Raw genomic sequence first — 115,343 nt, 5'->3', positions numbered from 1 at the left:
TGCCCTCACTCGGCGGATCGGGCATCCGTGCTGGTGGGCGCGGTGCTGGCCGGCCGCCGGGCGGCGCTGCGCCGGCCGCGTACCAGCGTGGCCGTGAGCAATCCCACGACGCCGAGCGCCGTCCAGAGCACCAGCCCGCCCACCGGCCACCCCGTCGAGCGACGGTCGAAGTACACCGCCGACTTGATCAGGTCGGTGGTCAGCCCGGGGACGTTCCACCGGTGCATCCCGCGCAGCCAGCCGGGCAGGAACTCCGGGGCGTAGACGCCGCCGGAGCCGGGGTTGCCGAGCACCACCAGCAGCAGGATGACGAGGCCGGTGCCGAGCAGGCCGAGCCAGCCCTGCACGGCGGCGGCGACCATCGCGGCGGCGAACACCGCGAGGGCCCCGGCCGCGGCGAGCGCCGGCACGTCGTGGTCCCACACGTCCAGCACCGGTCCGACGATCGTCGCGCCCACCACGCCGAGCACCACCGCGTACGCGGCGAGGGCGGCGATCCGCAGCCCGGCGCGACGCAGGCTGCGGGGCGTGGTGCCGGTCTTCAGGCCCAGCGCGGTGGAGGCGAGGTAGCCGCCGAGGACGTAGCCGACCGCCAGGTAGAACGGGACGAGGCCGCGCGGGTCGCTCCCCTCGACCGGCACCTCGTCGGTGACCTGGAGCGGCAGGTTCGCCTGCCGGGCGGCCTGGCCGAGCACCTGGTCGACCAGTTCGGTGGCGGCCGGCGCGGAGGCGCTGGCGGTGGTCAGGCGCAACCCGCCCCCAGGGGCGGAGCTGAGCACCGCGTACACCTCGCGGGCGGTCAGCCCGTCGTCGGCGGCCTCGGGGTCGTCGTACTCGACGGGCCTGATCGTGTCGGTCGCGCCGCGCACGGCGGCCAGCACCGCCCGGGCGCGCTGGTCGCCGAGGGCCACCCCGACCGGCACGTCGCGCGGGGTCGGCTGGTGCAGCGCCCCCACGTACGCGGCGATGAACGCGCTGGCCAGCGCCAGGGTGCCGACCAGCAGGGCGGCGGTGCGGGGCAGCCAGTCGCGCACCGGGATGTCCGGCTCCTCGTCCACCAGGTCAGCCTAGGGGTGATCTAGCCGCCTTGCGGCTTTTCGCCCGGTGGTGGACGGCGGCGAAAAGCGGTTGGGGCCGCCGGTAGCGTTCGATCATGGAGTCGCCGCGCTATCAGCCGAAGCCCCGGCCCGGGGACCGGGTCGCGGTCGTGTCACCCTCCGCCGGTCTGCCGGCGATCTTCCCCCACGTGTACGAGCTGGGCCTGCGCCGGCTGCGCGAGGAGTTCGGCCTGGAGCCGGTCGAGTACCCGACCACCCGAGTCATGGGCGCGGACCCGCGCGACCGGGCCCGCGACCTCACCGCCGCCTTCGCCGACCCGTCGGTCACCGCCGTGCTCGCCACGGTCGGCGGGGACGACCTGATCACCGTGTGGGAGCGGGGTGGGTGTCGGCGGGCAGGGATAGGCTGAGGTGCTGTCAACCCCCCGTCCGGGTCGGACGCGGGGGAACTGTCGTGTGCCACGACCGCGTCACTGGGAAGTGATCGAATTGCTCACCGGACTCTTCGCCGCCGCTCTGGCCAACCCCGGGCTGGTCCGGGCGCGTGACCTGGCGCGCTCCGGTGCCGCCCAGGTCGACGGGCTGGACCTGACCGCCCCGGCGGCGCTGCGCCCGTTCGCCGTCGCCGCCGTCGCCGCCGACCCGGTCACCCCCGGGCCCGACGGGAGCGCGGGCTCAGGTGGGGGCGCGGGGCGGCCGGTGCTGGCCGTGACCGCCACCAGCCGGGAGGCCGACGACCTGGCCTCGGCGCTGGGCAGCCTGCTCCCGGCCGAGCAGGTCGCCGTCTTCCCGTCCTGGGAGACCCTGCCGCACGAGCGGCTCTCGCCCCGCTCCGACACCGTCGGCCGGCGGCTGGCGGTGCTGCGCCGGCTCGCCCACCCCGACGCCGTCGACGCGCACGGGCGCAGCGGGCCGCTGCGGGTGGTCGTCGCGCCGGTCCGCTCGCTGCTCCAGCCGCAGCTCAAGGGCCTCGGCGACCTGGAACCGGTGCAGCTCGCCGCCGGCGACGAGGCGGACCTGGAGCAGGTCGCCCGCCGGCTCACCGACATGGCGTACGCCCGGGTCGACCTGGTCACCAAGCGCGGCGAGTTCGCGGTGCGCGGCGGCATCCTCGACGTCTTCCCGCCCACCGACGAGCACCCGTCCCGCGTCGAGTTCTGGGGCGACGAGGTGGAGGAGATCCGCACCTTCGCCGTCGCCGACCAGCGGACCATCGCGGCCGTACCGGCGCTGTGGGCGCCGCCGTGCCGGGAGCTGCTGCTCACCCCGGCCGTCCGGAAGCGGGCCGCCGCCCTGGCGCAGGAGCACCCCGAGCTGGCCGAGATCCTGGACAAGCTGACCGAGGGCATCCCGGTCGAGGGGATGGAGTCCCTGGCCCCGGCGCTGGTCGGCGCGGACTCGCTGGAGCTGCTGCTGGACTGCATGCCGGCCGGCACCCACGTGCTGCTCTGCGACCCCGAGCGGATCCGCACCCGGGCGCACGACCTGGTCCGTACCTCGGAGGAGTTCCTCCAGGCGAGCTGGGCCGCCGCCGCCGTCGGTGGCCAGGCCCCGGTCGACCTCGGCGCCGCCGCCTTCAGGACCCTGGCCGACGTACGCGCGGCAGCCCGCGCCCTGCGCCGCCCCTGGTGGACCCTCGCCCCGTTCGGCCTGGTCGAGGCGGACGCGCCGGCACCGGCCCGGCAGCCCTGGGAGGACGATCCGGTCGAGGTCGACGTCACCGGGGACGACGCGATCGCGGTGACCCTGGCCGCCCAGCCCGCCCCGCTCTACCACGGCGAGACCGCCCGGGTGGTCGAGGACCTCAAGCGCTGGGCCGGCGAGGGCTGGGCGGCGGCGCTGGTCTTCGAGGGCCACGGCCCCGCCCAGCGGGCCGTCGAGGTGATCCGCGACGCCGGCCTCGGCGCCCGGTTCACCGACCAGGTGCCGGCCGCGCCCGCCCCCGGCGAGCTGCTGGTCACCTGCGGCAGCCTGACCAGCGGTTTCGTCGACGAGGCGGCCCGGTTCGTGCTGCTCACCGGCGACGACGTCACCGGCGGCCGGGGCACCTCGACCCGGGACATGCGCAGGATGCCGAGCCGGCGGCGCAACACCATCGACCCGCTGGAGCTGAAGGCCGGCGACCACGTGGTGCACGAGCAGCACGGCATCGGCCGGTACGTCGAGCTGGTGCAGCGCACCGTCAACGGCGCGTCCCGGGAGTACCTGGTCATCGAGTACGCCGCGAGCAAGCGCGGCCAGCCCGGCGACCGGTTGTTCGTCCCCACCGACCAGCTCGACCAGCTCTCCCGGTACGTCGGCGGCGAGCAGCCCACCCTGCACAAGATGGGCGGCGCGGACTGGCAGAAGTCCAAGGCCCGGGCCCGCAAGGCGGTCAGGGAGATCGCCGCCCAGCTCATCCAGCTCTACGCCGCCCGGAAGGCGTCCAAGGGGCACGCGTTCGCCCCGGACACCCCGTGGCAGCGGGAGCTGGAGGACGCCTTTCCCTGGCAGGAGACGCCCGACCAGCTCGCCGCCATCGACGAGGTCAAGCGGGACATGGAGCAGATCGTCCCGATGGACCGGCTGATCTGCGGCGACGTCGGGTACGGCAAGACCGAGATCGCGGTGCGGGCGGCGTTCAAGGCGGTGCAGGACGGCAAGCAGGTGGCCGTGCTGGTGCCCACCACGCTGCTGGTGCAGCAGCACTACAACACGTTCGCCGAGCGGATGAGTCAGTTCCCGATCCAGATCCGGCAACTGTCCCGCTTCCAGACCCCGAAGGAGTCCGAGCGGACCCTGGAGATGGTCGCCGACGGCACCGTCGACATCGTCATCGGCACCCACCGGCTGCTCCAGACCGCCACCCGGTTCAAGTCCCTCGGCCTGGTGGTCGTCGACGAGGAGCAGCGCTTCGGCGTCGAGCACAAGGAGCACCTGAAGACGCTGCGCGCCTCGGTCGACGTGCTGAGCATGTCGGCCACCCCGATCCCGCGGACGCTGGAGATGGCGATCACCGGCATCCGGGAGATGTCGACCATCGCCACCCCGCCGGAGGAGCGGCACCCGGTGCTGACCTTCGTCGGGGCGTACGACGACCGGCAGGTGGCCGCGTCCATCCACCGCGAGCTGCTCCGCGACGGCCAGGTGTTCTACCTGCACAACCGGGTCGAGTCGATCGAGAGGACGGCGCGGAGGCTCCGCGAGCTGGTGCCCGAGGCCCGGGTGGCGGTGGCGCACGGCCAGATGGGCGAGGAGGCGCTGGAGAAGGTCATGGTCGGCTTCTGGGAGAAGGAGTTCGACGTCCTGGTCTGCACCACGATCGTGGAGTCGGGCATCGACATCCCGAACGCCAACACCCTGATCGTGGAGCGCGCCGACCTGCTCGGCCTGGCCCAGCTCCACCAGATCCGCGGCCGGGTCGGCCGGGGCCGGGAGCGGGCGTACGCGTACTTCCTCTACCCGCCGGAGAAGCCGCTCACCGAGCACGCCCACGAGCGGCTGGCCACCATCGCCCAGCACACCGAGCTGGGCGCCGGCATGTACGTGGCGATGAAGGACCTGGAGATCCGGGGCGCGGGCAACCTGCTCGGCGGCGAGCAGTCCGGCCACATCGAGGGCGTCGGCTTCGACCTGTACGTCCGGATGGTCGGCGAGGCGGTGCAGGCGTTCAAGGGCGAGCGCCCCGAGGAGGAGACCGACGTCAAGATCGACCTGCCGGTCGACGCGCACCTGCCGCACGACTACGTCGGGGTGGAGCGGCTGCGCCTGGAGATGTACCGCAAGCTCGCCGAGGCCCGCGACGACGAGCGGCTGCGCGAGGTGGTCGCCGAGATGACCGACCGGTATGGCGAGCCGCCCGCCCCGGTGCAGAACCTGGTCGCGGTGGCCCGGTTCCGGCTGCTGGCCCGCCGGTACGGCCTCACCGACGTCTCGATGCAGGGCAAGCACCTGCGGTTCGGCCCGCTGCCGCTGCCCGACTCCAAGCAGCTCCGGCTCAAGCGGTACCACCCCGACTCGGTCTACAAGACCGCGCTCGACCAGGTCAGCGTGCCCCGGCCGAGCACCCGACGGGTGGGCGGCGAGCCGCTGCGCGACCAGGCGCTGCTGGAGTGGTGCGCGCAACTGCTGAAGGACGTGCTGGGCGATCCGGCCCCCGCGGCCCAGTCGGCCGGGGCGGGCGCCCGGTGAGCCGGCGCGCGGGCGCGGCGGGTCGGCGCGTGCGGTGACCAGCCCCGGGGCGGTGGGCGGCGGCACCGCCGGTGGGCCCGCATGAGAGAGTGACGGTCATGCGTGCTCGCCGTCTCATCGCCGCCGCCAGCGTCGCGGCCCTCGGTGTCCTCTCCCTCGGTGCGTGCGGGAAGTCCGCGCCGGACGTCGCCGCGTACGTCGGCGACACGCGGTACTCCGTCGACCGGGTGGACGAGATCTACGACAACGCCCAGAGCCTGTATGCCGCCGCCGTGAGCGCCGAGGCCGGGCAGACCGGGGCCACCCCGTCGCCGGAGCAGCTACGCTCCTCGGTGACCCGGCAGGACGTGCTGAACCTGCTGGTCAGCATCGAGCTGGGCAAGCGGGTGGTGGCCGCGCAGGGCCTCCAGGTGCCCGACGAGGTCAAGCCGGAGCAGTTGGAGCAGCAGCTCCGGATCCCGGCCGCCGCCGAGTACGCGAAGCTGTGGGGCGAGTGGGTGGACATCTCCGCCGTGCTGGGCGCGAAGCTGCCCCCGGTCGAGGTGAGCGACAAGTCGATCATGGCCGTCTACCACGCCATCGAGCGGACCGGGGCGATCCAGTCCGGGCTGAGCGTCGCCGAGGTCCGGCAGGCGTTCGGCGAGACCGGCGAGGGCGGCGGGGGCAGCTTCGTGCGCGGCGCCACCGCGCTCAGCTCGGCCCTCCAGGAGGAGGCGGCGAAGGCCGGCGCCTCGATCAACCCCCGGTACCGGCCGATCGGCGTGCCGTCGGTGGTCAGCACCGGCCAGTCGCTGGTCTTCTACTCGCTGCCGTACATCGACGAGGACGGCCCGGTCACCGACATCTCCACCCCCGAGGCCCCGGCCGGGGAGTCGGCCGCCCCGGCCACCCCCGGGGTATGACGGCCCGGATCGTCCTGCTGGTCACCTCGCCCCGGCTTCCGGTCGGGCTGCTGACCGCCGCCGCCTGGGACGTCGTCCGCGGCAACCCGGTGCTGGCCGGCGCGGAGAGCGAGCTGACCGCCGCGGTGCGGGCGGCGGGCGGCGAGGTGACCGTGCCGGACGGCCCGGCGACGCCGGCGCTGCTGGCCGCGGCGGCGGCGCACGGCGCGGTGGTCTGGCTGGCCGGCCCGGCCGGCGACGAGGCACTGGCCCGGGAGCTGGGGCTGCGGCTGGCCCGCGAGCCGGGCCTGGCCGAGCTGGAGCTGATGTACGGCTCGTGGGACCCGCCCGGGGCCCGGCTGCTCGACGCGGTCGAGGTGATGGACCGGCTGGCCTCGCCCGGCGGCGACCCGTGGAAGCGGGCGCAGACCCACCGCAGCCTCGCCGGCTTCCTGATCGAGGAGTGCTACGAGGCGTACGACGCCATCGGCGCCGACGACACCGACGCGCTCCGCGAGGAGCTGGGCGACGTGCTGCTCCAGGTGCTGCTGCACGCCCGGCTGGCCGAGGAACTGCCCGAGGGCGAGCGGTGGAACGTCGACGACGTGGCCGGCGGCCTGGTGGACAAGATGGTCCGGCGCAACCCGCACGTCTTCGCCGACGACCGGGCCACCACCCTGGACGAGATCACCGCCAACTGGGAACGGATCAAGCGGGAGGAGAAGGCCCGGGACTCGGTGCTGGACGGCATCGCGCCGAGCCTGCCCGCGCTCGCCCTGGCCGGCAAGATCCTGGAGCGCGCCGCCCGCGCCGGCCTGGCTGTCCCCCCGCCCCTGGCCGACTCCCAGGTCGACCCGGAGGCGCGACTCGGCGCGAGCCTGCTGGCCACGGTCGCGGCGGCCCGCGACGCGGGCCTGGACCCGGAGGCCGCCCTGCGCCGCGCCGCCCTGGCGTACGCGGACGCCGTCCGCAAGTCCGAGTCCCCACCTCCCCCGTCACCGTGAGTTGATCAAGAGGTTCACGTCGCGATCCGGCCCGAACCTCTTGATCATCGAGCCAGGCCGGGGCCGGGCCGGGCCGGTGGGGGAGGGCGCGGTCGGTAGGGTCGGGGGGTGGAAGAGTTCGTGCCGCTCGCGGAGCGGGTTGTCGATGCGGTGCTGGAGTCGCGGCCTGGCCTTGCCGCGTCCGCCGGCGACCATCGGTGCGACGGGCGGCTGCCGGACCTGTCCGCCGACGCCGTCGCCGCCGACCGGGGGATGCTCCGGGACGCGGCCGACGCGCTCGCCGAGCTGGACCCGGACTCCCTCGACGTCGACGAGCGGGTCGACCACGCCCTGCTCACCGCCCTGATCGACCGGGAGCTGTTCGAGGCCGACGAGATCCGGGCGCACGAGTGGGACCCGCTGCGGCACAACCCGGGCCCGCTGCTGCACGCCCTGCTCGCCCGCCCGTACGCCCCGGCCGAGGTGCGGCTGACCAGCCTGGCCGGCCGGCTCGCGGCCGTACCGGACGCCCTGGCGACCGCGCGCGCGACGCTGCGCGACATGCCCCGGGTGCACGCCGAGACGGCGGTCGGGCAGTTCACCGGCACGGCGGCGCTGGTCCGCGACGAGGTGCCCCGGCTGCTGGCAGAGGCGCCCGCGCTGTACGACCGGGTGGAACCGGCGGCGACCGCGGCGATCGCCGCGCTGGAGGAGTTCGTGGCCTGGCTGCGCATCGGCCTGGCGGCCGACGCCGGCCCGGGGCGCGACCCCCGGCTCGGCCGGCGGCGCTGGGAGGCCCGGCTCTGGCACACCCTCGACACCGAGCTGGGCGCCGCCGAGGTGCAGCGCCGCGCCTGGGCCAACCTGGAGCGGGTCACCGCCGAGATCCGCGAGGCGGCCGTCGAGCTGGTCGGCGGCCCGGCCGACGACGAGACGGTACGCCGGGCGCTGGACCTGCTGGCCGCCGAGCACCCCGACGACCACACCATCGTCGACCTGGCCTCGGGAACCCTCGACGAGGCGACCGACTTCGTCCGCGCGCACGACCTGGTCACCCTGGTCGACGACCCGTGCGTGATCCAGGAGATGCCCCAGTTCGCCCGGGGCGTGGCGGTGGCGTACTGCGACTCGCCCGGCCCGCTGGAGACGGCGGCCGTGCCCACGTTCTACTGCATCGCGCCCACCCCGGCGGACTGGCCGGCGGCCCGGGTCGAGTCGTTCTACCGCGAGTACAACGACCACATGATCCGCAATCTGACCGTGCACGAGGCGATGCCGGGGCACTTCCTCCAGCTCGCCCACGCCCGCCGGTACGCCGGTTCCACCCGGGTCCGGGCGCTCGCCGAGTCCGGGCCGTTCATCGAGGGCTGGGCCGTGTACGCCGAGGAGCTGATGGCCGGCCTCGGCTTCGGCGGCCTGCCGGTGCGGTTGCAGCAGCTCAAGATGCAGCTCCGGATGACCATCAACGCGCTGCTCGACCAGCTCGTGCACTGCGACGACCTGCCCGAGTCGGAGGCGATGGCGCTGATGACGGGCCGGGGCTTCCAGGAGGAGGGCGAGGCGGCCGGCAAGTGGCGGCGGGCCCTGCTCACCTCCACCCAGCTCTCCACCTACTTCGTGGGCTACAGCGAGATCGCCGAGATCGCCGCGCTGCGCCCCGCCGGGGTGTCGGTGCGCGAGTGGCACGACGCGATGCTCGCCCACGACTGCCCGCCCCCGCGCCACCTGCGCACCCTGCTCGGCGTGTGAGGCGGGGGGCGGGTCAGCCCGCCGGGCGGGCGGCGACGTGGTCGACCAGCCACCGGGAGATCGAGTACGCCGAGGGCAGCTCCGCCGGCAGCGCGTCGAGCGGGAACCAGCGGGCCTGCACCAGCTCCCTCCCGTCGACGACCGGCTCGGCGGCCGGGTCGGCGGCGGTCGCGGTGAAGCCGGCCAGCAGCACCCCCGGCCCGGACACCGCCCAGGGCTGGCTGCCGAAGTAGGAGACCTGGTCGAGGGTCAGCCCCACCTCCTCGCCGACCTCCCGGCGGGCCGCCGCCTCCAGCGACTCGCCGGCCTCCACGTACCCGGCGACCAGCGCCCACAGCTTCGCCGGCCCGTCCGCGTGCCGCACCAGCAGCAGCTCGTCCGGGCTGCCGGCCGGGCCGGGCCGGGTGATCGCCACCAGCACGGCGGCGGAAAGCTGCATCGGCACGTACAGGCCGCAGTCGGGGCAGCGCCGGGACTGCTCGCCCGGCACGTCGGCCAGCTCGGCCCGGCACGCCCCGCACCACCGGTGGGTACGCCGCCAGGTGAGCACGGCCAGCGCCCGGCCGGCCAGGTCGGCCAGCGGGGCGGGCAGCTCGGCGGCGAGCGCCCGCCAGCTCCGCCAGCGACCCGGGTGGGCCTCCTCGCCGGCCAGCTCGGCACCCCAGGCGGGCACCCCGTCGAGGGTGCCGAGCGGCACCCAGGCGGTGTCGGCGGGCAGTTCGGCCACCCGGGGGAAGCCCTCCGCGCCGGTCAGCAGCTTCCGCCCGGCCACCACCAGGGCGAGGTCCCCGGGCTGCGGCGCCCCGGCCCGGTCGGCCCCCGGCACGAACCCGCCCCGGAGGGGCGTCGGCCCGGCGGTCACGAGCTGACGGAACGACGGTCGACCACGCCGGCGCCGGCCGGCAGCGCGAAGCTCGCCCCGTCGACCGTGTCGCTGTAGCGGGTCAGGGCCAGCTCCACCGGCCGGTCGTCGAGCTTGCCGGTGAAGCTGCCGAGCACGCCCTCGGTGGTCACGCAGGCGGTGAAGTCGCCGGCCGAGCGCTGCACCTCCAGGCAGGTGGCGTGGTGCCCGGCGAGGGTGGTGTCGTTCTGGGCGACGACCGCCTCCGGGTCGAGCGCGGCCTCGGTGAGCAGCCCGAGCACCACCGGCGGGGTGACCAGGCCCCGCTGGTTGGCCTCGGTGAACAGGGCCACCGAGGGCTTCGCCGTGGTCGCGGGCGGGGCGAGCAGGGTGCACACGGTCCGGGCCCCGCCGGTCTCGCACCGGGTGGTGGCCTCGGCGGTGACGGTCAGCCTCCCGCCCGGCCAGGTGTACGCCGAGCGGGCCGGGTCCTGGCCCTGGGCGATGGAGGCGGTCCGGCCGCCGGAGAGCTGGTAGTCGGCCGAGTAGGTCAGCTCCAACGCCCGGTCCAGCCGGGCGGCGAGGTCGTTGACCAGGTCCGCCCGCCCGATCGCCCGTCCGGCGTCGTCGAGGGCCTGGCAGCCGGTGACCGAGAGCGACGCGATGACCGACAGGGCGAGCGCGCGGAGCGTGGTCGAGGCGGCGGGCATGGCGACCAGCCTTGTCGATCGGGTCCGTGTCGCGCAAACCCGTTGCCGGTTGAGGGCCGAGAATCCGGGAATGTCCGACGTCGGCCCTCCGCCCCGGTACGCCGGGCGACGCGGTGCGCCGAGCCGCCGCCCGATACGCTGCGTTCAACACCTGCCTCAGCCGCACCGTCGCGGCCCATACCGGACCGGAACCACACATACGAGGAGCGACTCAGTGGCAACCATCGAGGGAATCGTCGCCCGGGAGATTCTCGACTCGCGGGGCAACCCGACGGTCGAGGTCGAGGTCGGGCTCGACGACGGCACGATCGCCCGCGCCGCGGTGCCGTCCGGCGCCTCCACCGGCGCCTTCGAGGCGATCGAGCTGCGCGACGGTGACGCCGGCCGCTACCAGGGCAAGGGCGTCGAGAAGGCGGTCTCGAACATCGAAGACAGGATCGTCGACCAGCTCATCGGGTACGAGGCCAGCGAGCAGCGGCTGATCGACCAGAGGATGCTGGACATCGACGGCACGGACAACAAGGGCGAGCTGGGCGCGAACGCCATCCTGGGCGTCTCCCTGGCGGTGGCCAAGGCGGCGGCCGGCAGCGCCGAGCTGAGCCTCTTCCGCTACCTGGGCGGCCCGAACGCGCACCTGCTCCCGGTGCCGATGATGAACATCCTCAACGGTGGGGCGCACGCCGACTCCAACGTCGACATCCAGGAGTTCATGATCGCGCCGATCGGCGCGCCCAGCTTCCGCGAGGCGCTGCGCTCCGGCGCGGAGGTCTACCACGCGCTGAAGTCCGTGCTGAAGAAGAAGGACCTCTCCACCGGGCTCGGTGACGAGGGCGGCTTCGCCCCCAACCTGCCCACCAACGCCGCCGCGCTGGACCTGATCGCCGAGGCGGTCGAGAAGGCCGGGTACCGGCTGGGCACCGACATCGTCTTCGCCCTGGACGTGGCCGCCACCGAGTTCTTCGACAACGGCACGTACACGTTCGAGGGCGTGGCCAAGTCCGCCGAGGAGATGAGCAACTACTACACCAAGCTCGTCGGCGACTACCCCATCGTCTCCATCGAGGACCCGCTGTCCGAGGACGACTGGAGCGGCTGGGCCACCCTCACCGCCGCCGTCGGCGACCGGATCCAGATCGTCGGCGACGACCTGTTCGTCACCAACCCGCAGCGCATCGCCCGGGGCATCGCCGAGCGGGCCGCCAACGCGGTGCTGGTGAAGGTCAACCAGATCGGCTCGCTCACCGAGACCCTCGACGCGGTCGAGCTGGCCCACCGGGCCGGCTTCTCCTGCATGATGAGCCACCGGTCCGGCGAGACCGAGGACACCACCATCGCCGACCTGGCGGTGGCCACCGGCTGCGGCCAGATCAAGACCGGCGCGCCGGCCCGCTCCGACCGGGTGGCCAAGTACAACCAGCTCCTGCGGATCGAGGAGGAGTTGGCCGACGCGGCGCGCTACGCCGGGGCGGGCGCCTTCCCGCGTTACCGTTCCGCCTGAGACGCCCACCGAGCCTCGGGGGAGGGGTGTGACGATGCAGCAGCGCCGCACGCCGGGTGGTCAGCGTCCCGCCCGCCGGCCGGGTCACTCCGGCCGGCCGGGCGGGGCCCGTGCCCGGACGTCGACCCGCGACGGCGTCCGCGCGGAGGCGCGCGCCGCCGGCCGGTCGCCCGGCTCGGCCCGCGCCGCCGACCAGGTACGCTCCGCGAACCGCCCCGCCGCGGCCCGTCGCACGGCGGCCGGCGGCAGCGTCAAGCGGCTCTCCGCACCCCACCCCCGGCGCTTCACCGGGCGGGCCACCGTGCTCTTCGCGGTGCTGATCGCCCTCGCCCTCGCCTACACCTACCCCGTCCGGGTCTACCTGGACCAGCAGGCGGACATCGAGCGGATGGAGGCGGCCCAGGCCGCCCAGCGGCAGCTCATCGCCGACCTGTCCGCCGAGGCGGACAAGTGGCAGGACGACGAGTACATCCGCATCCAGGCCCGGGAGCGGTTCTACATGGTCTACCCGGGCGAGGTCCCGGTGATCGTGCTCAACGACCCGGCCGGCGCGGCCCGGGACGCGGGCGGCGGGAAACCCCCCGCCCAGCCGCAGGCCCCCGACCCCTGGTACGACACCCTGTGGTCGAGCGTGCGGGCGGCGAACGCCGACCGCCCCGGCCAGTGAGCACAGCACCGACTGGGCACCGACGAAAGATGGGCACCGTGACTGTCGTACCCCCGCAGCACCCGGCGGCGGACTCCGTACCCCCGCCGGAGCGGAAACCGGCCACCGAGCGCGATCTGGCCGCGGTGGCCGCCCAGCTCGGACGCACCCCGCGCGGCACCCGGGCGGTCGCCCACCGCTGCCCCTGCGGCCTGCCCGACGTGGTGGAGACGACCCCGCGCCTGGCCGACGGGACGCCCTTCCCGACGCTGTTCTACCTGACCTGCCCCCGGGCGACCGCCGCGTGCAGCCGGCTGGAGTCGGCCGGGCTGATGAAGGAGATGGCCGAGCGGCTGGCCGCCGACCCGGAGCTGGCCGCCCGGTATCGGGCGGCGCACGAGGACTACCTGGCCCGCCGGGACGCGATCGGCGAGGTGCCGGAGATCGCCGGCATCTCGGCCGGCGGCATGCCCGGCCGGGTGAAGTGCCTGCACGTGCACCTCGGCCACGCCCTCGGCGCGGGCCCGGGGGTCAACCCGTTCGGCGACGAGACGCTGGCGCTGGTGGAGAAGTGGTGGGCCGCCGGTCCCTGCGTGGACGTGCCGGCGGGCGAGTGAGCATGCCGGCGCCCGACGAACTCGCGGTGCGCCGTGCCCGCACCTCGGACGTGCGCGGCATCCGGCGGCTGGTGGACACCTACACCGACGACCGGCGGCTGCTCAGCAAGGCCACCGTCACCCTGTACGAGGACGTGCAGGAGTTCCGGGTGGTCGACGACGACGGCGCGGTGGTCGGCTGCGGGGCGCTGCACGTGATGTGGGAGGACCTGGCCGAGATCCGCACGGTCGCCGTCGACCCGGCGTACCGGGGCCGGCGGCTCGGGCACCGGATCGTCGGCGAGCTGATCGACGCGGCCCGGGAGATCGGGGTGGCCCGGATCTTCGTGCTCACCTTCGAGACCCGGTTCTTCGGCTCGTTCGGCTTCACCGAGATCGACGGCGCGCCGGTGCCGCAGCCGGTCTACGAGCAGCTCCTACGCTCGTACGACGAGGGTGTCGCGGAGTTCCTGGACCTGGAGCGGGTCAAGCCCAACACCCTCGGCAACACCCGGATGCTGCTGCGCCTGTAGGCCCTTGATCACCCCGGTCATGCTGTCCTGGTGAGCGTCGTTCGTCGGGTCTGCGCGGTGCTGCTGAGCGCCGTCGCCCTGCTCGGGGCGGTGCGCCTCCTGGCGCCGGCCACCGCCGGCCCGGACGGCGAGCCGCCGGGGGTGGCCCGGCAACTCACCTTCCTGCGCGCCGCGCTCGACGACGGCGCGGGCTCCGACGCCCAGGCGCTCTTTCCCGAGGGCTGGTTCTTCGCCCACGCCCTGTACGGGCTGGCCCGGGTCGAGCTGGGCCTGCGCGAGCCCGTCGGGCGGCGGGCCACGGCGCTGCGCGAGGCCCGCTGGGCCCTGGCCCGGCTGGAGTCGCCGGCCGGCACCGCCCCGTTCGACCCCGGCCTGACCCCCGCGTACGGGATCTTCTGGCAGGGCTGGACGAACTGGCTGCGCGGGGGCGTGCTCGCCCTGCAACCGGCGGACCGGCGGGACCCGGCCGAGGCGGCCCGGTTCGCCGAGGCGTCGGCGGCCGTCGGGGCGGCGTTCGACGGGTCCGCCTCGCCGTACCTGGCCGCGTACCCGGGGCAGGCGTGGCCGGTGGACTCCACGGTGGCGGTCGCCTCGCTGCGGCTGCACGACGCGCTGCTGCCGCCCCGCTTCGCCGGCACCGTGACACGCTGGCTGGACGGCGTGCGGCAGCGCCTCGACCCGGGCACCGGGCTGCTGCCGCACCGGGTGGACCTGGCCACCGGTGCCCCGGCCGAGGTGGCCCGGGCGACGTCGCAGAGCGTCATCCAGCGCTTCCTGGTCGACGTCGACCCCGCCTTCGCCCGCGAGCAGTACCTGCGCTTCCGGGACCGGTTCGTGGCCACGCCGCTCGGGCTCGGCCCGGCGGTGCGCGAGTACCCGGACGGGACGGCCGGGCCGGCCGACGTGGACTCCGGGCCGCTGCTGCTCGGGGTGAGCCTGTCGGCCACCGTGGTCGCCCTCGGCGCGGCCCAGTCCCAGGGCGACGCCGCGCTCGCCGGGGCGCTGGCCAACTACGGTGACCTCGTCGGCCTGCCCGTGGACACCCCGTCGACCCGCCGGTACGCCCTCGGCGTCCTCCCGGTCGGCGACGCGTTCCTGGCCTGGGCGAAGACCGCCCGCCCGTGGGTGGCCGACCCGCCGGACCCGCCCCCGGCCAGCGTGCGCTGGTGGTGGCGGCTGCCGCTGCTGTCGGCGCTGCTGCTCGCCGGCACGGCCCTGTGGCTGCCGGACCTGCCGCGCCGCCGTCGGGGGCGCGGCGGAACGCGTGACGTGGCGCGCGGGGCGGCTGTCGTAGGGTTGCTGCCGTGACGACGCGTGTGGCCTCCATCGACTGCGGGACCAACTCGATCCGACTGCTGATCGCCGACCTGCCCGACCCCTGCGCCGGGCCGGAGGCGCCGCTGGTCGAGCTGAGCCGCCGGATGGAGATCGTCCGGCTCGGCCAGGGCGTCGACCGGACCGGCCGGCTCGCGCCCGAGGCGATCGAGCGGACCCGGGTGGCCCTGGCCTCGTACGCTGCCGAGATCGGGAAGCTGGGCGCGGGGCGGGTGCGGATGTGCGCCACCTCGGCGTCCCGGGACGCCTCCAACGCCGGGGACTTCCGGGCCATGGTCGAGCAGACCCTCGGCGTCACCCCGGAGGTGGTCACCGGCGACGAGGAGGCGCGGCTCTCCTTCACCGGCGCGGTGCGCGGTCTGCCCGCCGACGCGAAGGCGCCGTACCTGGTCGTCGACATCGGCGGCGGCTCCACCGAGTTCGTGGTCGGCACCCCCTCCGGCGGCGTCGAGGCGGCGATCTCGGTGGACATCGGCTGCGTCCGGATGACCGAGCGGCACCTGCACGGCGATCCGCCCGGCGCGGCCGAGGTAGCCGCCGCGCAGGCCGACATCACGGCCGCCGTGGATCGCGCGCTGGAGGCGGTGCCGGGGCGGCAGGCCGCCACCCTGGTCGGGCTCGCCGGCTCGGTCACCACCGTCGTGGCCCTCGCCGAGGGCCTGACCGAGTACGACCCGGAGCGCATCCACCACGCCCGGGTGTCGTACGACGAGGTGGCCCGGGTGACCGTCGACCTGCTCGGCAAGACCCGCGAGCAGCGCCTCGCCACCCCGGTCATGCACCCGGGGCGGGCCGACGTGATCGGGGCGGGCGCCCTGGTGCTCCGGGTGATCATGGAGCGGGCGGGGATGTCCTCGGTGGTCGCCTCGGAGCACGACATCCTCGACGGCATCGCCTGGAGCCTGCTGCCCACCGTCGGCTGACCGACCCCCGGCATCGCCGCTTCTCCGGCCCGGCGTCCGGCGGCTGTCGCCGGCGCTCGACGGCTGACGACTTTAGAGCAACAAGGGGCCCCGCCAGGGTCCTTATCAGTCTGTCGCCAGGTCTGGCCGGTGCTCTTTGATCCACTTCTCGACGTCGGTCTTCCGCCAAATCTGCCCCATCACCAGCACCTGGTAGGGGGCGGGGAAGTCGCGCCGGGAGGCAACCACGGACGCACGGGCACGCGACACACCGCCGAGCATGCCTCGTATCTCAGCGATCCCCACGAACTCACCCATGGGTTGACGGTAGGTATCGGCGATTGTCGGACGATCGATAACAGCGATCGGGGTTGACGACCGCCAACATTGGTATCACGATCGGGGGATGACTACGTCGAACGCGTCGAACGCTGCCGTCGGCCATGGCTGCCGGCCTCGGGTCGTCCGCCTGCCCGCCCCCAAGGTCGGCAGCAGGAGCGCCGGTGGGGACCGGTGGTGATGGAGGAGCACCCTCCGGAGTACCCGGGTGGGCCCTGTCTCGGGTGCGGGGAGCCGTGGCCCTGCATTCCGCGGCGAGCGGCCATGCTGAAGGAATTCGCCAAAGCTCCCAATGAGGCCATCACGTACATGGGTGCGTGGGTTCAGGCGGGCGTTCTGGAGCTGAACAGCCGCAACCGCCCTGTCGACCCAGGCATGTCGGAACGGCATCTGGCGTGGGTTGGTCTCCTGCTGGAGGCTCAAGAAATCGTGGCGGACACGCGTGACCCGGACAAGTCCGATGACTGAGCCTCGGGTGCCGAAGTCGGGAGGCTCCTCCACCTCACCCGGGCAGCCAGTGTTCAGTTCGTGAAGCCGATCGTGTTCCGCGTGATTCGGGTTCATGACTGGCCTACGTACGACGGGTGGCTTTGGGCGGACGGCTACCAGCTCGACAGGCGTGGGGACGCGGTTGCCCGGCGGTCCCTGTTCGTCATGGCTGCCGGGTTGCAGTGGCTGAACAATCCGGCCAGTGAGCGGCCGGCCCACCGTCAACCCGTACCCCGGTCTCGTGCACGGGCGCGTGCGGGGTGAAGCCCCAGGATCATTGCGTTGTCGTGGGCGCGGTCCCTGGTTGGCCCGGGGGTCGTGGCCCGGGGTGGAGCTGTGGGTGGGGCGGTCGATGCCGTTGGGGCGGCGCCTATGGAGCTGAGTCGTTTACGTCATCACCGCCGGTCGGGCCACCGCCGTCGCGTTACCCACCGCCCCGTCGGGTCGTCGCTTGCGGTCGCCGATCGCGGCGGGCGTGGGTGATGTCGTATCCGACTCAGCTCCATAGGCACCGGAAGGCATACCAGCCGTTGAGCGGCACCCACGCCAGGGCCCTAGACCTCCTGATCGAAGCGCTCCCGCCCGACTTCGCGATCGCCCTGGGTGAAGCCCGCCGCCCGCTCCACTCGGGCCGCCCCTTGATCGTCTGCTGGTCACCGGCGCGACACGCCGGGCGGGACGCCGGTACGCGACAGGTGCTCTCCGTGGTCGCCGAGATCGTTGCGGTATTTCGCACTGCACAGTAGTGTGCAGTGCGTGGATACCACGCAGCTGTTGAAGGGCGTGCTGGATCTCGCGGTCCTGGCCGTGCTCCGGGAGGAGGACGGTTACGGTTACGACATCCTGCGCCGCCTGCGGGAGGCCGGCCTGGGCGAGGTCGGCGACGCCTCGGTCTACGGCACGCTGCGGCGGCTCTTCGCCGCCGGCCTGCTGACCACCTACGTCGTGCCGAGCGAGTCCGGCCCGCACCGCAAGTACTACTCGCTGAACGCGGCCGGCCGGGACCAGTTGACCCGCTCCGGCAAACTCTGGCGCTCGTTCGCCACCACCATGGACACACTGCTCGACGATCGGGGGGTGACGGCATGACCGTCATGGAGCAGGAGATCGTGGACTACGTGACGCGGGTCCGGGCGGCGCTGGCCGACCTGCCGCCGACGGTCCGGGACGAGCTGACCGAGGACCTGGCCGAGCACCTGGCCGAGGTGGCCGCCGAGGGCGACGGGCCGCTGGCCGACCGGCTGGGCACGCCCGAGGCGTACGCGGCGGAGCTGCGGGCGGCGGCCGGCGCGGGGGGCCCGGCCGCCGCCCGCAACCTGGACCAGCGGGCCGCCGCCGTCGCTTCCTGGCTCCGCGCCCGGCTGCGCGCGACCGACCTGCGGATCGGCCCGATCCTCGGGTACGCCGCGGCGAGCGAGTACCTGCGGCTGCTCCGCCCCGCCTGGTGGATCCTGCGCGGGTACCTGGCCGCCATGCTGATCACGGTGATCACCACGGGCGCGCCGTTCGGGCTGCTGCCCCGGCTGGGCGGCAGCTCGCTCGCCGCGCTGCTGCTGCTCGCCGTCTGCGTGGTGGCCTCGGTGTGGCTGGGCAGGCGCACCCCCACGCTGGGGCGCTGGCCCCGGATCGCGGTGGGCGCCGGCACCGCGGTCCTCGCCGTCTTCGCGTTCGCCGGCTTCGTCGACGCGGACGACCGGCTCGGCTGGAACGAGTCCGGCTACGAGCCCACCTCGGTGCAGGTGCCGTACGTCCGCGACGTCTTCGTCTACGACAGCGAGGGACGGCTGGTGGAGAACGCCCGCCTGTTCGACCAGGACGGCAACCCGATCCGGCTCGGGTACCGGGAGTGCGTGCGCGAGAGGCTGCCCGAGGAGACGAAGACGCTGGTGCCCGCGTACCCGTACTGCCCGGAGCACGCGCCGTTCCGGACCGGGCCGGTCGGGCCGGTCCCGTCGTCCGGCCCGCCGACCGTGGGGCCGGTCCCGTCGTCCGCCGTGCCGACCGAGGGCCCGACCCCGCCCGGTACGCCGACGGTCGGGCCGACTCCATCGCCGGCGGCGACCATCGACCCGCTGCCCGCCCCCGGCGGGCCGGTTCCGACCGCGTCGCCCACGACCACCTCCTGATCCGCCTTTACCCGCCACGCGTCGGGGTGTCCGGGCCGCCGGACGCCCCGACGCGTTCGTCCGTGACCGAGGTGAACCGGGGGTGGAAATTGACTGAACGGACGAGCCGAACGGGACAGCGTCTCTCGATGTTGATCGCTACGGTGTCGTCTGCTCATCCACCCCTCGGAAGGAACCTCAGTGCCAGAGCAGGTCGCACCGCCCGCCAACCCGCCGTCCGAGGACGCGCCGCGACCCGCCGACCCGCCGGCCGACCGCACGGCGGAGCCGCCGGCCGTCGCCGGTGAGCCGTCCGCGGGGGAACCGGCCGGGAAGCCTGCCGCGCCGCCGGCCGCCGCCGCCGCCGAGCCCGCTGCCGCCGCGCAGCCGGAAGCCGCCGCGTCGGCCCCGGCCGGGCTGCCGGGCGACGCCGCACCGGCCGCCGCCGGGCTGCCGGAACAGCGGGCGGAGGAGCCGGAGGCGAAGCGGTCCGCCGGCCGCAAGGTGCTCGGTGTGGTCGGCGCGCTGCTCGCCATCGGGGTGGTCGCGGCGCTCAAGTTCGGCCTCGGCACCGCCGTGGCCGCCGCGTTCGACAAGGACGGCACCGCCGACGCGAAGGCGGGCGACTGCCTCGCCGAGCTGCCCGACGTGGCCGAGGGCGAGCGCAAGGACGCCAGCGGCGCCGAGGTGGTCGCGTGCACGTCGACCGAGGCCGTGTACACCGTGGTGGGTCGGGTGGACGGCCAGACCGAGGCCCAGGCGCGGACGGGGAAGGCCTGTGAGCCGTTCCTCCAGCCGGGCCAGGAGGGCTACTTCTTCTACAACATCAAGCCGGGCAGCACCGGCTACCTGCTCTGCCTGACCAGGAAGGCGGCCTGACCGGGCCGGTACGACGTGCCGGGCCCGGACCCGAAACGGGCCCGGTGCCGGCGGCGACGGCGGCGCGCGGAACCGCGCCGCCGTCGGCGTACCGGAGACAGCGGGCGGGGCTGCCGGGGAGACAGCCTTCGGCATACCAGCTGTCACCGGTGGGGGAACAGGAGGTGAATGCCACTGTTCCGGCGTCTTCCCGGCGGCGGCCGCGGCGTGGCAGGCTACCGGCACGTAGGAACACCCTGCGACCAGCCAACGTTGACTGACCGCTAGGAGGACGGCCGATGGGCGAGATGGTGAGCTTCGCCAGCGACGGGGGGACGAGCGAGGGGTATCTCGCGATACCCTCCACCGGTGCGGCCAGCCCGTCGGTCATCGTCATCCAGGACTGGTGGGGCCTCGTGCCCCACATCCGGTCGGTCGTGGACCGGTTCGCCGAGGCGGGCTTCGTCGCCCTCGCCCCGGACTTCCGGCACGGCCTGCCGGCCAGCCGGCCCAGTGAGCCTCGGCACATGTTGAACAGCGCGCAGCTGGACGAGGCGTCGGCGGAGATCGCCGTGGCGGCGGAGTACCTGGCCGGGCGGCCCGAGGTCGCCGGCAAGTCCGGCTGCGCCGGGTTCTGCGCCGGTGCCAGCCTGGCCCTCTGGGCGGCCACCCGGTCCGAGCGGATCGTGGCCACCGCCGCCTTCTACCCCCGGCTGCCCTGGGACGGGATGAGCCCGCAGTGGAACGGGTACGCGGGCAAGGCCGCCGTCATCCACTGCTCGGAGGCCGACGGCACCTCCACCGCGGACGGTGTGCAGACCGTCCGTCGGGCCGTCGAGACGGCCGGCGGTAGCTGCCAGACGTACGACTACCCGGGCACCGCGCACGCGTTCTTCAACGAGGACCGGCCGGAGAACTTCGACCAGCGGGCCGCCGCCACCGCCTGGGCCCGCACCCTCGAACTGTTCCGGGCGAAGCTTGGCTGAGACCCGTACCCCGGACGAGGTGGTCGCGCGCGCCGCGCGGGCGACCGACCTCGCCGACCTCGACGGCGCGGTCAGCGACTGCTTCGCCTGCCCGCGCCTGGTCGACTGGCGGGAGGAGGTCGCCCGGACGAGACGGGCGGCCTTCCGCGACCAGCGGTACTGGGGGCGGCCCGTGCCCGGCTTCGGCGCGGCCGACGCCCGGCTCGCGATCCTCGGCCTGGCCCCCGCCGCGCACGGCGGGAACCGCACCGGGCGGATCTTCACCGGGGACCGTTCCGGCGACGTGCTCTTCGCCGCGCTGCACCGGGCGGGCCTGGCCAACCAGCCGACCAGCGTCGCCGCCGCCGACGGGCTCGCCCTGCGCGACACCCGGATCTTCGCCGCCGTGCGCTGCGCGCCACCGGACAACAAGCCCACCCCGGCCGAGCGGGACACCTGCGCGCCGTGGCTGCACCGCGAGGTCGCGCTGATCAGACCCACCCTGCGCGTCGTGGTCGCGCTGGGCGCGTTCGCCTGGGCCGCGTGGTGGCCGGCGTTGCGCGAGGTGTACGGGGTCCGCCCGCCCAGCCCGCGACCGGCGTTCGGCCATGGGGCACACTGGTCCGGCACGACCGCACCGGCGCTGCTCGGTTGTTACCACGTCAGCCAGCAGAACACCTTCACCGGGCGGTTGACGCCGGGGATGCTGGACGACGTGTTCGCCCGGGCGAAGCAGTTGGCCGGAGTGGACTGACGGCGTGGGGCGGTGGCGATGGACCTCAGCGTGCTGCGCAGGTGGTGGCCGGTCGGCGCGGTGACCGTCCTGCTCGCCGTCGCCGCGCTGGCCGCCGGCCACTCGTCGCTCGGCGCCAGCCGCATCCCGCCCGCCGCCGACAACATCCCGTACGTGCCGGAGTACCCGTCGGTGGCCCCGCCGCCCTCGATCCCGGCCGAGCCGCGCGACGCCGGGGAGGCCACCCGCGCGCACCTCCCCGAGTGGCTCGGCACCGTCGCCGTCGCGCTGCTCGGGCTGGCGATCGCCGTCGCCCTCGGCTACCTGGCCTGGACGCTGGCGCGCGGGGTGGCCCGGCGCACCACCCGGGCGCTGCCGTCCAGCCGGGCCCGGCGCACCGCCGAGGGCACCGCCCGCGAGGTGGTCGCCGCCCTCGACGCCGGCCTCGTCGAGCTGGACGACGCCGACGTCGATCCGCGTACCGCCGTGATCGCCTGCTGGGTCCGCCTGGAGGAGGCCGCCGCTGCGGCCGGGGTGGACCGGCGGACCGGCGACACCCCCACCGACCTGGTGACCCGGCTGCTGCGCGGCGACCCCGACGCCGGGGTGCCGGCGATCGTCAGCGCCGACGTGCTGGCCGAGTTCGCCCACGTCTACCGCGAGGCCCGGTACGCCACCCGCCCGGTCGACGAACGCACCCGCGACCAGGCCCGGGCGGCGCTGCGCCGGCTGCGCGGCGAGCTGACGGCGGTGGCCGCCGGGGCGCCGGTCGAGGGGGCCCCGGCGTGAGCACCAGCATCGACGACCTGCTCGCCTTCGAGGAGGAGCCGGCGCCGCAGGCCCAGGCCACCCGGGGTGGCCGGGTCAGGGGCGGGTTGAAGGCCGTCGCGGTGACCGGGGCGCTCACCGCGGTCGTGGTCGCCGGGCTGCGCACGGTCGGCCTCCAGGTCTCGCTGGCGGTCGTCGTCGCCGGGGTGGTCGCGCTGCTCGCCGTCCGCCGGGTCACCGCCGCGCTCGCCCCGCCGCCCCCGCCCCGGGGCGGGGCCCGCGCGCCCGCCGGCGAGGAGGACGGCCACTACCACTGGGCGGCCCGGGACGCGCTGCGCGCCGCGATCAACGGCTGGGAACGGCCGCTGGACTGGTCGTCGGGCCGGCCGGAGCGGTTCGCCGAACGGATCCTGCCCCGACTCGGCGAGCTGGCCGACGAGCGGCTGCGCCAGCGGCACGGCGTGACCCGCGAGTCCGACCCGGCCCGTGCCCGCGCCCTGCTCGGGGAGCGGCTCTCGACGTTCCTGGACACCCCACCCCGCCGCACCCCGTCGTCGCGCGACCTCGCGGCGATCGTCGCCGAACTGGAGAAGATCTGATGAACGACGTGGACCGCACCGTGCCCACCGCCGAGGTCGGCCGCCTGGCCCGGGCGGTGCTGGACGCGGTCGGCTCGGTCGTGGTCGGCAAGCGGGACGCCCTGGAGCTGGTCCTCGCCGGCATCCTGGCCGGCGGCCACGTGCTGCTGGAGGACCTGCCCGGGCTGGGCAAGACGCTGACCGCCCGCTCCTTCGCCCAGGCCCTCGGGCTGGACTTCCGCCGCCTCCAGTTCACCCCCGACCTGCTGCCCGCCGACGTCACCGGCTCGTTCCTGTACGACCAGCGCAGCGGCGACTTCTCCTTCCGCGCCGGCCCGGTGTTCACCAACCTGCTGCTCGCCGACGAGATCAACCGCACCCCGCCCAAGACCCAGTCGGCGCTGCTGGAGGCGATGCAGGAGAAACAGGTCTCGGTGGAGGGCGTCACCTACCGGCTGGACGAGCCGTTCCATGTCCTGGCCACCGCCAACCCGATCGAGTACGAGGGGACGTACCCGCTGCCGGAGGCGCAGCTCGACCGGTTCCTGCTGCGGGTGTCGTTCGGCTATCCCGACCACGAGGAGGAGTGGGAGGTGCTGCGCCGGCGGATCGGCCGCCGCCGCGAGGAGGCCGACATCAAGCCGGTGGTCGACGCCGCCACCCTGCGGGCCATGCAGGCCGCGCTGGAGGACGTGGTGGTGGAGGACTCCATCGGCCGGTACATCGTGCAGTTGACCTCGGCCACCCGGGAGCACCCGTCGGTGCTGGTCGGGGCCTCCCCGCGCGGCTCGCTGGCGCTGCTGCTGCTGGCCCGCGCCCGGGCGGTCTTCGCCGGCCGGGACTACGTGGTGCCGGAGGACGTCAAGGAGGTGGCCGCGCCCGCCCTGGCGCACCGGATCACGCTGCGCCCGGAGATGTGGCTGCGTCGGGTCGACCCGTCCTTCGTGGTCGGCGAGGTGCTCGACCAGACCCCGGCCCCGGCCAGCGGCGCGCTCCCGAGCTACGCAGCCGGCCGGCCGGGACGCTGACGGCCGTGCCCACCGACGAGGGCCAGCAACCGGCGGCGGGCTGGGCGCCCACCCGGGCGCTCGGCCGGGCGGTGCTGCTCACCGGCCTGCTGCTGATCGCCGGGGTGCTGCTGGGCCGGGTCGACCTGGTGGTGCTGGCCGCGCCGTTCGCGCTCGGCACCGCGTACGCGCTGCGCCGCCGGCCGACCGCCGGGCCGCAGGTGTGGGTCGCCGCCGACGAGGGTCACCTGGTCGAGGGCGGCGAGTTCACCGGCACGGTCACCGTCGGCAACCCGGACACCGTCGGGTACGACGTGGCCGTGGTCCGTACCCGCGTCTCGCCCTGGCTGCCGGTGGATCGGGCCCGGGTCGGCGGGGCCCGGGTCGACCTGTCCCGCAGCGGCGTGGACCGGCCCTTCGTCACCGTTGTGGACACCGGCACGGCCGTCGACCTGGAGCTGACCGGGAAGGCGCGGCGCTGGGGCCGGCACCCGGTCGGCCCGGCCGGGGCCCGGGTCGCCGCCGCCGGCGGGCTGCTGGTCTCCCGGGCGGCGGTCACCGAGCCGGCCCGGGTGCGGGTGTACCCGAGGACGGAACCGTTCGAGGCGGTGGAGGCGATGCCCCGGGCCGCCGGACTGGTCGGCGCGCACCACTCCCGCCGCCCCGGCGAGGGCGGCGAGCTGGCCGGCGTGCGGGTCTTCGGCCCCGGCGACCGGCTGCGCCGCATCGACTGGCGGGTCTCGCTGCGGGCCCGGCAGCTGCACGTGGCGGCCACCCTGTCGGACCGGGACGCCGAGGTGGTGGTCCTGCTCGACGTGCTCGCCGAGGCGGGCCGCTCCGGTGGCGTCGGCGGGACCGCCTCGGTACTCGACACCACGGTCCGGGCCGCCGCCGCGATCGGCGAGCACTACCTGCACCGCGGCGACCGGGTGGCGATGCTGGAGTACGGGCCGGCGGCCCGCCGGCTGCGCCCCGCCACCGGCCGCCGGCAGTACCTGACGGTGCTGGAGTGGCTGCTCGACGTGCGGGCCGAGTCGTCCCCGCACGAGCCGTACGACCAGGTCTTCGGCCCGCAACTGCTCTCCTCGGACGCGCTGGTGGTGGTGCTCACCCCGCTGCTGGACGAGCGGTCCGCCCAGATGTTGGCCCGGCTGGCCCGGTCCGGGCGGTTCGTGGTGGCCGTGGACACGCTGCCGGCCGACCTCGCGCCGCCGGGCCGGCAGGGCTGGGCCGAGGTGGCCTTCCGGCTGTGGCGGCTGGACCGGGACACCATGATCGGCCAGCTTCGCGAGCACGGCGTGCCGGTGGTCCGCTGGGCCGGCGCGGGCAGCCTGGACCAGGTGCTGCGGGACGTGGCCCGGCTGGCCACCGCCCCCCGGGTGGGTGCCCGGTGACGGCCACGGGGACGAAGGGGCGGAACCGGTGAACCCGGTCGAGGTGGTGACGGAACGCGCCCGGGCGGCGCGTTCGGCGGTGGTCCGGGTGAGCCCGGCGCCGCTGCTGGTCCGCGCCGGGATCTTCGGCACGGTGCTGGCCGGCCTGCTGCTGGCGTACCCGGTGCAGGTCCTCACCGGTCGGCCGCTGGCCGCCCTCGCGGTGGTGGCGCTGCTGCCGGCGATCGCGCCGCGCCGCCTCTGGCCGACCTTCGCCGCCCTGGTCACGGTGGGCGGGTGGCTGCTGGCCACCGAGGGGTACGACCGGCCGATCGCGCTGTGGCGGCTGCTGGCCGTGGCGGTGGCGCTCTACCTGGCCCACTCGCTGTGCGCGCTGGCCGCGCTGCTGCCGTACGACGCGGTGGTGGACCCGGAGCTGGTCGTGCGCTGGCTCTCCCGGGCCGGCGGAGTGCTGCTCGCCTCGGCGGCGCTCGGGGTGCTCCTCGTCGAGGTGTCCGGCCTCGGCGCGGACCGCGGCTTCCTCGCCGCGACGGTCGTGGGGCTGCTGGGCGCGGTGGCGCTCAGCGCGCTGCTGGGGTGGCTGTGGCGTCGCAGATAGCGGGACGTTAGAGGTACGTCGCGCAGGTCACAGGTGTTGTGCTCGGTCACAGAAGGGGGTCTCGGACGGGATTAGCCGAGCCGCCCGGGGAAAGATAGATGACGTGAATCCGAAGCGGATCCTTGTCGTCGGTGCCGGGCATGTCGGTCTCTATGCCGCCCTGCGCCTGTCGAAGAAGCTCTCCTCGCGTGAGGCTGAGGTCATCGTCGTCGACCCGCAGCCCCACATGACGTACCAGCCGTTCCTCCCGGAGGCGGCGGCGGGCAACATCTCCCCCCGGCACTCCGTGGTGCCGCTGCGGCGGGAGTTGCGCCGGTGCAAGGTGGTGGCGGGTACGGTCACGCGGATCGAGCACGACCGCAAGGTGGCCACGGTGCAGCCGATCAGCGGCCCGACCACCGAGATCGCCTACGACCACGTGGTCGTGGCCCCCGGCGCGGTCTCCCGGACGCTGCCGATCCCCGGCCTGCACGAGCACGGCATCGGCTTCAAGACCATCGGCGAGGCCATCTACCTGCGCAACCACGTGCTGGACCGGCTCGACGTGGCCGCCGCCACGCCGGATCCGGACGTCCGGCGCAGCGCGTTGACGTTCACCTTCGTCGGCGGCGGGTACGCGGGCATCGAGGCGCTGGCCGAGATGGAGGACATGGCCCGGGACGCCCTGCGCTACTACCCGGAGCTGAAGCCGGAGGACATGCGCTGGGTGCTGGTCGAGGCGACCCAGCGGGTGCTGCCCGAGGTCGATCGGGACATGGGCGCCTACACGGTGCAGCAGCTGCTGAAGCGGAACATGGACATCCGGCTGGACACCCGCCTGGAGTCCTGCGTCGACGGGGTGGTGAAGCTCTCCGACGGCGACAGCTTCCGCTCCGACACGATCGTCTGGACGGCCGGCGTCAAGCCGTCGCCGATGCTCGACGCGACCGACTTCCCGCGCGACGAGCGTCGCCGGGTCACCTGCCTGCCGACGCTCCAGGTCGTCGACGGTGACCGGGTGGTCGAGGGCGCGTGGAGCGCCGGCGACTGCGCGGCGGTGCCGGACCTGACCAAGGAGCCGGGCAACTTCTGCTCGCCGAGCGCCCAGCACGCGGTGCGCCAGGCCGCCCGGATGGCCGACAACATCGCGAACGTGGTCCGCGGGCGCGAGCCGGTGGACTACAAGCACAAGCACGCGGGCAGCGTGGCGAGCCTCGGCCTGTACAAGGGCGTGGCCCAGGTGTACGGCATCAAGATGACCGGCTGGCCGGCGTGGTTCATGCACCGGACGTACCACATGAGCCGGATTCCCTCGTTCAACCGCAAGGTCCGGGTCGTGGTCGACTGGTCGCTGGCGTTCTTCCTCAAGCGCGAGGTGGTCGCCCTGGGCCAGTTGCACGACCCGCGCGAGGAGTTCGTCGAGGCGTCCCAGCCGATCACCCCCCGCGTCTGAGCCCGTACGAAGAGGGCCCCCTCGCCGAGGGGGCCCTCTTCGTACGCAACCTCAGACCCGCCACACCCAGGCGTCGGCGATCCGGGTGGACGGGCCGTAGAGCTGGTCCAGGACGGCCCGCAGGTCGTCGGCGCGGGGCGTGCCCTCGGCCAGCGCGAAGCAGGACGCGCCCCAGCGGTCGGCGTCCCGGGCGGCCTGCTGGCGCTCCGCGTCGCCGACCACGGGCTGGCCGCCCCGCTGCGCCACGTCCGTGAGCAGGGCCGACGTGGGCCGCTTCCAGGTGCCCATGGCGGCCGTGTCGCCCCGGCCGTACGGGCCGATGAAGAAGCCCTCCGGCATGCCGAAGGCCGCGTCCGCCGCGGTCGCCCAGCGCATCGGCCACGGATCCTTCGGGGTGGGCAGCGGCACCGGCACCAGCACCCCGCCGGGGCGGACGCACTCCCGCCAGTGGCCGCCGGTGACGAACTCCGGCAGGGCCGGCCGCTCGGCGGTGGGCAGCGGTGCCGGCAGGACCGGCAGCAGCGCGACCCCGACCGCCGCCGGGACCAGCCGGCGGGCCGCCCCGGTGCCGCGCAGCGCCCGGTCCACGGCCAGCACCAGCAGCGTCGCGGTCACCGGGAGCACCGCCAGGGCGAACCGCATCGGCAGCGCCCCGTCGACCACCGGCAGGCCACCGAGCAGGGCGTACGGGCCGGGGACGGTGGTCCGGTCGCCGCCGAGGACCACGTCCGGGCCGAGCGAGAGCGCGCCCATCGCCAGCGCCCCCGCCGCGCAGGCGATCACCAGCGGGCGGCGGCCCAGCCAGACCGCGCAGCCGACGGTGACCACCAGCAGCGGCCAGCCGAGGAAGGTGTTGTATTCGGCCGGACCGGTGGTGAGCCGGGCCGCCTCGTCACTGCCCACCACCGACAGCGGGGAGACGGTCCACCAACTGCTCAGGTCGGCCGAGAAGTAGTGCGGGCTGAACATCCCGTCCGCGACGCCCAACGGGCCGGCGAACTGGAACCACAGCGGGTACCCCAGCACCAGCAGGGCCAGCCCGGCGGCGACCAGCATCCCGCCGGCGAAGCCGGGCAGCGCCCGGCGCAGCAGCGCCCGGTCGGCCAGGGCGTACGCGACCGCCATCACCAGCAGCGTCACCGCGCAGAGGAAGAGCACCTCCTCGCCGACGAAGACCTGGACGCTGACCGCGGCGGCCAGGCCGACGGCGGAGGTGAGCATGCGGCGCCGGTCCGGACCCGTCCCGCCCGCGTCGCTCGCGTCGCCCGCCCGGCCCCGGGGGCGGCCGACCCGGTGGCCCACCCGGCCCAGCGGGTCGGCGGCGCGCAGCAGCCGGACCACCAGCCAGATGATCACCGGGACCAGCCACTGCGCGGTCATGTGCAGGTGGCTGTTGGTCTGCGAGATCATTCCTGGGCCGAAGCCGCACAGCCCGGCGCCGAGCGCGGCGGCGGCCCGGCGGGCCCGGAGGACCCGGGTGAACAGCAGGTACCAGGCGAGCGCGGTGCCGGCCAGGTTGAGCGCCGCGAGCAGGGCGAAGGTGACCGGCGCGCCCAACAGCAGGGTCACCGGGGCGAAGAGCACGCCGAGGGCGATGACCGTGGTGTTGGCCATCAGGTTCACCCCGTCCGGGGCGTTCAGCCGGTCGGTGAGCAGACCGAAGTCGCCGAGCAGGGCGCGCGAGTCGACGGCCAGGAACCACTCGTACAGGGCCTGGTCCTCCGGGTTGAGCGCCAGCACCCGGCCGGCGGGGTCCGGCCACAGGCCGTGGGTGAGCCAGCCCGCGAGGGCCGCGAAGAGCAGCCCGACGAGCAGGTCGGCCCGGTGTCTGGCGGCGGCGTCCCCGAGCCTGGCCCACCGGGAACCGGCCGGAGCCGGGGCATCGGAACGGAGTGCCTGGTCGGGGGCGGCGTCGGGGGCCGTGGGGGCTGCGCTGCTCACGCCTCGACCCTAGTGCGGCAGCGGAAACGGAGTACGCCGGGTCGTCGCGGACCCGCTACGGTGACACTGCACCGATGTGTGTCGACGCGTCGGCGTACCCCGCCCGGGTGGTGGAACGGCAGACACGGCCGCCTTAAAAGCGGCTGCCGCAAGGCGTGCGGGTTCGACCCCCGCCCCGGGCACCCCGCCTCTCAGCTTCTTCACAGCTCCTGCCTCGCTCGGTGATCTCCACGGCGTCGATCGTGGCGTTTACCCTTGAAGGGCACGTTCACGTGCGACGACCCCCTGAGGGAGGCCAGACAGTGAAGACTTCGAACCCGGTGCTCGCCCGACTCGGCCAGGCGGCCGAGCGGGAACGCGCCACCGGGTACGCCCCAACCGGGCCCTACGGGCAGCCCGGCTATCCCCAGCAGTACCCGGGCGCGACCGGATACCCGGCCGCGCCGCCCACCGTGACGCCGATGTCCATCGACGACGTGGTGGTCAAGACCGTCACGCTCCTCGGCATCCTCGGCGTGTCCGCCGCGGCGGCCTGGGTGCTCGTGCCGGACTCGCTGCTCGGCGTCGCCTGGATCGGCGCGGCAGTGGTCGGCCTGGTGCTCGGCCTGATCATCTCGTTCTCCCGGATGGCGAACCCGGCGCTGGTCGTCGCGTACTCCGTCGTCGAGGGCGTCTTCGTCGGCATGGTGAGCAAGGCCTTCAACTCGCTCTACGACGGCATCGTGCTCCAGGCCGTGGTGGCCAGCTTCGGCGTGTTCTTCCTGATGGCCATGCTGTACAAGGCACGGGTCATCCGGGCGACGCCGAAGTTCGTCCGCGGCATGGTCGCGGCGATGGTCGGTCTCTTCGCGGTGATGCTGATCAACCTGGTGCTGTCGCTGTTCGGCGTCAACACGGGCCTGCGTGACGGCAGCCCGCTGGCGATCGGCTTCAGCCTGGTCTGCATCGTGGTCGCGTCGCTGAGCTTCGTGCTCAGCTTCGCGGAGGTGGAGGAGGGCGTCCGGATGGGCCTGCCCCAGCGCTACTCCTGGACGGCCGCGTTCGGCATCCTGGTCAGCCTGGTCTGGCTCTACATCGAGATCCTGCGCCTGCTGAGCTACTTCCAGGGCGACGACTGACCCGCGTCGCCGACGGCGCCCGCCCCCGCGACCCGCGGCGGCGGGCGCCGTCGTCTGCGGGCCGGCCGCCGCCCGTCGGGCCCGGGCCACGGCGCTTGCCCGTCGCCACCGACCCGGCGGCGGCCCTAGACTCGGCGCGGTGAGCGCAGCGGAACTGGACCGGGCGGTGGGACTGCTGGTCCGTCAGGTCGGGCACTGGCAGCAACCGCGCTGGGCGGCGGTCGCCGGGGGCGGCAACGTGTCCCGGGCCGACCTGGTGCACCGGCTGGTGCAGGAGCTCGCGAACCTCGCCGCCGACGCCGAGGGGCAGCCCCGCCGGGCGGTGCCCCGGCTCGGCAACGACCTCGCCCTGCCCGACCAGCTCCGGGTGGTCGCCGCCGATCTGCTGACCGCAGCCCCGGCCGCCGATCTGCTGGCCCGGGCCGCCGCCGAGGTGACGGCGACCCGCACCGCGCTCTGACCGCCGCCGGGTCCGGTACCCGCCCGGCCCGCCGGTGGACCCGGCTCAGCCGAGGCGTTCGAGGACCATGGCCATGCCCTGACCGCCGCCGACGCACATGGTCTCCAGGCCGACCGACCCGTCGTGCCAGTCCAGGGCGTTGAGCAGGGTGCCGGTGATCCGGGCGCCGGTCATGCCGAACGGGTGGCCGACGGCGATCGCCCCGCCCATCACGTTCAGCTTCTCCTCGGGGATGCCGAGCTGCCGGTAGGAGGGGATCACCTGGGCGGCGAACGCCTCGTTGATCTCGACCAGGTCGACGTCGTCGATGGTCATCCCGGCCCGCGCGAGCGCCTGCCGCGACGCCTCGACCGGGCCGAGGCCCATGATCTCGGGGGACAGGGCGGTGACCCCGGTGGAGACGATCCGGGCCAGCGGGGTGATGCCCAGGTCCCGGGCCCGCTGGGCGCTCATGATCACCACGGCGGCGGCGCCGTCGTTGAGCGGGCAGCAGTTGCCGGCGGTGATCCGGCCGTCGGGGCGGAACACCGGCTTCAGCCCGGCGACCCCCTCCAGGGTGACTCCGGGCCGGGGCCCGTCGTCGGCGCCGACCACGGTGCCGTCGCCAGTGGTGACCGGGGTGATCTCGCGGGCCCAGAAGCCGTCGGCGATCGCCTTCTCGGCCAGGTTCTGGCTGCGCACGCCGAAGGCGTCCATGTCGGCGCGGGTCACGTCGTACACCTGGGCCAGGTTCTCGGCGGTCTGCCCCATGGCCAGGTAGACGTCGGGCAGCTCACCGGACCCGCGCGGGTCCGTCCAGACCTCCGCGCCGCCCTGTCCGCGCCGCGCCGACCGCTCCCGCGCCGCCCCGAAGCTCGGGTTCTCCCAGCCGCCGCCCACCAGCGCCTGCGCCTCGGGCGGCAGCCCGTCGGAGTTGCCCCGGGCGTACCGGGAGACCATCTCGACGCCGGCGGAGACGAACACGTCGCCCTCGCCGGCCCGGATCGCGTGCATCGCCATCCGGGTGGTCTGCAGCGAGGAGGCGCAGTACCGGGTCAGGGTGGCGCCCGGCAGGCCGTCCAGGCCCATCAGGGTGGCGACCACCCGGGCCATGTTGAAGCCCTGCTCGCCGCCGGGCAGGCCGCAGCCCAGGTAGAGGTCGTCGATCTCGGTGGGGTCGAGCTGGGGGACCTTGTCCAGGGCGGCCCGGACGATGGTGGCGGCGAGATCGTCGGGGCGGACGTCGCGCAGCGAACCCTTGTGCGCCCGGCCGATGGGGGACCGGGCGGTGGCGACGATGACGGCGTCGCGGGACGACTCAGTCGGCATGAACCAACGTTAACTTGCCAGTAACTTGGCGGGGAAGCGTCCCGCCCGGCGGGAAATGTCACCCCGGGCCGGCCGCGTCCGGGCCGCCGCGCACCCCGTAGCGCCGGTCAGTGGCGGGAGGCGACGTTCGCCGCGGCGGCGACCGCCGGGATCAGCGCGTGCGCCCAGATCCGGTACCCGTCGGCGGAGGGGTGGAACCCGTCATGGCAGAAGGTGCCGGCGTCGGCCCGGAACACCGGGCCGGTCTCGGCGCCCAGGTCGACCACCGTGCCACCGCCGTCGAGCACGGCGATGGTCTGGGCCCGGGCCACCCGCCGGCCGGACCAGCCGACCACCTGCCGCAGCGGCGGGGCGATCGCGCGGACGGCGCCGAGGTCGGGACAGGTCCCGACGACCACCTCCACCCGCGCCTCGCGCAGCCGCCGCACGGCCGCCCCCAGGTACGCCCCGGCCTCCGCCGGCCGGCGCAGCGCGGTGGCGTCGTTGGCGCCGATCAGGATCACCGCCACGTCGGGGCGCGGGCCGAGCAGCGCCCGGGCCACCTGGGTGGCCAGGTCGGTCGAGCGGGAGCCGGAGACCCCGACGCTGGACAGGTGCACCCGGCGGCCCGCCGGCCCCTCGGCGAGCAGGTTGGCGAGCTGCCCGCCGACGGTGTCGCCCAACCGGCCCACGCCGACCCCGAGGGCGGACGAGTCGCCGAGCAGGACCAGCCGCAGCGGCGGGGCGCCGGCCCGCCCCACCGTGGCGCGCAGGGCCAGCCCCAGCTCCGGCTGGGCGTAGGGGCGGTTGCGGGCGACGAACGCCTCGCCGGCGAGGACGGCCGCGCCGCCGATCGTCCCGGCGATCAGGGACAGGGCCGCGGCCCGGCCCAGCCGGAGCGCGAGTTCCGCGCCCAGGCCCCGGTCACCCGCGCCGTGGCTGCCGCTGTGCTCGGTCATGGCCGTCCCTCCAGGGTGGGTGAGTCGGCGGCCGGGCCGGGGTGCGGCACCGCGCCGACGCCGAAGAAGGCCCGCCGACGCAGCTGCGCCCACCGCCCGGCCGGCCCGCGGTCGCGCCCGCGGACCTGGGTGGCGCTGACCTCCGTGCCCGCGTGCCGGGCCGCCTCCTGGGCGGCCTCCGGCAGCGACCGTACGCCCTCCCCGCGGGCGAGGCCAGGGCGACGGTCCTGCCCGGTACCGAGCGCCGAGAGCACGGTCGGCAGCAGCGCGGCGGCGGCCATCGCGTACCCCTCGGCGGAGGGATGGAACCGGTCCCAGGCGAACATCCTGGTCGGCTCGGCCGCGAACCGGGGACCGAGCAGGTCGCCGAGGGAGACCGTCCAGCCGCCCGCCTCCACCACCGCCATCGTCTGGGCGGCGGCGAGCTGCCGGCTCCACCGCCGGGCCAGCCAGCGCAGCGGCGGCCGGATCGGCTGGATCGCCCCGAGGTCGGGGCAGGTGCCGACCACCACCTCGCAGCCGGCCCCGCGCAGCGCGTGGACCGCGTCGACCAGGTAGCGCACGGCCAGGCCCGCCGGGGTGCGGTTGGTGACGTCGTTGCCGCCGATCAGGATCACCGCGACGTCGGGCAGGCACTCCAGCGCGGACTCCACCTGTGGCTTGAGCCCGGAGGAGATGGCGCCCACCACGGCGAACCGGTGCAGCCGCACCGGACGGTGCAGGCGGCGGGACAGCCCGGTGGCCAGCAGCGAGCCGGGGGTCTCCCGGCGGCGGTGCACCCCGTACCCGGCGGCGGAGGAGTCGCCGAGGATCGCCACGGTCAGCGGCGGGCCGGGAAGCTTCGCGCCGTAGACGCCGTCGCAGCGGGGCGGGGGCGCCTCGGCCATCGGGATGGTCCGGCGGGCCTGCCGGGCCTGGCCGATCAGCACCCCGCCCGTGGCGACGGCGGCAGCGGCGGTGGCGCCCGTGCCGAGCGCCGCCAGGCGGGCGACCCGCCGGGCGCGCCGCCAGCGCGGACCAACCGGTACGACGGAACCAGCGACCCCCATACCGCGACATTATCGCGCCGGCACGACATGCCGCTGTCGTCGTGCTGCCCTCTCCGATGGCTGGGATCCGACGGTTTCGGGTACCACTTGCACCGATACCGCACGCTGTCGGACGGAGAGGGGCGTGGAGATGGGAAAGACACTGAAACGCGGCGCGGCGTTCACGGCGCTGGCCAGGGCGCTGACCGCCGGGGCGCGGGGTGGCCCGTCGCTGGGCGCCCGGCTGAAGGCGCTGCCCCGGATGATCCGGGCCACCACCCGGGGCGAGTACGACGGCGGCCTCCGGCTGGCCCTGATGACCGCGGCGACGGCGTACATCGTCTCGCCGATCGACCTGCTCCCGGAGATCCCGCTGGCGATCTTCGGGCTGGCCGACGACGCGGTCATGGTGACCTGGCTGGCCGGCGCCGTGCTGGCGGAGACCGAACGGTTCCTGGAGTGGGAGACCCGCCGCAGCTCGGTCATCCCGGGGCATGTGACGCCCTGACGGCACGTACCCTGGGCGTCGAATCAACGTCTGCCCGGCCGCCGTCGCCGGAGCCGCAACGGAGGGCACAACGAGGTGCAGTACTACGACAACGTCGTCGAGCTGATCGGCAACACCCCGCTGGTACGGCTGCGCAACGTCACCGAGGGCATCCGGGCGACCGTGCTCGCGAAGGTGGAGTACCTCAACCCGGGCGGTTCGGTGAAGGACCGGATCGCGCTGCGGATGGTCGAGGACGCCGAGGCCGCCGGGATCCTGCGGCCGGGCGGCACCATCGTCGAGCCGACCAGCGGCAACACCGGCGTGGGGCTGGCCCTGGTGGCCCAGCTCAAGGGCTACCGGTGCGTGTTCGTCTGCCCGGACAAGGTCAGCCAGGACAAGCAGGACGTGCTGCGGGCGTACGGCGCGGAGGTGGTGGTCTGCCCGACCGCCGTCGCGCCGGAGGACCCGCGCTCCTACTACAACGTCTCCGACCGGCTGGCCCGGGAGATCCCCGGCGCGTGGAAGCCCGACCAGTACAGCAACCCGGCCAACCCGCGCTCGCACTACGAGACCACCGGCCCGGAGCTGTGGAAGCAGACCGGCGGCGGGCTGACCCACTTCGTGGCCGGGGTGGGCACCGGCGGCACCATCTCCGGCATCGGCCGGTACCTGAAGGAGGCCTCCGACGGGCGGGTGAGGATCGTCGGCGCGGACCCGGAGGGCTCGGTCTACTCCGGCGGCACCGGCCGGCCGTACCTGGTCGAGGGGGTCGGCGAGGACTTCTGGCCCGAGACGTACGACCGGGGCATCACCGACGAGATCGTGGAGGTCTCCGACAAGGCGTCCTTCGAGATGACCCGGCGGCTGGCCCGCGAGGAGGGGCTGCTGGTCGGCGGCTCCTGCGGGATGGCCGTGGTCGCCGCCCTGGAGGTGGCCCGCGCCGCCGGCCCGGACGACGTGGTCGTGGTGCTGCTGCCGGACAGCGGCAAGGGGTACCTGTCGAAGATCTTCAACGACGACTGGATGGCCCGGTACGGCTTCCTGGACAACTCGGGCAGCGAGCCGACCGTTGCCGACGCCCTCGCCGGCAAGCCGGGCAGGCTGCCCGAGCTGGTGCACGTGCACCCGACCGAGACGGTCCGCGACGCCATCGACTACATGCGCGAGTACGGCGTCTCCCAGCTCCCGGTGCTCAAGGCCGAGCCGCCCGTGGTGACCGGCGAGGTGGCCGGCTCGATCGCGGAGAAGGACCTGCTCGATGCCCTGTTCACCGGCCAGGCGCACCTGCACGACATGATCGAGCGGCACATGGCCGACCCGCTGCCGATGATCGGTGGCGGCCAGCCGGTGAGCGAGGCGGTCGCGCTGCTGGAGAAGTCCGACGCGGCGCTGGTGCTGGTGGACGGCAAGCCCAAGGGCGTGCTGACCCGGCAGGACCTGCTCGCCCACCTCGGTGCCCACTGAGCACCCAGCAGCGGCGGCTACCTCGGGGTGACCACCTTTTCAATCTCGCGGGCGTAGCGGAGCTGGGGGGTGCGGGTGGTGCCGATGTGCTCGTCGCGGCACTCCCCGGTGGGGTGCCAGCCGCCGCGCTCGTAGAACCGGCGGGCCCGGGCGTTGCGCTCCAGCACCCACAGCACCGCCCGGCGCCAGCCCCGGCCGCGCATGGTGGCCAGCGCGTCCACCATCAGCGCCCGGCCGGTGCCCCGGCCCCGCTCGTCCGGGTCGAGGTGAATGGCGTTGAGCAGGCCGGTCGCCGGGTCGTCCTGGTCGTCCGGGCCGAGGTAGCTGAACCCCACCAGCCGGCCGTCCCGCTCTGCCACGGTCATCAGGTTGGTGTCCCGCTCCCACGTCCAGCGCTCGGCCCAGTACGCCCCCATCGCCTCCGGCGTCGGGTCGGCCAGCGCCGCCGCCGGCAGGAACGACGAGTACGCCGCCACTCGGGACCGCTGGTGCAGCGCCCCCACCGGGCGCAGGTCGTCGACGGTCGCGTGGCGCAGGGTGATCGTCACCCGCCCGAGGCTACCCGCCGGGGCGGCACCGGCACGGTGGTCAGGTCCTCGGCGACCACCAGCTCGCCGGCGAAGTGCTCCCGGGCCTCGTCGGCGAAGCGCCGGGCGTCGGCGTACCGCTGGGAGAAGTGGGTGAGCACCAGTGTGCGTACCCCCGACTCGGCCGCCACCCGGGCGGCCTGGCCGGCCGTGAGGTGCCCGACCTCGGCGGCGAGCGCGGCCTCCGACGCCAGGAACGTCGACTCGATGACCAGCAGGTCGGCGTGCTCGGCGAGGGCGTACACCCCGTCGCAGAGCCCGGTGTCCATGACGAAGGCGAACCGCTGCCCCGGCCGGGTCACGCTCACCTCGTCCCGGCTGACGCGGCGTCCGCCGACCTCCAGGTGGCCGGCGCGGAGCAACTCCCCGACGGCCGGTCCCGCGATGCCGTACGCGGCCAGCCGCTCCGGCAGCATCCGGCAGCCGTCCGGCTCGACCAGCCGGTAGCCGTACGTCTCGATCGGGTGCCGCAGCCGGCGGGCCTCCAGCGTGCCGGCGCGCAGGGCGATCCGCTGCCCGTCGGCGGTGATCGGCTCGACGGCCAGCTCGGCGGTCTCGTGGAAGCTCGACGCGTGCCGCAGCCGGGCGAAGTACTCGGCGCCGCCGGCCGGGAAGTGCACCGCCACCGGGCGCGGGACCCGGTCCAGGGAGAGCCGCTGGATGGTGCCGGGCAGGCCGAGGCAGTGGTCGCCGTGGAAGTGGGTGACGCAGATCCGGGTCAGGTCGGTGGCGGTGACGCCGGTGTGCAGGAGCTGCCGCTGGCTGCCCTCGCCCGGGTCGAACAGGATCACCTCGTCGTCCCAGCGCAGCACGTACCCGTTGTGGTTGCGCGCCCGGGTCGGCGCCTGGCTGGCCGTCCCGAGCACCACCAGCTCACGCATGGACAAAGCGGCCTCCCCGGCTGAGCTGACCGGTCCGGCTCCGCCGGACATGAAGCGACCCCCGGGGCTTCCGTGCTCGCGCACGGGCCGGCTGGACTGGGCCGGCACCCCGGGGGTCGGGTGGCTTTCGTGGTTTCGCCGCACCGCTGCCACACGGTCTCGACGATGGTGCATTTGCCCGCCTCATGGCGGGCGAGTTTTCACTGTCGAGGACAGCGGCTAGCGGACAGCCACCTCACGAGTCCGATTGCTATACAAGTCTGGACCACCTCCTTTCCCGTGTACGACCACGCTATCCACTTCCCTGGGGTGGCGGCAACGGATTTCGATCACAGGGCCGGAAGGGCGGCGACCGTTCGTGCCGGCGTCCCTGGTCAGGAGGTAGTTGTGCGGACGCTTTGGAGCTGAGTCGTCTACGACATCACGCGTCCGGCGCCCGATCCGTCCACGGCATCACGCGCCCGGCGCCCCGATCCGTCCACGACACGCGCCCGGCGCCCGATCCGTCCACGACATCACGCGCCCGGCACCCGATCCGTCCACGACATCAGCTCCAAAGGGAGCCGACGAGGTCTCCGGCCGCCCTCGACCGTCGGCTCACCACTACCGAACCGGCCCCGCCATGCGCATAGTCAGCGGAGGGGGCGTTCAGTCGGTGATCCCGATCGGGCCCTCGCGCGGGCCCTCCTCGCTGGCCGGCTGCACCGCCAGCGAGGGGAAGTCGGCCAGGTCGCCCTCCGGCTCGGCGTCCCACTCGGGGAAGACCAGGTCGCTCTGGAGGTAGAGGCAGAGGAGCTGGGTCAGGTGGGCCAGCCCGTCGAGGTGGGTGCGCTCGTGGCCGTGGGTCGCGTCCACCCCGAAGCCGAGCAGGGCCACCCGGGCGTGCGCGCCCGCCTCGACCGCCGCCGCCACGTCCGAGCGGTAGTAGTCGAAGACGTCCCGGACCAGGTTTACCCCGTGCTCCCGGGCGATCGCCGCGAGGTTGCGGGTGAGGTGGTAGTCGAACGGGCCGACGCCGTCGCCCATCGCCAGGGTGGCCGCGTTCTCTCGGGACTGCTGCCCGGGGGCGACCACCGCGGCGTCCACGGAGACGATCTCCGCGACGTCCGGGTCCAGGCCGTGGCTGGCGCCGTGCCCGATCTCCTCGGTGACCGTGACCAGCAGGTGCGCGGTCACCGCCGGGGTCACGCCCGCGTCGACCATCGCCTTGAACGCGGTCAGCACCGCCGCCACCCCGGCCTTGTCGTCCAGGTGCCGGGACTTGACGTACCCGCTGGGGGTGACCGCCGGGTTGGGCAGGAACGCCACGAAGTCCCCGGCGTCGATGCCGAGGGCACGCAGCCCGGCCTCGTCGTCCACCGGCTCGTCGACCCGGACCTCGACCTGCTCCCAGCCGACCCCCTGGAGGTCGACGCCCTCGTTGTAGCGGTGCCCGCTGGCCTTGAGCGGCAGCACCTGGCCGGTGACCACCCGGTCCAGATCGTCGGTGAAGATCCGCACGTGTGCGCCCTCGGCGAACCGGGCGCTGTGCGTGCCGATCTGCTTCAGCTCCAGCCGGCCGTTCTCCTTGAGCCGCTTCACCATGCCGCCGATGGTGTCGGTGTGCACCACGATCGCCCGGTCCGCGCCGGTCTCCCTGGGGCCCGGCAGGCAGGCGCTGAGTGCGCCCCGCCGGGTCAGCGTGGAGGAGATCCCGAGCGCGGAGAGGCGCTCGCCGACGTACTGCTGCACGTGGTCGGTGCGCCCGGACGGGCTCGGGATCTCCAGCAGCTCCACCAGCACCTGGCGGAGGTAGTCCAGGTCGATCTTCAGTGGGACGGGGTTGCGTGCGGTCATGCCGGAGAGCTTGCCGCACCCGCCGGTGACCAGAGTCGTCGCGGTGCCCGCGTGCCGGGGAAGAGCAGGTCGACGAAGCGCTCGGCGGTCGGTTGCGGCTCGTGGTTGGCCAGGCCGGGCCGCTCGTTCGCCTCGATGAACACGTGCTCCGGCCGGTCCGGGGCGCCGACCAGCAGGTCGAGCCCGGTGACCGGGATGTCCAGCGCCCGGCTGGCCGCCACGCACGCCTCGGCGATCTCCGGGTGCAGCTCGCCGGTGACGTCGTGGATCGTGCCGCCGGTGTGCAGGTTCGCGGTCCGGCGGACGGCCAGCACCGTCCCCTCGGGCAGCACGTCGCGCAGCTCGTACCCGGCCTCGGCGAGCACGTCCCGGGTCATGTCGTCCACCGGGATGCGGGACTCGCCCCCGGTCGCGGCGGCCCGGCGGCGGCTCTGCCGCTCGATCAGCTCGGCGATGTCGTGCATCCCGTCGCCGGTCACCTGCGCGGGCCGGCGGACGGCCGCGGCGACCACCTCGTGGTCGATGACGATCACCCGTAAGTCCTCGCCGTCGCGCAGCTCCTCGACGAGCACGTCCGGGCAGAAGCCCCGGGCCAGCGCGACGGCGGTGGTGAGCGCCTCCGGGGTGCGTACCCCGACGGTGATGCCGTTGCCCTGCTCGCCGCGCGCCGGCTTCACCACGGCCCGGCCGACCTCGGCCAGGAACGCGGCGTCCGCGGCGTCCCCGGTCGCGGTCCGGCCAACCGGCACCGACAGGCCCGCCTCGGCGAGGATCCGCCGGGTCACCCGCTTGTCGTCGCACCGGCTCATCGCCACCGCAGAGGTCAGCTCGGACAGCGACTCGCGGGTGACGATCGTCCGGCCGCCGTTGCTCAGCCGCAGCTCGCCCCACGCCGGGTCGGTGACCTCCACCCGGATGCCCCGGCGCATCGCCTCGTCCGCGACGATCCTCGCGTACGGGTTGAGCCGGTCGTACCCGGGCGGGGTGGCGGGCAGGAAGAGCCGCTCGTTGATCGGGTTCTTCCGCTTCACGCAGAGCGTGGCGGTGCGGTAGAAGCCGAGCCGCTCGTACAGCCGGATCGCCCCGGTGTTCTCGGCCAGCACCGACAGGTCGACGAACGCCCTGCCGCGCTCGGTGAGCCGGGCGGCCAGCTCGGTGAGCAGGGCCTGGCCGGTGCCGGGCGGCGCGGTGTTGAAGTCCACGGTGAGGCACCACAGGCTGGCGCCGTTGTCCGGGTCGGCGAAGACCGCGACGTGGTCCACGCCGGTGATCGTGCCGACCACGTCCCCGGTGGCGTCCTCGGCCACCAGGTGCAGGAACCGGTCGGTGCGGGCGTTGTCGACCAGTACGTCGACCGGGGCGGTGACCATGCCGTTGCGGGCGTAGATCCGGTTCACCGCGTCCGCGTCGTCGGCGTCGCGCAGCGTCCGGATCCGCAGCCCGGGCAGGTCGTCCTGCTCGTCGGGGCCCGGCCGGCCGGCCGGGCCGGCGGGCAGCCGCAGCCGGTACGTCAGCGACGGGTCGATGAACAGCTCGTCGGGCAGCCGGGACACCAGCACGTGCGGGTCACGCAGGTAGATGCAGATGTCCCGGGCGCCGGCGGCCTCCGAGCGCAGCACCGCGGCCACGGCGGCCTGGTCGGCGAAGGTCTGACCGAAGACCAGCCGGCCCCAGCCGCAGTCGAGCACCACGCCGGCGTTCCGCTCCGGCCGCTCCGGGTCCCCGCCGCCGCCCGGGGCGACCGGGTCCCCGCCCGGCCCGACGCGCTCGCGTCGCCGGCCGAGCACCCGCTCCCGGTCGGTGGGCGCCGTCCCGGTAGCCAGTGTGTCGGTCACCGTCAGTCGATTCCGTGGCTCTGGAGCCACATTTCCAGGAGTCCCAGCTGCCACAGCTTGTTTCCGTTCAACGGGGTCAGTTCGGCGTTCGGGTCGGACAACAGCGCGTCGACGTACTCGGTGCGGAACAGGTTGCGGCGGCGGGCCTGCGGCGCGTGCAGCGCGTCGCGTACCCGGTCGAGGAGCTTGCCCTCCAGGTGGGTGAGGCCCGGCACCGGGAAGTAGCCCTTCGGTCGGTCGATGACCTCGTGCGGCAGGACCCGGCGGCCGATCTCCTTCAGCACGCCCTTGCCGTCCTGGGCCAGCTTCAGCTCCGGCGGGCAGGTCGCGGCCAGCTCCACGAACTCGTGGTCGAGGAACGGCACCCGGGCCTCCAGCCCGTGCGCCATGGTCATGTTGTCGACGCGCTTCACCGGGTCGTCGGTCAGCATGACCTGGGTGTCGATCCGCAGGCCGGCGTCGACCGCCGTCTGCGCGCCCGCCCGGGCCAGGTGGGCGGCCACGAACTCCCGCGCCGGGTCGCCGTCGGCCAGCCACGCCGGGTCGAGGACCCGGGCCAGCCCGGCCGCGTCCCGGTCGAAGAACGCCTTCGCGTACGTCTCGGCGGCCCGCTCCCGGTCGACCCCGGCCAGCGGCGGGTACCAGTGGTAGCCGCCGAGGATCTCGTCCGCGCCCTGGCCGGACTGGACCACCTTGACGTGCTTCGACACCTCCTGGCTGAGCAGGTAGAACGCCACGCAGTCGTGGCTGACCATCGGCTCGCTCATGGCCGCCACGGCCGCCTCCAGGGGCGGCAGCAGGTCGCGGGCGGCCACCCGGATCTGGTGGTGGTCGGTGTCGAACGTCTTCGCCACCAGGTCGGAGTAGACGAACTCGTCGCCGGTCCGCCCGCCGACGGCGTCGAAGCCGATGGAGAACGTGGACAGACCGCGCTGGCCCTCGCCGGCCAGCAGGGCCACCACCAGGCTGGAGTCCAGCCCGCCGGAGAGCAGCACGCCGACCGGGACGTCGGCGACCATCCGGCGGCGCACCGCCGTGGTCAGCGACTCCAGCAGGGCGTCCTCCCAGTCGCGGGCGGACCAGCGGGCCCGCTCCTCGTGCCGGGTGAAGGACGGTTCCCAGTAGACCCGCTCGCGGGTGCTGCCGTCCGCCTCGTACACCCGGACGGTGGCCGGGGGCAGCTTGGCCACCCCGCGCAGGATCGTGCGCGGCGGCGGCACGATGCTGTGGAAGCTCAGGTAGTGGGCGAGCGCCACCGGGTCGATGGTGGTGTCCACGCCGCCGCCGGCCAACAGGGCCGGCAGGGTGCTGGCGAAGCGCACCACGCCCGGGGCCTCGGCCACATAGAGCGGCTTGACGCCGAGCCGGTCCCGGGCCAGCACCAGCCGGCCGCTGTCCCGCTCGCTGATCGCCACGGCGAACATGCCGACCAGGTGGTCGACGAAGTCCAGCCCCCACTCGGCGTACGCCTTGACGACCACCTCGCTGTCGCCGGAGGAGAAGAACCGGTGCCCCTTGGCCTGGAGTTCCTCGCGCAGCTCGCGGTAGTTGTAGACGCAGCCGTTGAAGACCCCGGTCAGCCCGGACGCCGGGTCGACCAGCGGCTGCCCACTGGCGGCCGACAGGTCGATGATCTTCAGGCGGCGGTGGCCGAGGGCGGTCGGCCCCTGGGACCACACCCCGCTGTCGTCGGGGCCCCGGTCGCCCATTGTGGCCGCCATGCGCTCCACCGCCGCGACATCGGCCCGCGAGCCGTCGCGGCGAAACTCCCCAGCCAGTCCACACATGCCAGGCAATGCTGCCAGAGGTGAGCGTGGTTCGCCTGTTGAGGTGATGTCACTGCCGTTACGGCTTGCTAAGATGCGCGCCACCGCGCACGCGAAAAGTCCGGCGGCCGGTCGTTTGCGCCCGCCCCCGGCCGCCTGCCCGGTTCGCCAGGCCGGACAGGTGTGACAAACGCCACTTTGGACCGTCGTCCTGTGGGCGGCCTGACGCCGGCCGGTCCCGCCGGCCGGCGTCCGTCGCCGGTCAGGCGGTGCGGGCGATGCCCACCGGGCAGCTCAGCCCGTTCGGCCCGTGGTTGCAGTACCCGTTCGGGTTCTTCGTCGGCGCGAGGTACTGCTGGTGGTAGTCCTCGGCGAAGTAGTAGTCGCCGAGCCGCTCGATCTCCGTGGTGATCTCGCCCTTGCCGGCCCGCGCCACGATCGGCGCGAAGGCGTCCCGCGAGGCCTGGGCGGTGGCGAGCTGCTCGTCGGTGCTCGCGTAGATCGCCGACCGGTACTGGGTGCCCACGTCGTTGCCCTGGCGCATGCCCTGGGTCGGGTCGTGGTTCTCCCAGAAGACCTTGAGCAGGTCCTCGTAGCTGATCGTCGTGGGGTCGTAGACCACCTGGACCACCTCGGCGTGCCTGGTCATGCCCGAGCAGACCTCCTCGTACGTCGGGTTCGGCGTGCTGCCGCCCGCGTAGCCGACGGAGGTGGTGAGCACGCCCGGCAGGGCCCAGAACAGGCGCTCGGCGCCCCAGAAGCAGCCCATGCCGAAGACGGCGACCTGCGAGCCCTCCGGGAACGGCCCTTTCAGCGACGACCCGAGGACCTCGTGCCGGTCGCCGATCGGCATCGCGATCGGACGGCCGGGCAGGGCCTGGTCGGGGGTGGGCAGTTCGCCCTTCATGCGGCGAAGGAACACGGTGGAACTCCTCTCGTACCTGTCCCCGCGTGCAACACCGCCGGGCCCCGGTTCCTTACCCGCCCAGCCCGCGATCAGGCCGCGCCGCCCCGCCGCGGTGGCGGACCCGGTCGGTGGCGGGTCCGCCCGACCGGCTCGCGCCCCGGTTCAGCCGCCGGCCAGGGCGGCGGCCACCCGTTCGGCGTACCCCCGCGCCTCGGCGTCGTCGGCGTAGCGGGTGCGGGGCCAGAAGAAGCCGCGCAGGCCGTCGCCCTTAGTCCTCGGCACGACGTGGGTGTGCAGGTGCGCCACGGACTGGGACACCCGGTTGTTCATCGCCACGAACGTGCCGCCCGCCGCCAGACCGGACTCCACCGCCGCGGCGAGCCGCTGGACCAGCCCGAAGTAGCCGGCCAGCGCGTCCGCCGGCAGGTCGGCCAGGGTGACCAGGTGGCCGCGCGGCACCACCAGCAGATGCCCCCGGAACACCGGCCGGGTGTCGAGGAAGGCGACCCCGTCCGGGGTGTCGGCCACCCGGAACGCCGGCACGTCGCCCGCCACGATCCCGCAGAACACGCACCCGCCCATCCGGCCAGGCTAACCCCGACTAACGTCTCGGGCATGAGTCACGGCTTCGAGACGCTCGCCATCCACGCCGGACAGGACCCCGAGGCCCGCACCGGCGCGGTGATCCCACCGATCTACCAGACCAGCACCTACGCCCAGGACGCCGTCGGCGCGCCCCGGCAGGGCTACGAGTACAGCCGCTCCGGCAACCCCACCCGGGACGCGCTCCAGGAGTGCCTCGCCGCGCTGGAGGGCGGCCCCGTCGGGCTCACCTTCGCCAGCGGCCTGGCGGCGGAGGACACCGTGCTGCGCGCCGTCTGCAAGCCGGGCGACCACGTGGTGATCCCGGACGACGCGTACGGCGGCACGTACCGGCTGTTCGCGAAGGTGGCCGAGCGGTGGGGGCTGGCGTACACCCCGGCGAAGGTCTCCGACGTCGACGCCGTGCGGGCCGCGATCCGGCCCGGCGCGACGCGGATCGTCTGGGTGGAGACGCCGACCAACCCGCTGCTCGGCATCGCCGACATCGCCGCGCTGGCCGCCGTCGCCCACGACGCCGGGGCGCTGCTGGTGGTGGACAACACCTTCGCGTCGCCGTACCTGCAACAGCCGATCGCGCACGGCGCGGACGTGGTGGTGCACTCCACCACCAAGTACGTGGGCGGGCACTCCGACGTCGTCGGCGGCGCGCTGGTGGTGGCCGACCGTGGCCTGGGCGACGAGCTGCGCTACCACCAGAACGCGATGGGCGCGGTCAACGGCCCGTTCGACGCCTGGCTGACCCTGCGCGGGATCAAGACGCTGGGCGTCCGGATGGACCGGCACTGCGACAACGCCGAGCGGATCGTCGCGTACCTGGACGGGCACGCGAAGGTCGGTCAGGTCAGCTACCCGGGCCTGCCGTCGCACCCGGGGCACGAGGTCGCCGCCAAGCAGATGCGCCGGTTCGGCGGCATGATCTCCTTCCGGGCCGCCGGCGGCGAGCAGCACGCCGTGGAGATCTGCAACCGGGCGAAGCTCTTCGTGCTCGCCGAGTCCCTCGGCGGGGTGGAATCCCTGATCGAGCACCCGGGCCGGATGACACACGCAAGTGCTGCCGGCTCGCCGCTTGAAGTTCCCGGCGATCTCGTGCGACTGTCTGTCGGCATCGAGACGGTCGACGACCTGCTCGCCGACTTGGAGCAGGCGCTGGGCTGACCGCTGGCTGGGGAGGGTGGCCGTGCAGGACATCATGCCGACCTGGGTGGGCGCGACCGCGAAGCAGATCGCCCGCGGCGTACGCCGGGGCGACGTCTCCGCCACCCAGGTCGTGGCCGACCACCTCGACCACATCGCCCGGGTCGACGCCGACCTCGCCGCGTTCCGCACGGTGCGCGGCGGGGAGGCGATCACCGAGGCGGAGAAGGTCGACGAGCAGGAGGAACTGGCGAACCTGCCGCTGGCCGGGGTGCCGGTCGCGGTCAAGGAGAACACCCCGGTCGCCGGCCTGCCCACCTGGAACGGCTCGGCCGCCGTGCGCAGCGCGGTGGCGGAGGCCGACCACGAGGTGGTCCGGCGGCTGCGCGGCGCGGGCGCGGTGATCCTCGGGGTGACCCGGATGCCGGAACTCGGACTCTGGGCGCTCACCGACGACAGCAGCGCGGTCACCCGCAACCCGTGGGACTCCCGGCGCACCCCGGGCGGCTCCTCCGGCGGGGCCGCCGCCGCGGTCGCCGCCGGGCTGGTGCCCATGGCGCACGGCAACGACGGCCTCGGCTCGATCCGCATCCCGGCGGCCTGCTGCGGCCTGGTCGGGCTGAAGCCCGGTCGGGGCGTGGTCCCCTGCCAGCTCGGCGCCGACGACTGGTTCGGCCTGACCGAGCACGGCATGCTGGCCTCCACGGTCGCCGACGCGGCCGTCGGCTTCCAGGTGCTCGCCGGCCGGCCGCAGGAGAAGCTGGTCCCGCCGCATCGGCTGCGGGTCGGCGTCTCGCTGCGGTCCCCGGTGCGCGGCGTCTCGCCGGACGCGCCCAACCGGGACGCGGTCACCGCCGCCGGCCGGCTGCTCGCCGGCGCCGGCCACGACACCGTCCCCGCCGACCCGGTCTACCCGACCCGGCTGGGGCTACAGGGCATCGCTACCTGGTTCGCGGCGGCCGCCGCCGACGTGCGGGCCGCCGGCCTCGACCGGCGCGACCTCCAGCGGCGCAGCCGCCGGCACGTCGCGCTGGGGGAGTGGGCGCAGCGCCGGGGGTACGTCCGGGAGGCCGACCGGATCGCCTGGCGCGAGCGCTCGATCGGTTTCTTCGCCGACCACTCGGTCGACCTGCTCCTCACCCCGGCGCTGGCCGGCCCGCCGCCGGAGGCCACCGGCTGGTCCGGCCGGTCCTGGAGCGCGAACATGAAGGCCAGCATCCGGTACGCCCCGTACGCCGCCCCGTGGAACATCGCCGGCCTGCCCGCGATCGTGGTGCCGGTGGGCCGCCGCCCCGACGGGCTGCCGGTGGCGGTGCAACTCGTCGGCCCGCCCGGCTCGGAGCTGCTGCTGCTCGGCGTCGCCGGCCAGTTCGAGCTCCAGGCGCCCTGGGCCCGGCACGCGCCCGGCTACCCCCGGGTCGGGACGGGGTCACCGGCCGCCGCTTGATCGTCTAGCGTGTGGCGCTCCTGACCGACGCACACCCCGGACGGACCACATGCGGTGCCAGACCTGCTGTTCATCCTGCCGTTCGGCGCGACCTACCTGACCGCCAGGACGCACTGGTGCGCAACCTCGTCCCGCTGGCCGCCTGCCTGACCGCCGCGGCGGCGCTGATCGTGCTGGTCCGCCGGATCACCGCAGCCCAGCAGGCCCGGATCGCGCTCGCCGTTCCCGCCGGGCCGGCCCCGTACGGCTGGCCGGGCGCCCCCGTGCCGTACGGCCGGCCGGCCGTCACGGACCCGTCGCCGCAGGTAGCGGGCGGGGCCGGCACGGTGTCGCCGCCGGACGCCGCGGCGGCGGGTGGCACGATCGGGGCATGACGGAACTGGTCGGTATCGCCGACGTGCGGGCCGCGCGGGAACTGCTCGCCGGCGTCACCCGCACCACCCCGCTGGAGCCCTCTCGCCCGCTGAGCGCGGTGCTCGGCGGGCCGGTCTGGCTCAAGTGCGAGAACGTGCAGCGCGCCGGGTCGTACAAGGTGCGCGGGGCGTACGTGCGGATCTCCCGGCTGTCCGCGGCGGAGCGCGACCGGGGCGTGGTGGCCGCCAGCGCCGGCAACCACGCGCAGGGGGTGGCGCTCGCCGCCGGGCTGGTCGGCACGCACGCCACCGTGTTCATGCCGGTGAACGCGCCGCTGCCCAAGGTCGCCGCCACCAAGGGGTACGGCGCCCAGATCGAACTGGTCGGCAACACGGTCGACGAGTCGCTGGTCGAGGCGCAGGCCTTCGCCGAGCGGACCGGGGCGATCCTCATCCACCCGTTCGACCATCGGGACGTGATCGCCGGGCAGGGCACCGTGGCGCTGGAGATCCTCGAACAGTGCCCGGACGTGCGGACGATCATCGCCGGGGTCGGCGGGGGCGGCCTGATCTCCGGGATGGCGGTCGCGGCCAAGGCGCTGCGGCCGGACGTGCGGCTGATCGGCGTGCAGGCGGCCGGTGCGGCGGCGTACCCGCCCTCGCTGGTCGCCGGGGAGCCGGTCCGGCTGCCCGCGTTCAGCACGATCGCCGACGGCATCGCGGTGGGCCGCCCGGGCGAGATCACCTTCAACCACGTCCGCAAGCTCGTCGACGAGATGGTGACCGTCTCCGAGGAGGACATCTCCCGAGCGCTGCTGATGCTGCTGGAGCGGGGCAAGCAGGTGGTCGAACCGGCCGGCGCGGTGGGCGTGGCCGCCCTGCTGGCCGGCGTGGTGCAGGTCGAGACGCCAGCGGTGGCGGTGCTCTCCGGCGGCAACATCGACCCGCTGCTGATGCTGCGGGTCATCGAGCACGGCCTGGCGGCGGCCGGCCGGTACCTGCGGTTCACCGTGCGCTGCTCGGACCGGCCGGGGCAGCTCGCCTCGCTGCTCAGCGAGATCGCCGAGCACCGGGCGAACGTCGTCGACGTGGAGCACCAGCGGGCCAACCCGCACCTGGGGCTCGGCGAGGTGGAGGTGGCGCTGTCGGTGGAGACCCGGGGGGTCGAGCACTCCGACACGCTGATCAGCGCCCTGCGGGCCAGCGGCTACCAGGTGGTCTTCGCCGCCGAGTCCTGACCCGTGGCCCCCCGGGGCCGGCCGCCGGCCCCGGGGACCACGGGTCAGGGGTGACTCAGCCCGCGAACGGCTCGAACCTCACGACGGTCACCTTGATGTCCGCGCCGCTGGGGGCGGTGTAGGTGACGGTCTGCCCGGGCCTCGTGCCGAGGATCGACTTGCCCAGCGCCGACTCCGGGCTGTAGACGGTCAACTCGGTCGTCGACGAGATCTCCCGCGACCCGAGCAGGAACGTCTCGGTGTCGTCGGTGTCGTCGTCGAAGTAGATCGTGACGACCATGCCGGGGGACACCGTGTCGGCGGTCGGCGCCTCGCCGACCTGGGCGGTGCGCAGCAGCTCCTTCAGGTAGAGGATCCGCCCCTCCGCCTTCCCCTGCTCCTCGCGGGCGGCGTGGTATCCGCCGTTCTCCCGCAGGTCGCCCTCCTCGCGTCGGGCGTTGATCTCGGCGGCGATGACCGGTCGGTTGGCGATCAGCTCGTCGAGCTCGCCCTGGAGGCGGTCGTGCGCGTCCTGGGACAGCCAGGTGGCGGGCGCCTCGTTGCCAGTGTTGGACACAGGCGGTCTCCTCGGTTGTGCGGACTGGCTGACGGGTGAACTACCAAGTTACCAGTGCCCCGCCCGCCGGGGTGCCGACGATCACCGCGGGTGCCGGTGGGACGACCCGCGGTGCGCGTGTGAGGGGGTGTTCCGGCAGCTCAGCCGGCTGGACGGCAGCGCACCACCTCACCGATGAAGGGCCGGGCGCTGGTGGCCAGCCGGTGCCGGGCGGTCACCTGCGACTCGCCCGGTCGGGCGGTCACCGTCACCTCCTCGCGGGCCACCTCGGCGCCGTCGTGCGAGCGGGCCCGCAGCGCGCAGGTCGCCGAGCCGCCCGCCGGGACGGCCACCCGGAAGTCGACCACCACCTGTGAGTCGGTGATGTCGGTGTAGGTGATCATCTGGGCGTCGTAGTCGGGGTCGCCGTACTTGCCGTACAGGCTGAACGCGGCCACGCCGAGCACCGCCACCAGGGCGACGGCGAGCAGGGCGACCAGCGCCGGGCGGCGGCGGGCGGGCTCGCGGCGGCGGCCGTAGCGGCCCGGCGGGAACACCGGCGCGCCGGAAGCGATTGTGGCGTGCGTCTCGGTCACCGGCGGGTATCTCCTGGCGTTGTTGTCGGCGGCATCGGCAAGAATGGCAGAGTCCATCTTCCCAGCCCGGCGCTGACTCACCGGACGACTGCTGAGTCACCGATGATGAGTCAAGGATGACAGGTCGGCCGCGTCGTCGACAGGTCAGCGCCGGTGGGCACGAACGAGGAGCGCCGCAAGTGGCAGAGCAGCTGCGTCTCATGGCCGTCCACGCGCACCCCGACGACGAGTCGAGCAAGGGTGCCGCGACCATGGCGAGGTACGTGGCCGAGGGGGTCGACGTCCTGGTCGTGACGTGTACCGGCGGCGAGCGCGGCAGCGTGCTCAACCCGAAGATGGACCGCCCGGACGTCTGGGCCAACATCGGCGACATCCGCCGCGCCGAGATGGACGCGGCCCGCGCGATCCTCGGCGTCGAGCAGGCGTGGCTCGGCTTCGTCGACTCGGGGCTGCCGGAGGGCGACCCGCTGCCGCCGCTGCCCGAGGGGTGCTTCGCCCTCCAGGACGTCGAGGTCGCCGCCGGCCCGCTGGTGCGCCTGATCCGCCAGTTCCGCCCGCACGTGATCACCACGTACGACGAGGAGGGCGGCTACCCGCACCCGGACCACATCATGACCCACCGGGTGAGCGTCGCCGCCTTCGACGCCGCCGGTGACCCGGCGCGTCACCCGGAGCTAGGCGAGCCCTGGCAGCCGCTCAAGCTCTACTACGACGTCGGGTTCTCCAGGGGCAAGATCCTGGCGTTGCACGAGGGCATGCTCGCCGCCGGCCTGGAGTCGCCGTACGAGGAGTGGCTCAAGCGGTGGGAGGACCGCCCCGACAAGGGCCCCCGGATCACCACCCGGGTCGAGTGCGCCGAGTACTTCCCGGTCCGCGACGACGCGCTGCGCGCCCACGCCACCCAGATCGACCCGGACGGCTTCTGGTTCCACGTGCCGATGGAGCTCCAGCAGCGCGCCTGGCCGACGGAGGACTTCCAGCTCGCCCGCTCGGTGGTCGACAGCCCGCTGCCCGAGTCCGACCTCTTCGCCGGGGTGCGCGAGACGGCCCATGCCCGCTGATCCGGCGGGGGGCTACCCTGGTCACCAGCCGCACAACGGAGGAACGCCATGCTGACCGCTGCCCAGGTCCTCGCGGAGAACAACTTCGGTGACACCCGCACCGGTGGCCTCGCCGGTCCGATGGGCCTCTTCCTCATCCTGGTGCTGGCGACCGCCACCGTGCTGCTGATCCGCAACATGAACGCCCGGCTGCGCCGGCTGCCCGACCAGTTCCCGGCCCCGGGTGGCGTCGATGCGGGCCGGGCCGACGCGGGAGTCGTCGATCCGACAGACGGGACTGCGAGGCAGGAGTCACGCCCGAACGCTGCCAAGCGGCCCCAGCAGGGCTGAAACGGATGATCCGCGCGTGATTCACGCCGAACCCGGTCGTCGCCCCCTGTTGCGGCCACCGGCTTTGGCTTAGCCTTCCGCCGGGGGCCAAAAGTCCCCGAGCCGCGCGCGGGAGGGGGCGTCGATGACCGGGTCAGCGACGGCTGCCCGCCGTACCGTGCGACGACCGGCGGACGGGGGAGGTCGGTGACCTCCGGCAGGGCCGGCGACCGGCTCGTCCGGCTCGGCGTACGCGGCATCCCGGGCCGAGTGCTGCTGCTGACCGCCGCCGTGGCCCTGACGGCCCTGGCGGCAGCCGTGGTCGGCCTCACCCTCCCGACCCATCTGCCCGCCGACGACCCGCTCCCGGGGCCCGCCCGGTTCGGCCTCGGCGTCGCGGCGTTCGCCGTGGCCCAGCTCGCCCGGCTGCGGTTCCGCGCCAGCTCCGGAATGGTCAGCATCACCTGGGGCGAGGCCGCGCTCATCGTCTGCCTCTACCTGGTGCCCGCCGGCTGGCTCCCGGCCGCCACGCTGCTCGGTGCCGGCGCGGCCTGGACGACGCTGTCCCTGGCCGCCGACCGCCGGCCGCCGCTGGAGACCGTCCGCATCGCGACCTCGCTGACCGCCGCGACCGCCCTCGCCGTCACCGTCGCCACCGCCCTCGGCGCGCCCCTGCTGGCGGCCCCCACGCCGGAACTCGCGTTGGCCCTGCTGGCCGGCTCGGTGACCTACCTGCTCGTGAGCGCCTGGCTGGGCGGGGCCACCGTGGCGCTGCGGCACGGCGTGCCGATGGGCCCACCGTTGATCGCCGCGTTGCGCGGCAAGCTGCTGATGTTCGTCGGGAACGTGGCCGTCGGCCTGGGCGTGGTGGCGCTGTTGGAGATCGACGCCCGCTGGCTGCTGCTGCTCCCGCCCGTGCTCTGGCTGCTCCAGCAGACCTACCGGCACCGGCTCCGCGCCGACCAGGAGCGGCGCACCTGGCGGGCCTTCGCCGAGGCCACCGCCGCGCTCAACCAGCTCGACGAGCGGGGCGTCGCCACCGCCGCGGTGACCGGCGCGTTGAACCTCTTCGGCGCCGAGCTGGTCGACGTGGACGTGGCCCGCGGCGACGGCCGGTGGCGGCGCTACCGGGGTGACACGTCCGGCCAGGTGGTCGACCGGGAGATCGGCCCGCCCGCCCGCCTGGGCCCCGACGAGCACGAGCTGGTCCGGCCGCTGACCGTCGGTGCCACCCGGGTCGGCGAGCTGCGGGTCCACTTCCCCCGTTCCGCGCCGCCCAGCGCCCGCGACCAGGACGCCGTCGCCGCGTTCTCCGACGCGCTCGCCGCCGCCCTGCACGACGCCGCGACCCACCGCGAGCTGCGGCTGGTCACCGCCCGGTCGTCGTACGAGGCGGTGCACGACCCGCTCACCGGGCTGCTCAACCGGGCCGCCATGCTCAGCAAGGGCGACCAGGCGCTGCGGCAGCGCGCCCACGACCACCCGGTGGCGTTGCTGCTGCTCGACATCGACCAGTTCAAAGAGGTCAACGACACCCTCGGGCACGCCGCCGGCGACCAGCTCCTGCGGCTGGGCGCCAACCGGCTCGGCGCGTTGACCCGCTCGGGCGACCTGCTCGGCCGGCTCGGCGGCGACGAGTTCGCCCTGCTGCTGACCAGCGTCCCGGTGCTCGGCGGCCGGACCGCCCCGATGGCGTACGCGCTGCGCCAGGCCCGGGAGATCGCCGAACGGATGGCCGCCCCCACCGAGGTGGCCGGGGTGCGGATGTCCGTCGAGGTCTCCGTCGGGGTGGTGGTCGCCGACGCCGGCACCGCCGACCTGACCGAGCTGCTGCGTCGGGCAGACATCGCGATGTACCAGGCCAAGGAGGGCGGCGGCAGCGTCGCCGCGTACGACAGCTCCCGGGACGCCGCGAGCACCGACCAGCTCGCGCTGCTCGCGGAGCTGCGGGAGGCGCTCGCCGCCGACGACCAGCTCGTGCTGGCCCTCCAGCCGGCGGTGGACCTGGCCACCGGCGCGCCGACCGGGGTGGAGGCGCTGATCCGCTGGCGGCACCCGCGCCGGGGCTGGCTCGGCCCCAGCGACTTCATCCGCCCGGTGGAGAACAGCGAGCAGCTCGGCACCTTCACCCGGTACGTGCTGGACAAGGCGCTCGCAGTGGCCGCCGACTGGGCCCGCGCGGGCCTGGACGTGCCGATCTCGGTGAACCTGTCGGCCCGCAGCCTGCTCGACCCCCGGCTGCCGGCCGAGATCGGCGAGGCGCTGCGCCGGCACCAGGTCCCGCCGCGCCGCCTGGTGCTGGAGATCACCGAGACCGTGGTGATGAGCGAGCTGGAGATCATCGACGAGGTGCTCGCCACGCTCCGGTCGATGGGCGTGCAGCTCGCGGTGGACGACTTCGGCACCGGCTTCTCGTCGCTGGCGTTCGTGACCCGGATCGCCGTGGACGAGCTGAAGGTCGACCGGTCGTTCGTGATCCGGATGGCGGACTCGCCGGAGGCGGCGGCGATCGTCCGGGCGACCGTCGGGCTCGCCCACGAGCTGGGCCTGCGGGTGGTCGCCGAGGGTGTGGAGACCGCCGAGCAGCGGCTCGCCCTGGCGGAGCTGGGCTGCACGGCGGCCCAGGGGTACCACTTCTTCAAGCCGATGCCGGCTGACAAGATCGGCGCGGTGCTCGGTTCGCTGCTGGACGCCGCCCGGCCGACGGTTCTCCCGCTGCGCGCCGACGGCGCCTCCTGACCCGTTCGGGCGATCCGAGCCGGACTCCCGAAGCCGGGAAGTGGCCTTCGACCTTTATGGGTGGTACCGGGATCGAACCGGTGATCCCGTCGGTGTGAACTGGCGGCGGCGCCGCGCCGGCCGAGAGTATTATCCCGCCATGCCAGGCGACTCTGCCACCACTCCATCCTCCGGTGGGCGCTGGGCCACCGGCTGGCGGGTGCTGGCGTTCTGGGTCGCGACGATGGTCGTGCTGGTGATCGCCTCGCTGGTCACCTCGCACGTGTCCGCTGCGTGGCGCATGGTTGTCACGGGAGCCGTCGCGGGCCTCGCGACCTTGCTTCTGACCCTGCCGTTTCTGCGTTGGGAAGGGTTACGCGCGGCTCAGGTCGGATTGGTGCCCGAGCGCGGCAGCCTTGCGCGCTTCGGTGCGGGCGTCGTGCTGGGTGTCGGCATGGCCGCAGCTCACGTGGGATTGATGCTCGCGTTCGCTCCGGTGCGTCTCGTGGCGGGAGAGCCGGTGGACGTGAGCTTCATGTTGCTCACCGGCTTCGGCCTTCTTCTGTTGGCCGCTCGCGAGGAGATTGCCTTCCGCGCTTATCCGCTGCGCGCGTTGGACGCCCGCTACGGCGTCGCGACCGCGCTTGCAGGGACGGCGGCGATGTTCTGCGTCGAGCATATTCTCGGTGGCTCCTCGTGGGACAACGCGGTGTTCGGCTCGATTCCTGGAGCGCTGGTGTTCGGCATGGCGGCGTTGGCCAGCCGCGGCCTGGCGCTGCCGCTGGGCCTGCACACGGCGTGGAACTGCGTCGACTGGGCAACTGGTGGCAAGGGCGACGATGGTCTGTGGCGACGCGTGGTCGAGCCCGGTCGGGAGCAGGCTGGCGCGGTGCTGGGCCTCGCCTCGTTCGGGTTGGTGATGGCCGCCGCGTTCGTCTTGCTGTGGTGGATCGGCCGGCGGGCTCGGCGCCAGGTTGCGGCAGTTGCTTCCCGCTCGGCGCTGGAGGCTGACGCCCTGCCCGGCTAGTGCCGCGTCTTTGAACGTTGATCGGGTAATCCGTCGGTTCTGGGGCAGGGTCTTTACGTAGTCGATTGAGGCATTGTCTGATCTGACCTGGGCGTACGCAATGCTGTGGCCTGGCTGGAGGGTGGCGCGGGGCGGGGCCATTGTCTGGTCGTGGGTGCGGTCCCCGGCCGGCGGGGAACGGTGACCCAGGCGGGACTGTGGGTGGCGGCGGTCGATGACGTGGGCGGCGGTGCCTATGGAGCTGAGTCGTTCACGTCATCACCGTCGGTCGGGCCACCACCGTTCGCGGTTACCCACCGCTCTGTCGGGTCGTGGCTGGCGGCGGGTGTGGCGGCGGGGTGTGGCTGATGTCGTATTCGACTCAGCTCCATAGGCACCGGAAGGCACACCTGCTGTGCAGCGGCGCCCACGCCAGGAATTCCCAGACTCCGTGACCGAAGCGCTCCCGCCCGGATCTTTGCCACCGCCGTGGGTGTCGAGGACGTGTCGGGCAGGCTGTCTTCCCACGGATGAGGCGGTGGGGGCGGTGGCCGGTGGGTAGGAGGATCCGGTAAGCGCTGCGGCGGGCGATCGTGGCGTTGTTGTCGTCGAGGTCGGCCACGTCACGGAACCGACCACCGGATTCGCCACCGAATCCAAGATCCGGCACCCGGATTACCCTTCAAGGCTGCATGACGGGGCACCAGCTGGGGCGGGGCTGGCGGCGGCGCGGCCGCAGGACGTACCGGCCCAACCGAGTGCCCCGTACGCGGGGCCCGCGTCAGCCGCGCGGCGTCATTCCGGGCCGGCCGCCGGCCCGGTCGCCCCCAGGACCGGGGTGCCGCCGTTCCGGGCGCTGGATATGGTCATCCGGTGAACCGACTCGCGACCGCCACCAGCCCGTACCTGCTCCAGCACGCCGACAACCCGGTGGACTGGTGGCCGTGGTGCGACGAGGCGTTCGCCGAGGCGAGGCGGCGCGACGTGCCGGTGCTCATCTCGGTCGGCTATGCGGCCTGCCACTGGTGCCACGTGATGGCCCACGAGTCGTTCGAGGACACCGCCGTCGGGAAGCTGCTCAACGACGGCTTCGTGGCGATCAAGGTGGACCGCGAGGAGCGCCCGGACGTCGACGCCGTCTACATGACCGCCACCCAGGCGATGACCGGGCAGGGCGGCTGGCCGATGACGGTCTTCGCCGCGCCGGACGGCACCCCGTTCTTCTGCGGCACGTACTTTCCGAAGCCGAACTTCCTCCGGCTGCTGGAGTCGGTGGGCACCGCCTGGCGGGAGCAGCGGGAGGCCGTGCTCCGGCAGGGCGCCGCCGTGGTCGAGGCGATCGGCGGCGCGCAGGCCGTCGGCGGGCCGACCGCCCCGCTCACCGCCGAACTGCTCGACGACGCCGCCGCCCAGCTCGCGACGGGGTACGACCGGAGCAACGGCGGCTTCGGCGGGGCGCCGAAGTTCCCACCGCACATGAACCTGCTCTTCCTGCTGCGCCACCACCAGCGCACCGGCTCCGCCGAGAGCCTGGAGATCGCCCGGCACACCGCCGAGGCGATGGCCCGGGGCGGCATCAACGACCAGCTCGCCGGCGGCTTCGCCAGGTACTCGGTCGACGAACACTGGACCGTGCCGCACTTCGAGAAGATGCTCTACGACAACGCCCTGCTGCTGCGGGTCTACACCCAGCTGTGGCGGCTCACCGGCGACCCGCTGGCCCGGCGGGTGGCCCGGGACGTCGCCCGGTTCCTCGCCGACGAGCTGCACCGCCCCGGCGAGGGCTTCGCGTCCGCGCTCGACGCCGACACCGAGGGCGTCGAGGGGCTGACCTACGCCTGGACCCCGGCCCAACTCGTCGAGGTGCTGGGCGAGGACGACGGCCGCTGGGCCGCCGACCTTTTCGCGGTCACCGAGCCCGGCACCTTCGAAGGCGGGATGAGCGTGTTGCGGCTGGCCCGGGACGTCGACGACGCCGACCCGGCGGTGCGCGGCCGGTGGCAGGACGTCGTCCGGCGGCTGCTGGCCGCCCGGGACACCCGCCCCCAGCCGGCCCGCGACGACAAGGTGGTGGCCGCCTGGAACGGGCTGGCGATCACCGCGATCGCCGAGTTCGTCCGCCTCGTCGAGGCGCGGGGGGTGGGCGACGAGGAGGCCGACGCCAACCTGCTGGAGGGCGTCACCATCGTCGCCGACGGCGCGATGCGGGACGCCGCCGAGCACCTGGCCACCGTGCACCTGGTCGACGGCCGGCTGCGCCGGGTCTCCCGGGACGGCGTGGTCGGCGCGCCGGCCGGGGTGCTGGAGGACTACGGCTGCGTGGCCGAGGCGTTCTGCGCGATGCACCAGCTCACCGGCGAGGGACGCTGGCTGGAGTTGGCCGGCGGGCTGCTGGACACCGCGCTGGCCCGGTTCGCCGCCCCGGGCGGCGGGTTCTACGACACCGCCGACGATGCCGAGCAACTCGTCACCCGACCGGCCGACCCGACCGACAACGCCACCCCGTCCGGCCGGTCGGCGATCGTCGCCGCCCTGGTCGCGTACGCGGCGCTGACCGGGGAGAACCGGTACCGGGAGGCCGCCGAGGCCGCCCTCGCCACGGTCGCGCCGATCGTCGCCCGGCACGCCCGGTTCACCGGGTACGCCGCCACCGTCGGCGAGGCGCTGCTGTCCGGGCCGTACGAGATCGCCGTGGTGACCGACGACCCGGCCGGCGACCCTCTCGTCGCCGCCGCGTACCGGCACGCCCCGCCCGGCGCGGTGGTCGTCGCGGGCCGCCCGGACCAGCCCGGGGTGCCGCTGCTGGCCGACCGGCCGCTGGTCGACGGCCGGCCCGCCGCGTACGTCTGCCGGGGCTTCGTCTGCCAGCGCCCGGTCAGCACGGTCGACGACCTCCTCGCCCAGTTGTAGGGGCCGGGCCGTGATCGACTCGATGTGCGGCATGTCGGGGCATCCCGGCGATCGGAGCCCGCAATGTGCGGCACACCGAGTCGATCATGCAGCGCCCCTGGGGACCTAGGGCCCCAGGCCGCCGCTAGGCTGGCAGGCGAGATGGATACCCGAACCGGTCTGCCTGTTGTCGGCATGGTGGGGGGCGGCCAACTGGCCCGGATGACCCACCAGGCCTCGATCGCCCTCGGTCAGTCGCTGCGCGTGCTCGCGCAGGCCCCGGACGACGGCGCGGCCCTGGTCGCCGCCGACGTCCAGTACGGCGACCACACCGACCTCGCCGCCCTGCGGACCTTCGCCAAGGGCTGCGACGTGGTCACCTTCGACCACGAGCACGTGCCGACGGAGCACATCCGCGCCCTCGCCGCCGAGGGGGTGAAGCTCTACCCGCCGGCCCACGCGCTGCTGCACGCCCAGGACAAGCGGATCATGCGGGAACGGCTCGGCGAGCTGGGCGCGCCGAATCCGGCGTGGCGGCCGATCACCGAGCCGGCCGACCTGGTCGCCTTCGGCGAGGAGCAGGGCTGGCCGGTGGTGCTGAAGGCGGCCCGGGGCGGGTACGACGGCCGGGGCGTCTGGCTGGCCGACGACGCGGCGCAGGCCGCCGAGCTGGCCGCCACCCTGCTGGCCGGGGGGACCAGCCTGATCGTCGAGGAGCGGGTGGCGCTGCGCCGGGAGTTGGCGGTCCAGGTGGCCCGCTCGCCGTTCGGGCAGGTCGCCGCGTACCCGGTGGTGGAGACGGTGCAGGTCGACGGGATCTGCGTCGAGGTGCTCGCGCCCGCGCCGGGGCTGGACGAGGAGCGGGCCGTCGCCGCCCAGCAGCTCGCCATCGACCTGGCCACCGCGCTCGGCGTGGTCGGCCTGCTCGCGGTGGAGCTGTTCGAGACGCCGGCCGGACTGGTGGTCAACGAGCTGGCCATGCGCCCGCACAACTCGGGCCACTGGACGATCGAGGGGGCCCGGACCTCGCAGTTCGAGCAGCACCTGCGGGCCGTGCTCGACTACCCGATGGGGGACACCGCGCTGACCGCCCCGGCGGTGGCCATGGCGAACGTGCTCGGCGGCGAGCCGGGCGGGATGCCGATCGACGAGCGGCTGCACCACCTCTTCGCCGCCGAGCCGGGCGCGAAGGTCCACCTCTACGGCAAGCAGGTGCGCCCCGGCCGCAAGATCGGCCACGTCACGGTGCTCGGCGCCGACCTGGACGACGTACGGGCCCGGGCCGCCCAGGCCGCCCGCTGGCTCCGCGAGGGCCACCAGTGAGCGTGCGAGCGATCGCGAACGAGAGGCAGACCAGCATGAGCACCGTCGGACTGATCATGGGCAGCGACTCGGACTGGCCGACCATGAACGCCGCCGCCGAGGCGCTGGCCGAGTTCGGGGTCGGCTACGAAGTCGGCGTGGTCTCCGCCCACCGTACCCCGGACAAAATGATCCAGTACGGCCGCACCGCCGCCGACCGGGGACTCAAGGTGATCATCGCCGGGGCCGGCGGGGCCGCCCACCTGCCCGGCATGGTCGCCTCGGTCACCCCGCTGCCGGTGATCGGCGTACCGGTGCCGCTGAAGTACCTCGACGGGATGGACTCGCTGCTGTCCATCGTCCAGATGCCGGCCGGCGTGCCGGTGGCCACCGTGTCGATCGGCAACGCCCGTAACGCCGGGCTGCTCGCCGTCCGTATCCTGGCCGCCGGCGACGAGGAACTGCGGGCGCGCATGGTCGCGTACCAGGAGAGCCTGGAGGAGTTGGTCGCCGAGAAGGAGGCCGCCCTGCACGCCTCCCTCGGCTGACCCCCCGCCGGCCCGGGCTGACCCCCGCCGGCCGCCGGCGCTCACGTTCGTGGCCGGACCACTCGGCCCAACACGGCAGCCACGCCCCAGGGCCCCTCCGTTTTATCGCATGCCGCGCAGGGCGGTCTGGAGCCGTTCCTGGGCGCGGCGGCGGCGCTCGTTGCTCGCGCCGAGGACCAGCAGGACCAGCCCGACCGGGATCAGCACCAGCCACGGGCCGAGGCTGAACAGCGCGTGCACCGCCGTGATCGCGGTGACGGCCGCCCCGACGATCACCGGGGCCTGCTGCTGGCTGGTGGTGCCGAAGATCAGCACCGCCACCGCGCCGAGCAGCAGCAGCACCTGGCGCAGCATGCTGGAGTCGGTGGCCAGCACGATCGCCAGGGTCGGCACGAACGCGGCGACCAGCGCGGGCCCGTACGCCACCCAGCTCGGCAGGTCCGGCCGGTGCCGCAACTCCAGCACCCCGACCAGCAGGGCCAGCGCCGCGAACGGCAGCGTGTAGGCCTCCGGCAGCGCCACGTCGGCGACCCGCATCAGGATCCACCAGGCGACGATCTCGCAGAACACCACCGCCCAGAACAGGATCTGCCGCTCCACCGGCCGACGGTTTGGCCGGGCGGCGGCCACCCCGAGCACGGCACCCCAGGCGGCCAGCAGCGCGGCGATGTGCCGGGGCGAGTCGAAGGCCAGCGCCAGGGCGATCAGCGCGGCAGCGTACCCGCTCCACTCCACCGTGGCCGCCTCGCGCTGCGCCTCGGGGCGGCGCAGCCGGGGCAGGGTCGCGGCGAACACCTGTAGGGCTGCCCCGACCGCCAGCACCCCGAACGCGGACCAGACCGCGGCCAGCCCGGCGACCAGGCCGGCGACGAGGACGAACAGTTGCGCCATCAGCGAGGCGAACAGCCAGCCCAGGATGCGGGCCCGCTGCGTGGTGCCGTACAGGGCGGCGACGGTGCCGACGCCCACCGCCCCGCCCAGGGTGAACAGGGTCAGCTCCCGGGTGGCCAAGCTGCCCAGCAGCCCGGCCCCGCCGCCGGCCAGCCCGATGACGAAGACCAGCACCCGGGCGGTGCGCAGCGACCGGGCCCGCTCCGCCAGCGGCGGGGGTGGGGTGAGCGCCAGCCCCAGCATCGAGATGGTGAACACCGACAGCGCCGCCAGCGTGCTCACCGGCCAGCCGTGGCCGAGGGCGGCCGGGGTGATCAGCAGGGTCACCGCCGCGCCGGGCAGCACCACCGGCACGGCCCGGGACCGCCGCCCGCCGCTGAACCCGACGGCGGCCAGCGCCGCGGTCACGGTGAGCAGCAGCGCGGTCAGCACGTGCGTCGGGTCGACCGCGCCGGCGGGCGGGATGATCAGCTCCGGCGGCGGCCCCTGCCACACCCGGCCCAGCGACCGGTACGGCTCGACCAGCGCCACCTTGAGCGTGGGGGCGAGCGAGGCCACGGCCAGCGCGGTCGGCAGCGCGGCGGCGGCCAGCGCCCCGGCCGCCGGGCTGACCCGCCAGCGCACCGCCGCCGGATCGTCGTCGGGCGCCCGGCGCAGGGCGCCGTCGAGCAGCACCGACCAGCGCCGGATCGGCTGGGCCGAGCCGGCCGGTGGCACGGTGGCGGCGCGGACCAGTTCGGCGAGCACCCCGAGCAGCGCGCCGGCCGCGGCGTACACACCGGCGGGCAGGCCGGCCACGATCGCGGCGACCGCGCTGACCGTCGCGCCGCCCACCACGGCCGCGCTGGCGTACGGGAGGTACTGCGGCACCTGCCGGCGGACCGCGGCGACCGCGGCCAGGCCCAGGCTGGACGCGGCCAGCGCGGCGGTTAGCACCACCTCGGGCGACCGGCCGAACTCGGCGGCCAGGGCGGCCACCGCGCCGGGCGACGCGAGCAGCGCGGCCCCGGCGGCGGCCCCACCGATCTGCACCAGGTGCGGCGGCATCCCCTCGGTGTCGACGTCCTCGACCAGCGGGGCGGCGAACACCCGGGCCAGGGCGGCCACGACGACGCCGATCAGCGCGATGCCGCCCAGCGCCAGCGCGGTCGTCCATGGCCGGACCAGCCCGGCACCGGCGGCGTGCAGGGCGACCACCCCGGCCACCGTGGCCCGGGACAGCCCGGCGCGCGGGTCGATCGAGGCCGCCGCGGCCGTGCCGAAGGCCGTGGCGACGGCCAGGCCGACCAACACCGGCGACCACCAGGGCAGGTCGAAGGCGGCCGGCGCCCCGATGGTGGCCAGGACGGCGGCGGCGCCCGAGACGTCGTACCTCCAGGGGGTCGGCAGCAGCACCCCGGCCGCGACGCCGAGCAGCGCCAGCGCGACGGGCGCCTGCCAGGTGGACCCGCCGACCGGCGCGGCCGGCCACCCGGACAGGTCGCCGGCCCAGATCGGGCCCGGGGTGGCCAGCACGCCCCACCCGCCGCGCAGGGCGCTCCAGCCCGCGAGCAGCCCGATCAGGGTGCCGCCGACGGCGAGTCCGAGGATCGGCCCGCGCCGCCACTGTTCGGGCATCGCCCGGGCCGCGACGGCGACCACCGCCACGAGCGCGGCGGCCACCACGAGCTGCCCGCCCGGGGTGAGCACCGCCCCGATCCGTACCAGGGTGGCGATCAGCGCCGCGGTGACCGCGGCGGAGGCCAGGTCGGAGCCGTCCAGGGCCAGGTCGGAGCGGCGTCCCGCGTCGATCGACGGGGCCAGGAAGACCAGCACCCCCGCCACGAACAGCAGCCCGCCCACCCAGGCGTCCGCGACGGTGGCCCCGGGCGCGCCGAACGCGGCGGCGGTCACCGCCAGCGCCCCGAGCCCGGTGCCCACGGCCAGCGGCGTCGGGATGTGCCGCTCGGACACCTGCACCAGGGCGGCGTACCCGAGGGTGACACAGACCGCCAGGAAGCTCGCCGCCAGCACCGGCACGGTGGCCTCGCGCAGGCTCGCCGGGGTCGGCGTCGGGTCGGTCGGCACGGTCGCGGCGACGAACGCGGCCACCGCGCCGGGCAGGGCGAACGCCGCGCCACCGGCGGCCCAGGCGGAGACGACGCCTCCCGTGGCGGGGGTGATCCGGATCCGGGGTGCCACCGCGACCAGCGCGCCGGCCAGGAAGAGGGCGAGCAGCACGGCGGCGGTCAGCGCCGGCCGGGCCAGCCCGGCGCCCGCGCCGAGCAGGCCCACCACGGCGGCGGCGACCGCGTGCACGGTGGCGGCCCGCGTCGTGGCGGCGGTCAGCCCGGCCGCGCCGATGCCGATGGCGGCCAGCACCATCGGCCACGGCGCCGCCGCCCAGCCCAGGGCGAACGACGCCGGCACGGCGAGCGCGGTCAGCGCCGCCCCGGCGACCGCGAACTCGCGGCGGATCTCCGGCGGCAGGGCCAGCACCGCGGCGATGGTGAGCAGGAAGGCGCTGGCGGCGAGCTGCCAGGCCGCCGGTCCGACCGAGGCGGCCAGCTCGGCCGGGTAGTGGGCGAGGTCCGCGGCCCAGGCCGGGGTGGCGGCCTGGGCCGGGGCCAGCCCGGCGCGCAGCGCGCCGCCGGCCACCACCAGGCCGCTGACCGTGAGCGCCGCGGCCGAAGCGAGCTGCGGCCCGCGCCGGGCGGCTTCCGGTACGGCCCGCACGGCCAGCCCGGTGAGGGTGATGACGGCGGCGATCAGCAGCAGGGCCCGGCCGGGGAAGGCCACCGAGGCGACCCGCCCCAGCGCACCGATCACCGCGAGGGTGAGGATGCCGGTGGCCACGTCGGGCAGCGGCGGGCGGCGCAGCACCAGCGCCCCGCCCAGCCCCACCAGCGCGGCCAGCAGCAGCACCGTGCCCGCTCCGGCCGCCGGCGGCACCGTGCCGGCGCGCAGCAGCGCGGTCACCGCGTACGCGAGGGCCAGCGCCACCGCCGCGGCGTGCAACAGCCAGGTCAGCGCGCCCAGCCCCGGAACCGGCCGGGCCGGCGGGGCGGCGACGGACGCGTCACCGGTGCCGTCGAGCACCTCGCCGGACTCCTCCGGGGCGCCCTCCGGCCGGCCGTCCTCCTCGGACCGGCGGGGCGGCGGGGCGGTGGCGGCGGTGGCCGGCGGGGCCGGGGGCGTCGGCAGGTCCTCGCGCACCGGCCGCTCGACAGTGACCGGGGAGCGGGCCAGCGCCAGGTCCACGACGGCGACCACGGTCAGCACCAGCGCCCAGCCGGCCGGCCCGGTGACCCACCCGTACGCCAGCAGCGGCAGCACCGGCTGCGCGGCCAGCACGGCGGCGAAGCGGGGCGCGCGCAGCCCCGTCCAGAACGCGTAGCCGAACCCGACGGCGCTGGTGACCGCGAAGATCAACCCGGCGACGACCGCCCCGGACACGCCCCCGCCGCCGATCCGGTCCACCGCCCACAGCGCGTACCCGGCCAGCGGCACCAGCAGCAGGCCGACGGCGGCGATCGTCTCGGCGGTCGAGGTGAGGCCGCGCCGGGCCAGCACCGGCGGGGCGAGCAGCAGCAGCACCGTCGCGACGAGCAGGATGCCCAGCCGGGACAGGGCGTCCATCGAGCTGGTGGCCACCGCGGCGAAGACCACCGCGGCCACGGCGAGCAGCAGCGCGCCCAGCCCGAGGGGGATGTTCTGCACCTCCCGCGAGGACGCCTCCGGCGGGTGCTCGGGGTTGTCGGCGTCCAGCCAACGGGCCGACGACGACGGCGGGGGCGGATCCTGCGGTCCGGGCGGCGCGGCACCCTGCCGGGGCACCCGGGGCGGCGCCCCGGCGGTGGCGGTGGGCGGGCGGCGACCGGCCCGGCGGCGCAGCACCCGCCGGGGACGGGTGGCCTGCTTGATCCGCTCCTCACCGGCGTGCGCGAGGATGTCCCGCTGGAAGAGCGCGGCCTGCATCTTCGCGGCGATCTGCCGCTGCTCGGCGGCGATGGCGGCCTCGCGGACCTTCATCTCCGCGATCGAGCGCTCGACGTCGGCCAGGTGTCCGGCCCACTGGGGCTGGTGCGCGCCGCAGTGCGGGCACTGGGCGGCCGGCTTGATCTCCCGGCCGCACGAGGAGCACTGAAAGGTCTGCACGACACCCCTCCACCCGCTGGCCCGCACTGTGGATTCCCACTGTCGCAGCATGCCCTGAGCCGGCGCGGATTTCGACACCTGTCGGCGGGTTGACGCTGACGAACAACGCACGGCCGGCCACGGCGGGGTGCCGCGGCCGGCCGTCGCAGGTGGCTGAGGTGGAGCGGTTCGCCGGTGGCGGGCGGGTCAGGGGCGGCCCATGCCCCGGTACTCCCAGCCGGCCTGCGTCCACAGTGTCGAGTCGAGGCAGTTGCGGCCGTCGACCACCCGGCGGCCGGCGACCAGCTCGCCGAGGGCGACCGGGTCGGCGTTGCGGAAGTCGGCCCACTCGGTGAGCACACAGACCAGGTCCGCCCCGGTCACCGCGTCGGCCATGCTGGACTCGTACGTCAGCTCGGGGGCCACCCGGCGGGCGTTCTCGGTGCCCTGCGGGTCGTACACGTGCACGTCCGCCCCGGCCTTGCCGAGCAGCCCGGCGACGGCGAGCGCCGGGGCGTCGCGGACGTCGTCGGTGTTGGGCTTGAAGGTCGCGCCGAGCACGGCGACCCGGGTGCCGGACAGGTCCGGCCCGGCCGGCCCGGAGCGGCGGCCGAGCAGCTCGGCGGCGAGCCCGACGACCCGGGTCCGGCGGCGCAGGTTGATCAGGTCGACCTCGTGCAGGAAACGCAGCGCCTCGCCGGCGCCCAACTCCTGGGCGCGGGCCTGGAAGGCGCGGATGTCCTTGGGCAGGCAGGCCCCGCCGAAGCCGAGCCCGGCCTGGAGGAACCGGTTGCCGATCCGGGGGTCGTACCCGATGGCGCGGGCGAGCTGGGTGACGTCGCCGCCGGAGGCCTCGCAGACCTCGGCCATCGCGTTGATGAACGAGATCTTGGTGGCCAGGAAGGCGTTCGCGGCGACCTTGACCAGCTCGGCGGTGGCGAAGTCGGTGGCCACCAGCGGGACCTCCCGGTCCTCCGTGGCGGCCAGGTCGAAGACGCCCTTGTGGGCGGCGTAGAGCATGCCGTTGGCCCACTCGCTCTTGACGCCCACCACGATCCGGTTGGGGCGCAGCACGTCGTCGACGGCGAAGCCCTCCTGGAGGAACTCCGGGCTCCACGCCACCTCGACCCCGAGGTCGGCCGGGGTGTGCTTGCCGACGAGCTGCTCCACCCACTCGGCGGTGCCCACCGGGACGGTGGACTTGCCGACGATCAGCGCCTTGCGGGTCAGGTGCTGGGCCAGGCTGGTCACCGACGCCTCGACGTACGACAGGTCGGCGCCCATCCCGTCGGCCCGCTGCGGGGTCCCCACGCAGATGAAGTGCACGTCACCGAACTCGGCGGTCTCGGCGATGTCGGTGCTGAACCGCAGCCGGCCGGCGGCCAGGTTGCGCCGCAGCAACTCGTCGAGGCCGGGCTCGTGGATCGGCACCTTGCCGGCGTTCAGCTTGGCGATCTTGTCAGCGTCGACGTCGTAGCCGAGCACCTCGTAGCCGAGTTCGGCGTAGCAGATGGCGTACGTCGCACCGAGGTACCCGGTGCCGAGGAAGGTGACCCGGGGCCGGGCCGCGCCCGACGGCGGTGTCACCGCGGCGATGGCTGGCATCGGTTGGGTGTTCGGGTACGGGATCGTCACGCCTGTCTTCTCCGCTCGCGCTGGCGGCGCTTCCTCGCGTCGCAATCGGCTGCGGCGCCTGGCCCGGCACCGAAGGGAATTGTGTCGTTTTGTGCTCACCGTGCCGCATCGACGCCTCCGTCAGGCCCGAGCCTACGCGGCGGTAAGGATCACCCGAGCGCTGGTGGCTATCCTTCAGTCTGCGCCGTCGGCGGTTCCGAGACGCTACAGACTGCGCATGATAGCGGTGAAGGGGAGGGGCCGACATGGCCGCAGAACAGTCGTTCGACGTCTACCGGTTGCCCGAGGAGCACGGGGCGATCCGCGAGGCGGTGCGTGAGGTCTGCGCGGCGAAGGTGGCGCCGCACGCAGCCGAGGCGGACGAGACGGGCGAGTTCCCGAAGGCGTCCTACGACGCGCTCCGCTCGGCCGACTTCCACGCCCCGCACATCCCCGTCGAGTACGGCGGCGCCGGCGCGGACGCCCTGGCCACGGCCATCGTGATCGAGGAGGTGGCCCGGGCCTGCGCCTCGTCGTCACTGATCCCGGCGGTGAACAAGCTGGGCACCATGCCGCTGATCCTGGCCGGCTCCGAGGAACTCAGGCGCAGGTACCTCACCCCGGTCGCCGCCGGGGAGGCGATGTTCTCGTACTGCCTCTCCGAGCCGGAGGCCGGCAGCGACGCGGCCTCGATGACCACCAGGGCGGTCCGCGACGGCGACCACTGGGTGCTCAACGGGGTGAAGCGGTGGATCACCAACGCGGGTGTCTCGGAGTACTACACCGTCTTCGCCGTGACCGATCCCACAGCCCGGTCGAGGGGCATCTCCGCGTTCGTCGTCGAGAAGTCCGACCCGGGGGTCAGCTTCGGCGCCCCGGAGAAGAAGCTCGGCGTCAAGGGTTCGCCGACCCGCGAGGTCTACCTCGACAACGTCCGCATCCCGGCCGACCGGATGATCGGCGCCGAGGGCACCGGCTTCACCACCGCGATGAAGACCCTGGACCACACCCGGGTCACCATCGCCGCGCAGGCCGTCGGCATCGCCCAGGGTGCGCTCGACTACGCCAAGGGGTACGTCCGCGAGCGCAGGCAGTTCGGCAGGCCGGTCGCCGAGTTCCAGGGCATCCAGTTCATGCTCGCCGACATGGGCATGAAACTGGAGGCGGCCCGACAGCTCACGTACACGGCAGCCGGCAAGTCCGAGCGGGGCGACGCCGACCTGACCTACTTCGGCGCGGCGGCCAAGTGCTTCGCCTCGGACGCCGCCATGGAGATCACCACCGACGCGGTGCAGCTCCTCGGCGGCTACGGCTACACCCGCGACTACCCGGTCGAGCGGATGATGCGGGACGCCAAGATCACCCAGATCTACGAGGGCACCAACCAGGTTCAGCGCATCGTGATGGCCCGTGAGCTGCTCAAGGGCCTCGCGTAGCCCGTCTTCGCCTTCGAACGCGCCCAGGTCTTCGGCAACGAGGACCTGGGCGTCGCACACGCGGCGCGGGCATCCGGCCAGCCAGCCGATCGTCAGCGCTCCAAGCTGACGGCAGCGGCGATGCTGTGACGGTCGTACGACTCGGCGCCGGCAACCGCTCGCCGCAGGCTCCTCGGAAGGGGAGAGCCTGCGGCGGTTCGGAGGCCGGGCGGCCGGTGTCGTCGCGGTAGCGCGGTCGGCTACCGCTCGGCTCAACGGGAGATGTTGCGGGCGACCCGTTCGTACAGCGCGATACCGGCGGAGACGGAGACGTTGAGTGACTCGGCGGCGGGATTGATGGGAATCGATACCGAGCCGGCCGAGATTTCCTCGAAGTCGCTCGACGTGCCGGTCTTCTCGCTGCCGAACAGGAGTGCCAACCGCTCGTCGACGTTGCGGAGATCGCTGACGGCAAACTTCCCGTCGGCATCGAAGGCCATCAGTCGCATGTCCTTGCTCCGGAAGTAGTCGACTGCCTCCGCCCGTGACGCGAGAATGACGGGCAGCGAGAAGACATATCCCCGGCTCGCCCTGACCAGCCGGCGATCCGCGATGCTGACAAGATCACTGTCTACGAGCACGATGCCCGCGGCGCCGAGCGCGAACGACGTCCGCACGATGGCCCCGATGTTACCGACGATCTTCACGCCATCAAGGACGATGACATCGCCGGTCGAGCGGGCCAGATCGTTCAGGCCCCACGGCCTCGGCACCCGGGCGATGCCGAATGTCTTGGGTATCTTGTCGGTCTTGAAAATCTGTTTCACGATCGACGATTCGATCAGCCGGACCGGAATGTTCCGCTGCCGACAAGCGGTGAGAAGCGCATCCGGCAAGGGATTGGTTTCGTTCCCGTATACCTCGACAAACTCCACGCCCGCGCGAATGCACTGCACGAGAGGCTCGGCGTCCTCAATCAGCGCCGTCCGAACAACGGACCTCGAGTGCTTTGTGACGTCGATGATTCTCTGAACGGCGGGATCGGACCTCGTGGTGATTATGTCGAGGTTGGGCACGCGCAGACTTTAGCACGGGGAACAAACCTCCTCCTGGCCGGCGACCTGGCCACGGCCGAGCCGAGGAAGCTGCGCTACCGGCTACTGCGCGTCCCGCCAAGATCACCCGATCCGCACGCCGCACCTACCTACGCATCGCTGCGACCTGGCCATGGGCCGCCACCCCCGCCGCCGCGTTCGGCCGTCTGGCCGCGCTGCCCCGACCCCTCACCTGACATCCCACCCGAGCACCACGAGCAGCCCGGAGGAACCCGGTCACCCGCGCCGGGTCATCAGCACGCCCACCGGCAGGACAACCAACCAGAAGATCAACTACTCGGCACGACGATCCCGATCAACAGTTGGCGAAAGACCGAGGTCGGCGAAGTCGAAGGGGCGGGGGCCTCCGGGGTGGCGCCCGGCGCCCGAACACCGACGGGTGCGTCGCGACGGCCGCCGTGGAGTCACCTCCCGCTGTTGCCCAGACACGCGCAGCCACGTTAGCGTGTCGCCCGGGCACGCGTAGCCACGTTCGCGTCGACCGGGGAGGAGCACGAAAGAGTCGGTTGCTAGACACTTCGATGCGACGGCTCCCCGTCCTGTCGGTGGGGACAGGGCTTCGCGATGGCCGGCCAGGGGGTGGGGGTGGTCGGTCGACCAGGCTGACTGGTGCGGCTCCTCCGGACGGGTGCGACCAGTGAAGAGTCCCGGTTCGGGGGCTGTGCGTACCGCTCCCGGGGGTCGGCCGCCGACGGGCCGCCGACCTGCGCCCGGACCCCGCGGACACTGCGGACAGTGACGGCCGCCGCCAATCTGCGAGTCAATGTGGATCGTGAGTCTCAGTTATGCTCTGTTCAGTCGTGCTATGGGCTGCCAGTTTCAGTGCCGTGCGGAACATGCTGCCCTGCCATGCAATTAATAGGGGGACGAACGTTGCGTATCGCAATCCTTGGCCCGCTCGCCGCCACTCATCACAACCGACCCATCGCGCCGACAGCAGCCAAGCCCCGCACAGTGCTCGCCGTATTGGCCGCGCACACTAATGATGTTGTCCCCATGAATGTGCTGATCTCCGAGTTATGGCAGGGGTCGCCGCCCCGCAACGCCCGCACCACGACCCAGACCTACATTCTCAGCCTTCGCAAGCTGATCGACGCCGCCGCGCGGCACGCGGGTGTGGCGGACGACGCCAAGAAGGTCCTCGTGACCACGTCCGCCGGCTACCAGCTACGGGTGCCGGCTGACTCCGTCGACGCCAGCCACTTCGAGCGACTCGCCAACGTGGGACACCGTGCCCGGGAGCGGCAAGACTACGCCGCGACGGCCCGCGCGTTCGCCGAGGCGCTGAGCTGGTGGCGGGGCCCGGCCCTGGTGGACGTTCAGGCGGGCCGACGGCTGCGGATATACGCTCAGCGCCTCAGCGAGATTCGGCTCAACGCCCTCGACTGTCGGATCGAGGCCGACCTGCGCCTCGGTCGCCACCACGAGCTGCTCGGTGAGCTCTCCGCGGTGACCGCGCAGCACCCCACCCACGAGGGCCTGGTGGCTCATCTCATGCTCGCGCTCTACCGGTCGGGACGACGGTGCGAGGCACTGGAGGCGTACCAGCGGCTCCGGACTGGACTCACCGAGAAGCTCGGTCTCGAGCCGGCGCCGGCCCTACGTCGCCTGCACCGCTCGATGCTCAGCGCCGACCAGGCGACGACGGACCTGACCGAGACGTGGCAGGCGACGCACGCGGTGCCGCGGCGGGCAGTGCCGCAGCCGAGGATCCCCGCCGACGTGGCGGCGATGCCGTGGTCGGCGTCGCTACCGAACTAGCCGCCCGCTGTCCACTCAGCGGTCGCCGCCGGTGACGTCCATCCGGTAGGGCAGGGCGTGCACCGCCCGGGCGAAGCCGTCGTCGGTCACCCGGAAGCCGGAGACGTCCGGGTGCACGTCCCGCCGGCCGACCAGCCCGGCCAGGCCAGCCACGACCTGCATGCGTGCACTGGCGGCGCCGAGACAGTAGTGCGCGCCCTTGCCGAAGGTGATGTTGACGCTACGGCTGCGACCGGGGCAGAAGCTGGTCGGCTCCGGCACCCGATCGGGGTCGAGATTGACCGCGGTTATGTCGACGACGACCGCGTCGCGTGGTCGAAGCCGTACGCCCAGGCAGTCGCAGTCCGTCGTCACCCAGCCATAGACACCGAGGAACGGCGGCGACAACCGCATGGCCTCCTCGGCGACATCCGTCAGCTCGATCCCGCCTGCCCTGGCCGAGGCCAGCAGCGCCCGGTCGCCGTAGAGCGCGTGACAGGCCACGCCGATCCCGGTGGTGACCTGGGGGACTCCGGCCGCCAGCAGTTGGGCGACCGTCGCCACGTCCGCCCACGGATCCGGGCCCTCCGCCTCGGCGTACGTCCGCAGGCAGGCCGCCAGCGGCGTGGCCGCCGGCGCGGCAGTCAACTCCTCCACGGTTTGCCGCAGGTAACGCATCGCGGCGGCGAACGCCGCTGTGGTCTGCTCGGGCAGGTCGAGCACGCCGCGGAAGCGGGCGCGGATGACGTACATGACGATCTTGTAGATCTTGGCCAGCGCCGGCCATCGGGATGGCGGGAAGCCCATCAGTCGGAACGTGCCGTCCAGGCAGAACGGCTCGATGAACTCCGCGACCAGGTCACCCGCCGGCGGCAGGGCCGCCGCTCGGGCGGTGGCCAGGTCGACGAACGCGTCGACGAACTCGCCCACCGCGGATGGTGCGTACGCTCGACGCAGCGCCCGACTGAACGTCGGGTGGTTGGCGCCGCGGTGGTACCACAGCTCGAAGAACTGGGCCACGGACGGGACGTCGGCCACCCCGGGCAGCGGGATCCCGGCCCGCTCGGGGTCCAGCGCCGTGCCGATGTGCGGGTCGCGCAGGACGGTGTCGGCGAGGTCGTGGCTGCGCACCACCCACTGGCGGGTGTCGGGGCGCCAGTGCAGACCCGGCGGGAGCGGCTCGCCGGTCGGCCCCAGTCCGGTGGTCACCAGCGGTTCGCCGGGAAGGACGGTGGCCGCGCCCGGCTCAGTCGACATTCTCGTCCCCGATCCGGTACGGGATACTGCGTACCTCTTTGAGGTTGTTGTGGGTGTCGATCCGTGTGCCGGCGACGTCGATCCGCAGCTCGGGTCGGCCGTGGACCAGCTGGCGTACCCCCGCCGCGATCTGGATCCGCGCGCTGTGCGCACCCAGGCAGTAGTGCGTGCCCTTGCCGAAGGTGAGCACCTCACTGGGGCGGACGGGGCAGCCGTGGGCCGGGTCGGCGGCGGCGGTCCGCTGTAGGTTCACCACGGCCACGTCGATCGCCACGATCGTGCCGGCGGGCAGCGGCAGCCCCAGGCAGTCGCACGGTTCGCTGACGAAGCGGAAGATGTTGCCGAACGGCGGGTTCTGGCGCAGCACCTCCTCGGCCAGGTCGGTCGGTTCGACGGTCTCGCGCAGGATCGCGTCGCGCAGGTGCGGCGCGGACCAGATGTCCCGGCAGGCGATGCTCGACCCGACGATCATCGGCTCGATGCCGGCCATGAGCAGTTGCCCGACCAAGGCGGCGATCGGCCAGGTGCTGGGGTCGATCCGCGCCAGTTGACGGGCGGCCAGGAGGAACGGCTCCTCGCCCGGACCGGTGAGCAGCTGGTCGGTCAGGTGCTTCAGGTAGCGCATCGACGTCGCGAAGGCGGACGCCTCCCGCGGGCCGTACTCGGTGACCCCCAGCAGCTGCTGCTTGAACAGGTGGATGACCAACCGGGCGACCTTGGTCAGCCGGGGCCACTCCGCCTCGGGCACTCCGATGACGAGGAAGGTGCTGTGCATGAAGTACGGCGAGAGGTAGTCGCGGGCCAGGTCGCCCCGGGGCGGCATGGCCGTCACACACCGGTCGGCCAGATCGAGGAAGGCCGCTTCGAAGCTGCCGACCGTCCGGGCCGTGAACGCCCGGCGCAGCTCGGTGTTGAAGACGTGGTAATGCTCGCCGACGGTGTACCAGAGCTCGAAGAACTGGGTGATCGTGGGCGCCTGACCGGGTGGCGGCAGGGCACCCGCCCGGTCCGACTTGCCGTGGTCGACCCCGGTGATGATGTGCGGGTCGCGCAGGACGATCTCCGCCAGGCGCGGGTCGCGGACCTTCAACCGGCTGCGGTCGGCGTCCCACTGCAGCCCGGCGGGAAGGTCCGCGGTGGCGAGCGGCGACGTGGTCATCGCACCGTCCCTGCGGTCGTGACCGGCAGCTCACGTGGGTAGTACGTGAACAGGTTGCTCGACAGGACCACGTCGGACAGCTCGCCGTCGGGGCGCAGGCCGGGGAAGCGGGCCAGGATGCGGGAGATCCCCTCCTGCATCTCGGCCCGCGCCAGCGCCGCACCCAGGCAGTAGTGTGGCCCGTGGCTGAACGCGATCTGGCTGGTGGCCGACGGGCGGGTCAGGTCAAGTACATCGGCGTCCACCCCGAAGACGGACGTGTCCCGGTTGCCCGAGCCGAGCGAGATGAACACCGTCGCGCCGGCGGGGATCGTGACGCCGCCCAGCTCGGTGTCGGCGGTGGCGTACTTCGCGACGGCGAAGCCGGTGCCCATCTGCCCCCAGCGCATCAGCTCCTCCACCGCGTTGCCGATCAGCTCGGGGCGCTCACGCAGCATGGCCAGTTGCGACGGATTGAGGAACAGCGCGAAGAAGGCGTTGCCCAGCTGGACGGCGGTGCTCTCGTAGCCGGCCATGAGCAGGAGGATCACGGTCGAGACGAGTTCCTCGTTGGAGAGCTGCGACTCGTCTTCGTCCTTCAACACGATCAGCTTGCTGAGCAGGTCGTCGCCGAGGGCGCGCCGCTTGCGGGCAATCAGCCTGGCGGCGTACCGGCCGATGCCGCCGAGCGCCTCGCCGAACTCGGCGAACGACGACTGCATGTCCCGACGGGTGAGCTTGGCGGCCAGCTCGGTGAACTCGGGGCGGTTCTCGATCTCGATACCGAGCAGGTCGCAGATCACTCGGATCGGTAGCTGGTAGGCGAAGTCGGTCATCAGGTCGAAGCGATCGCCCCTCGCCGCGATCTCGTCGAGGATCTCTTCGGTGTGCGCGGCGATCCGTGGCCGCATCACGTCCGCCTGGCGCTGGGTGAACGCCTTGGCGACGATGCGGCGCCAGCGGGTGTGGCCGGGCGGTTCGGAGATGGAACCACCGAAGTTGAAGACAGGGCTCGACCGGTCCGCCTGGTATCCGGTGGAGACCCGCGCGGCGCCGTCCCGGTTGATGGTGCGGCTGAAGCTCTGTTCCGTCATCGCGGCGCGGACGTCCTCGTAGCGGGTGACCACCCAGGCCGGGTCGCCGCTGGCCAGCTTGACCGTGGAGACGGGGGCGTGCTCGCGCAGCCAGGCCCACTCCGGCGGCTCCTGGAACGGCCGGGTCCGGGTGAAGGGATAGGTTCGAGCGGTCACATCCATCTGTGTCCTCCGGTTACGGTGCGGTCGTGGTCAGGGTGCCGAGACGGTGCGTCCGGTAGGCGCGGACGCGGTCGATCAGGTCGGGGTCCGGGGCCACGCCGGCGCACCCGCTGAGGACGTGGTGGCCGAGGAAACCCAGGAACGCCTCCCGCTCGGGGGTCAGGCCGAGCCGGTTGTTGTGGGTGTGCAGATAGCTGACCAGCAGCACCCGTCGGCGACGCGCGTCGTCCGCGTCCGCCCCGGCCAACGTCACCGCGGGCAGCACCGCCGGATCGGCGTGCTCCGCGGCGACAGCCGCCCGTACCGCGGTGCTGTAGCCGTCGGCCAGGGGAAGCGTGGCGAGCGTCCGTCGGGCCTGCTCGGTCACCGGGCCGTCGCAGTCCGCCAGCAGCGTCGGCCAGGTGTCCAGGAACTCGTCGAACACCCACGGTGACCACAGCAGGCAGTAGTCGCGGAAGAAGACCGCCACCTGGGGCGGGGAGAGCCCGGCCGCGCAGAGCCCGCGCAGCATCATCGTGAAGCCCAGACCCAGCCGACGAGCCGGCTGCGCGGCCAGCCGTGCCAGGGCGGTCAGCACGAGCCTGGAGCTGCGGTCGAAGAACTCCTCGGCGATGGCCACCCCGCCCGGGCCGCCGTACTTGTCGTACTCGGGGGCGTAGGTCGCCGCCCGGACGGTGTCCGGTGGGTACATCCGCCCGGGTGGCACGGCCTCCAGAGCGGCCATCGTGGGCTGCGCTTCCCGCATGAACTCGTCCTGGTCGAACTCGACGTCGTCCGGGTTCTCGCGCAGGTACCGCGTCGTCGCCTCGGCCAGCTGCGCTACGACGACGTCCGCAGCGGCCGGGTCGGTGCGGACCCGCACCCGGATGTGGTGTCCGCCCTCCCAGTAGCGCAGGAAGAACGATCGGCGCACCGCGCCCTCGGCCCGTAGCCGGGCCAGCACGGGTGCCAGCCCATCGACGAGGAACGCGTCCTGATGGCCGAAACGGTGCACGTGCAGACTGCGCCAGACGTCATCCGACATCGGTCACCGCCCGGTTGAACTCCACGAAGAACTCCTCGGCCGCAGCGGGCTCGTTCTGGCGCTCGGGTATCGGCAGGCACTCGTGGAACAGCACCGACCCACCCGTCATCGCCCGCGCCTGCTTGGCGAAGACGTGACACAGGAAGGGGTTGCGTACGTCCAGATAGTGCGGTTTGTGCAGCCGGGCGCTGCGCGCCTCCAGCGCCCACTGGCGGGTCTCGGCCAGCAGGTCCCGCTTGCCGGTGGGCACCACCGGCGGCGCCATCATCCGGAAGAACAGCTCCCGTGGTAGGCCGACGGAGCGGCGCCAGCTGTCGAAGGCGGTCAACCCGCTGACCTCGTAGCGCTCCAGCTCGGCCAGCGCGGGGAGCTGGTCGACGCGGAAGCGCCAGGACCGCCGATCCAGCACCAGGTCGCCGAGGACCAGGCGGGGACGGGGGCCGGTCTGCGGGCCGTCGGCGCGGTCCAGCTGGTCCCACAGGCCACCCCGGTAGGTGCGGGTGGGCGCGAACACGCACAGGAACCGGTACAACATCGGCGCCGCCGCAGGATAGAGGAAGTTCAGCGGCACCAGGTCGATGGGCTCGCCGTCGCGGCCGGAGACCAGCACGAGCCGGTGCCGATCCGGATCGGCCCGCACCGTGAGATCGGCGAGCGTCATCGCCGCCCGGCCGCCGGGCGCGGGCACCGAGCCCGGGTACACCAGCTCCAGCGGGCTCAGCCGGGGATGCAGGTTGAAATTCAGCCCCAGCACCAGCGTGAGGTCGGTCTGCCGAGGACCGGTGCGCGCGACGTGCCGACGCAGCGCCGTGGCGAGGTCCCAGCCGTCACCGTCCTCCGGCTCCAGCAGATCGCAGAACCGGGAGAAGAACACCCCGCGCCCGGTGGTCATGCCGTTGATCACCGCTCGGCTGCCCGCCTGGTCGAACTGCACCCGGTACGCCGCCGACCGCCACGGCTGCACCGACGCCGGGAGCCGGTCGGTGACGGCACGTAGGTCGCCGGGGTCCAGCGTGAGCTGCTCCGCCCCCCCGGCGGCGCCCAGACGCGCCCGTAGCAGGTCGAAGAACTCGCCACGCATCGCCCGGACGCCCTCGCTGGCCGGATCGTCCACGCCGCACATCACCGCGCTCGCCTCCGCCGGCGGCAGCTCGGCGAACTGCCGGTACAACTCCACGAGCGGCACCTCGGCGGTCGCGCCGAAGCGTCGGGTGAAGAAGCGGTACAGCCCCAGCTTCTCGATGGTGGCGTCGTCGAGTACCGGTACCAGCCGCTGCAACAGGTCGAAGGACTCGCGGTTCGCGGTCAGCAGCTCCGGCCGCCACGAGTTCGGCCGGGCGTTGGTGCCGACGTCCTCGTACATGGCCGCGCGCATCGCCTCCCGCGCCGGGGGCGGCCCGCCGCACACCTCGGCGAACCGGTGTACCAGCTTCCGCAACTCGGCGAGCAGACCGGTGCGCCGCCGGGCGCTGGCGAACCCGTAGGAGCGTTCGATGACGCTGAGCTGTTCGAAGATCTCCGCGCAGCTCGCCGCCGCCGGGGTGTCGACCTTCCGCAGCAGCGCCGCGGTCCGCCCGGCCAGGTCGGTGGTCTGGTCCGGTAGGCCGATACCCCGGTGGCACAGGCCGACCTTGACCAACTTGTCGATGGTCTCCCTGACCGCGGTGGGCGCCACCCCCGCCGCCACGAGCCGCTCGCAGAGCTGTCGTACCGTCAGGTCGCCCTCGCCGAGCGCGGTCATCAGGATGCGGACCAGGTCGGTGTGGCGGGCGACGACGACCCGGTCCGGATCGAACCCGTCGTCGGCGCCTTCGATGGGGCGGCGGACGAAGACCGCGCGACCGTCCCGCACCGCGAGCGAGTTGTTCAGTCGGATCCGCAGCAGGTCGTCGGCGCCGTCGATGCGGTGGAGTTGGTGCACCATCCACATGAGCAGGCCGACGCTGAGCCGGACCTGGGTGCGACGGGTTCCCGGCGCCCCCCGCCACTCCCACGGCCCGGCACCGATCTCGGTGAAGGCCCCGAACGGGGAGGGTTTGAGCGCCACCCGGTACGCGAAGCTCGTGATCGTGCTCTCGGCCCGCCGGGCCCGGCTCGGTTTGCGGCCCTGGTCGAACGGGTCCGCCGCGTACGCCATCACCTCGCGGTAGACGTCCTCGCCGGAGAGCTGCACCCCGCGCTGGAACTCCTCACCCTGGGCCACGGCCGCCAGCGCCCGACGCCCGGCGGTCAGCTCCGCGGACAGCACCTCCTGGACCCGCGCGGCCAGGGCGTCGGCCGCGTCGCGTTCCCGGCACCACTCGTCCAGCAGGTGCCGCACCGGCTCGGGCAGCAGGTCCCGCCGGTACGGCGAGCGGGCCACCCGGTCGTTGTGCACGGCGCGGCGGAGCGCCAACAGGTCGCGACGGTCCTCGGGCGACGCCTGCGGCACCAGGGCGTGCAGCGCGTCACCCAGCTTCTCCGCCAGAGGCCGCCGTCGCCGCGCCGCGCCGTCGACCTCGTCCAGCAACGCCCAGAACTGCCGGGGGACCAGGTCGTCCAGGACGGCCAAGCCGACCGTGCCGCGTCGGAAGAGCGCGTACGGACTGAATTCTCCGGTCATCGGGACCTCACCGTCACCTCCCACTCGGAGCCGGTGCGCACGACACCGACACAGATCTGCGCCTGCGCGCCGGAGCCCTGGCCGTCCAGGCCGTACGCGGCGTCGATGGCCGGCGCGTCGAAACCGAGGAACGGGTGGTTGCCCAGCCCGACCGCCGTCGCCGCCAGGACCACCGCCTCCATCGCCACGCCCACGGCCAGTTGCTGCGTGCGGTAGTGGCGGGCCGACCGACCCGCCTGCCGGGGCGAGCCGACGGTGTGCACGGTGAAGGCGGCGAGCTCGGCGTTGACCGAACTGCCGAAGAGCGCGCCCTGCAGGTACGGGCCGAGGTCGGGGTCCGGGCCGCGACCGACCGGGACGAGCCGGCCGTTGTGGTAGGAGTACCAGCCCGCCGGGACGCCCGGCACCCGGTGCACGGCCGTGCAGAAGGTGATCTCCGGCAGCGTCGGGCCACCGCGGCGGCGCAGGGTGGTGATCGCTGTGGCCGCCTGCCCGAGCACGGTGGCCAGCTGCGCCGGGCTGGCCGGCCGGCCCGTGAACTGTCGCCCCCCGGACCGCCGGCGGACGATCACGTCCTCGTCGGTGAGATCGACCGCGAGGGACGGGGGCAACTCCACCGTTCCCGCTCGGACGGCACCGGACGCCGCGACCGGTGCGGCGGGGGGCGCCCCGGCGGCCACCGCCCGAGCAGGGGCCGAGCGGGCGGACGCGTGCACCATGTCGAAGACCGGTGAGCGCTTGATCCGGCGTGACCGCTCCACCACGCGGGGCGGCGGGGCGGGTCGGCCGATCACGTCCGTACCGCCGGTCGCCACGGTGGGGCCGCAGCCGACGACGGCGTACACGCTCTCGTCGCGGCCGTTCACGCCCAGGCAGTCGTTCAACGCGTCGTCGGCGAAGTCGGTCCGCACCCACGCGGCGCCGAACTCGCTCCCGGCCAGGCGCAGCAGCCGCCCGAGCACGACCCCGGCATCGACCGCCCCCAGCCGGTAGGAGAAGTCGCCGTACTTGTAGAAGTTCTTCCAGAACCGGCTGGTCAGCAGGAGCACGACGGCCGGAAGCGGCGCGTCCGCGGCCAGGCACAGGCCCTCCCGGAGGCGCCGGGTCGGGCTGTCGCCGGGCAGCGCCAGCAGTTCCAATCGGTACGGGTCGACGTGGCAGAGCCGATCGCTCCCGGTGAGCACGACGTACGCCTCGGTGGGATGCATCGCGCCCCCCGAGGGAACGGCCCGCCGCAGCGTCTTGGTCGGCCCGCGGACCGCGGTCACCGCCACCGTGCCCCGCAGCACCCGGGCCAGCGCACCGGTCGCCGGTGCCCGCTCACCGCCCTGGTGCACCTTCACCGGCCAGGGGCCGTCGCTGAAGTCCGCCCGCCAGCCGGGCGGGTTCGCCGACTGCGGATCCTCGCGGAGCAGTCGCAGGTGCTCGGCGATCCGATCAGGGGAAGGGGTGCGGGACACTGCCCACCTCCTCACCGGGGAGTAGCTGGCTGTCGTACGGGACCCCGGTTCCGTCCGTGAGCCGCGGCAGCCCCTCGGTACGCCGGTTGACGTGCCCGAACGTCATCGGCACCAGGCCGGGCACGATGACCCGGACGCAGTGGAGCCCGTTGCGGGTCAGCTCCGGCATGCTCTGGTCGACGACCAGTACGTCGAGGCCGGCGGCGAGCAGATCGCCGACCGCCCGGCGCAGATCGGCGCGGATGTCCAGGTCGTGCTCGACGACCGTCCCCGGGATCTCGGCCAGCGGGACGGTCGGACGCCGCCCGTCGAGGAGGAAGGCGTAGCGGTCGCGGGCCTCCGGCAGGGCGCCGACCAGTGAGTGATCCTCCATTCGCCGGATGAGGGTCGGATCGTCGAGCATCCGCAGCCCGTCGGCTCGGCGGCGCGGATAGCTGTGCCGGGTGGCCAGGATGCTGCCGATCAGCTCGTGCAGTCCGCCGAGGACCGCCTGCCCCGGGTCGGGGTGCGCACCGGACCCGGCGAAGACCGCCGGAGCGTCGACCGTCCGCTCCCGCCCGGGCCCGCCCTCCGCGACGAGCCAGAACGTCGGCAGGTGGTACTCCATGGTGGACTGGAAACACCGGAAGTCGAATCCGGTGAACAGGCGTGCCTTCCGTAGCAGGGTGCCGAGCTCGCCGTCGGCGGGCAGCTCCACCTCCGGCAGGGCCAGGCGTCGGTACCAGGTGAGCAGGAACGAGTCCCGCTCGGCCACCTCGCGCAGGCCGTGCAGGATCGCCTCTTCCACCGAGTTGCCGAGGGCACATCCGTTCGAGGTGTCGTAGCAGAACGACACCTCGTCGTCGTGCCGGGGGCCCCAGAACGCGGCCCGTTCGGGGATCAGCACCCGCTCGCCGTCGCGGAACGAGTATCCCCACACCCAGTCGACGACGGTCTCGGGGTCGAAGGCCCGGTAACGGAAGCCGTCCATGGCGTACGAACTGGTCGGGTGCGTACCCAGCCGGGGCGGGTACAGGGCCCGGTCGGCGATGTCGGCGTAGGCGGCCCGGACCGGCGCTCGCCGACCGCCCCGGTGCATGCCGGCGTAGCGCTCCAGGCCCTCCAGGACCGCGATCGTGCGGCTGTCGGCGTAGCTGCGCGCCCGACCGATGGCCGGCTCCCGCCGGCCCCACCGGGTGGAGAGCTCCACCGAGCAGGCGCCGTAGGGGTTCTGTAGGTCCTGCTTGAGCTCCTTGAACAGGCCCAACCCGGGGAACAGATAGTCGGTGGTGACGGTCCTGCCGTCCAACTGTGCGGTGCGCAGCGTCGCCGGGGCCAGCTTCTGCAGGGCGACGTCCACGGCGGTGAACGTCGGCACGGTATCGGCCCCCGGCCGGCCGCAGCCGACGCAGGTGGAGTCCGGCAGCAGGACCTGCGGCTCAGCCGTACCGGCTTCCGCGTCCACCACCAGGACCGAGCCGGGTGGCACCAGGGCCTCGGCGAGGGACGCCTGCGTGTACCGCTCCACCATGGCCAGCGCGGCCGGACGGAGGGTCCACACGTCGACGTTGCGGGGCGAGGAGTCCGATGCCGCATCGCCGTTGAAGTCGGGACCGAACGGCGTGTTCGCGACCCGGGTGACCAGGCAGCGGAAGCACCCCGCCCGGCCGGGCGCCCACACTGGGCCGATGTACACCAGGCCCCGCCACGTGCCGACGAAGAGCAGCGAGCGTCCGAGCCCGACGCACTCCACCATGGTGTCGTGGTAGGCGTCCACCTCGGTGAGCTCGGCGACCAGGACGCTGACACCTCCGGGGTTGCTCCCGGCGGGCCGTACCAGCCGCGCGGCGAGCTGCCTCGCCAGGAAGCCCACCCCGACCACGTCCACCGTCGACGTGAGCGCCGCCGTCACGGAAGCTCCCCCGGCGTGGCGACCACGTACGCCTCGCCGTCGAGGAAGCCGAGCAGGTGACCGAGGTCCCGGTCGGGGTCCCGTCGGGTCTGCCCACCGAGCCGGGCGAGGGCGTCGGACCAGGTCCGAACCGGCGGCGCCAGGTGCGCGAGCACGTACCGGTCGGCGGTTGTCCCGGGCTCGTCGGCCAGACCGTCCGCGACGGCGCGGAGCAGGGCGTTGTCGCGGGCGTGCGCGGTGTCCACGCCGAAGCCGGCGACGGTACCACCGCAGGTGTTCAGCAGGACGCGGACGAACCCGGTGGGCATCGTCTGCGCACTGTCGAGCCGCCACTCCCGGCCGCCGGCGGCGAGCTCGTCGACGAGGAACGCGCCGATCGGGCTCGTCACCGCGTCCGTGGCGGAACCGGTCCCCGAACCGGCGGGCGCCGGGGCGTCGACTGCTACGGCGGCGGAGGCTGCCAGGCGGGCCCGGTAGCCGGCCTCCGTGCGGGACCAGCCGGCGCCGACGAACCAGTCGGGTGGGAGCACCCCGGCAGCGACGGCCAGCCGCCGGGCCAGGTGCTCCAGCGTCGCCAGGACCACCTGGTTGCGGGCCTCCCGCGGCGACACCGCGCGGCAGGCGACTCTGGTGGTCAGCTGGGCCGCGGCGGTGCTGTCGGGCTCGGCGACCCGGCAGATGCTCATCGCCAGCGGAAGCTGGTCGGCGTTGCCCTCGGCCAGGTGGTGGATCGGCCCGACGAGGTGGTCGGTCCAGCCCGAGGTCACGGTGACGATGCGGTCCGCGACAGCGACCAGGGCCGCGCTGTCCTCGGGCGCGGGGATGTCCGGACGGACCAGGTCGTCCTCGTGGCTCGGCGTCGCCGGTGAGGATCCGCGCGGAGTCGGCGGCGGGCTCGACTCGTGCAGGGGGCAGCTCGGGTGGCGGCGTGGCTTGTGGGTGCGCACGATCGGAGCGATCGGTTCCACGGTGGCGATGCGCCCGAAGCCGGCGCGCGGCACACCGGCCAGGGTGGTGAAGGCGTGCTGGGCCAGGTGCAGAGCCGCGATCGCGGCGGGAGCCGCCGCCAGCGGCAGCGGCTGGCCGGTGACCGCGACGGCGCGGGCCGCCAGCCATCGGTGGAGGCAACCCCAGCAGCTGTCGGGCCCGCCCGGCAGGGCCACGGTGAAGTCAGCGCATCGACCGAGGACCCCCAGCCCGCGACCGGAGTCGCGGAGCCGGCGCTGGGCCGCGCCCACGCGGGCCACCGCGTCCGGGTCGTCGCCGAGTGTCTCGTCGGCGATCAGCACCATCGGGGCGTCCAGTTGGCCCGCCCGGTCGACCAGATCCGTCGGGTGGATCTCGTCGACGTGGTGGACCTCGTAGCGCAGCTGGCTGTCCCGCCGGACGGCTGCGGCGAGTACCTCGGTCACCTGCTCGTCGGCCGCCTTCGTGGTCAGGACGTGGAGGCGGGCCAGTCCGAAGTCGGTCAGCGCGCCGAGCAGCGCGGCCAGCGCGACACCACCGCCGGCGACCAGCAGGGGCGCCGACCGGGCCCGGTGGAACCGCGTGACGGGCCGGTCGGCGTGCAGATCGAGGAAGTCGAGCTGGGCCGGGTAGAGCTGTCGCAGCCAGTCCGGCACCGGCTCAGCCGGGTGCCGTGCCTCGGCGACGAAGCCGTTGCGGGCCAGCGTGGCGACGAGCTCCAGTACCGAGCGCCGGGCCATCTCGGGTAGCCCCGACACCAGGTCGTCGAGGGTGCGCTCGCCGTCCAGGTTGCCGAAGACGGCGGCGACCAGTTGGTACGCGCCGGCGCCCCGGATCGTGAACGACCCGGCGTTGTTGCTGAGCCGTACGCCGTCGGCACGCCGGACGTAGAACGCGTCCGGCCGGACCGTGAACCGTCTGGTGTCGGGCATGGTCATCGCAGCTTTCCGTTGGCGTTGTAGACAGCACCGGCAGCCCGCTCGGAGACGACGTCGACGACCCCAGGCCGTTCGTTCTCCGCCAGGTCCTGGCAGTGCTCGCGGACGGCGGCCGGGTCGACCTCGCCGACGATCCGGGCGACGAGGCGCTCCAACCCGGAGTCGGTGCGCTCGACGAGGACCCGCGCGTCCGCCACGCCGGGCAGGAGCAGCAGGTGCCGTTCGATCGCCCGGGGGTAGACGAGGACGCCGCGCAGCTTCTCGCCGCCGTCCACCCGGCCCTCCAGGCACAGGTTCCCGGCCGCGTCGAATCGCCCGTAGTCGGTGCTGGCGATCTGGTCACCCGTCGGGCGGGGCGGCTCGCCGGGTGACCACAGGTGGCGACAGCAGTCCACCCCGGAGACCGCGACCCGACCGACACCCCGGGCGTCCGGGTTCTGGATCCACACGGCCTTGCCCGGGATCGGCGTTCCGACGTGCTGGTTGTGGCCCGGGTCGGGGTCCACGGCGATGGCCCCGGTCTCGGCGGTGCCGTACAGGTTGGCGAGTGACGCGCCTCGGAACCGGTCCCGGATCAGGTCGACCCGGGTCTTGGTGACGTGCCCACCGCCGAGGAACAGGGCGACGTGGCCCATCTCCAGCGGCGTCGGGGTGCCGACGCAGGCGGCGGCGGCGACTGCCGGGACGCTGAGTACGAACGTGTCTCCGCGCGCCTGCGCCACCGCCGACCAGTCGTGTGGCGGGAAGACCACCAGATCCCGTTGGAGGAACAGGCTGGGCAGCACGGTCATGAAGAACGCGGCCGAGAACTGCAGCGGCAGGCAGGTGGCGAGTGTCGCTGGGGTGCGCCCGGAGAACGTCGGTTGCAGCATCGCCCGTTCGTAGTGCAGGGCGACCAGTTCCCAGGCGTCCGCGTGGCCGATGGCGAGCTTCGCCAGGCCGGTGCTGCCGGAGGTGGCCACCCCCCACAGGGGCCGGTCGGTGGTGCTGACGAGGGGCGCGTCGATCTCGTGCAGACCCGGCATGAGTTCGCGGCGGCCACCGGCGACGGCGTCGACGGTGGCCCACAGCAACGTGGTGTCCGGCACGCTGGCCACCGCGAACAGCGCGGCGAGGGAGGCCAGCCCGGAGGCCGGGTCGACCACGTACGCGCCGCCGGGGCGTACCTGGTCACAGCGGGAGGCGGACAGCTCGGCCCAGGTGGCGTACTGCCCGCCCCAGCGAACTCCGGTAGTGGTCGCCGGCGTGGTCAGAAAGCGCTGGAATGCTGGCCGACCCATGCCACCCACCCTTCGATCGTCCGGGGCCCGTCCTCAGCGGGCGCGCCGTAGCCCTGGTTGGTGAGGTACGCCCGCACGACCACCGCCTCCAGCGAGTCGAGCGGGCGGTGCGGGTCTTCCTCCTGGACCAGGTGGCAAAGCTGCGCCCGCAGGTCACTGCTCACCGTGCTGTCTCCTTTCGCCAGAAGGCCTCGACGGCCTCGTTGAACTGTTCCGGCGCGTCGTGGCTGGCGATGTGTCCCGCGCCGTCGAGGACGCACCCCCGCACGCGGGGGCCGTACCGGCGCGCGTCGGTTGCGGCGACCCGCTCGACCGACTTGAGCGTGCCGTTGATCAGCAGCGTGTCGACGTCGAGCGCGGCCAGGTCCTGCGGTCGTACCAGTGCCGTCGTCTCGAACGCACGCTCGACGTGCTGGGTGAAGGCGGCCAGGGTGGCGCGCCATCGCGCGCCGTGCAGCCGGTCGTACTCCGCCATCAGGGCGGCGTCCGCGTCGACGAGCGTGCCGAAGCCGGCCAGCAGGGTGAGGAAGACGTCGCGGTCCATTCCCGGCGCGAAGCCGGTGAGGACCAGCGATCGCACCAGGTCGGGCCGGGCGGCGGCGGTGCGGGTGGCGAGCGGACCACCCAGGTAGGAGGCGGCGACGAGCCGTCCGGGCCCGAAACGTTCAACGAGCGCGAGCACGTAGTGCAGCGCGGTGTCGAGGTAGTCGGGCCCGGCGTCGAGGCGGCAGCGGCCGTGCCCGGGCAGGTCGATGGGGACGACCTGGTACCGGCCGCTCCAGGCGCGGATCTGGCCGCTGAAGTGTCCGTACGCGGTACCCAGCAGCCCGTGCAGCAGGTACACGGGCTGCTGGTCGTTCTGCCCGCTCAACCCATCGCGACGGTCGCCACGCCGGCGGGGTCGACGAAGTGGTCGACCTGTAGTCCGCTGGCTTCCAGCCGGCTCAGGATGTGACGGGGCCGGCGCAGGTCGGCAACGAGGAACTGGGAGGTGTTCGCGTCGTTCTGCGCCTGCGTGTCCGGCCGGTAGGGGGCCACGTCGGGGCTGCCGGGGCTGAACACGCCGGCGAGGCCGACCGCCCGGTCCTGGAACTCCTGCGGTTCCCGGGTGGTGAGTACGAGCCGCTGCTCGGGGCAGGTGAACGCGACCGCCGCCATCATCCGCAGGTAGTCGTCGTCGTTAATGCGGGTGGTGTCACGGGAGGCGTTGGCCGGGCGCATCCGCGGCAGCGACAGATCCACGATCGCCCCGCGGTCGCGCAGGTGAGCGCCGTGGGCGACCAGGTCGACGAGTTCCGCGGAGACGTCGTCGTGCAGGCCCACGAGGACGCCCGGGTTGACATACCGGAATCCGGCATCGAGCCACCGGTCGAACGAGACGACGCGGCGGTCGAAGTCGGCCTTGGGCACCTCCAGCGGCGTCTTACCCATGAAGCGCCGGTAGGTCTCCCGGTCGTAGGACTCCTGGAACACGCACATGGTCACCGGCTCGGTGGGCCGGATCCACTCGGCGAGGACGTCGATCTCGTCCGGCTCCATGCTGCCGATGTTGAAGTAGATCCGTTCGAAGCCCATGTCCAGGGCGGCACGCATGGCCCAGCCGATGCGGAAAGCCGTGCTCAACCTCGTGTACTTGTCCTGGTACTCGCCCGTCAGGAAGCCGACGCCCCGGATGCCCTCGTGGGTGAAGAGGATGTTGAGCTGCTCAAGGAGCTCGTTCCGGCCGGAGAACTTGCGTTCCATGCGGCTGTTGCCCTTGCGCATCGAGCACATCTTGCACTCGGAGTCGCAGTGGTTGGTGGTGTAGAGCGGCACGAACGTGTGCAGGCGTGGCTGCCGGACCGCGCAGCGCGCCTCGGCCGCGGCGATCAGCTCCGCCGTCGAGATGGTCCTGTCCTGCCACAGCGCGAGCGCGACTGCGGGTCGACTGGCAGTCGGCTCCTGGCCGACGGGCAGTGTCAGGACCGCCCTCGTATCGACCGTTTCGGCCTCCTTCTGAACCATTGCGAAGTCCGGCTTGACGAAATCTGTCGAATTGGTGACGGCCTCTTCCCCCACGGCATTCCCTTCCAGCAGTTGGGCGATTGAATCGCCGTTAACACTTGCTGTCAGGAGTGCGATCACGGTCGCACCCCCGTCGTGCCTGCGGCGACGTTAGCGCACTTCAATCGATGTAGATAGGAGTCCTTGACAGCCGAAAATTGCGGTGCTAGAAGCCGTCGGCGCATCTGTGGTCGCCCCCGCCGAGCTGGAGGAATGCACCTTGTCCGTGGCGTCCCTACAGTGCGGCAGTTTCGTCTGTATGTTCGGAGAATAGCTCGCCTGTAGGGGTTTTGTAGCGAGCGTTTAATGCGTGGAAGACTGCTCGGATAGCCTTGACAACACCGCTGACTGCTCCATAGTTTCTTCGGTGTCGGGGGCCACGAGGTAACCGAATTGGAAAGAGGGTGGCGAAATGGAGAACGAGCTGCTGACGCTCGACATCGACGACCTGGAGATCTCGGAGTTCCTGGACGAGAGCCGGCTCGAGGACAGCGACGTCGTCGCGAAGGTCATGTCGGCGTCGTGCACCACGTGCGAGTGCAGCTGCAGCTGCTCCTCCTGACGACGCTGGCGCTCGATCCCGCGGGTCCGCTCGGCGACCGCCGATAGCCCGACATCGAGATAGCCCACCACGCCGGAACGTGCCCCGCGGCCAAGGGCCCCCGCCGCCGCGGGGCGCGTTCCGGATGTGCAGCCACGCGGGCGGCGCCCGAAAGGACGGCTCATGACTACCGCACCCATCGCCGACACCGAGCTCCACCTGCCGAGCAGCAGCGCGGAACAACGCGTACTCATGCTGTACGTGCATGTGCCGTTCTGTCACTCCCGCTGCACTTTCTGTGACTGGGTCCAGGCGATCCCCAACAAGGACCTGCTGCGCAAGCCCGGCGATTCGGTCCGAATGAACTACATCCGGGCGTTGTGCCAGGAGATCGAACACCGTGGCGCCGAGCTGGCCGGTGTCGACACCCTGCCGTACGTCGTCTACTGGGGCGGCGGCACGGCGAGCAGCCTCGACAACGACGAGGCCACGCAGGTCATGACCGCGCTGCGGAACTCGTTCGATTTGAGTACGGTCGCCGAGGCCACCATCGAGTGCAGCCCGGACACCGTGGACGAGGAGAAGCTCGCCTTCTTCCGTAGCCTCGGCTTCAACCGGGTCTCCAGCGGCGTCCAGTCCTTCGACGACGAGCGGCTCAAGCGGCTCGGTCGTCGGCACAGCGCCGCCCAGGCCAGCCGGCTCACCCACGCGGCCCGCGCCGTGGGGTTTGAGGACGTGTCGATCGACATCATGTCCGGCTTCCCGGACCAGAGCATGGACGAGCTACGGCACACGGTGGACAGGGCGCTGGAGCTGCCGATCAACCACCTGTCGCTCTACTCGTTCCGGCCCACGCCCGGCACCTTCATGCGCCGCAAGATGGATCCCGACGAGAAGCGCGGCTACGTGCGCGACCAGAAGCACCTGTTCACCGAAGCACGCCGACTGATCAACGCGGCCGGAATGAACGAGTACGCCTCCGGCTACTTCGGCAAGGTCTCGCCGTTCGCCGCGATGTACTTCCAGCTGCGCGCCGACACCGTCGGATTCGGGTCCGGGGCGATCTCGCTGGTGAACCAGCAGTTCCAGTCCCACCGTAAGGGTCTGCTGCACAGCTACGTCCAGGCGCCGACCAGCTTCGACATCTCCGGACCCGCCAGCCAGGACCGGGTGCTGGTCTCGTTCCTCCAGGCCGGTCTCGCGATGTTCGACGGAGTCCTGCGCGACGAGTGGCGCATCGCCACCGGCACCGAGCTCGACGAGGTGCTCACCCGTCCGGCCATCGCGCCGCTGTTCGAGTTTCTGCGGGGGCGGGGGCTCGTCTCCGACGAGCGGGGAATCCGACTGCCGGTGCGCAACGTCGGGGTGACCCTCATCGAGCTGGCGTTCGAGATGGCGATGTCCCAGCCGGAGCTTGAATGACTGATACCACTCGCCACTGGTGGGAGCTGGAGATCGTCCTACCCGCCGATCGGTGGTGCGCCTTCGTCGCCGACGTGGCGGGGCCGTTGCTGGACATGTGCGCGAGCACCGGTTCCCGGATCGGTAGCGCGCTGCTGGTCCGCGACGTCACCGCACAGGGGTCGCCGGCGATCTACGTGCAGGCGCTGGCGGTGAGCGGTTCCGAGCTGGCGGACGCCTACCGGATGGTGCTGCCGGCGTCGTACACGCCGGCGGTCGCCGGGGCCGTCACGGTCGATTCCCGGCTCCCGGGCGGGCCCACCGGCCCGATCGACTCCCCGGTGGCGTCCGTCGACACCGCCGTGGTGCGGCCCGCCCGACTGGTCCCGCTCGCCGGGCCGGTCTTCGGTGGCACCGCCCTGCCCGCGCTCACCCGCACCTTCCTGCACCGGGTCGGCCCGGCGCTGGTGCACCTGGCGCAGGAGGGCCGGGGCCAGCGCCGGTCGATGCTGGAGGCCGCCCTGCCCGTGATGGCGGCGCAGCTCAAGGCGCAGGGTCCGTCGGGCGCACCGGGCGCCGAGAATCTCGCCCTCAACGGCGTGCCGCTGGGCTTCTTGAGCTTCCGGTCCCACGCCGAGGCGTTCTTCGCGACCTGCCGGGACCCAGCGGCCACCCGCGCGGCGATGGACGGCCGATACCACGGCGCTCGGGCCGGTATCGACCGGACGGTCGCCGCAGTCTTCGAGGCGGCCGAGACCGGCTCGCTGCGAGACGGCCCCGCCGGGCTCTGGTACACGACAGCCTGTGCGGCGAAGGCGGAGTTCATCTCCGCGTTCCGCGCAGCGGAGTTGACGGTCTCGGCGCCGCCGGACCCGACCCGGCATGGCAACGACCTGGCGCACAGCCGGTTCCATCGCAAGGCGGGCGCGTCGACGACGCTGCAGGCGTACATCCAGGGTGATCCGGCGTTCCTCGCCGTACGCCTCTGCACCAGCCTGCTCTACCTCGGGCTGCACACCGCCGGTCTGACGCTGGCCGAGCGGTACTTCCTCTGCCACGTCATCGGTCGAGCCTGCGAATCGTTGAGCGGCACCGATGCCCTGTCGATCCTCGACAACCTCTCCTGAGGCGACCGAACAGCGGCGCGACGCCGGGCGAGCGCGTGACGTGGGCTCGGCGTCTCAGCCGCGCCGGGGGTGGACAGGGATGATCGAAGCGGCGCCCGGGTTGTGCTCCACCGGGCGGACGAAGGGCTCCGCCTCGGGCGCCTCGTAGGCCATCCCCACGCCGGCCACGAGCTTGCCGACGTCGCTGAGCCCCTCGGCAGCGGCCTCCACCCCGAAATACTGTCGGCTGGTGGGGAGATAGCCGATCAGCTCACCCACCCGGGAGGCCACCGGCGGAGCGCCGTAGGCGGCTTCCTTGTTGTCCCACAGGTAGACCGCCCCCCAGGTCTCGCCGTCCGGTCCGGTCGACGAGATCCAGACCTTCTGCCGCAGCCCGGGCACCCGCGAATAGGCGTCGACGGCGTAGTCGCGCAGGTAGGCCCGCAGCGAGGCCACCGTCTGCTCGGAGTGGGACAGGTCCCACAAGATTATGGAGCAGTAGAGGCTGTTGTCCTGCACGGCGTCCTCCCATAAGGCCGATAACCTGCCGACGAGTCTATCGGGAGACGATGGAGTCCGAAATGGTTTCGGGACGCGGCGCGCCGGACGGATGGTCGTTGCCGGGACGACGGCCCGGACAATGCCGGATAGGGGCGAGTGTGGTCGCTCAAGAGCCGGCCAAGGATGGCTAAAGAACGGCATTGTCCGTATCGACCTGCCGCCGCACCCTGGGCTCGTGCGTCAGCGAGGTCGTTGACGATTCCGCAGGTGGAACATCATGCCGGCGCACTTCGGAACCGCTTATCATGGTGATCCATCTCCGTCAACTTCACTTGTCTGCCTCTGGTCGTCCGGGATATTTTCCGAGCCGGACCGCGAATTCTTCACGCAGGACTCCGCAGCCTCTTCGTCGTCGAATACCGCCAGGCGCCGAGCCGATGGTCGGCGACATGACCCACCGTCGTTCACCACGCAGACAGGGACCGCGCATGACATCGCCGAACCATCCCGTTCACGAGGTCGCCGCCGAGAGCGTAAGCCCGGTTGACGGCCCGGACGCAGCGTCGGCCGGATCCACCGCCGCCCCGGCGCGCGCGGTCGCTGCGGCACCGGCATACCCGTTTCCCCCGGAGTGCCCCTTCCGGCTTCCTCCGGAGATGGCGCGCCTGCGCCGTACTGAACCGGTCGCCCGGGTCCAGCTCGCCAGCGGCGCACCCGCGTACCTGGTCACCAGCTATCGGCACGTCCGGATGGTGCTGAGCGACGAGCGATTCAGTCGGCGTCCGGTGCGGGCTCGCGCGGTCGCCGCATCAGGCGGTCGTCCGCCGGGCGGGAGCAGCGACGGGGCACCCCCCTCCGCGCCGGCTCCGGCGTTCGACTTCGGACTGTTCATCGCCGACCCGGCGGACCACGCCCGCTGGCGTAGCCGCACCAACCAGGTGCTCAACGTCCGGCAGGCCGAGGCCATGCGGATCCGGGTCGGCGAGCTCGTCGAGGAGCTGCTCGACGGATGCGAGGCGGCGCCCCGTCCGGTCGACCTGATGGACCGGTTCGCCTTCCGGCTGCCGCTGCGGGTGCTCCTCGCGCTCTTCGACGTGCCGGACGAGCTTCGCCCGGCGTTCGAGGCGTGGGCTCTGGCGATGCGGGGCGGTGGAGCGTCCATGGCCGCCTTCGGCGCGGCGATGGCCGGTCTGCACGGGGCAGCGGTCGAGCTGGTCCGCCGCAGGCGTGGACAGCTGGGCGAGGACCCGCTGTCGCAGCTGATCGGGCAGTCCGGTGACCTGTCCGACGAGGAACTCGTCTCGACGGTGATGCTGCTGACCATCGCCGGCTACGAGACCGTGGCGACGCAGCTCGGCAACGGGCTGCTGGCCCTGTTCCAGCACCCCACTGAGCTCGACCGGCTGCGCTCGGGTGGCGTCGCCGTCGACGCCGCCGTCGAGGAGATTCTCCGGTACGCCCAGGCCAGCACCGGATTCGCCGGTCTCCTCTACACCACGTGCGATGTGGCGCTCGATGACGTCGTGGTCCCCGCCGGCGCGGCGGTGTTCGTATCGTCCGACGCGGCCGGCCGGGACGAGCTGCGTCTGCCCGACCCGGAGCGGTTCGACCTGTCCCGGGGCGCGGCGAGCCACCACCTCGCGTTCGGCGTGGGGGCGCACTTCTGTCTTGGGGCACCGCTGGCCCGCGTCGAGTTGCAGGAGGCTCTCGCCCGGCTGATGGCCCGGTTCCCGGGCCTGAGGCTGATCCCGGCCGCGGCGGACGTCCCCATCGTCAGTAACCGGTTCAACCGGCTGCCCGCCGAGCTTCTGGTGACCTGGTGAGCTGGTGAGCTGGTGACCGGGGCCACGGTCGGTGGCCCCGGTCGGTCCAGGGAGACCAGGTGGCCTGGGTGCCGCGGTACGGCGACGGGGTCAGGAGCCCTTGCGCCAGTACACCCCGCACCGGTCGATGGTGACCAGGTCCGGGGTCTGCTCACCGGCGGCCTTCAGGTAGTCGTGCACGGCCAGCCGGCACTCCTCAAGGAAGTGGTAGTCGTCCACGATGACGTAACCGCCGGGCGAGACCCTGGGGTACAGGTGCTCCAGGGTCGCGTACGTGGACGCGTAGAGGTCGTTGTCGACCCGCAGGATCGCCAGCCGTCGCACCGGGGCGGTGGGCAGGGTCTCGGCGAGCCAGCCGGGCAGTAGCCGCACCTGCTCGTCGAGGAGTCCGTAGCGGCGGAAGTTCTCCCGTACCTCCTCCTCGGAGCCGCCCTTGAGGAACCGCGCCTTCATCTCCTCCGCCGCCTGCCGCTGCTCCTCGCGCTGCTCGCCGGCCAACTCCGGATAGACGTCACTCATCTGGTACCGCGCCTCGGCGGGGGGTTGCGGAAATCCCTGGAACGAGTCAGCCAGCCACACCGAGCGGTCGGTGACCCCATACGCCTTGAGCACGCCTCGCAGGAAGATCATCGCGCCACCGCGACCCACCCCGGCCTCCAGGAAGTCGCCGGGGACCTCATCGCGGAGCACCGTCTCGGTCAGCTCCCGGAGGTTGTCCAGCCGCGCGAACCCGACCATGGTGTGGGCCTGGCTGGGGCAGTCAAGACCGGCGACCCGGGCCTCGGGGTCGAACTCGGCCTGCGGCACCCACGGTGGCGAGATCGGCGGGTCCTGGTAGATCGTGTTGGTCACGCAACGCTTGAGCAGGTCCAGGTACAGCTGCCCAGCGCTGCCGTCCTGCCCGTCTGGTGCTCTCAGTCCTGTCACGGTCGTTGTGCCCTTCCTGGTGGCCCGGATCGGTTTGTCAGACGCCTCGACGCAGGCCGTTCGGCGCGGTCCAGTGCTCGCCCTCGGTCTTGATGAACCAGTCGACGGTCTCGGCGAGGCCGTCGGCCAGCCCACGCAGGGAGGCGGGCTCGATGCCTATGGAGCGCAGGGTTCCCGCGTCGGCCCGGACCGGCGTCGCCGGGTCCTCGCCGGGACGCATGGGCAGGTCGACGATGGGCACCCTGCTGAAGCCCCGTTCGGCCACGAGGTCGATGACCGTCTCCGCCGCGTGCCGGATGTTGGTCGACTCCGTGGGGCCCACCTCGAGCACGTCGACGATCCGGCCGGCCGCGGCGGCTTCCAGGGCCGAGACCAGGCTCCGTGCCACGTCCCCGACCCAGACCATGTCCGAGATCTGGTATCCGCCGCCGTACAGCTCCACCGGCATGCCCGACAACGCCCGGCACACCGTAGCCGGCGTGATCTTGCGGACCTTGCTCGGCCCGAACGGCGCCGCGGCGAGCTGGCGCGGACCGTAGGCGTTGACCACCCGCACGCAGTTGACCCGCGTACCGCGCTCGGCGTTGTACATCCGCACGAACCGCTCGACCGTGGTCTTGGTGATCGAGTAGCAGTTGTTCATCGTGTGGTTGCCCACGCAGATATAGACGCCAGGCAGGTTGTACTGCGCGACCGCCTCGAGGAAGTTCAGCCCGCCGAACGTGTTGGTCTCCGCCGCCGGCCTCGGATTGTGGATCGTCTCCTGGGTGCCGAGGACAGCCGCCAGATGGATGATGGCGTCGCAGTGCGCGGCGAGCTCGACCATCGCGGTCGCGTCGCGGACGTCACCGAGCATCACCTCCCACGGCGGTGCCTGTGCCCGCCGCTGACGGTCGAAGGTGACCGGCTCGTGCCCTCGCTGTGCCAGCTCCTCGCACACGTAGGTGCCGATGAAGCCGCTTCCTCCGGTTACGCCGACCTTCATGAAAGTCCCTCCCGCACTCGACGGCTGACGATGCTCGGTCCGACTCTGGCTGGGCGGCCAGAGCTGGTGACGAAGGCCAGCAGGTCGTCCGCCATCCGCTCCAGGGGCGGCAGGGCGTCCATGCGGCATCGCATGTCCTGGGCGCGACCGCGGTAGCCGGGGTCGCCCAGGACGGTGGAGACGGCCGTCCGCACCGCCGCCGCGGAGACCGAGGCGACGTCCAGCTCGACCGCGACCCCCAGGCTCGCCAGGCGGGCGGCGCTGGCCGGGTGATCCCCGAACAGGGGCAGGGCGATCATGGGCACGCCCTCGCTGAACGCCTCCCGTACCCCGTTGAACCCGGCATGGGTGATGAACAGGTCGCAGAAGCGCAGCAGGGCCCGTTGCGGTACGAACGACCGCAGGTGGACGTTGGCGGCCCGCGCTCCTTCCCACTGGTCCGGGTCGTAGTCCGACCCGATCGCCACCACACCCGTCACCGGCAGTTCGCCCAGGGCTTCGATGACCGCGTTCAACACGGTGGCGGCCCGGGGGTCGAAGCGTGGGGCGTTCATCCCCAGACTCGCCAGCACGAGGGGGCGGTCGCCCGGGTGCTCGGAGAGGTCGACGGCGAGTTCCCGGTCCGCGCGCACGTCCAGAGAGGACGGGCGATAGTGGTGCGCGCCGCTCCACCGCAGTTCCTCAGGATAGAAGATCTCGGGGACCAGACCTATCCGGAAGGGGCGTACAGAATGCCAGGGATCGTGCACCGCCGGCAGGTCGAACTCGGCCCGCAGCCGGTTGAGTTCCTCCAGCGCTCCGGGCTGGGCGCACGGTGACAACGGGGCGATGTCGACGGTTCCGCAGGGAACGTCGACAACTTCGGCCGCCACGTATCCGCCGAGTTCGGTGGAGTCGCGCAGTACGCAGTCGGGTCCCCACGCCCTGAGGGCGTCCACGATGTCCGCCGCCTGTCGGCTCGTCCTGGGGGTGATGAAGGGATGTGCCCGTCGCCCCGGTGGCCCGCCGGCGGGCGGGGGCCCCGGGCGTGCCGTCGGCGCGACCGCACCGCCCGCGGCCGCTCGGGCGGCCACCATCTCTTCCATGGACATCAGGCTGGCCACGGGCAGGGCAGTGAAACCCGCCTGCTCGACGTGGTCGGCCACGCTGGGGCCCGACACCACGGCGACCTCGTGACCGGCGAGCCGGGCGACGCGCGCCGCCGACAGGACGCCCACCAGGTGACTGGGGTTCGGGTGACTCGTGAATGCGACGCGCACGTCAGAAACCCACCATCTGCGGCGCGCCGGCACCGCCGCCGGAGTAGACCTTCGAGTACACCGCCCGCAGGCTGGCGGAGTACTTCTGCCAGGCACCCGCGGTCATCGTGATGTTGCTGACCGGGTGTCGGCCGAGCAGGACGGAGCCCTTGACGTCGAGATCGGCGCGGTCGGCGACCGCAGCCGTGACCTCCTCGCCCGTCAGGCCCGAAGGATCCCAGGTGGCGTAGAACTTGCCCTTGCTGAAGGCCAGGGGGATCAGATCGCCGGTCAGGTACTGCTCCCAGAGCGCCATGGCGACACCCGGGATGTGTGCGCTCGACCAGTCATCCACCACCACGACGCCGCCGGGGCCGAGGAGTCGTCTCGCGGTCTCGATGTCGGCGCGCGTCGCCTCGTACGTGTGCGCCCCGTCGATGTGCACGAGGCGGCAGGACCCGGCCGGCACGACATCGCCCAGGTCGGCCGAGGGCCGGGCGTGCACGGTCGGCAGCCGATCATGGAAACGCAGGTAGTTCTTTTCGAAGTCCCCCCGCTGTAGGCCCGGATAGAAAGCGGCGTTCTCGCGGTGGTTCTCCTCGCTGACCGAGGCGTCGGAATCAAACAGGTCGCAGGCGATCAGCGTCTCTCCGGGGCGTGGGAAGAATCCCAGCAGAATCGCGCTCTTTCCTTTGTAGACGCCTATCTCGAGAATGTCGCCGTCGTAACCCCGACCCACCTGGACGTCGTTGATCACACAGAGGAGTTGGGCGTCCGTCGGGTACAGCCAGCCCTGCACGTCGTCGTTGGCCGGATCGCCGATGAACTCCAGATATTCGGTCACGCTCATGTCAGGCACCGATTCCCGTCGCGACGACATTCCATCTGAACTGACGCGGTACGCCCGGTCGTTTATCGCAGGACCGGGGAGCAGAAAGAACCGGAATTGCCTTCCGCATGAGGGCGAAGTCTAAAAACGGGATTGCCGCCTGTCAACCGCCGACTGTCAATATGCGACTCGCTCTGAAGCTCATTTTGAGCGGCGTTTTAACGGTGCTGTGTTCGCTTCGTTCCGCCCCCGTCGCCGCGACCCCGTGCTCGCAGGTCAGTGCCCTGCCGGGCGGGTTCGGCGGCCCCCGACCAGCCCCGGGCGCCGTCCTCGCCCCGGGGGCCACCGCCCCTCGTCCCCTCTACTGCGGGCGGGCGGGCCGGTCGTCCGGCCCGCCCGCATCGTCACGGATCCCGTCGTCAGCCGTCGCGTGGCGCGTACGGCCGGACCGTCACCGGATCTCGGTCGTGTCCTCCTCCGGCCGGTTGGTGCCGTGCGGCGGCGCCGACCACGGTGACTTCCCGCCGGTGCGGCGCGGCAGCGGCTCGGCCGGCGTCGGGTCCGGGTAGCCGAGGCTCGGCGGGGCCGAGTCCCGGTCGGCCGCGCCGGCCGGCGGCCAGTCGGTCAGCGTGAAGTCGTTGCGGTCCGGCCCCTCGGCGGGCACCGGCGTCGCCTCGACCACCGGTCGGGGCCACCGCCGCCAGCGCTGCCCGCTGAAGGTGGCCACGACCAGCAGCAGGCCGATCAGGAAGAGCGTGCCGTTCTCCACCGGAACGTGCAGCGGCAGGGGGTCGCCGAAGACCTTCCAGCCGTCCGGGATGCGGTCGCGCACCTGGAAGGGCGCGACGAACATCCCCACGTACGGGGCGGCGAGCAGCAGCCCGGCCACGAGCGGGCCGAGCGGCGAGACGCGCAGGGCGCCCAGCAGGCCGAGCAGGATGCCGGCGGCGGCCAGGTAGACGGCCGGCTCGATCAGGTTGGCCGTGTTGAACGTGCCGATCTCCACCCACCGGGTGGTCGTGCGGCTCGACCCGTCCTGTCCGAGGGCGACCAGCACCCAGGTGACGGGTGCCACCACCAACCCGGCGAGGAAGCTCCACAGATGTCGCATCCGCGCACCGTACCGTCTCCCGCATGACAGATCATCCCTCCGCCGCGCCGCAGGGCAAGCCCACCTCGTACTCCCGTGTCACGCTCAGCCGGATCATGACGGCGGTCGATGTCAATCTGTACGGGACCGTGCACGGAGGGGTGTTGATGAAGTTCGTCGACGACGTGGCGGGCGCGGCGGCGGCCCGGCACAGCGGCGGCACGGCGGTGACGGCCGCGATCGATGAGATCGTCTTCTCCGAGGCGGTCCGGGTGGGCGACCTGGTGCACGCACACGCCCAGGTCAACTGGACCGGGCAGACGTCGATGGAGGTGGGCGTCCGGGTGGTCGCCGAGCGCTGGGACTCGGCCGAGGACGAGCCGGTCCGGGTCGCCACCGCGTACCTGGTCTTCGTGGGGGTGGACGTGGGCGGCACGCCCCGCCCGGTCCGCCCGGTGCTGCCGCAGACCCCGGAGGACGAGCGCCGCTACCGGGAGGCGGAGATCCGCCGCGCCCACCGGCTCGCGAAGCGCCGCGCCATCCAGGCGCACCGCGCGGGCTGACCCGCCCCGCCCCGCCGCGCCGGGCCCGGCCGCGCCGGGCCGGGCCGGCGTGCCGTGCCGTCGGTCGCCGGGCCCGCGTGGGGCCCGGCCCACACCGGACGCGGGGGCGGGGTGTGGGCCGGGCACGCCCCGGCACCGGAACCCGGCGTGGACAATGGCGCTGCGAGGTAGGGCAAGATGGCGCCAGGGACCATGTCACAGGGTGGTGCGGGGCCCCGGAGGAGGGTGGAGCAGTGGGTGACGTGCTGTGGACGCCGCCGGCGGACGTGCGCGAGCGCTCCCGGATCGGCGACTACCTGCGCTGGTTGGCCGAGCACCGCGGGCTGGAGTTCGCCGACTACGACGCGCTGTGGCGGTGGTCGGTCACCGACCTCGACGCGTTCTGGCGCTCCGTCTGGGAGCACTTCGACGTCGTCGCGCACACCCCGCCCACGGCCACGCTGACCGACCCGGTGATGCCCGGCACCCGCTGGTTCCCCGGGGCCACCCTCAACTACGCCGAGAACGTGCTGCGGATGCCCGGGCTTGGCGACGACGACCCGGTGGTGATCGCCCACGGGCAGACCCGCGCGCCGGAGACCCTGACGGCGGCCGAGCTGCGCGACCGGGTCCGCCGGGTGGCGGCCGGGCTGCGCCGCCTCGGCGTCGGCCCCGGCGACCGGGTGGCCGCGTACGCGCCGAACATCCCCGAGACGTACGTGCTGCTGCTGGCCACCGCCAGCCTCGGCGCGGTCTTCTCCTCCTGTGCCCCCGAGTTCGGCACCCGCAGCGTCGTCGACCGGTGGCGGCAGATCGAGCCGAGGGTGCTCGTCGCCGTCGACGGCTACCGGTACGGCGACAAGCCCGTCGACCGGCGTGCCGAGGTGGCCGCCATCCGGGCCGCCCTGCCGTCGCTGGAGCACACCGTCGGCATCGCGTACCTCGACCCGGCCGGCGCCGGCGGCCACAATTCGGCCTCCGCGCCGCTAGGCGGCGCTCCCGACCGAATGGAGGCCGCGCCCGAGGGCGTGATCTCCTGGGCCGAGCTGGCCGCGCCGACCGACGAGCCGCTGGCCTTCGCCCCGGTGCCGTTCGACCACCCGCTGTACGTGCTCTACTCCTCCGGCACCACCGGGCTGCCCAAGCCGATCGTGCACGGCCACGGGGGCATCCTGCTGGAGCACCTGAAGATGCTCGCCCTGCACCACGACCTGGGCCCCGGCGACCGGTTCCTGTGGTTCACCACCACCGGCTGGATGATGTGGAACTTCCTGGTGTCGGGGCCGGCGGTGGGCGCGGCGATCGTGCTGTTCGACGGCAACCCCGGCCACCCCGACCTGGGCGGGCTGTGGCGGCTGGCCGAGGAGACCGGCACCACGTACTTCGGCACCTCCGCGCCGTTCCTGCTGGCCTGCCGCAAGGCCGGCCTGGTGCCGAGGGAGATCGCCGACCTGTCCGCGTTGCGCGGGGTCGGCTCGACCGGCGCGCCGCTGCCCGCCGAGGGCTTCACCTGGGTGTACGCCGCCGTCGGCGACGCGCTCCAGCTCCAGTCCCTCTCCGGCGGCACGGACGTGTGCACCGGCTTCGTCGGCGGGGTGCCGCTGCTGCCGGTGCACGCCGGGGAGATCACCTGCCGGGCCCTCGGGGCGAAGGTGGAGGCCCGCTCCGCCGACGGCACTCCGGTCGTCGGCGAGCTGGGCGAGCTGGTGATCACCGCGCCGATGCCGAGCATGCCGGTCGGGTTCTGGAACGACCCGGACGGCGCCCGCTACCGGGAGGCGTACTTCGACGTCTACCCCGGGGTGTGGCGGCACGGCGACTGGATCACGATCAACGACCGGGGCGGCTGCGTGATCACCGGCCGCTCCGACGCCACCCTCAACCGGGGCGGCGTCCGGCTCGGCACCGCCGAGTTCTACTCCGTCGTGGAGGGCCTGGACGAGGTCGTCGAATCGGTGGTGGTGCACCTGGAGGACGACGAGGGCGGCGCCGGGGAACTGCTGCTGTTCGTGGTGCTGGCCGAGGGCCTCGACCTGGACGACGACCTGCGGAAGAAGATCTGCCGCGAGCTGCGCACCGCCCTCTCGCCGCGGCACGTCCCCGACGAGATCCACCAGGTGCGGGCCGTCCCGCGCACCCTGTCGGCGAAGAAGCTGGAGGTCCCGGTGAAGAAGATCCTCACCGGCACCCCGGTCGACAACGCGGCGGCCAGGGGCGCCCTGGCCAACCCGGAGTCCCTGACGGCCTTCGCCGTCTTCGCCCAACGCCGCACGCCCACCAACTCTCCCACCTGACCCACCTGACCCACCTGACCCACCCGACCCCATCGATCATGCAGTCGTGACGCCCCGCGAGACCGGCGTATGCCGCCTTCCGCCCAGCAGCACCGGATGATGGGCGTCAGGCCAGGGTCAGGGTGACCTTCTCCGTGCTCGTGCGGGCGGGTACGCGGGCGGGGTCGAGGTTGCCGCAGAGGACGATGGTGGCGCCGGCCGTCAGCGGGGCCAGCAGCCAGTCGACCGGGTCGGGGTGGGTGGCGGCGTCCAGCAGGACCCGGCCACCCCGGGCGATGCCCAGCTCCGTTGCCCGGCTGGCCGCGAGGGCGAGCAGCTCCGCGTCCTGCGGCCCACCCTTCGGGTACGGGGTGAAGTGGTCGCCGTGTGCCCGGACGGCGAGCACGTAGTCGGCGAAGCCGGCGGGCACCTCCCGCAGCGGCAGGGCGAACGGGGCGAGCGCGAGCGCGTACCGTTCGCCGGCCGGCCAGGCGTCCGCCTCGGCGACCCGGTCGACGGCGGCGAAGAGCACCTCGGCCGGGCCCGGGCCGTCGGCCACGGTCAGCCCCACCGACCAGCAGCCGAGCAGCACGGCGGCGGTCTGCCAGTGTGGCGGCAGCAGCACCGCGGCCGACTCGCCCGGCCCGGTGCCGATCTCGTCGACGAGCAGGTTGGCCGTCTTGGCCACCCAGTTGGCCAGCGTCGCGCCGGACAGTTCGGTGCGCTCGCCGGTGGTGTCGTCGTACCAGGTCAGCAGGGGGCGGGCGGGGTCCGGGTCGATCGCGTCGGCGAACACCCGGGCAATGTTGTCGGCCATCGGCGCGAACGATACGCCCCCCGCGCCCCGTGCTCGTTGACAACGACAAGTCGGCGTACCGTCGGGTCGCAGTCAGCGCTCGGGGCTGGCTCCGGCGTAGGCTTGCCCGGAGTGTTGTTCCCCACAGATCTGCCACTTCAAGGAGTCGCCCCGTGACCGCCGGTCGCCCGCCCCGCGTACTCATCGACGCCACGAGTGTCCCCGCCGACCGTGGCGGCGTCGGTCGATACGTCGACGGCCTGCTCGGCGCCCTCGGCAAGGTGTGCGGCCAGGGGGTCGACCTGGCCGTGGTCAGCCTCCGCACCGACCTGGAGCGCTACACCCGGATGCTGCCCGGCGCGGAGATCGTCGCCGCCCCGGCCGCGGTGGCGCACCGGCCGGCCCGGCTCGCCTGGGAGCAGACCGGCCTGCCCCTGCTGGCCCAGCAGATCGGCGCGCAGGTGCTGCACTCGCCGTTCTACACGTGCCCGCTGCGGGCGGGCTGCCCGGTCACGGTGACCGTGCACGACGCGACGTTCTTCACCGAACCGGAGCACTACGACAAGTCCCGCCGGACGTTCTTCCGCAGCGCGATCAAGACCTCGCTGCGCCGCGCCGCCCGGGTGATCGTGCCGAGCAAGGCCACCCGGGACGAGCTGATCCGGCTGCTCGACGCCGACCCGACCCGGATCGACGTCGCCTACCACGGAGTCGACCACGCCGCCTTCCACGCCCCGGGCGACGAGGAGAAGGCCCGGGTCCGGGCCCGGCTGGGGCTCGGCGACAGCAGCTACGTCGCCTTCCTCGGGGCGAAGGAGCCGCGCAAGAACGTCCCCAACCTGATCCGCGGCTGGGCCCAGGCGGTGGCCGACCGGGCCGACCCGCCGGCCCTGGTGATCGCGGGCGGCCAGGGGCACGACGACGACATCGACCGGGCGGTCGCCGAGGTCCCGTCGCACCTGCGGCTGCTCCGCCCGGGCTACCTCCGCTACGCCGACCTGCCCGGCTTCCTCGGCGGCGCGCTGGTCGCCGCCTACCCGTCGTACGGCGAGGGCTTCGGCCTGCCGATCCTGGAGGCGATGGCCTGCGCCGCCCCGGTGCTGACCACCCCGCGGCTGTCGCTGCCGGAGGTCGGCGGCGACGCCGTCGCCTACACCAGCGAGGACCCGGCCCAGATCGCCACCGACCTGGCCGCCCTGCTGGACGACGAGCAGCGCCGGTTGTCGCTGGCCAAGGCCGGTTTCGACCGGGCCAAGGAGTTCACCTGGGAGTCCAGCGCCGAGGTGCACATCGCGGCGTGGAGCCGGGCCCGCGCCTGAGGGTTCGGCCGACGGTGCGTCCGTAGCGTGCCGGTTCGGGCATGATGTGCTGATGCTCTACGCCGTCATCCCGGCGGGTGGCAGCGGCACGAGGTTGTGGCCGTTGTCCCGTGCGGGCCATCCCAAGTTCCTCCACCCGCTCACCGGTACCCCCGCGTCCCTGCTCCAGGCGACCGTGGACCGGTTGGCGCCGCTGACCGCCCCGGAGCGCACCCTGGTGGTCACCGGAGCCGCGCACGTCGCGGCGGTGGCGCGTCAGCTTGCCGGCCTGCCCGAGGAGAACATCCTCGTCGAGCCCTCGCCCCGGGACTCCTGCGCGGCGATCTCCCTCGCCGCGGCCGTGATCGCGCTGCGCGAGCCGGACGCGGTGATGGGTTCCTTCGCCGCCGACCACCTGATCCGGGACGCCGACGCGTGGGTGGCCACGGTCCGCGAGGCGGTGCGCGGCGCCGAGCAGGGGCTGCTGATGACGGTGGGGATCACCCCCACCCGGGCCGAGACCGGGTACGGCTACCTGCACACCGGCGACCAGGTCGGGGACGGGCCGCTGCGGCCGGTGCGGGAGTTCAAGGAGAAGCCGGCCGCCGAGGTGGCGGAGGCGTACCTGCGCTCGGGGCACCACCTGTGGAACGCCAGCATGTTCGTCTGGCGGGTCGACGTGTTCCTGGCCGAGCTGGCCCGGCAGCAGCCGGCGCTGCACGCCGGGATCACCGCGATCGCCGCCGCCTGGGGCACCCCGGAGCAGGACGACGTCCTCGGCACGGTCTGGCCGACCCTGCCGAAGATCTCCGTCGACTACGCGGTGATGGAGGGCGCGGCGACCGCCGGCCGGGTGGCGACGGTCCCCGGCGACTTCGGCTGGAACGACGTCGGCGACTTCCACACCCTCGGCGACGTGCTCCCGGCCGACCCGGCCGGCAACGTGGTGCTCGGCGTGGACGCCAAGCCGGGCGTGCTGCTGCGCGACACCACCGCGACGGTGCTGGTCCCGCAGTCCGGCCGGCTGGTGGCCGTGCTCGGCGTGCACGACCTGATCGTGGTCGACACCCCGGACGCGGTGCTGGTCTGCCCCCGCGACCGCGCCCAGGACGTCAAGGCCCTCGTCGACGAGCTGAAGGACCGGGGCGAGGAGAACTACGTCTGACCCGTCCGACCCGGGCGGCGGCCGGCCCGCCGCCCGGGGTGTCCCCCGCAGGGTCGACCTGCCCCCGGGACCGGGTGCGCCCCGGGTCAGCCGGCGCGGCGGCGCAGGGCGGCCAGGGCGGGGACGACGAGCCGGGCGGTGCCGCCGGCCAACGGCTCGGGCAGCCGGTCCGGGGGGAACCAGCCGAGCGCCTCGGACTCGTCGCTGACCCGCTCCGTCGCGCCCGGCGGGGCGAAGACCGCGAACCGCACGTCGTGGTGCAGCGAGCCGCCCTGGCAGGCCACCGGGTGGATGTCCACGTCGATCGGGACCGGGTCGACGACCAGGCCGGCGATCCCGGACTCCTCGCCCGCCTCGCGCAGCGCGGCCCCGGCCAGCGTCCGGTCGCCGGGCTCGCAGTGCCCGCCGAGCTGCACCCACCGGTGGAACTTGCCGTGCAGGCAGAGCAGGATCCGTTCGCCGGTGGCGTCGAGGACCAGCGCGCTCGCGGTGACGTGGCCGGCCCGGTGCTCCCGGCCCAGCGCCGCAGGCCCGCCGGCCAGCAGGTCGAGGGTGCGGTCCCGGGCCCGGCCGGCCGCCGCGCCGGTCGGCGTCCACCCGGCCAGCACGGCCGTCGCGTCGGCGTGCAGGGCCGCGTACGCCCCGCCGGCCGGCGCGCTGTCCGGAGGGGACTTCTGCTCTGCCGGAGGCGTCACCAGGAGGTCCTTCCTTGCGTCTGGCACGGTGACACTCTAGGCGCGTGCGTCCGATCCGTACCCTTGCCCCGTGACCCTGCGACTCGTCGAGTTCGTCGTCGCCGGCAACGAGGCCAGCGACCTGCTGCCGGTGCGTTCCCCGGCCCTGCTCGCCGCCCACCGCGCCCGGCGCGGCTTCTGGACCGTCCTCGACGAGGGGCCGGTCGAGCGCTGCCTGGCCCTGCTGCTCGAACACGAGGACGGCGGATGGGCCGCCCACCACGTGGCCGCCGACGCCGGCGAAGAGAACGGTCGCACCGAGGACGGCGAGGCGCTGGCCCACCACGACGGCTGGGTGTACGTCTTCGGCTCCCACTTCGGCTCGAAGGGCGGCCCGCTGCGCCCGCGCCGGGCGTTCGTGGCCCGGTTCCGCGAGGCCGACGCCGCCGGCGGCCGGCTGCCGGTGCGGGTGGTGCGCAACCGGTTCCGGCTGCACCGCGCGGTCAACGACGCGCTGGCCGGGGCCGAACTGGCCACCCTGCCGCCCGGGGAGCGGGTCCGGGACCGGTTCATCGTCGAGACGGTCGCCCGGGGCACCGCCCGGGCCAAGAGCTGGGTGACCCGGCTCGCCGCGGGGGACCTGCCGATCAACGTGGAGGCCGCCGCGTTCACCCCCGACGGCACCGCGCTGCTCGGGCTGCGCTTCCCGGTCACCGCCGACGGGGACCCGATCCTGGTCGAGGTGGCCGGCGTGCCGGAGATGTTCGACGCGGGCGGCTGGCCGCGCGCCCTCGGGGCGTACGCGGTGACCGGGGTGACCCCGCCGGGGGCACTGGCCGGCTTCCGGGCGGTGACCCCGCTGCCCGACGGCGGCTACGCCGCGATCGTCGGCTCGATCGACGCGCTCGGCAAGGGCTCGGTGCTGCTGGACGACCACCCGCAGGGCGGGCACGTCACCTCGCGGCACGTCCGGTTCCGGCTGGAGAAGGCGGCGGGGCACCTGCTCCCGGCCGAGCTGGTGGCCGACCTGGCCCCGTTCCATCACGTTGAGGGGCTGGCCGAGGAGCACGGCCACTGCTGGTACGTCACGGACGAGGACCACCGGATCGCGCTCTGGATCGGCTGATCGCCCCGCCCGGGTGAGCGGCCGGGTGGCACCCCTGCGGAACAAGGGCCGCAGACCCTCGTGGTGCCGCCCGGCCGCCGGATCCTCCCCGGCCCCGGTGTCCCGGGCCGGCGTCGACGACGGATCGGCCCGTTGCGGAGCAAGCAGAGCATGCCGAAGTCGGGCCCGGGCCGTCGAGGTTTTTCAGTCCACGCTTAAAAGTGGAGATAAATGCCGTCCGGGTACAGTGCGAACGGTCAGCGGGCCAGCCCGCTGTGCACCGGCAGGGGAGCGCTCCAATGCTGAAGATCTACTTTTCCCCCGACGACATCCTCCGCACCCGGGTCGCCCCGGGTGCGGACCCGCTCTGGGAACTGATCCTCAGCGTGCACGTGCTCCAGGTGCGCAGTCGGGACCCGCTGACCTCGGGCTGGCGCCGCGGCGTCTCCCGGGAGCTGCGCCGGCACGTCGGCAAGGAGCAGCTCCGGCTGCTGTTCACGCTGAACCCCGGCCAGGGCTACTTCCCCGACTTCCTCACCCCGCACGACAGCGTCCAGGGCCTGGAGGCGGGGCTGGACGCGGTGCGGAGCACGCCCGTCCCGCTGCTGCACCGGGACCTCACCCGGCTGGTCGCGGGGCACCCCCTGCCACCCTCGGCGGCGGCGCTGGCCCGGGGCGAGCCCGAGCTGCTGCGCCAGCTGACCGACTCGATGGAGCAGTACGGGGCACTCGCGCTCAGCCCGTACTGGCCGCACATCCAGGCCGCCGTGGAGGCGGACCGGGCGCGGCGGGCCCGGGCCCTGCTGGACCGGGGCGTCGAGGGGCTGCTGGCCAGCCTCCGCCCGATGGCCCGGTGGGAGTCGGGGGTGCTGGAGATCCACGGCTACCCGGACAGCCGGGAGCTGCACCTGGACGGCCGGGGCCTGCTGCTGGTGCCGTCGTTCTTCTGCGCCAGCACCCCGGTGGCGCTGCTCGACCCGGCGCTGCCGCCGGTGCTGGTCTACCCGGTGGACCGGCTGGGCGGGCTGGCCCACACCGCCGGCGCGGGCGGCGCGACCGGCAGCGGCAGGGAGGCGCTGGCCGCCCTGCTCGGCCGGACCCGGGCGGCGGTGCTGGAGGCCACCGACGAGGGGTGCACCACCGGCGAGGTGGCCCGCCGCCTGCGCATCTCCCCGGCCGCGGCGAGCCAGCACGCCACCGTGTTACGCAACGCCGGCCTGCTGGTCAGCCACCGGGACCGCAACACGGTGCTGCACACCCTCACCCCGCTGGGCCGCGCCATCCTCGACGCCTGAGCGGACCGCCGCCCGTCATCGGGCGCGGCCCGTGCTCCAGCGGGCGCGGCCCATGCTCAAACGGCAGCCCGCCCGTGCCCCAGCGGGCGCGGAATGGTGGCCGCTGACGGGTGTGCCGGCCGTGCCTCAGAGGGCGAGCGCGGCGCTGGCCGTGCTACCAGTCGGCGGCGGTAGCAGCGCCGACGGGACCCCCTCGGCGGCCAACGCGGTGCGCAGGCGTTGCAGGTCCGCGCCGAAGCGCACCAGGTCCCCGGGATCGACCGGGGTCGGCGGCTCGCCGAGCACCAGATCGGTGGCCCGCCCCGGCCAGCCGGGCACGGCGGCGACCAGCGTGGCGCGTACCTCGTGGTCGGTGACGTGGGTGAACACCGTGCCGGGGGCGATCACGCCGGCCACCGCGGCGATCGCCCGCCGCACGGCGGCCGGGTCGGCCGCAGCCTCGCCGGGGCCGTCGGGCAGCACCGCGGCGGCGGCCAGCCCGGCCGCCCTCGCCTCGGCGGTGCCGAGCGAGAAGAGGTCCAGCTCCGCGTCGCGGACCAGCTCCCGCGCGCCGACGTCGTCGTCCCGGGTGGCCATGAGGTACCCGCGTACCACCGCGACCGGCACCTGGTCGCACTTGCCCTTGATCAGCTCCCCGGCGCCGGCCAGCTCGTCCACCACGGCCATCTGGGTGAGCTGAAGCTCGTTGCCGTACGGGTCGACCTCGCCCCGGTGGTCGCGGATCGCCGGCATCCCGGCCACCCCGAGCGCCACGTCGGTGAGCCCGTTGCGCCAGGGCCGGCCCATCGTATCGCTGACGATCACCGCGACGTCCAGGTCGTAGCGCTCGCGCAGGGCCGCCCGCAGGGCCCGCGCCGAGGCGTCCGGGTCCTGCGGCAGCAGCACCAGCCGGGTCTTGTCCACGTTCGAGGCGTCGATCCCGGCGGAGGCCATCACGAAGCCGTGGTGGGTCTGCACGATCCGGGTCGCCCCCCGGGCGGCCACCACCCGGGCGGTCTCCGCCGCCAGCACCTCGTCCCGGGCGGCCAGCCGCTCCGGCCCGTCGGCCGGCACGTCCACCAGCCTTCCCTCGGCCTTGGAGACGATCTTGCTGGTGATCACCAGCACGTCGCCGTCGTGCAGCCACGGCGCGGCGGTCGCGATCAGCGCGGCCAGGTCGTCGCCCTCGGTCACGTCGCCGATGCCCAGCACCGGCAGGATCTCCAGCCTCACACCAGCTCCAACGCGGCCCGGACCATCGCCGCCGTCGCCGCCTCGTCCGTCATCAGCAACGGCACCGCCCGGACCGGCACGTCCGGCAGCACGGTGCCGGCGTCCTCGGGGGCCACCAGCCAGCCGTCCAGCAGGCCGCCGGAGGACCGGCTCCCGTACAGCCCGCCCACCCCGGCGGCGCTGCACTCGACGCCGACCACGGCCAGGCAGCGGTCGGCCATCCCACGCACCGCCGCGCCGCCGATGATCGGGGAGATGCCGACCACCGGGGCCGGACCGTCCGTGACCGCCTCCCGCAGCCCCGGCACGGCCAGCACCGGGGCGACGCTCACCACCGGGTTGCTCGGCGCCACCAGCACCACGTCGGCCGAGGCGATCGCGTCCAGCACGCCGGGTGCGGGCTTCGCGGTCTCCGCGCCGACGAAGACGAACCGGTGGGTCGGGACGTCCGCCCGGTGTCGCACCCACCACTCCTGGAAGTGGACCGCCCGCTGGCCGCCGCCGGGGTCGTCCACCACGACGTGCGTCTCCAGCCGGTCGTCGGTCGCCGGCAGCACGCGTACGCCGGGCTGCCAGCGGGTGGCCAGCGCGTCGGTGACCGCCGACAGCGGGTACCCGCCGGTCAGCATGGTGGTGCGGACCAGGTGGGTGGCGATGTCCTTGTCGCCGAGCCCGAACCAGGTCGGCTCGGCGCCGTACGCGGCCAGCTCCGACTTCACCGTCCAGGTCTCGCCGACCCGCCCCCAGCCGCGCTCGGGATCGGCGCCGCCGCCGAGCGTGTACATGACACTGTCCAGGTCGGGGCAGACCTTCAGTCCGTGCAGGTAGAGGTCGTCGCCGACGTTGACCACGGCGGTCACCTCGGCCCCCACCTCGCGGGCGTACGCCCGGACGCCGAGCAGGAATCGGGCGCCCCCGATACCGCCGGCCAGAACGACGATGCGCATGGCGTCCATCCTTCCGCACGCCCCGCCCTGAGGGTGCCGGTGGCCGGAGAGACTAGGCTCACGTCGGCAACTGTCCGTTACCGCCCCGAGGGGGAGTTCGTGACCAGCCCCGCCGAGCCCGCGTCCGGTGACGCGGCGCCCGCGTCCCGCCCCGCCATCCCGGCTCGCCAACTCACCGATCCGCTGCGCGAGCTGATCGCGTTCGTCCTGCTCGGCGCGAACGCCGTGCTGCTCTTCGTCGGCCTGATCCGGCTGCTCGCCCCAACCGACTACAGCACCTTCTACAGCCGGTCGGGCAGCAGCTTCTTCTTGTTCGCCGGGCTGGAGGCGACCGTGCTGCCGGTGCTGGCCGTGCTGCTCGCCACGCACGTCGCCCCGGTGGTGCCCCGGGCCAAGCTCATCACCCAGGTGGCGCTGGGCGGGTACGCCTTCGGCGCCCTGTTCGGCGCGCTCACCCTGCTGGTCTGGACGGTGGACCGGCTGGCCAAGGCGGAGGTGCTCGACGCGTTCCTCGGCCTGCTCACCCGGATCGCCTGGCTGGCGATCTTCGCGATCGCCGCGTTCGTCGTGGTCCGGGTCTGGCGCGCCCTCTACTTCACCCCGAAGCCCAAGCCGGCCCCCGGCGTGTACGGCCAGCCGCAGCCCGGCTGGCCGCAGCAGCCGGGCCAGCCCGGCCAGCCCGGCCCGCAGGGCGGCTGGGCCGCCCCGGGGCAGCAGGGCGGTTGGCCGGCCCCCGGCCAGCCGGGCGGCTACCCGGCCCCCACCCAGCCTGGCCAGCCCGGTCAGCCTGGCCAGTTCGGTCAGCCCGGTCAGCCCGGTCAGTTCGGTCCGGCCGCCGGCCAGTACGGCCAGCCGGCCCCGCCGTTCGCCCAGGCCCCGTCGTCGGCGCCGCCGTACCCGCAGACGACGCCGTTCACCCCGCCCCAGTCGGCGCCGCCGTTCCCCGCGTCGCAGCCCGTGCCGCAGCCCGCGCCGCCGTTCGGCCAGCCGCCGTCGGCCGACCCGACCCAGGCCATCCCGCGCCAACCCACCGAGCCGGGCGCGTTCGGCGGGCAGCAGGACTCCGACAGCGACCGCACCCAGCGCTTCCAGCGCGAGGACTGACCGCCGCCCTTCGGGTGCCGCTGTTTCCACTCTGGCGACGACAGCGGCACCCGAAGGGCCGGACGGCGTGGGGCTGTGCGTGCCGCCGGGACCGGTGCGCCTCGCTCTCCCGCCCTGCGGGGTGGGCACGGGCACGGTATCGGCGTGTGCGGGCCAGCGCATAGGCTGGACTTATGGTTGATCGCACGGAGTCGGGGCCCACCGCGGCGAGCGTCGAGCGCGCCCTGCGCCGGGCCGCATCCGGGCGGGCGCTGGACGTCGACGAGGCCACCGCCCTGCTCGCCGCCCGGGGGCCCGCGCTGGACGAACTGCTCCGGGTCGCCGGCGACATCCGCGACGCCGGCCTGCGCGAGGCCGGCCGCCCCGGTGTGGTCACCTTCTCCAAGAAGGTGTTCGTCCCGTTGACCCGGCTGTGCCGGGACCGTTGCCACTACTGCACCTTCGCCACCGTCCCGCACCGGCTGCCGGCCGCGTTCCTCGACCGGGACGAGGTGCTGGCCATCGCCCGCGAGGGCGCCGCCCAGGGCTGCAAGGAGGCGCTGTTCACCCTCGGCGACCGGCCCGAGGAACGCTGGCCAGCGGCCCGGGAGTGGCTGGACGAGCGGGGCTACGACTCCACCATCGACTACCTGCGCGCCTGCGCGGTGGCGGTGCTGGAGGAGACCGGACTGCTGCCGCATCTCAACCCGGGCGTGCTCTCCTGGTCGGAGTTGCAGCGGCTCAAGCCGGTCGCGCCGAGCATGGGGATGATGCTGGAGACCACGGCCACCAGGCTCTGGTCGGAGCCGGGCGGCCCGCACTACGGCTCGCCGGACAAGGAGCCGGCGGTCCGGCTGCGGGTGCTCGACGACGCCGGCCGGGTCGGCGTGCCGTTCACCACCGGCATCCTGATCGGCATCGGCGAGACCCCGGCGGAGCGGGTGGACGCGATCTTCGCGATCCGTCGGGCCCAGCGTGGGTACGGCCACCTCCAGGAGGTGATCGTGCAGAACTTCCGCGCCAAGCCGGACACCGCCATGCGGGGCATGCCCGACGCCGAGCTGCACGACCTGGCCGCGACGGTGGCGGTGACCCGGGTGCTGCTCGGGCCGAGGGCCCGCATCCAGGCCCCGCCGAACCTCATCGAGGGCGAGTACGACCTGCTGCTGCGCGCCGGCATCGACGACTGGGGCGGCGTCTCGCCGGTCACCCCGGACCACGTCAACCCGGAGCGCCCCTGGCCGCAGCTCGACGAGCTGGCCCGGCACACCGCGCGGGCCGGCTTCACGCTGCGCGAGCGGCTGACGATCTACCCCGAGTACGTCCGGGCCGGCGACCCGTGGCTGGACCCGCGACTGCTGCCGCACGTGTCGGCGCTGGCCGATCCGGCCACCGGGCTCGCGGTCGAGGCGGCCCGCCCGGTGGGCCGTCCCTGGCAGGAGCCGGAGGAGGTCTTCGGCGGCGGCCGGACCGACCTGCACACCACCATCGACACCACCGGCCGCACCGACGACCGGCGCGGCGACTTCGACAGCGTCTACGGAGACTGGTCGGAGGTCGCCCTCCAGGCCGACGCCAGCCTCGCGGGGGCGGCCCGGCCCCAGCCCGCCCTTGCCAGGGCGGCCCAGGCCGACGCGGGCCCCGTGCCCAGCCCGGCCGGGGGCGGCGCGGCCCCGAGGGCGGCCGCCGGCTCCGGCGACGCCGACCTGCGTACCGGGCTGCGGCTGGCCGCCGACGACCCGGCGGCGCTGCTCGACCCCCGGCACACCGACGCGGCTCTGGCGCTGTTCGCCGCCGACGGCCCGGCGCTGGACCGGCTCTGCCGGCTCGCCGACGACGTGCGCCGGGACACCGTCGGCGACGACGTCACCTACGTCGTCAACCGCAACATTAACTTCAGCAACGTCTGCTACGTGGGCTGCCGGTTCTGCGCCTTCGCCCAGCGTGAACGCGACGCCGACGCGTACCGGCTCTCCGTCGACCAGGTCGCCGACCGGGCCGAGGAGGCCTGGGCTGTCGGGGCCACCGAGGTCTGCCTCCAGGGCGGCATCGACCCGAAGCTGCCGGTCACCGGCTACGCCGACCTGATCCGGGCGATCAAGGCCCGGGTGCCGGGGATGCACGTGCACGCGTTCTCCCCGATGGAGATCGTCACGGCGGCGGCGAAGGCCGGCGTGCCGGTGAAGGAGTGGCTGGCCGGGCTGCGCGAGGCCGGCCTGGACACCATCCCGGGCACCGCCGCCGAGATCCTCGACGACGAGGTGCGCTGGGTGCTCACCAAGGGCAAGCTGCCGGCCGCCGCCTGGGTCGACGTGGTCAGCACGGCCCACGAGCTGGGCATCCGGTCCAGCTCCACGATGATGTACGGCCACGTCGACCACCCCGGGCAGTGGCTGGCCCACTTCCGGGTGCTGGCCGGGGTGCAGGACCGCACCGGCGGGTTCACCGAGTTCGTCGCGCTGCCGTTCGTGCACACCAACGCCCCGATCTACCTCGCCGGGATCGCCCGTCCCGGGCCCACCTGGCGGGAGAACCGGGTGGTGCACGCGATGTCCCGGCTGCTGCTGCACGGCCGGATCGCCAACATCCAGTGCTCCTGGGTGAAGCTCGGCGACGAGGGCACGGTGGCGATGCTCAACGGGGGCTGCAACGATCTGGGCGGCACCCTGATGGAGGAGACGATCTCCCGGATGGCCGGTTCGGGCAACGGCTCGGCGCGCACCGAGGAGCAGTTGCGGGGCATCGCCGCGGCGGCCGGGCGACCGGCCCGGAAGCGGACCACCGCGTACGGCCACTCGCGGCCGTAGCGCCGAGGTCTTCCCCGCCGGCCCCGTACCCGGGGGCCGGCTACCTGCCGTCCCAGTTCCCCTCTCGCGGCTCGGGCCTCAGCGAATTCGGCGACGACGTGCGATACGAGATCCATATCGACAACGACGGGGCGGCCAGCCGGATGCGGACCGGGTGCGTCATACCGTCTGATGGGACGGTGACGCACCCGCCGGTGCGGTGCTCGTCGTCGGTGGAGTGGTGACCGGGTTCGTTTGGTCGAGCTGGGAACCTTGGGTCCCGTACTGATCCTCCGATCAGGTTGGACCGCCGTGCCTCGTCCACGATGTGGACGAGGCGCGGTCGGCGGTCCCGGCTCGACGGGCGATCGCGGCCGAGTCGCGTTAACCTGTGCCCCACCAAGATCAGCATCGTGGTGGGGCACCCCGTCGGGGTCGCTGCCGGCGCGTCCGGTGGCGTCGCCCGGTGGACCGCCACGGCAGAAAACTCGGGCAACTCGCCGAGGAGGGCGTTACTCGTCCGGGGTCTGAATCGATAGGGCAGGTTGCGAGGCTGGGCGGCCGGAGCGGTCGCCCGTGGCGTGTCGGGAGGGCGACTCCATTATCAAGTCCGGCTTGACGGCGCACGTATTACACACGTGTAATTTGAATGGGGTTGTTCGCGCGGAACGCAGCAAATCGGGACCGTACGGACAAGCACGCCTTTCGCGTGGGGGGTTGCAGCGGCGACGACGCCGGTGCGCGACAAGGAGGCATCTTTAGATGGACGGCCAGCTCGAGGTGGCCGACCTGCTCGGGAACGCGCCGGAGTGGCAGGAGCAGGCACTCTGCTCCCAGACCGATCCGGAGGCGTTCTTCCCCGAGAAGGGCGGCTCGACCCGCGAGGCGAAGCGGATCTGCTCGCGGTGCGAGGTCAAGACCGAATGCCTGGAATACGCTCTCGGCCACGACGAGCGGTTCGGAATCTGGGGTGGGCTCTCGGAACGGGAGCGGCGCAAGCTCAAGCGGCGGGCCGCCTGAGCGTTGCCGGGCCGGGGCGGTGGGGGCCGCCCGGCTCAGGCTCAGGCCAGTTCGTCCGGGTCGACCCCGAGCAGGTTCGCCACCTGCTCGATGATCACGTCGTGTACCAGGTCGGCCAGGTCCTCCCGGTCCATGGCCCGGAACTCCAGCGGTCGGCGGTAGAGCACGATCCGCGGCGGCACCTCCTGCCGGCCGGGGCGGCCGGGCAGCAGCCGGGCGAGCGGCACCTCGCCGTCCTCCAGCACGTCGGAGTCGTACACGTTCAGGTCCGGCGGCACGTCCTCCACCGCGAACTCGACGCCGGCCAGTTCCTTCGCGAAGCGCCGCTCCAGGGCCTCCACCGTGTCCAGCACGAGATCGTCGAAGACCTCGGCCTTGGTCCGGGCCAGCGGCACCGTCGCCGGCACCAGCCGCCCACGCAGACCCCGCCCGTGCCGGTCACGGTGGGTGCGCCGGCCGGAGCCGGGACGGCGGTGTTCCGGACTGGTCATGACGCACAGGGTAGCCCGCCGCGCGGCCCCGCCTGCGGCTGTGCCGCTCCTGCGGCGCGCCGTCCGTGCCCTGCTCGTCGAATGTTGCGAATTGTGATCTCGATGACGGGCGTGTCGCAACGCGAACCAGTGCGCCGGACCCGGTAATGGAGATACCCTCCCGCCGTGAGGTCACCACGGCGCTGCTCCCGAAACGGCTGCCCCCGGCAAGCGGTCGCCACATTGACCTATGTCTACAACGAGTCGACGGCCGTGGTCGGGCCCCTGGCGGCCTTCGCCGAACCGCACACGTACGACCTCTGTGAGCAGCACGCCCGCAGTCTGACCGCCCCCCGGGGCTGGAACGTGGTCCGCCACGAGGGCGAGTTCGAGCCCCCGCCGCCCAGCGCCGACGACCTGGTCGCCCTCGCCGAGGCGGTCCGCGAGGCGGCCCGGCCCGCGCCGCCCCGCCCCCCGGACGAGCAGCACCACCCGCAGCAATCGCAGCACCCCCAGACCGGCCGCCGCGGCCACCTCCGGGTGATCCCGCCCAACCACTGACCGCGCCGGGTCAGTGGCCCAGGAAGCGGTTGAACAGGGCGGCCCGCCGGGACGCCCGGCCCGTCCGCAGCTCCGCCCGGTCGGCGGAGAACATCACCCTCAGGCCCGCGTTGACGGCCAGCCAGCGCACCGGCTCCGGCTCCCAGCGAGGCGAGCGGTGGCCCACCCACGGCAGCGAGGTCAGGTCGCTCTCCGCGCCCCGGATCAGGTCCGCGAGCGTACGTCCGGCGAGGTTCGTGGTGCCGACCCCGTCGCCGACGTACCCGCCCGCCCAGGCCAGCCCCGTCGCGGGGTCCAGCCCGACCGAGGCCGACCAGTCCCGGGCCACCCCGAGCGGTCCGCCCCAGGTGTGGCTGACCGGCACCTCCGGCCCGAGCACCGGGAACAGCTCGCCCAGCACCCGACGCAGCGCGGCGAAGACCCGCGGCTCCCGGTCGAAGCCGGCGGAGACCCGGGACCCGAAATGGTACGGCGCGCCCCGCCCGCCGAACGCCAGCCGCCCGTCGGCGGTGCGCTGGCCGTAGACGATGACGTGCCGGTGGTCGGAGAACGTCTCCCGCTGGGCCAGCCCGATCCGCGCCCAGGTCTGCTCGGGCAGCGGCTCGGTGGCCACCATCAGCGAGTAGACCGGCGCCACCGCCCGCCGCTGCCCGGGCAGCCCCGGCGTGTACCCCTCCGTCGCCCGCACCACCACCGGCGCCCGGACCGTCCCGGCCGGGGTCACCGCCGCCCCGGCCCGGATCGCCGTCACCGGCGTCCGTTCGTGGATCCGCACCCCGCGGCGTTCGACCGCCCGGGCCAGCCCGCGGACCAGCCGGGCCGGGTGCAGCGCCGCGCAGTGCGGGGTGTACGTCCCACCGCGCACCCGCTCGGCGGCGCACCGGGCGGTGGCCTCGGCCGCGTCGAGCAGCACCAGGTCGGCGGGGTCCAGGCCGTGCGCGCGGGCCTCGGCCACGTCGGCCCGGGCCCGGTCGAGCTGGGCCTCGCTGCGGGCCAGCACCACCGTCCCGCCGAGCTGCCAGTCGCAGTCGATCCTCTCGGCGGCGACCACCCGGCCCACCTCGCGGACGGTCTCCTGCATGGCCCGCTGCATCCGCAGCGCCGCGTCCCGGCCGTGCCGGCGGGCCAGCGCCGGCAGCGAGGTGGGGAACAGCGCCGAGCACCAACCGCCGTTCCGCCCCGACGCGCCGAACCCGGCGATCTCCCGTTCCAGCACCGTGATCCGCAGCGCCGGGTCGGCGACCGCGAGGTAGTACGCCGTCCACAGCCCGGTGTACCCGGCCCCGACGATCACCACGTCCGCGTCGGCGTCCCCGCCGAGCGGCGGGCGGGGCGTCAGCGGCTCGTCCACCGTGGACAGCCAGTACGACAGCTCCTGGTAACGCATCGGCCGTCGACCGCTACAGCCGCGCCCACGCCTCGGTGAGCACCGCGCGCAGGATCTGCTCCATCTCGTCGAACTG

At 73.6% G+C, this 115,343-nt stretch carries 99 protein-coding genes, 1 tRNA gene and 2 pseudogenes (1 of these 102 only partly in view); 57 read left to right on the top strand and 45 right to left on the bottom strand.

The window, feature by feature from the left end; genetic code table 11:
- Positions 1-5 precede the first annotated feature (5 nt).
- Positions 6-1,058, bottom strand: coding sequence for a hypothetical protein (locus tag OOK41_RS29245; RefSeq protein WP_266267434.1), 1,053 nt, complete (start codon positions 1,056-1,058; stop codon positions 6-8).
- A 95-nt stretch (positions 1,059-1,153) separates the two neighbouring features.
- Here OOK41_RS29245 and OOK41_RS29240 point away from each other — a divergent pair.
- The 5 genes and pseudogenes from OOK41_RS29240 to OOK41_RS29220 all read left to right on the top strand — a co-directional run.
- Positions 1,154-1,429 (top strand): annotated as a pseudogene (locus OOK41_RS29240) (LD-carboxypeptidase); the annotation flags it as partial.
- A gap of 118 nt (positions 1,430-1,547) precedes the next feature.
- Positions 1,548-5,228, top strand: coding sequence for a transcription-repair coupling factor (gene mfd, locus OOK41_RS29235; protein ID WP_266267432.1), 3,681 nt, complete (start codon positions 1,548-1,550; stop codon positions 5,226-5,228).
- 98 nt (positions 5,229-5,326) lie between these two features.
- Positions 5,327-6,130, top strand: coding sequence for a hypothetical protein (locus OOK41_RS29230; RefSeq protein WP_117671224.1), 804 nt, complete (start codon positions 5,327-5,329; stop codon positions 6,128-6,130).
- Positions 6,127-7,113 carry a nucleoside triphosphate pyrophosphohydrolase gene (locus OOK41_RS29225; protein ID WP_266267431.1) on the top strand — a complete coding sequence of 329 codons (987 nt, stop codon included), beginning with the start codon at positions 6,127-6,129 and terminating at the stop codon, positions 7,111-7,113. Before OOK41_RS29230 ends, OOK41_RS29225 begins: the two co-directional genes overlap by 4 nt.
- Positions 7,114-7,221: 108 nt before the next feature.
- Positions 7,222-8,841 (top strand): DUF885 domain-containing protein, encoded by a 1,620-nt coding sequence (locus OOK41_RS29220; protein WP_266267430.1) that lies wholly within the window; start codon positions 7,222-7,224, stop codon positions 8,839-8,841.
- 13 nt (positions 8,842-8,854) lie between these two features.
- Here the strand turns inward: OOK41_RS29220 and OOK41_RS29215 are convergent, their stop codons facing one another.
- Positions 8,855-9,703 (bottom strand): NAD(+) diphosphatase, encoded by an 849-nt coding sequence (locus OOK41_RS29215; RefSeq protein ID WP_266267429.1) that lies wholly within the window; start codon positions 9,701-9,703, stop codon positions 8,855-8,857.
- Positions 9,700-10,392: a hypothetical protein gene (locus OOK41_RS29210; protein ID WP_117671232.1), complete on the bottom strand. Its 693-nt coding sequence runs from the start codon at positions 10,390-10,392 to the stop codon at positions 9,700-9,702. The genes OOK41_RS29215 and OOK41_RS29210 overlap by 4 nt, the downstream gene beginning before the upstream one ends.
- Before the next feature lie 214 nt (positions 10,393-10,606).
- On the opposite strand from OOK41_RS29210, the gene eno reads away from it, so the two are divergent.
- Genes eno through OOK41_RS29180 form a run of 6 tightly spaced genes read left to right on the top strand, consistent with a single transcriptional unit; the run spans position 10,607 to position 15,923 of the window.
- Positions 10,607-11,890 carry a phosphopyruvate hydratase gene (gene eno, locus OOK41_RS29205; protein ID WP_266267428.1) on the top strand — a complete coding sequence of 428 codons (1,284 nt, stop codon included), beginning with the start codon at positions 10,607-10,609 and terminating at the stop codon, positions 11,888-11,890.
- Between the two features lie 34 nt (positions 11,891-11,924).
- A complete protein-coding gene (locus tag OOK41_RS29200; RefSeq protein WP_117671310.1) occupies positions 11,925-12,557 on the top strand; it encodes a septum formation initiator family protein in 633 nt (210 codons plus the stop codon).
- Positions 12,558-12,595: 38 nt separating this feature from the next.
- A complete protein-coding gene (locus tag OOK41_RS29195; RefSeq protein WP_266267427.1) occupies positions 12,596-13,153 on the top strand; it encodes a DUF501 domain-containing protein in 558 nt (185 codons plus the stop codon).
- 2 nt (positions 13,154-13,155) lie between these two features.
- Positions 13,156-13,665, top strand: coding sequence for an amino-acid N-acetyltransferase (locus OOK41_RS29190; protein ID WP_266267426.1), 510 nt, complete (start codon positions 13,156-13,158; stop codon positions 13,663-13,665).
- A 30-nt stretch (positions 13,666-13,695) separates the two neighbouring features.
- A complete protein-coding gene (locus OOK41_RS29185) occupies positions 13,696-14,973 on the top strand; it encodes a hypothetical protein (RefSeq protein ID WP_266267425.1) in 1,278 nt (425 codons plus the stop codon).
- A gap of 8 nt (positions 14,974-14,981) precedes the next feature.
- On the top strand, positions 14,982-15,923 hold the full coding sequence (locus OOK41_RS29180) for a Ppx/GppA phosphatase family protein (RefSeq protein WP_266268034.1): 942 nt from the start codon (positions 14,982-14,984) through the stop codon (positions 15,921-15,923).
- Positions 15,924-16,028: 105 nt separating this feature from the next.
- Here the strand turns inward: OOK41_RS29180 and OOK41_RS29175 are convergent, their stop codons facing one another.
- Positions 16,029-16,220 (bottom strand): hypothetical protein, encoded by a 192-nt coding sequence (locus tag OOK41_RS29175; RefSeq protein ID WP_201753284.1) that lies wholly within the window; start codon positions 16,218-16,220, stop codon positions 16,029-16,031.
- Positions 16,221-16,505: 285 nt separating this feature from the next.
- Between OOK41_RS29175 and OOK41_RS29170 the strand changes: the two genes are divergently transcribed.
- The 13 genes from OOK41_RS29170 (at position 16,506) to OOK41_RS29110 (ending at position 27,168) form a co-directional block, all read left to right on the top strand.
- Positions 16,506-16,709 carry a hypothetical protein gene (locus OOK41_RS29170; RefSeq protein ID WP_266267424.1) on the top strand — a complete coding sequence of 68 codons (204 nt, stop codon included), beginning with the start codon at positions 16,506-16,508 and terminating at the stop codon, positions 16,707-16,709.
- Between the two features lie 60 nt (positions 16,710-16,769).
- On the top strand, positions 16,770-16,994 hold the full coding sequence (locus OOK41_RS29165) for a hypothetical protein (protein ID WP_117671242.1): 225 nt from the start codon (positions 16,770-16,772) through the stop codon (positions 16,992-16,994).
- A 492-nt stretch (positions 16,995-17,486) separates the two neighbouring features.
- Positions 17,487-17,819, top strand: a complete 333-nt coding sequence (locus OOK41_RS29160; RefSeq protein ID WP_117671319.1) for a PadR family transcriptional regulator — start codon at positions 17,487-17,489, stop codon at positions 17,817-17,819.
- Entirely contained in the window at positions 17,816-18,856 is a 1,041-nt protein-coding gene (locus OOK41_RS29155; protein WP_266267423.1) for a hypothetical protein, read from the top strand. The genes OOK41_RS29160 and OOK41_RS29155 overlap by 4 nt, the downstream gene beginning before the upstream one ends.
- A 180-nt stretch (positions 18,857-19,036) precedes the next feature.
- Positions 19,037-19,714, top strand: a complete 678-nt coding sequence (locus OOK41_RS29150; protein WP_266267422.1) for a hypothetical protein — start codon at positions 19,037-19,039, stop codon at positions 19,712-19,714.
- 278 nt (positions 19,715-19,992) lie between these two features.
- Positions 19,993-20,679 (top strand): dienelactone hydrolase family protein, encoded by a 687-nt coding sequence (locus OOK41_RS29145; protein ID WP_117671246.1) that lies wholly within the window; start codon positions 19,993-19,995, stop codon positions 20,677-20,679.
- Entirely contained in the window at positions 20,672-21,412 is a 741-nt protein-coding gene (locus tag OOK41_RS29140; protein ID WP_323136244.1) for a uracil-DNA glycosylase, read from the top strand. Before OOK41_RS29145 ends, OOK41_RS29140 begins: the two co-directional genes overlap by 8 nt.
- An 18-nt stretch (positions 21,413-21,430) precedes the next feature.
- Positions 21,431-22,180, top strand: a complete 750-nt coding sequence (locus OOK41_RS29135) for a DUF4129 domain-containing protein (protein WP_117671249.1) — start codon at positions 21,431-21,433, stop codon at positions 22,178-22,180.
- The gene (locus tag OOK41_RS29130; protein WP_117671251.1) at positions 22,177-22,758 is read left to right on the top strand and encodes a hypothetical protein; all 582 of its coding nucleotides are present in this window, start codon (positions 22,177-22,179) and stop codon (positions 22,756-22,758) included. Before OOK41_RS29135 ends, OOK41_RS29130 begins: the two co-directional genes overlap by 4 nt.
- Positions 22,758-23,765, top strand: a complete 1,008-nt coding sequence (locus OOK41_RS29125) for a MoxR family ATPase (RefSeq protein WP_266267421.1) — start codon at positions 22,758-22,760, stop codon at positions 23,763-23,765. Before OOK41_RS29130 ends, OOK41_RS29125 begins: the two co-directional genes overlap by 1 nt.
- Positions 23,762-25,138: a DUF58 domain-containing protein gene (locus OOK41_RS29120; RefSeq protein WP_117671322.1), complete on the top strand. Its 1,377-nt coding sequence runs from the start codon at positions 23,762-23,764 to the stop codon at positions 25,136-25,138. The genes OOK41_RS29125 and OOK41_RS29120 overlap by 4 nt, the downstream gene beginning before the upstream one ends.
- A 28-nt stretch (positions 25,139-25,166) precedes the next feature.
- The gene (locus OOK41_RS29115; RefSeq protein ID WP_266267420.1) at positions 25,167-25,736 is read left to right on the top strand and encodes a hypothetical protein; all 570 of its coding nucleotides are present in this window, start codon (positions 25,167-25,169) and stop codon (positions 25,734-25,736) included.
- Positions 25,737-25,839: 103 nt separating this feature from the next.
- Positions 25,840-27,168 carry an NAD(P)/FAD-dependent oxidoreductase gene (locus tag OOK41_RS29110; RefSeq protein WP_117671255.1) on the top strand — a complete coding sequence of 443 codons (1,329 nt, stop codon included), beginning with the start codon at positions 25,840-25,842 and terminating at the stop codon, positions 27,166-27,168.
- 51 nt (positions 27,169-27,219) lie between these two features.
- On the opposite strand, the gene OOK41_RS29105 is transcribed toward OOK41_RS29110, so the two are convergent.
- A complete protein-coding gene (locus OOK41_RS29105) occupies positions 27,220-29,109 on the bottom strand; it encodes a hypothetical protein (RefSeq protein ID WP_266267419.1) in 1,890 nt (629 codons plus the stop codon).
- Between the two features lie 101 nt (positions 29,110-29,210).
- Here OOK41_RS29105 and OOK41_RS29100 point away from each other — a divergent pair.
- From OOK41_RS29100 to OOK41_RS29090, 3 genes are all read left to right on the top strand, one after another.
- Positions 29,211-29,291 (top strand) — tRNA-Leu (locus OOK41_RS29100).
- A gap of 120 nt (positions 29,292-29,411) precedes the next feature.
- A complete protein-coding gene (locus OOK41_RS29095; protein WP_117671259.1) occupies positions 29,412-30,227 on the top strand; it encodes a Bax inhibitor-1/YccA family protein in 816 nt (271 codons plus the stop codon).
- Positions 30,228-30,366: 139 nt separating this feature from the next.
- Complete coding sequence (locus tag OOK41_RS29090) at positions 30,367-30,687, top strand: hypothetical protein (RefSeq protein ID WP_266267418.1); 321 nt, start codon at positions 30,367-30,369, stop codon at positions 30,685-30,687.
- 45 nt (positions 30,688-30,732) lie between these two features.
- Here the strand turns inward: OOK41_RS29090 and OOK41_RS29085 are convergent, their stop codons facing one another.
- The 3 genes from OOK41_RS29085 to OOK41_RS29075 form a co-directional block, all read right to left on the bottom strand.
- Positions 30,733-31,995 carry an acetyl-CoA C-acetyltransferase gene (locus OOK41_RS29085; protein WP_117671263.1) on the bottom strand — a complete coding sequence of 421 codons (1,263 nt, stop codon included), beginning with the start codon at positions 31,993-31,995 and terminating at the stop codon, positions 30,733-30,735.
- Positions 31,996-32,102: 107 nt separating this feature from the next.
- A complete protein-coding gene (locus OOK41_RS29080) occupies positions 32,103-32,933 on the bottom strand; it encodes an SGNH/GDSL hydrolase family protein (protein WP_117671265.1) in 831 nt (276 codons plus the stop codon).
- The gene (locus OOK41_RS29075) at positions 32,930-33,982 is read right to left on the bottom strand and encodes an SGNH/GDSL hydrolase family protein (RefSeq protein WP_266267416.1); all 1,053 of its coding nucleotides are present in this window, start codon (positions 33,980-33,982) and stop codon (positions 32,930-32,932) included. Before OOK41_RS29075 ends, OOK41_RS29080 begins: the two co-directional genes overlap by 4 nt.
- 130 nt (positions 33,983-34,112) lie before the next feature.
- On the opposite strand from OOK41_RS29075, the gene OOK41_RS29070 reads away from it, so the two are divergent.
- Positions 34,113-34,469: a YkvA family protein gene (locus OOK41_RS29070; protein ID WP_117671326.1), complete on the top strand. Its 357-nt coding sequence runs from the start codon at positions 34,113-34,115 to the stop codon at positions 34,467-34,469.
- A gap of 75 nt (positions 34,470-34,544) precedes the next feature.
- Positions 34,545-35,915 carry a cystathionine beta-synthase gene (locus tag OOK41_RS29065; protein ID WP_266267415.1) on the top strand — a complete coding sequence of 457 codons (1,371 nt, stop codon included), beginning with the start codon at positions 34,545-34,547 and terminating at the stop codon, positions 35,913-35,915.
- 17 nt (positions 35,916-35,932) lie between these two features.
- On the opposite strand, the gene OOK41_RS29060 is transcribed toward OOK41_RS29065, so the two are convergent.
- The 7 genes from OOK41_RS29060 to OOK41_RS29030 all read right to left on the bottom strand — a co-directional run bounded on the left by OOK41_RS29060 (position 35,933) and on the right by OOK41_RS29030 (position 44,309).
- Complete coding sequence (locus OOK41_RS29060; RefSeq protein WP_266267414.1) at positions 35,933-36,463, bottom strand: GNAT family N-acetyltransferase; 531 nt, start codon at positions 36,461-36,463, stop codon at positions 35,933-35,935.
- On the bottom strand, positions 36,460-37,389 hold the full coding sequence (locus OOK41_RS29055; RefSeq protein ID WP_117671273.1) for a ribonuclease Z: 930 nt from the start codon (positions 37,387-37,389) through the stop codon (positions 36,460-36,462). Before OOK41_RS29055 ends, OOK41_RS29060 begins: the two co-directional genes overlap by 4 nt.
- 642 nt (positions 37,390-38,031) lie before the next feature.
- Positions 38,032-39,219 (bottom strand): osmoprotectant NAGGN system M42 family peptidase, encoded by a 1,188-nt coding sequence (locus OOK41_RS29050; RefSeq protein ID WP_117671275.1) that lies wholly within the window; start codon positions 39,217-39,219, stop codon positions 38,032-38,034.
- Positions 39,216-41,054 carry an N-acetylglutaminylglutamine synthetase gene (gene ngg / locus OOK41_RS29045; RefSeq protein WP_266267413.1) on the bottom strand — a complete coding sequence of 613 codons (1,839 nt, stop codon included), beginning with the start codon at positions 41,052-41,054 and terminating at the stop codon, positions 39,216-39,218. The genes OOK41_RS29050 and ngg overlap by 4 nt, the downstream gene beginning before the upstream one ends.
- 2 nt (positions 41,055-41,056) lie before the next feature.
- Positions 41,057-42,841, bottom strand: coding sequence for an N-acetylglutaminylglutamine amidotransferase (locus OOK41_RS29040; protein WP_266267412.1), 1,785 nt, complete (start codon positions 42,839-42,841; stop codon positions 41,057-41,059).
- Positions 42,842-43,082: 241 nt separating this feature from the next.
- The gene (gene msrA / locus OOK41_RS29035; RefSeq protein WP_117671281.1) at positions 43,083-43,742 is read right to left on the bottom strand and encodes a peptide-methionine (S)-S-oxide reductase MsrA; all 660 of its coding nucleotides are present in this window, start codon (positions 43,740-43,742) and stop codon (positions 43,083-43,085) included.
- 147 nt (positions 43,743-43,889) lie between these two features.
- A complete protein-coding gene (locus OOK41_RS29030) occupies positions 43,890-44,309 on the bottom strand; it encodes an HIT family protein (RefSeq protein WP_117671283.1) in 420 nt (139 codons plus the stop codon).
- A 33-nt stretch (positions 44,310-44,342) separates the two neighbouring features.
- Here OOK41_RS29030 and OOK41_RS29025 point away from each other — a divergent pair, with 33 nt between their 5' ends.
- From OOK41_RS29025 to ilvA, 4 genes are all read left to right on the top strand, one after another.
- Positions 44,343-45,485, top strand: coding sequence for a cystathionine gamma-synthase (locus tag OOK41_RS29025; RefSeq protein WP_117671285.1), 1,143 nt, complete (start codon positions 44,343-44,345; stop codon positions 45,483-45,485).
- Positions 45,486-45,501: 16 nt separating this feature from the next.
- Positions 45,502-46,911 carry an amidase gene (locus OOK41_RS29020; protein WP_266267411.1) on the top strand — a complete coding sequence of 470 codons (1,410 nt, stop codon included), beginning with the start codon at positions 45,502-45,504 and terminating at the stop codon, positions 46,909-46,911.
- Between the two features lie 116 nt (positions 46,912-47,027).
- Positions 47,028-47,285, top strand: a complete 258-nt coding sequence (locus OOK41_RS29015) for a hypothetical protein (RefSeq protein WP_266267410.1) — start codon at positions 47,028-47,030, stop codon at positions 47,283-47,285.
- Entirely contained in the window at positions 47,282-48,502 is a 1,221-nt protein-coding gene (gene ilvA, locus OOK41_RS29010) for a threonine ammonia-lyase (RefSeq protein WP_117671291.1), read from the top strand. Before OOK41_RS29015 ends, ilvA begins: the two co-directional genes overlap by 4 nt.
- A 55-nt stretch (positions 48,503-48,557) precedes the next feature.
- On the opposite strand, the gene greA is transcribed toward ilvA, so the two are convergent.
- Both greA and OOK41_RS29000 read right to left on the bottom strand, forming a co-directional pair.
- Positions 48,558-49,058, bottom strand: a complete 501-nt coding sequence (gene greA, locus OOK41_RS29005; protein ID WP_266267409.1) for a transcription elongation factor GreA — start codon at positions 49,056-49,058, stop codon at positions 48,558-48,560.
- Positions 49,059-49,198: 140 nt separating this feature from the next.
- Positions 49,199-49,633 (bottom strand): DUF4307 domain-containing protein, encoded by a 435-nt coding sequence (locus OOK41_RS29000; protein ID WP_117671295.1) that lies wholly within the window; start codon positions 49,631-49,633, stop codon positions 49,199-49,201.
- A 179-nt stretch (positions 49,634-49,812) separates the two neighbouring features.
- On the opposite strand from OOK41_RS29000, the gene mca reads away from it, so the two are divergent.
- From mca to purE, 7 genes are all read left to right on the top strand, one after another.
- On the top strand, positions 49,813-50,694 hold the full coding sequence (gene mca, locus OOK41_RS28995; RefSeq protein ID WP_117671297.1) for a mycothiol conjugate amidase Mca: 882 nt from the start codon (positions 49,813-49,815) through the stop codon (positions 50,692-50,694).
- A 48-nt stretch (positions 50,695-50,742) separates the two neighbouring features.
- Entirely contained in the window at positions 50,743-51,024 is a 282-nt protein-coding gene (locus OOK41_RS28990; RefSeq protein WP_266267408.1) for a hypothetical protein, read from the top strand.
- A gap of 237 nt (positions 51,025-51,261) precedes the next feature.
- Complete coding sequence (locus OOK41_RS28985) at positions 51,262-53,742, top strand: bifunctional diguanylate cyclase/phosphodiesterase (RefSeq protein ID WP_266268031.1); 2,481 nt, start codon at positions 51,262-51,264, stop codon at positions 53,740-53,742.
- 139 nt (positions 53,743-53,881) lie between these two features.
- On the top strand, positions 53,882-54,748 hold the full coding sequence (locus tag OOK41_RS28980; protein ID WP_266267407.1) for a CPBP family intramembrane glutamic endopeptidase: 867 nt from the start codon (positions 53,882-53,884) through the stop codon (positions 54,746-54,748).
- A gap of 852 nt (positions 54,749-55,600) precedes the next feature.
- Positions 55,601-57,637, top strand: coding sequence for a thioredoxin domain-containing protein (locus OOK41_RS28975; RefSeq protein WP_266267406.1), 2,037 nt, complete (start codon positions 55,601-55,603; stop codon positions 57,635-57,637).
- A gap of 141 nt (positions 57,638-57,778) precedes the next feature.
- Positions 57,779-58,939 (top strand): 5-(carboxyamino)imidazole ribonucleotide synthase, encoded by a 1,161-nt coding sequence (locus tag OOK41_RS28970; RefSeq protein ID WP_266267405.1) that lies wholly within the window; start codon positions 57,779-57,781, stop codon positions 58,937-58,939.
- Between the two features lie 35 nt (positions 58,940-58,974).
- Positions 58,975-59,466: a 5-(carboxyamino)imidazole ribonucleotide mutase gene (gene purE, locus OOK41_RS28965; RefSeq protein WP_266267404.1), complete on the top strand. Its 492-nt coding sequence runs from the start codon at positions 58,975-58,977 to the stop codon at positions 59,464-59,466.
- Positions 59,467-59,568: 102 nt separating this feature from the next.
- On the opposite strand, the gene OOK41_RS28960 is transcribed toward purE, so the two are convergent.
- Together OOK41_RS28960 and OOK41_RS28955 are read right to left on the bottom strand one after the other, a co-directional pair.
- Positions 59,569-64,494: an SCO7613 C-terminal domain-containing membrane protein gene (locus OOK41_RS28960; protein WP_266267403.1), complete on the bottom strand. Its 4,926-nt coding sequence runs from the start codon at positions 64,492-64,494 to the stop codon at positions 59,569-59,571.
- A gap of 186 nt (positions 64,495-64,680) precedes the next feature.
- On the bottom strand, positions 64,681-66,108 hold the full coding sequence (locus OOK41_RS28955) for a UDP-glucose/GDP-mannose dehydrogenase family protein (RefSeq protein ID WP_117665645.1): 1,428 nt from the start codon (positions 66,106-66,108) through the stop codon (positions 64,681-64,683).
- Positions 66,109-66,353: 245 nt separating this feature from the next.
- Here OOK41_RS28955 and OOK41_RS28950 point away from each other — a divergent pair, with 245 nt between their 5' ends.
- Positions 66,354-67,523 carry an acyl-CoA dehydrogenase family protein gene (locus OOK41_RS28950; RefSeq protein WP_266267402.1) on the top strand — a complete coding sequence of 390 codons (1,170 nt, stop codon included), beginning with the start codon at positions 66,354-66,356 and terminating at the stop codon, positions 67,521-67,523.
- Between the two features lie 251 nt (positions 67,524-67,774).
- Here the strand turns inward: OOK41_RS28950 and nshR are convergent, their stop codons facing one another.
- Positions 67,775-68,578: an NshR/TsnR family 23S rRNA methyltransferase gene (nshR, locus tag OOK41_RS28945; RefSeq protein WP_117665649.1), complete on the bottom strand. Its 804-nt coding sequence runs from the start codon at positions 68,576-68,578 to the stop codon at positions 67,775-67,777.
- A 27-nt stretch (positions 68,579-68,605) separates the two neighbouring features.
- Between nshR and OOK41_RS28940 the strand changes: the two are divergent.
- Positions 68,606-68,793: pseudogene (locus OOK41_RS28940) on the top strand (transposase); the annotation flags it as partial.
- Positions 68,794-69,613: 820 nt separating this feature from the next.
- A complete protein-coding gene (locus OOK41_RS28935; RefSeq protein ID WP_243639141.1) occupies positions 69,614-70,378 on the top strand; it encodes an AfsR/SARP family transcriptional regulator in 765 nt (254 codons plus the stop codon).
- Positions 70,379-70,393: 15 nt separating this feature from the next.
- On the opposite strand, the gene OOK41_RS28930 is transcribed toward OOK41_RS28935, so the two are convergent.
- From OOK41_RS28930 to nocL, 12 genes are read right to left on the bottom strand one after another with little or no spacing between them, the layout of a single operon-like run.
- On the bottom strand, positions 70,394-71,614 hold the full coding sequence (locus OOK41_RS28930) for a cytochrome P450 (protein WP_266267401.1): 1,221 nt from the start codon (positions 71,612-71,614) through the stop codon (positions 70,394-70,396).
- On the bottom strand, positions 71,604-72,773 hold the full coding sequence (locus OOK41_RS28925) for a cytochrome P450 (RefSeq protein ID WP_117665655.1): 1,170 nt from the start codon (positions 72,771-72,773) through the stop codon (positions 71,604-71,606). The genes OOK41_RS28930 and OOK41_RS28925 overlap by 11 nt, the downstream gene beginning before the upstream one ends.
- The gene (locus tag OOK41_RS28920; protein ID WP_266267400.1) at positions 72,770-74,002 is read right to left on the bottom strand and encodes a cytochrome P450; all 1,233 of its coding nucleotides are present in this window, start codon (positions 74,000-74,002) and stop codon (positions 72,770-72,772) included. The genes OOK41_RS28925 and OOK41_RS28920 overlap by 4 nt, the downstream gene beginning before the upstream one ends.
- 19 nt (positions 74,003-74,021) lie before the next feature.
- The gene (locus tag OOK41_RS28915; RefSeq protein ID WP_266267399.1) at positions 74,022-75,032 is read right to left on the bottom strand and encodes a lantibiotic dehydratase C-terminal domain-containing protein; all 1,011 of its coding nucleotides are present in this window, start codon (positions 75,030-75,032) and stop codon (positions 74,022-74,024) included.
- Positions 75,022-77,634 carry a lantibiotic dehydratase gene (locus tag OOK41_RS28910; RefSeq protein ID WP_266267398.1) on the bottom strand — a complete coding sequence of 871 codons (2,613 nt, stop codon included), beginning with the start codon at positions 77,632-77,634 and terminating at the stop codon, positions 75,022-75,024. Before OOK41_RS28910 ends, OOK41_RS28915 begins: the two co-directional genes overlap by 11 nt.
- Positions 77,631-79,094 (bottom strand): nitroreductase family protein, encoded by a 1,464-nt coding sequence (locus OOK41_RS28905; protein WP_266267397.1) that lies wholly within the window; start codon positions 79,092-79,094, stop codon positions 77,631-77,633. Before OOK41_RS28905 ends, OOK41_RS28910 begins: the two co-directional genes overlap by 4 nt.
- Positions 79,072-80,985: a TOMM precursor leader peptide-binding protein gene (locus OOK41_RS28900; RefSeq protein WP_165878028.1), complete on the bottom strand. Its 1,914-nt coding sequence runs from the start codon at positions 80,983-80,985 to the stop codon at positions 79,072-79,074. Before OOK41_RS28900 ends, OOK41_RS28905 begins: the two co-directional genes overlap by 23 nt.
- Positions 80,982-82,883: a hypothetical protein gene (locus tag OOK41_RS28895; RefSeq protein WP_266267396.1), complete on the bottom strand. Its 1,902-nt coding sequence runs from the start codon at positions 82,881-82,883 to the stop codon at positions 80,982-80,984. The genes OOK41_RS28900 and OOK41_RS28895 overlap by 4 nt, the downstream gene beginning before the upstream one ends.
- A 2-nt stretch (positions 82,884-82,885) precedes the next feature.
- The gene (locus tag OOK41_RS28890) at positions 82,886-84,169 is read right to left on the bottom strand and encodes an AMP-binding protein (RefSeq protein ID WP_266267395.1); all 1,284 of its coding nucleotides are present in this window, start codon (positions 84,167-84,169) and stop codon (positions 82,886-82,888) included.
- Positions 84,139-84,333, bottom strand: a complete 195-nt coding sequence (locus OOK41_RS28885; protein WP_117665670.1) for a hypothetical protein — start codon at positions 84,331-84,333, stop codon at positions 84,139-84,141. Before OOK41_RS28885 ends, OOK41_RS28890 begins: the two co-directional genes overlap by 31 nt.
- Entirely contained in the window at positions 84,330-85,040 is a 711-nt protein-coding gene (locus tag OOK41_RS28880; protein ID WP_266267394.1) for an alpha/beta fold hydrolase, read from the bottom strand. The genes OOK41_RS28885 and OOK41_RS28880 overlap by 4 nt, the downstream gene beginning before the upstream one ends.
- Entirely contained in the window at positions 85,037-86,293 is a 1,257-nt protein-coding gene (nocL, locus tag OOK41_RS28875) for a 3-methyl-2-indolic acid synthase (protein ID WP_266267393.1), read from the bottom strand. The genes OOK41_RS28880 and nocL overlap by 4 nt, the downstream gene beginning before the upstream one ends.
- 331 nt (positions 86,294-86,624) lie before the next feature.
- On the opposite strand from nocL, the gene OOK41_RS28870 reads away from it, so the two are divergent.
- The 3 genes from OOK41_RS28870 to OOK41_RS28860 all read left to right on the top strand — a co-directional run bounded on the left by OOK41_RS28870 (position 86,625) and on the right by OOK41_RS28860 (position 89,281).
- Positions 86,625-86,774, top strand: a complete 150-nt coding sequence (locus tag OOK41_RS28870; protein WP_117665676.1) for a thiocillin/thiostrepton family thiazolyl peptide — start codon at positions 86,625-86,627, stop codon at positions 86,772-86,774.
- A 162-nt stretch (positions 86,775-86,936) separates the two neighbouring features.
- Entirely contained in the window at positions 86,937-88,175 is a 1,239-nt protein-coding gene (locus tag OOK41_RS28865) for a coproporphyrinogen-III oxidase family protein (RefSeq protein ID WP_266267392.1), read from the top strand.
- Positions 88,172-89,281 carry a hypothetical protein gene (locus OOK41_RS28860; RefSeq protein ID WP_266267391.1) on the top strand — a complete coding sequence of 370 codons (1,110 nt, stop codon included), beginning with the start codon at positions 88,172-88,174 and terminating at the stop codon, positions 89,279-89,281. Before OOK41_RS28865 ends, OOK41_RS28860 begins: the two co-directional genes overlap by 4 nt.
- A gap of 54 nt (positions 89,282-89,335) precedes the next feature.
- Here the strand turns inward: OOK41_RS28860 and OOK41_RS28855 are convergent, their stop codons facing one another.
- The gene (locus OOK41_RS28855) at positions 89,336-89,779 is read right to left on the bottom strand and encodes a hypothetical protein (RefSeq protein WP_207892613.1); all 444 of its coding nucleotides are present in this window, start codon (positions 89,777-89,779) and stop codon (positions 89,336-89,338) included.
- Between the two features lie 638 nt (positions 89,780-90,417).
- Here OOK41_RS28855 and OOK41_RS28850 point away from each other — a divergent pair.
- Positions 90,418-91,584, top strand: a complete 1,167-nt coding sequence (locus OOK41_RS28850; protein WP_266267390.1) for a cytochrome P450 — start codon at positions 90,418-90,420, stop codon at positions 91,582-91,584.
- 90 nt (positions 91,585-91,674) lie between these two features.
- Here the strand turns inward: OOK41_RS28850 and OOK41_RS28845 are convergent, their stop codons facing one another.
- The 5 genes from OOK41_RS28845 to OOK41_RS28825 form a co-directional block, all read right to left on the bottom strand.
- A complete protein-coding gene (locus tag OOK41_RS28845) occupies positions 91,675-92,511 on the bottom strand; it encodes a TylF/MycF/NovP-related O-methyltransferase (RefSeq protein ID WP_266267389.1) in 837 nt (278 codons plus the stop codon).
- Between the two features lie 37 nt (positions 92,512-92,548).
- Positions 92,549-93,496 carry an NAD(P)-dependent oxidoreductase gene (locus tag OOK41_RS28840; protein WP_117665684.1) on the bottom strand — a complete coding sequence of 316 codons (948 nt, stop codon included), beginning with the start codon at positions 93,494-93,496 and terminating at the stop codon, positions 92,549-92,551.
- Positions 93,493-94,755: a glycosyltransferase gene (locus OOK41_RS28835; protein WP_266267388.1), complete on the bottom strand. Its 1,263-nt coding sequence runs from the start codon at positions 94,753-94,755 to the stop codon at positions 93,493-93,495. Before OOK41_RS28835 ends, OOK41_RS28840 begins: the two co-directional genes overlap by 4 nt.
- Before the next feature lies 1 nt (position 94,756).
- The gene (locus OOK41_RS28830; RefSeq protein ID WP_266267387.1) at positions 94,757-95,584 is read right to left on the bottom strand and encodes a class I SAM-dependent methyltransferase; all 828 of its coding nucleotides are present in this window, start codon (positions 95,582-95,584) and stop codon (positions 94,757-94,759) included.
- A 430-nt stretch (positions 95,585-96,014) separates the two neighbouring features.
- On the bottom strand, positions 96,015-96,674 hold the full coding sequence (locus OOK41_RS28825; protein WP_266267386.1) for a hypothetical protein: 660 nt from the start codon (positions 96,672-96,674) through the stop codon (positions 96,015-96,017).
- Between the two features lie 23 nt (positions 96,675-96,697).
- On the opposite strand from OOK41_RS28825, the gene OOK41_RS28820 reads away from it, so the two are divergent.
- The gene (locus OOK41_RS28820) at positions 96,698-97,216 is read left to right on the top strand and encodes an acyl-CoA thioesterase (RefSeq protein ID WP_117665692.1); all 519 of its coding nucleotides are present in this window, start codon (positions 96,698-96,700) and stop codon (positions 97,214-97,216) included.
- A gap of 233 nt (positions 97,217-97,449) precedes the next feature.
- On the top strand, positions 97,450-99,489 hold the full coding sequence (locus OOK41_RS28815; RefSeq protein ID WP_117665694.1) for an acetoacetate--CoA ligase: 2,040 nt from the start codon (positions 97,450-97,452) through the stop codon (positions 99,487-99,489).
- A gap of 106 nt (positions 99,490-99,595) precedes the next feature.
- On the opposite strand, the gene OOK41_RS28810 is transcribed toward OOK41_RS28815, so the two are convergent.
- Positions 99,596-100,285 carry a TIGR03089 family protein gene (locus tag OOK41_RS28810; protein ID WP_117665696.1) on the bottom strand — a complete coding sequence of 230 codons (690 nt, stop codon included), beginning with the start codon at positions 100,283-100,285 and terminating at the stop codon, positions 99,596-99,598.
- A 152-nt stretch (positions 100,286-100,437) separates the two neighbouring features.
- On the opposite strand from OOK41_RS28810, the gene OOK41_RS28805 reads away from it, so the two are divergent.
- The gene (locus OOK41_RS28805; RefSeq protein ID WP_117665698.1) at positions 100,438-101,583 is read left to right on the top strand and encodes a glycosyltransferase family 1 protein; all 1,146 of its coding nucleotides are present in this window, start codon (positions 100,438-100,440) and stop codon (positions 101,581-101,583) included.
- 52 nt (positions 101,584-101,635) lie between these two features.
- Entirely contained in the window at positions 101,636-102,727 is a 1,092-nt protein-coding gene (locus OOK41_RS28800) for a mannose-1-phosphate guanylyltransferase (RefSeq protein WP_266267385.1), read from the top strand.
- Positions 102,728-102,813: 86 nt separating this feature from the next.
- Here OOK41_RS28800 and OOK41_RS28795 read toward each other — a convergent pair whose 3' ends face one another.
- Complete coding sequence (locus OOK41_RS28795) at positions 102,814-103,356, bottom strand: NUDIX hydrolase (RefSeq protein WP_266268030.1); 543 nt, start codon at positions 103,354-103,356, stop codon at positions 102,814-102,816.
- Positions 103,357-103,492: 136 nt separating this feature from the next.
- On the opposite strand from OOK41_RS28795, the gene OOK41_RS28790 reads away from it, so the two are divergent.
- Together OOK41_RS28790 and OOK41_RS28785 are read left to right on the top strand one after the other, a co-directional pair.
- A complete protein-coding gene (locus OOK41_RS28790) occupies positions 103,493-104,527 on the top strand; it encodes a hypothetical protein (protein WP_117665700.1) in 1,035 nt (344 codons plus the stop codon).
- A 278-nt stretch (positions 104,528-104,805) separates the two neighbouring features.
- Positions 104,806-105,801, top strand: coding sequence for a winged helix-turn-helix domain-containing protein (locus OOK41_RS28785; RefSeq protein ID WP_266267384.1), 996 nt, complete (start codon positions 104,806-104,808; stop codon positions 105,799-105,801).
- A 126-nt stretch (positions 105,802-105,927) separates the two neighbouring features.
- Here OOK41_RS28785 and OOK41_RS28780 read toward each other — a convergent pair whose 3' ends face one another.
- A complete protein-coding gene (locus OOK41_RS28780) occupies positions 105,928-107,013 on the bottom strand; it encodes a coenzyme F420-0:L-glutamate ligase (RefSeq protein ID WP_117665704.1) in 1,086 nt (361 codons plus the stop codon).
- A complete protein-coding gene (gene cofD, locus OOK41_RS28775; protein ID WP_117665706.1) occupies positions 107,010-107,960 on the bottom strand; it encodes a 2-phospho-L-lactate transferase in 951 nt (316 codons plus the stop codon). Before cofD ends, OOK41_RS28780 begins: the two co-directional genes overlap by 4 nt.
- A 99-nt stretch (positions 107,961-108,059) precedes the next feature.
- Here cofD and OOK41_RS28770 point away from each other — a divergent pair, with 99 nt between their 5' ends.
- The 3 genes from OOK41_RS28770 (at position 108,060) to OOK41_RS28760 (ending at position 112,849) form a co-directional block, all read left to right on the top strand.
- Positions 108,060-109,064, top strand: coding sequence for a hypothetical protein (locus OOK41_RS28770; protein ID WP_266267383.1), 1,005 nt, complete (start codon positions 108,060-108,062; stop codon positions 109,062-109,064).
- A 173-nt stretch (positions 109,065-109,237) separates the two neighbouring features.
- Positions 109,238-111,850, top strand: a complete 2,613-nt coding sequence (locus OOK41_RS28765; protein WP_266267382.1) for a bifunctional FO biosynthesis protein CofGH — start codon at positions 109,238-109,240, stop codon at positions 111,848-111,850.
- A 741-nt stretch (positions 111,851-112,591) separates the two neighbouring features.
- Positions 112,592-112,849: a WhiB family transcriptional regulator gene (locus OOK41_RS28760; RefSeq protein WP_007074725.1), complete on the top strand. Its 258-nt coding sequence runs from the start codon at positions 112,592-112,594 to the stop codon at positions 112,847-112,849.
- A 41-nt stretch (positions 112,850-112,890) separates the two neighbouring features.
- Here the strand turns inward: OOK41_RS28760 and OOK41_RS28755 are convergent, their stop codons facing one another.
- Positions 112,891-113,340, bottom strand: a complete 450-nt coding sequence (locus OOK41_RS28755; RefSeq protein ID WP_091670584.1) for a metallopeptidase family protein — start codon at positions 113,338-113,340, stop codon at positions 112,891-112,893.
- Between the two features lie 165 nt (positions 113,341-113,505).
- Between OOK41_RS28755 and OOK41_RS28750 the strand changes: the two genes are divergently transcribed.
- Positions 113,506-113,880 (top strand): DUF3499 domain-containing protein, encoded by a 375-nt coding sequence (locus OOK41_RS28750; RefSeq protein WP_117665712.1) that lies wholly within the window; start codon positions 113,506-113,508, stop codon positions 113,878-113,880.
- 10 nt (positions 113,881-113,890) lie between these two features.
- Here OOK41_RS28750 and OOK41_RS28745 read toward each other — a convergent pair whose 3' ends face one another.
- Both OOK41_RS28745 and OOK41_RS28740 read right to left on the bottom strand, forming a co-directional pair.
- Positions 113,891-115,267, bottom strand: a complete 1,377-nt coding sequence (locus tag OOK41_RS28745) for an FAD-binding oxidoreductase (protein ID WP_266267381.1) — start codon at positions 115,265-115,267, stop codon at positions 113,891-113,893.
- A 13-nt stretch (positions 115,268-115,280) separates the two neighbouring features.
- On the bottom strand, positions 115,281-115,343 hold the final stretch of the coding sequence (locus OOK41_RS28740; protein ID WP_117665714.1) for an aspartate aminotransferase family protein. 1,284 nt of this gene lie beyond the right edge of the window; the window shows 63 of its 1,347 coding nt (coding positions 1,285-1,347); its start codon lies beyond the right edge, outside the window; its stop codon occupies positions 115,281-115,283.

This window comes from Micromonospora sp. NBC_01655, from assembly GCF_026339755.1.
In the GTDB taxonomy this organism is placed as follows: Bacteria; Actinomycetota; Actinomycetes; order Mycobacteriales; family Micromonosporaceae; genus Micromonospora.
Note: the sequence above shows the minus strand (reverse complement) of the source record. Positions and strands in the feature narration are given on the sequence as shown.

Coding starts and splice junctions, on each gene's coding strand:
- OOK41_RS28865 (WP_266267392.1), top strand. CDS start 86,937: ATGACTACCGCACCCATCGCCGACACCGAGCTCCACCTGCCGAGCAGC.
- OOK41_RS29135 (WP_117671249.1), top strand. CDS start 21,431: ATGGACCTCAGCGTGCTGCGCAGGTGGTGGCCGGTCGGCGCGGTGACC.
- OOK41_RS29230 (WP_117671224.1), top strand. CDS start 5,327: ATGCGTGCTCGCCGTCTCATCGCCGCCGCCAGCGTCGCGGCCCTCGGT.
- OOK41_RS28970 (WP_266267405.1), top strand. CDS start 57,779: ATGGATACCCGAACCGGTCTGCCTGTTGTCGGCATGGTGGGGGGCGGC.
- OOK41_RS28915 (WP_266267399.1), bottom strand. CDS start 75,032: ATGTCGGATGACGTCTGGCGCAGTCTGCACGTGCACCGTTTCGGCCAT.
- OOK41_RS29225 (WP_266267431.1), top strand. CDS start 6,127: ATGACGGCCCGGATCGTCCTGCTGGTCACCTCGCCCCGGCTTCCGGTC.
- OOK41_RS28870 (WP_117665676.1), top strand. CDS start 86,625: ATGGAGAACGAGCTGCTGACGCTCGACATCGACGACCTGGAGATCTCG.
- OOK41_RS28745 (WP_266267381.1), bottom strand. CDS start 115,267: ATGCGTTACCAGGAGCTGTCGTACTGGCTGTCCACGGTGGACGAGCCG.
- OOK41_RS29030 (WP_117671283.1), bottom strand. CDS start 44,309: ATGGGCGGGTGCGTGTTCTGCGGGATCGTGGCGGGCGACGTGCCGGCG.
- OOK41_RS29145 (WP_117671246.1), top strand. CDS start 19,993: ATGGGCGAGATGGTGAGCTTCGCCAGCGACGGGGGGACGAGCGAGGGG.
- OOK41_RS28950 (WP_266267402.1), top strand. CDS start 66,354: ATGGCCGCAGAACAGTCGTTCGACGTCTACCGGTTGCCCGAGGAGCAC.
- OOK41_RS28910 (WP_266267398.1), bottom strand. CDS start 77,634: ATGACCGGAGAATTCAGTCCGTACGCGCTCTTCCGACGCGGCACGGTC.
- OOK41_RS28785 (WP_266267384.1), top strand. CDS start 104,806: ATGCTGAAGATCTACTTTTCCCCCGACGACATCCTCCGCACCCGGGTC.
- cofD (WP_117665706.1), bottom strand. CDS start 107,960: ATGCGCATCGTCGTTCTGGCCGGCGGTATCGGGGGCGCCCGATTCCTG.
- OOK41_RS29170 (WP_266267424.1), top strand. CDS start 16,506: ATGCTGAAGGAATTCGCCAAAGCTCCCAATGAGGCCATCACGTACATG.
- OOK41_RS28800 (WP_266267385.1), top strand. CDS start 101,636: ATGCTCTACGCCGTCATCCCGGCGGGTGGCAGCGGCACGAGGTTGTGG.
- OOK41_RS29080 (WP_117671265.1), bottom strand. CDS start 32,933: ATGACCGAGCACAGCGGCAGCCACGGCGCGGGTGACCGGGGCCTGGGC.
- OOK41_RS29070 (WP_117671326.1), top strand. CDS start 34,113: ATGGGAAAGACACTGAAACGCGGCGCGGCGTTCACGGCGCTGGCCAGG.
- OOK41_RS28890 (WP_266267395.1), bottom strand. CDS start 84,169: ATGGGTCGGCCAGCATTCCAGCGCTTTCTGACCACGCCGGCGACCACT.
- OOK41_RS28895 (WP_266267396.1), bottom strand. CDS start 82,883: ATGCCCGACACCAGACGGTTCACGGTCCGGCCGGACGCGTTCTACGTC.
- OOK41_RS29200 (WP_117671310.1), top strand. CDS start 11,925: ATGCAGCAGCGCCGCACGCCGGGTGGTCAGCGTCCCGCCCGCCGGCCG.
- OOK41_RS28860 (WP_266267391.1), top strand. CDS start 88,172: ATGACTGATACCACTCGCCACTGGTGGGAGCTGGAGATCGTCCTACCC.
- OOK41_RS28925 (WP_117665655.1), bottom strand. CDS start 72,773: ATGACCACGTCGCCGCTCGCCACCGCGGACCTTCCCGCCGGGCTGCAG.
- OOK41_RS28930 (WP_266267401.1), bottom strand. CDS start 71,614: ATGTCGACTGAGCCGGGCGCGGCCACCGTCCTTCCCGGCGAACCGCTG.
- OOK41_RS29190 (WP_266267426.1), top strand. CDS start 13,156: ATGCCGGCGCCCGACGAACTCGCGGTGCGCCGTGCCCGCACCTCGGAC.
- OOK41_RS29025 (WP_117671285.1), top strand. CDS start 44,343: ATGAGTCACGGCTTCGAGACGCTCGCCATCCACGCCGGACAGGACCCC.
- OOK41_RS29155 (WP_266267423.1), top strand. CDS start 17,816: ATGACCGTCATGGAGCAGGAGATCGTGGACTACGTGACGCGGGTCCGG.
- OOK41_RS28760 (WP_007074725.1), top strand. CDS start 112,592: ATGGACGGCCAGCTCGAGGTGGCCGACCTGCTCGGGAACGCGCCGGAG.
- OOK41_RS28935 (WP_243639141.1), top strand. CDS start 69,614: ATGAATGTGCTGATCTCCGAGTTATGGCAGGGGTCGCCGCCCCGCAAC.
- purE (WP_266267404.1), top strand. CDS start 58,975: ATGAGCACCGTCGGACTGATCATGGGCAGCGACTCGGACTGGCCGACC.
- OOK41_RS28850 (WP_266267390.1), top strand. CDS start 90,418: ATGGCGCGCCTGCGCCGTACTGAACCGGTCGCCCGGGTCCAGCTCGCC.
- OOK41_RS28765 (WP_266267382.1), top strand. CDS start 109,238: ATGGTTGATCGCACGGAGTCGGGGCCCACCGCGGCGAGCGTCGAGCGC.
- OOK41_RS29040 (WP_266267412.1), bottom strand. CDS start 42,841: ATGTGTGGACTGGCTGGGGAGTTTCGCCGCGACGGCTCGCGGGCCGAT.
- OOK41_RS29075 (WP_266267416.1), bottom strand. CDS start 33,982: ATGGGGGTCGCTGGTTCCGTCGTACCGGTTGGTCCGCGCTGGCGGCGC.
- OOK41_RS28820 (WP_117665692.1), top strand. CDS start 96,698: ATGACAGATCATCCCTCCGCCGCGCCGCAGGGCAAGCCCACCTCGTAC.
- OOK41_RS28990 (WP_266267408.1), top strand. CDS start 50,743: ATGCTGACCGCTGCCCAGGTCCTCGCGGAGAACAACTTCGGTGACACC.
- OOK41_RS29125 (WP_266267421.1), top strand. CDS start 22,758: ATGAACGACGTGGACCGCACCGTGCCCACCGCCGAGGTCGGCCGCCTG.
- OOK41_RS28830 (WP_266267387.1), bottom strand. CDS start 95,584: ATGAGCGTGACCGAATATCTGGAGTTCATCGGCGATCCGGCCAACGAC.
- OOK41_RS29210 (WP_117671232.1), bottom strand. CDS start 10,392: ATGCCCGCCGCCTCGACCACGCTCCGCGCGCTCGCCCTGTCGGTCATC.
- OOK41_RS28980 (WP_266267407.1), top strand. CDS start 53,882: ATGCCAGGCGACTCTGCCACCACTCCATCCTCCGGTGGGCGCTGGGCC.
- OOK41_RS29050 (WP_117671275.1), bottom strand. CDS start 39,219: ATGACCGCACGCAACCCCGTCCCACTGAAGATCGACCTGGACTACCTC.
- OOK41_RS28840 (WP_117665684.1), bottom strand. CDS start 93,496: ATGAAGGTCGGCGTAACCGGAGGAAGCGGCTTCATCGGCACCTACGTG.
- OOK41_RS28810 (WP_117665696.1), bottom strand. CDS start 100,285: ATGGCCGACAACATTGCCCGGGTGTTCGCCGACGCGATCGACCCGGAC.
- OOK41_RS28755 (WP_091670584.1), bottom strand. CDS start 113,340: ATGACCAGTCCGGAACACCGCCGTCCCGGCTCCGGCCGGCGCACCCAC.
- OOK41_RS28825 (WP_266267386.1), bottom strand. CDS start 96,674: ATGCGACATCTGTGGAGCTTCCTCGCCGGGTTGGTGGTGGCACCCGTC.
- OOK41_RS29175 (WP_201753284.1), bottom strand. CDS start 16,220: ATGGGTGAGTTCGTGGGGATCGCTGAGATACGAGGCATGCTCGGCGGT.
- ilvA (WP_117671291.1), top strand. CDS start 47,282: ATGACGGAACTGGTCGGTATCGCCGACGTGCGGGCCGCGCGGGAACTG.
- OOK41_RS29085 (WP_117671263.1), bottom strand. CDS start 31,995: ATGCCGACTGAGTCGTCCCGCGACGCCGTCATCGTCGCCACCGCCCGG.